Genomic DNA, 110,608 nt, shown 5'->3' with positions numbered 1-110,608 from the left:
GAGTGTGATCGTCGCAGCAGCGCGCAGGAAGGTGAAATCGCTGAATTTAGGCGTCAGCTTGAAGTCGCGAACCGGCAGATCGCTCTTGATCTTCTTCTCGGCTACCAGCCACGCCACGGCGGCTTTCTCGTCGCCAAGCTGATCAATCAGCTTGAGGTCCACGGCCTGGCGCCCCGTAAAAACACGGCCATCGGCGACTTTCTGTAGTTGCGCGTCATCCATGGCGCGGCGGCTCTGCACAAGCCCACGGAACCAACCATAGGAGTCCTTCACGAGCGATTCCAGCGCTGCCCGCGCCTCCGGGCTGGTCGGCTCGAAACCATTGGGCGCCGCCTTCAGGGGCGAGGATTTGACCTGCTCGACCTCGACACCGACGGTCTTCATCAACCCCGTGAAATTGGGAAACTGGAACAGAACACCGATGGAGCCGACCAGCGAGCTCTGCTGCGCAACGATATGGTCGGATGCTAGTGCCGCGATGTAGCCGCCCGATGCGGCCAGGCCCTCGACGACAACGACCATCGGTTTCTTGGCCTTGAGGCGCATCAGCGCGTCATAGAGCTGCTCGGAGCCAGCCGTGGTGCCGCCCGGCGAATTGATATGTACCACCACCGCCGCCGCGGATGACTTCTCCAGCCGCTCCAGCGCCTCGACGCGATCATTGTTGCTCTGGATCAGGCCTTCGATCTTGATGCGCGCAATCGCCCCCGACGACGACAGCGCCTCGGAGCCCGACCGTGTCACGACGACGCCGACGACGACCACAGCAGCGACCGCGGCCAGCACCGCTGCCACGCGCCAGAACGTCAGCTTGCGACGTATCCTGCGGCGATCGACGATCACATCGGAATCAAGCGACATCGGAAATCTCCTAAGCCCTCGGCGAGAGCTGCGTCTGGCGGATGCTGCATCTGTCGTCCGGGCAGCGTTTACTTGAGGTATCTCAAATACATCAATTGCGAGGCAATATGAAGAAAACATGGTCGAAACAACAAAAAGGGCCCCGGTGAAACCGGGGCCCCAATTGGTAGCAACAAGTGAGTCGAAACTTACTTGCGCGCTTACTTGTCGGTGCTCTGCTTGAGCGCCTTGCCGAGAATGTCGCCAAGGGTCGCGCCCGAATCCGACGATCCGTACTGCGCGATGGCTTCCTTCTCTTCCGCCACTTCGAGAGCCTTGATCGACACCTGGACCTTGCGGGCCTTCTTGTCGAACTGGATCACGCGGGCATCGACCTTCTCGCCGACGGCGAAACGCTCAGCGCGCTGATCCGAGCGCTCACGCGCCAGTTCCGAACGCTTGATGAAGGTCGTGAAGTCGGTGCCGGCGATCTGAACGTCGATGCCGGATTCCTTCACTTCGATCACTTCGCAAGTCACGACAGCGCCCTTCTTGACGTCGCCCGGCTCTGCGAAGGGGTCGCCTTCGAGCTGCTTGACGCCGAGCGAGATGCGCTCCTTCTCGACATCCACGTCGAGGACGATGGCCTTGACCATGTCGCCCTTCTTGAAGTTGTCGATGACCTGCTCGCCCGGCTGCTTCCAGTCGAGGTCGGAGAGATGGACCATGCCGTCCACGTCGCCTTCGAGACCCAGGAACAGACCGAACTCGGTCTTGTTCTTGACTTCGCCTTCGACGGTCGAGCCGACCGGGAACTTCTCGACGAACACTTCCCACGGATTGCGCATGGTCTGCTTGAGACCGAGCGAAATGCGGCGCTTGACGCTGTCGACTTCGAGAACCTGCACTTCGACTTCCTGCGAGGTCGAAACGATCTTGCCGGGGTGCATGTTCTTCTTGGTCCACGACATCTCCGACACGTGGATCAGGCCTTCGATGCCCGGCTCCAGTTCGACGAATGCGCCGTAGTCGGTGATGTTGGTGACGCGACCCGAGAAGCGTGCGTTCAGCGGGTACTTCGCCTCGATGCCCTGCCACGGATCGTCGAGCAGCTGCTTCATGCCGAGCGAGATACGGTGGGTCTCGTGGTTGATCTTGATGATCTTGACCTTGACCGTCTGACCGATGGTGAGCACTTCGGTAGGATGGTTGACGCGGCGCCACGCGATATCGGTGACGTGCAGCAGGCCGTCGATACCGCCGAGGTCAACGAACGCACCGTAATCGGTGATGTTCTTGACGACGCCATCGATGACCTGACCCTCTTCGAGGTTCTGGACCAGTTCCTGACGCTGTTCGGCGCGGGTCTCTTCGAGAACCGTACGACGCGACACGACGATGTTGCCGCGGCGGCGATCCATCTTGAGGATCTGGAACGGCTGCGAGTTGTTCATCAGCGGAGCGACGTCGCGGATCGGACGAATGTCCACCTGTGAACGCGGCAGGAAGGCCACTGCGCCGTCGAGATCGACGGTGAAGCCACCCTTGACCTGGTTGAAGATGACGCCGTGAACCTTCTCGTTGTTGTTGAAGGCCTTCTCGAGCTTGCCCCAGCTCTCTTCGCGGCGGGCCTTGTCGCGCGACAGAACGGCTTCGCCCAGTGCGTTTTCGATCCGGTCGAGGAACACTTCGACTTCGTCGCCGACCTTGAGTTCGCTGTCACGGCCGGGACCGGCGAATTCGCGCAGTGCCACACGGCCTTCAGTCTTCAGGCCGACGTCGATGACGGCCATGTCCTTTTCAATCGCAACCACGATGCCCTTGATAACAGAGCTTTCCTGAAGGTTGCCGCCCGCGAAGGACTCGTCGAGCATTGCCGCGAAATCATCGCGGGAAGGATTATACGAAGAAGCAGTCGAAGCCATTTGTTCTCCAGATGCGGGTATCGCCGGCCGTTCGGGTTAATGGGCGTCTCAAATGTGAAGTGTCAGGGGTCCGCAACCTCTAACGACCGCCTTGCAGGAGGATGCAAGAACGGGCCGGCAGCATGCCTTCACGATCGAAACGTGGGTAGGGTCTTGATGGTGTCCGGAGCCTGAAGCGCGTATCGCAGCTCGAGATCGGGAGCGGGCTTTCCTCCAATGACGGCAACGGTTTTGTCTGACGTCTTTCGGAAAGAAAGAAAAATCAGACCCGTTGCCGGCCCGCTCGGACGGCCTCGACAATGTCGATGGCGGCCCGGACGCCGCCTTCTATATCCAAATTGGAGTTATCCAGCAAGTATGCATCCGTGGCCGGCTTCAGAGGCGCAATCGGGCGGTTCTGGTCGCGTTCGTCGCGCCTGATGATATCCGCCAGCACGGCGGCCTCATCGGCCACCTCGCCCCGTCCAAGAGCCTCCAGGGTGCGGCGGCGGGCGCGGACCCTGGCATCCGCCACCACGAAAATCTTCACGTCCGCATGGGGGCAAATCACGGTTCCAATGTCGCGGCCGTCGAGCACCGCTCCCGGCGGATCCTCGGCAAAACGCCGCTGGAAGTTCAAAAGGACCTCGCGCACCCGGGGGATGGCCGAGACCACAGAGGCCGCATCGCCGACTTCCTGGGTCTTCAGCGCCGGATTGCCGAATTTCTCGGGATCGAGCTCACTGGCGACAGCCACGGCCTGCGCCTCATCGGTCAGGTCCGCGCCAAGATCGAGCATCGCCTTGGCGACCGCGCGATAGATAACGCCGGTATCGAGGTGCCGGTAACCGTAATGGTGCGCAAGCCGTTTGCCCAGCGTGCCTTTTCCGGATGCGGCGGGACCGTCGATAGCAATAATCATGCGTTGCGCGTGCTCGTCTTGTCACGATGAATGGCGGTGGATCGGGAGTCAGGCTCGCGCGACCTGCGCGGGCTTAGCACCCGTCTCCGGAAATATCCACGCCGGCAGCCTCAGGAGAAATCAGCACCCAGCCGACGCATCATCGGGATGAAATCGGGGAAGCTGGTGGCGATGAATGTCGTGTCGTCGATGGTCACCGGTTGATCGGAAGCGAGGCCCATGGCTAGCGCCGACATGGCGATGCGGTGATCCATATGGGTGGCGACGAGGCCGCCACCGGCAACACGGCCATTGCCGTGCACGATGAGGTCGTCGCCAACGATCTCGACATTGACGCCGTTGACCCGCAGCATCGCCGCAGTGGCTTCCAGACGGTCGGATTCCTTCACACGCAGCTCCTGCAGCCCGCGCATGATGGTCGTGCCCTCTGCGAAAGCCGCAGCCACCGCCAGCACCAGATATTCATCGATCATCGACGGCGCGCGCTCCGGCGGCACTTCGACGCCGTGCAGCTTCGACGCTGTGATCCGGAACTGCGCCATCGGTTCGCCGGCATCGCCGCGGATATCGCTTTCCTCGATGGATGCGCCCATCTCGCGCAACGTCGTGAACAGCCCGGTGCGCAGCGGATTGGTCATCACATCGGTGAGCACGATCTCGGAGCCCGGCACGATCAATGCCGCAACCATCGGGAATGCTGCGGAGGACGGATCTGCCGGCACCACGACATCGGCACCCTTCAATTCGGGCTGGCCGGTGAGCGTGATCTTGCGGCCGTGCGCGCCTTCTTTTTCGGAAGTAATCTCGGCGCCGAAATGCTTGAGCATCAGCTCGGTGTGGTCCCGGCTGGCCTCGGTCTCGATCACCGTGGTGGTGCCCGGGGCCGACAGGCCGGCCAGCAGCACGGCTGACTTGATCTGGGCGGAGGCGACCGGGGTGCGATAGACGATCGGCAGCGGATCATGCGCGCCTTTGAGCGTCAGCGGCAGCCGTCCGCCGTACTCGCTAGCAGTCACCCTGGCGCCCATCAGCTCCAGGGGATCGACGATCCGGCGCATCGGCCGGCTGCGCAGCGATGCATCACCGTCGAATGTCGCCTCGATCGGACAGCCTGCGACGGCGCCCATCACCAACCGGCACCCGGTACCCGAATTGCCGAAATCCAGCGGCGCCTTGGGCGCGGCGAAGCCGGCAACGCCGACGCCGTTGACCTTCCACGCAAAATCGCCTGTTCGTTCGACCCTGGCGCCCAGTGCCTGCATCGATTTGGCGGTATTCAGGACGTCCTCGCCCTCCAGCAGCCCCGTGATCCGGGTCTCGCCGATCGCCAGCGCGCCCAGAATAAGGGCCCGGTGCGAGATCGACTTGTCACCGGGCACGCGGGCAGAGCCGCGCAGGGCGCCGGATTTTCGCGCTGTCAGCGGGGTCGGCTGGGCGGCGGCTGTGTCTGATTGGGTCAAGATTGTGTTCCTTCGCGCAGGCGGCTCGTAGCATATGAGCCACGCTGCGTCACGCAGCGGTCATTCTCACGCAAACCGCTATTGACAGGGGCGCGTCAACTAGCCAAGTGAAGCACCGTTTTTCAAAAAATCCCCAGGACCCTTCACGTGGCCAAATCCGATCTCGGAACCAAACGCATTTGCCCCACGACGGGCAAGAAGTTCTACGACCTCAACAAGAGCCCGGTGATTTCGCCTTATACGGGCGAGGTTGTGCCGATTGCGCCGATTGCGCCGCCGCGGACCCGCGCGGATGCAGCCGCACGCGCAGCTGCAGCATCTGCCGCCGCGGAAACTCCGGAAGCCGCCGAGAGCGAAGAATTGGTCTCGCTGGAGGAAGCCGACGCCGAGGAGAATACCGGCAAGAAGGCTGCCGTGCTGGAATCCGAGGACGATATCGAAGTCGATGACACCATCGATGACGATGAAGACGATGATTCGACCTTCATTGCCGACGAAGAAGAAGGCGATGAGGACGTGACCGACATCATCGGCGACGTCTCGGGCGACGAAGAAAGTTAAGCTCAGAAGAGACTTGAGATCACTCCTGATATGTGATCTTGGTTTGCCGCGCGACGCCCCACCCAGTGCGTCGCAGGTATTGGGGCCATAGCTCAGCTGGGAGAGCGCTTGCATGGCATGCAAGAGGTCGGCGGTTCGATCCCGCCTGGCTCCACCATCCTTCGCTCGCTTCGCGAGCTTCGGCTTGGCGCGCCGCACCAACCCATCATCGTAGAGAATGACCGCGCTAATCCCCGAGCGCTGCGTTCAGCCGATCACGTAGCGCCACGAGTTCATTTTTCATCGCGGCCATTTCGCCGACCGTGCAGGCTGACGCTGCGAGGATTCCCTGCGGCACAGCCTTGGCTTTTTCACGCAACGCCTGACCTTGCGCCGTCAATGCGATCAGCATCTGCCGCTCGTCCTCTGCGCTGCGGGTGCGCTTGATCAGGCCGGCTGCTTCCAGCCGCTTCAACAGCGGCGTCAGCGTGCCGGAATCGAGAAAGAGCCGCTCGCCTATGTCCTTCACAGGCACGTTGTCCTGCTCCCACAGCACCAACATCGCCAGATATTGCGGATAAGTCAGCTTCAATCGGTCCAGCAACGGCTTGTAGACGCGGTTGAACGCGTGGCCGGTCGAATAGACGGCAAAGCAGAGCTGGTTATCGAGCTGCAGCAGCGGAACAGGTGCGGGTTTCTTGGCCATGATTATCTCCGGAGCTTATCTGGCCACAGGTGATCCCAGACCCAAACTCCTTCACGATCAGTTGAGCACAATTCGATTGCCCCGTCCATTTTATGTATTGCGCACAATCTAATTGTGCGCAATTATGATAGGGCAGGACACACAAAACGAGGAGACACACCATGTCTGTCAACGTGCTCTACAAGACCAGCGCCAAGGCAACCGGCGGCCGCGATGGCCATGCCGCAACCCTTGATGGCGCGCTCGACGTCAAGCTCACCACGCCGAAGGAACTCGGCGGCGCCGGCGGCGCCGGCAACAATCCCGAGCAACTGTTCGCGGCGGGCTACGCCGCCTGCTTCATCGGTGCGATGAAATTCGTGGGCTCGCAGGGTGGCCCCAAGGTGCCCGCCGATGTGGCGGTCACCTCCACCGTCGGCATCGGCCCGCGCTCGGCTGGCGGTTTCGGCCTCGATGTCGAACTCGCGGTCTCACTCCCGGGCTTGCCGCGCGCAGAAGCTGAAGCGCTGGTCGAGAAAGCGCATCAGGTCTGCCCGTATTCCAACGCCACACGCGGCAATATCGACGTCCGCACCGTGATCGTCTGAGTCACAACGACGCAAACGAACTAACTCTCGATACGAACGGGCTCGGCGATCGGCCGAGCCCGTTCGCGTTCGTCTGGCGGTTGCGCCATACCCTCGCTCTGGCCATAGCCGCTGCCCGGACAAGGCCATTGCTGACCGGCCGGAAGCCCGCTAGCTCTGACAGCCCTTACATGCTCTCTGGCATAAAAATATTCCAACGACACTTGAGAGAAGGCTGATTGAATGAGCTTGCCCATAGCTCCCGGCGCGATTGCCGGCCTGCGCGTGATCGATCTGTCGCGCGTTCTTGGCGGACCCTATTGCACCCAGATCCTGGCCGACCACGGCGCTGACGTCGTCAAGGTCGAGCCGCCCGCCGGCGACGAGACGCGCGACTGGGGCCCCCCCTTCCACGACGACGATGCGGCCTATTTCATCGGCACCAACCGCAACAAGCGCTCGATCGGTCTCGACCTCGCCTCCGAGGGCGGTCGTACTGTGCTGATGCGGATGCTCGAAAACGCCGACGTGATGATCGAAAACTTCAAGCCCGGCACGCTCGACAAATGGGGCATCGGCAACGATTTCCTGCGTGAGAAACTCCCGCAGCTGATCCATTGCCGCATCTCCGGCTTCGGCGGCGATGGCCCGCATGGCGGCCACCCCGGCTATGACGCGATCATCCAGTCGATGGTCGGCCTGATGGCATCGACCGGCTCGCAGGAGAGCGGCCCGACCCGCATCGGCGTCGCGCTCGTCGACATGGCGACCGGTCTCTATGCCTGCGTCGGCATCCTGATGGCGCTCGCCGAGCGTGCCAAATCGGGGCTCGGTCAATTCGTCGAGGCGACACTGTACGAAACCGGTCTTGCGATCATGCATCCGCATACCGCGAATTATTTCTACAACGGCGGCAAGCCGCCGGCGCTAACCGGCAACGAGCACCCGAACCTGGTGCCCTATGCCGTGTTCGCTGCCCGCGACGGCAACATCTTCATGGGCGTCGGCAATGACGGCACCTTCCGCAAGCTGTGCCGCGAACTTGGCAAGCCGGAGCTCGGCACGGACGTGCGCTTCGCACGCAACCGTGACCGCGTGCAGAATCGCGATGCGCTGCGTGCCGAACTGGAAGCGATCCTGAAAGATCACGACAGCGCGCCGCTGTGCGAGCGTCTGCTTGGCGCCGGCCTCCCCGCCGGTCCAGTGCAGTCGATCGACAAGGCGCTCGCCAATGCGCACACGAAGCATCGCGGCGATATCATCGAAAAGGACTGGTACAAGGGCGTCGCCTCGCCGGTCCGCTTCGACCGCACCAAAGCGAGCCTGCGCCACGTGCCGCCGAAGTTCAACGAGCACTTCAACGAGATCCTCACCGAGTTCGGCTACTCCGGTGATGAGATCAAGGAGCTGGTCGCCAAAGGAACCGTGAGCGGCTCCGAGCGCAAGCGATAAGAACAACACGGGGCTGCGCGATCCGCAGCCCCGTTCGTCTTCGACTTTTTGCGGCTTCCCAACGCCGCCATTTCCCGCCTAGCATCCGCGCTGTCAAAATGTCGCATGCACGTCATCCGGCGCAGCTTTGTTGCAACGAGACGATGACGGCTAACGGGAGAAACTGGATGATCCGCCCCCAATTCGCACTCGCCACTCTGTTCGCATGCACGCTGGCGCTCGCTTCGCCCGCGCAAGCGGTGACCGAGATCCAGTGGTGGCACGCGATGACCGGCGGCAACAACGACATCGTCAACAAGCTCGCGGCTGACTTCAATGCCAGCCAACCGGACTACAAGGTGGTCCCGACCTTCAAGGGCAGCTATCCCGACACCATGAATGCCGGCATCGCAGCATTCCGCGCCGGCACCGCACCGCACATCCTGCAGGTCTTCGAGGTCGGCACCGCGACCATGATGAGCGCCAAGGGCGCCGTCAAACCTGTCTACCAGCTGATGAAGGACGCGGGCGAGCCGTTCGATCCAAACAACTATCTGCCCGCGATCACCGGCTACTACTCGACATCGAAGGGCGAAATGCTGTCGTTTCCCTTCAACTCGTCGTCGATGGTGATGTGGGTCAATCTGGATGCGCTGAAGAAGGCCAATATTGCCGAAATTCCCAGGACCTGGCCCGAAGTGTTCGAGGGCGCCAAGAAGCTCAAGGCGGCCGGCTATGCGACCTGCGGCTTCTCCAATGCCTGGGCGACCTGGGCCAATATCGAGCAGTTCTCGGCATGGCACAACGTGCCGATCGGCACGAAGGCGAACGGACTCGACGGCTTCGACACCGAGCTGAAATTCAACTCGCCACTGCATGTCAAACATCTGCAGACGCTGATCGAATTGCAGAAGGACAAGACCTACGATTATTCCGGTCGCGCCAATGCCAGCGAGAGTCGCTTCGGCTCCGGCGAATGCCCGCTCTTCATGACCTCCTCCGGCTATTACGCGACGGCGAAGGGCACCGCCAAATTCGCCTTCACTTCGGTGCCGATGCCTTACTACCCCGAAGCTGCCGGCGCGCCGCAGAACTCGATCATCGGCGGCGCTTCGCTATGGGTGATGGGCGGCAAGAAGCCTGAGGAATACAAAGGTATCGCCAAGTTCTTCAGCTTCCTGTCCGACACAGATCGTCAGGCCAAGCTGCATCAGGAGTCCGGTTATCTGCCGATCACCAAGGCCGCCTATGAAAAGACCAAGGCCGACGGTTTCTATGACAAGAACCCGATCCTGCAGACCCCGCTGAAGGAGCTGACCAACAAGGAGCCGACCGAAAATTCGCGCGGCCTGCGGTTCGGCAACATGGTGCAACTGCGAGACATCTGGTCCGAAGAGATCGAGGCTGCGCTGGGTGGCCAGAAGACGGCACAACAGGCGCTCGACACCGCCGTGAGCCGTGGCAACGCCATGTTGCGGACCTTCGAAAAGACTGCGAAGTAGTATTCAAGCGGACGCTGTCGTTGCCCGGCCTCGCGCGCAATTGCGCGCTTGGACGGGCGATGACATGAGCAGAATGAGGCTGCTTTCTGGGGCACGACGAACTGCATGGAAAAGTCCGCGGTCTTCAAGGGTAAGCTGCTGCCATATTTGTTGCTCGTGCCGCAGCTGGTCATCACCCTGGTGTTTTTCTACTGGCCGGCCAGCCAGGCTGTCTGGCAATCGTTTTTGCGCGAGGACGCGTTCGGCCTGAACTCGGAATTCATCGGGCTGGAGAACTATCAGGCGCTGCTTGCCCAACCGGAATACTACAAGGCAATGGCGACGACCGTGGTGTTCTCGTCGCTGGTCGCGGCGCTCTCGCTGTCGATCGCATTGTTGTTCGCCACCCAGGCCGACAAGAATCTGAAAGCCGCACCGACTTTCAAGGTCATGATGATCTGGCCCTATGCAGTGGCGCCGGCCGTCGCCGGCGTGCTGTGGCTGTTCATCTTCCATCCCTCCCTCGGCACCATGGCACGGCCGCTGCGCCTGATGGGCTTCAACTGGAACCCAATGTTGAACGGCAACCACGCCATGGCGCTCGTCGTCATGGCCGCGGTGTGGAAGCAGATCGCCTATAATTTCCTGTTCTTCCTGGCCGGCCTGCAGGCGATCCCGCGCAGCGTGCTCGAGGCCGGGGCGATTGATGGCGCCGGGCCATATCGGCGATTCTGGACGATTACGTTCCCGCTGCTGTCGCCGACCACGTTCTTCCTGCTGGTCGTCAACGTCGTCTATGTGTTCTTCGACACTTTCGGCATCATCGACGCCGTCACGGGTGGTGGGCCGGCCGGGGCGACGACCACCATGGTCTACAAGGTCTATGCCGACGGCAGGCTCGGCGGCGACCTCGGCGGGTCAGCTGCGCAGTCGGTGATCCTGATGGTTATCGTGATCGCGCTCACGGCCATCCAGTTTCGCTACGTCGAGCGCAAGGTGCAATACTGATGGTCGAGCACCGCCGCTGGAACGACATCCTCGCTTACGCGATCCTGACTTTCGGCGTGTTCATCGTCGTATTCCCGGTCTATGTCGCGCTGATCGCCTCGACCCATGACGCAGCAACGGTGGTCAACGGCAACATGCCAATGCTGCCGGGCAGTCATACGCTGGAGAACTATTACCGGGCCATCTTCGTCGGCGGATCGCGCGCCAGCCGCGAGCCGGTCGGCCATATGCTGATGAATTCGTTCGTCATGGCAATGGGCATCGCGCTCGGCAAGATCGTGATCTCGATCCTCTCCGCCTATGCCGTGGTGTATTTCCGTTTTCCGTTCCGCCAGACGGCGTTCTGGATCATCTTCGTGACGCTGATGCTGCCGGTCGAGGTCCGTATCTATCCGACCTACAAGGTGATCGCCGATCTGAAGATGCTCGACACCTATGCCGGGCTGATCCTACCGCTGATCGCATCGGCCACCGGCACGCTGCTGTTTCGCCAGTTCTTCATGACCATCCCCGATGAATTGCTTGAAGCCTCGCGTATCGACGGCGCCGGTCCCTTTCGCTTTTTCAAGGATACGCTGCTGCCGCTGTCGGTGACGACGATGGCGGCGCTGTTCGTGATCCAGTTCATCTATGGCTGGAACCAGTATCTGTGGCCGCTGCTGATCACGACGCAGGAATCCATGCAGACCATCGTCACCGGCATCAAGAAAATGCTGACGACGACGGATGAACTCGCTGAATGGCAGCTCGCGATGGCGACGGCGATTCTTGCGATGGTGCCTCCTGTCGCCGTGGTGGTGTTCATGCAGCGGCTGTTCGTGCGCGGCCTGGTCGAGACGGAGAAGTAAGTTCAGATGGCCAATGTTTCGCTGCGCAACGTCCGCAAGACCTATCCCGGCGGCTTCGAGGCCATCAAGGGCATCGAGTTCGAAATCGGCGACGGCCAGTTCTGTGTGCTCGTCGGGCCAAGCGGCTGCGGCAAGTCGACCTTGCTGCGCATGGTTGCCGGCCTTGAGACCGTCACCTCCGGCGAGGTCGATATTGGCGGCCGTGTCGTCAACGAGATCGAGCCGGCCGATCGCGACATCGCCATGGTGTTCCAGAACTACGCGCTCTATCCGCATATGAGCGTCTATAACAACATGGCTTACGGCCTGCGCAACAGGGGCATGCCGAAGCCGGAGATCGATACGCGCGTACGCGAAGCCGCTCAGACACTCGAACTCGCCGGCATGCTCGATCGCAAGCCCAGACAATTGTCCGGCGGCCAGCGCCAGCGCGTTGCCATGGGGCGCGCCATCGTGCGGCAACCGAAAGTGTTCCTGTTCGACGAGCCACTGTCCAATCTCGATGCCAAGCTGCGCGTTGCCATGCGGGTCGAAATCCGCAAGCTGCAACGTCGCCTCAAGACGACGTCGATCTACGTCACCCACGATCAGTTGGAGGCGATGACGCTGGCGGATATTCTGGTGGTGATGAATGGTGGCCAGGTCGAGCAGATGGGCAGTCCGCTCGATGTCTACCGCAAGCCGGCGACCACTTTCGTCGCCTCCTTCATCGGCGCGCCACCGATGAACCTGATCAAGCTGGGCGGCGATGAGATCCGTGCGCAGTTCGCCGGCGACAGCCGCAGCGTCGCCGAGGCCGGTATCCTGGGCGTCCGGCCGGAAGACCTTGCGATTTCCGGTGAGGCCGCAACTGACGGCGGCATCACGCTGAACCTGACAGTCGAGGCCATCGAACGGGTCGGCGCGGAAACCTTCGTCTATGGCACCCGTGCGCGGGCAGAGAAGGCCATCAGCGCCACTCCGGGCGAGCTGCCCGAGGGCGAGGTCATCGTGCGTATTCCCGGCCAGGATGCCCCGGCCATCGGTGCTTCGATCCGCGCCACGGCTCCCCGCGACAAACTGCACCTGTTCAGCGCGAACGGCCGCAACCGGATCGATATCTGATCGGTTTCAAGGCCTTAGTAACGGTTTCCCGGCAATTTAGAGGTGCTTGAACCGGGCTTTGGCATGCCCATATTGTTGATTGACCGGTTGGCAGAGTGCCGATTGGCCAGGGGTGCCGTAAGGGCCCCTCAAAGTCGCTTCGAGAGGGCTTTGTAGGTATGTCTCGTGTTCCTTCGTTATCTAGTCCGTTCCTTTTGGGATTCGACGAGATTGAGCGTGCGCTCGATCGCGTCGTCAAAGGCGCCGACGGTTATCCTCCTTATAACATCGAGCGGTGCGACCGTAACAACGGTCAACCCGAACGCCTGCGGATCACGTTGGCGGTCGCAGGTTTCACCCGCGATCAGCTCGATGTGACCACCGAGGAAAACCAGCTCGTGATCCGGGGCCGCCAGCAGGACGACAAGACCCGGCAATACATCCATCGCGGCATCGCCGCGCGCCACTTCCAGCGCACCTTCGTGCTGGCAGAGGGGATGCTGGTGCTGGGTGCGGATCTGAAGAACGGGCTGTTGTCGATTGATCTGGCCAGGCCTGAGCCTGAAAGGGTCATTAAGACAATCGCTATCAATGAACACGAATAATGCATGATGCGACAAACTGGTTTCCGGTTTTCGATCAGGTCATGCATCCTGAGTATGGAACGAGTAGCGGACTCGACCGCTTGATCTCATAGAAGGAGTCGAGACGATGACTGAAGTTGTTACGATCAATGAAAATGCCGCCGTCACCACCGAAGCATTGGCGCATCTGGGCGAAGGTATGATCGCCTATGTGAAGCCGGTTCGCTCGGAAGATGTGCCGGGACTGTTCCCGCAGGCGCCGGAGATTGCGCCCGGATTGCAGCTGTTCGCGCTGCACGCCGCCGACGGCACGCCGATCATGCTCACCGACAGCCGTGAAGCGGCGATCGCGAATGCATGGAGCCAGGAATTGCAGACCGTCAGCGTTCACTAACGCGAACTGGCCAGCATGCAGACGTCAGGATACGCGGTGACAGCCGCGTATCCCAATATCGAGTATCCCAGCGTCCAAACGACGATCATCACGCGCAGGCGCTCGGCTTGCATGACGCGGTATCTATTTAACCCGTCGTCAATATCGTGAGCACATCATCGGACGCAATCGATCCGCACGCGACCTCATCCGCTGCGCCATCTGAAAAACTGATCCCCCTATCAATAGCAATCTGGATATCCGACGCGATGGCATCATTGCGCCTGATCTTTGCTGCCGTTTCACAGACGAAAATGGTGACCACGCATTCACCATGATTTGAGAAAATCTGGTCATGTTGAGATTCGAGGTCGCCATGAATGGATCGACACAAGCCCAGATAGTTCAAGTCGAAGACTTGCTACGGAGCTTCGGTGCAACGATCACCGCTCCGAAATCAGAGACAGTTCCCCGGACCGGCTCCTGGGGTTTTGATAGTCGGCCAGTGATCGCAGCCTGTTTCGCGATCCTCGTCTTTGCACCGGGCTGCGCAGCTGCCACCGTATTCTTGATGCGCGCCGACGGCACCGTCCCTCCCATCATCGCCCCCGATAGCAACCCTCCTTTCGTGACCAAGTCAGACCGCTTGCCGCTCGGGCAATGGAGTATCGAGGCCGTTCAGAGCCTCGGCACTCTAAATAACGCGCGCCTTGCGGCGGCTGCCGCACTCGCAGATCCCATATTTCTCTCACCGATCCTGATCCGCGGTAGCCTCGAGGACGGCACGCTCACGACCTTCGCTGAGCCCGCGGCCATGCCTGGGCCGACCATGCTGCTGTCAAAGCTGCGGGTGAAGCGTGACGTCCGGCGCCCCAAGCCACCCAAACTCGTCGCCGAAATCACTCACCCCGAGCCGCCACAACCAACCTTCTTCGAAAAGCTGTTCGGACGACGTTTCAACTAGCTCAGTCACTCTTCTCACAAGCGAGGAACACAATGCAAAACACTGCCGCGATGAACTCGGACGTCAAAGCTCTCCTCACTTTGCTGTTGCTGAAGACCGGCACCAGTTCGCCGGAGATTCACAATGCTCTGCAGCTTGCTGCCGCATCGCGGGTAATGATGGCGGAAGAATATGCCAATCCGATGCGCATGCAGGGCATAGAAGCTTCAGGCAGCAACGTCGCCAAGCTTCGTCCCGCAACCGCCGTCAACGTTCCTGAAACGTCAGCGGCCGTGCGACGCATGAAGCAGAGCGCAGACGCGATGAATTCCGACGTCAAGGCGCTGCTGACGTTGCTGCTGCTCAAGAGCGGCGCGGATTCCAACGAGATCCAGACCGCACTGCGGATGGCAGCATCGTCGCGCGCAGTCGCTGCAGCGGAAGAAGCAGAATCGATCCGTGCCGAAACGCAAGCCGAAGCTGCCTCTGCGGCCATGAACGAGCTCGCATCGATCACCGCGCGGCAGGCGGTGCGCAACGAGTCGCTCGCTCCAATCTCGGCCAAGGAATTCGCGGCGTAAGCTGGCGAGGCCAACCAGCCTTCCATCTCCGCGCAAGCAGGGATCTGGTTCGGAACAGAGAAACGCCCGGTCCAACCGGGTGCTTCCAGCGTAAGCTGCGGGGTGAGATGGTTAGGCGGCTGTCGCTGGCGGCAAAGCGAGCACCGAATAGATCGCCTGAGCGTCACGGGAGGCACGCAGCTTTTTGGCGACGTCCTGATCGCGCAGCAGACGTGCGATCCGTGCCAGCGCCTTCAGATGATCGGCGCCCGCACCCTCCGGCGCCAGCAGCAGAAACACCAGATCGACCGGCTGGCCGTCCATGGCCTCGAAATCGATCGGACGATCGAGACGCGCAAACAGGCCGAACAGCTTGTCGAGCTTCGGCAACTTGCCATGCGGAATGGCAACGCCATAGCCCACGGCCGTCGTACCGAGCTTCTCACGCTGCAACAGCACCTCGAAAATGGCGCGGTCGTTCTGACCGGTGAGCGCGGAAGCGCGCGCAGCGAGCTCCTGCAGCGCCTGCTTCTTGCTGTTGACCTTCAACGCCGGGATTATCGCCTCGGGCGCGACCAGATCGGTAATCGTCATTGACCGTTCCGAGGATGTTTGACCGTCAGCGGGTAGTTAGAACCAAAACCGGCAGCGTCAAGAAAGACTGGAAAGGGACATCGTTCCCTGTGATGGAAAACGCGCCGGGCGCGAACGCCCGGACGTACTCTAGCACCGGAACCCCCCATGCGAAATCCATTGACCGGTATAACCCTGTCAAAGGCGGCGGACCATAGGGAGGGGCCGTTTGGGCGTCAATGCCGTCAGGACGGTTTAACCACCGGTGGATCGACCCAACCCACGTTACCGTCGCCTCGGCGGTACACGATATTCACCCGACCGGTACTGCCATGCAGGAATAGCACGACGGCCGCGCCGGTGAAATCAAGTTCCATGACAGCTTCGCTCACCGAGAACCGCTTCAGCGACCTGGTCGATTCGGCAATGATGACCGGATCGTAGCCACTGTCGGCATCGCCCTCATGATCGGGCGCTTCAAGAATGTAGCTCGGCGCGTCCAAAGTCGGGGCCGTGAGTTCGGCCATCGCCTGATTTTCAGCATGCGTCTTGCGCGCGGAACGATCCTTCAGCCGGCTCTTGTAGCGACGCAAACGTTTCTCGATCTGAAGCAGCGCCTGATCGGCGCTAGCGTAAGCATCCGCTGCATTGGAGTCCGCTTCGAGCGTAATTCCGGAATCGAGATGCAACGCACAATCGGTGCGAAAGCCGAAGCCGTCTTTGCTGAGCGTGATGTGACCGGAATAGTTGCCATCGAAATATTTGCGAAGGACCTCATCGGTCCGCTCGCTCACGCGGCCTCGCAAAGCGTCTCCGACATTGATGCTTTTTCCCGAGATACGAAGGGTCATGCTAATGCCTCGATTCTTCTGCCTTGAACCGACAGTATCCCGTTTCCACGGGAGTGCAATCAAGCTGGTGCAGTGTCGCGGGATCGGTCGGGTGCCCTATCGGACGGAGTGGCGGGTGCCGTGAGTGCATTGCCGAGCATACTCTGCTTGTCGCGTCGGCGCTGAACTGAAGACGGGATACGCATGGCTTCACGGTATTTGGCAACGGTACGGCGCGCGATATCAATTCCGGCTTCGCGCAAGCGTTCCACGATCGTGTCGTCCGAAAGAATAAGAGAAGGACTTTCTCCATCAATCAATTGCTTGATGTGATGTCGTACCGCTTCAGCCGAATGCGCTTCGCCACCATCAGCCGACGCGATCGACGCCGTAAAGAAGTATTTCAATTCAAAGCTGCCGCGATTTGTCGCCATGTATTTATTGGCGGTAACGCGCGACACCGTCGATTCATGCATTTGAATTGCATCAGCAACCGCCTTGAGATTCAGCGGCCGCAGATGCGCAACACCCTGCGTGAAGAAGCCATCCTGTTGCCGGACGATCTCTGTCGCAACCTTCAGGATAGTACGCGCGCGCTGATCGAGCGCACGCACCAGCCAGGTCGCGTTCTGTAGACAATCGGTGAAGTACGATTTGTCGCCATCCTTGCGGATCGTTTTGGACAGCTCGGAATAATAAACCTGGTTCACGAGAACGCGCGGCAGCGTGTCGCTGTTCAACTCAACATGCCAGCCGCCATCAGGACCCGGCCGCACATAGACATCAGGCACTACGGTCTGTGTTCGCGCCGAGCCAAACTTCAGACCGGGCTTCGGATCGAGCCTGCGAATCTCACCGATCATGTCGGTCAGATCTTCGTCGTCGACGCCGCAGATTTTTCTGAGATTGCCGATGTCGCGCTTGGCCAGAAGATCGAGATGCTCGACCAATGCCTGCATCGCGGGGTCGTAACGGTTCTGTTCACGCAACTGGATTGCGAGACATTCGCTGAGACTGCGCGCGCAGACCCCCGGTGGATCGAATTTCTGCAACGCACCGAGAACGCTTTGGACATCGTCAACAGAGGCGCCCAGCCGCTCATGCACGTCGCCGAGATCTTGCGGGAGGTAGCCGGCCTCATCGACGAGATCGATCAGATACTGACCGATCATGCGCTGCGCGGGCGACGAGAACGCCACCGAAAGCTGTTCGGCGAGATGGCTGCCGAGCGTCACTTCCGCGGCAACGAAGGCCTCAAGATTGTAACTATCGTCGTTGGAAGCGCCGCCGCCCCATTCGGTATAGGCGGTCGGAGCAGCATCTTGTGCGTTGCGTGCGGCGGCTTCGGCCGGCTCTTCGGAGAAAACGTTGTCCAACCCGGTGTCCAGGGTCTGCTCGATCTCGGCGCGGGTGCCGAGTTCGCGGTTCATCCACTCGTCGGGCGCCGGCGCATCGAAGCTGTCGCCGCTTGAACGATCGGAAAAATCGGAATGGTCGCCGCCATCGTCGTGGCCAGAGGCATAGCCAGCCTCGTCCTGGCTCGAAAACTCGCTGCGCTCGGGGCTGGCCTCGCCGGCCACCGGCGGCTCAGGACCGTCGCTGGCGCGTTCCAGCAGCGGATTGCGCTCCAGTTCATCTTCGACAAAGGTTGCGAGATCGAGATTCGACAGCTGCAGCAGCTTGATGGCCTGCATCAGCTGCGGCGTCATCACCAGCGACTGGGATTGCCGGAACTCTAGTCTCTGCGTCAGCGCCATGGAGGCAAAAACCGATCCAAAAGTTGGTCCGTTTCTTGCTTATCTCTTTCCCGGCCTGATGTACACGGCTTGACGAATTGTAAATTTGGTCTACAGGCGGAATTCCTCGCCAAGGTAAAGGCGACGCACGTCCGGGTCAGCCACGATCTCCTCCGGAGATCCTTCCGTCAGGATTTCACCAGCATAGACGATGTAGGCGCGGTCTGTCAGCCCCAGCGTTTCGCGCACGTTGTGGTCGGTAATCAGCACGCCGATGCCGCGATTGGTCAGGTGACGGACCAGGTCCTGAATGTCACCCACCGCAATCGGGTCGATACCGGCAAAGGGCTCGTCGAGCAGCATGTAATTCGGCCGCGTCGCCAGCGCGCGCGCAATTTCAACACGGCGGCGCTCACCGCCGGACAGCGCGATCGAGGGCGACTTGCGCAGTCTCTGAATGTTGAACTCTTCGAGCAACCCATCGAGCTCGCGCTCGCGCTTCTTGCGGCTGGGCTCGACGACTTCCAGCACCGCACGGATGTTCTGCTCGACCGTGAGGCCGCGGAAAATCGAGGCTTCCTGCGGCAGATAGCCGATGCCGAGGCGCGCACGCTGATACATCGGCAGCTGGGTAACGTCGTGGCCGTCAAGCTCAATGGCGCCGCTGTCGGGCTTGATCAGGCCGGTGATCATATAGAACACCGTGGTCTTGCCGGCGCCGTTCGGTCCGAGCAGACCGACGGCCTCGCCGCGGCGAACATAGATGCTGACGCCGCGGGTGACCTGGCGTGAACCGAAGCTCTTTTTGACGTTATGGACGGCCAGATAGCCTGCTCGCGGGGTCGCTTTTGGCGCGGCAGCGCCGTTGGTCCGGGGCCGCGGCGGCGCCTTGTCCGGACGGCGGGCTGGCGCAGGCTGCGGGGCACGCGTCGCCTCCGCCCGGGCCTGCGGAACCTGGGGCGTATCGGCCGGGGCGGTACGCCCCAGCGGCGGGGCCTCGCGGCGGCCCGGATTACCCAGCATGTCGCCCATGCTATCGCCGAGCGCCGTGATGTCGACCGGCGAGCGCGCAAAACCTTGCGGACCGCGTTTCGGAGCGCGCCGACGGAACATGCCGAGGAAATCAACCATTCGCGCTTCGATCAGCCTCTAGACGTCATCCGCGCCAGATCGCGGCATATTCGGTTCACTGGGAACAGCATGGCGGACTAGATGTCCCTTGCCCAGCCGAACGCCAAGCCTTCCATGTCGATTAAAACAATGGCGATAACGGGTTAGGCGGCCGGATTCAACCGGATCCAGGTCGTTTGTATCGGCAACCCCTTCGAGTTACTTGGGTTTTCCGCCTCCAGACCCCGGTATGATGGAGGTCGGGCCGCCTCCGCCCTTCTGGCCGGACGACTCGAACATGCCCTGGACCCTGCCACTGTTGGATTCAACGCGTGAAGTACCCGTGGTCATATCCACGGTCAGACGATCGCCGCGCAGCACATTCTTGCCCTGGGTGAGCACAACATTGCCCTGCATCGTGACGAGATTGGTCCGGGTGTCGAACACCGCCGTCTCGCCGGTGACGACCTGGTCTTTTTGGGTGACGATGACGCCGCCGCGCGCTTCAAGCCGCTTGATCGCCGACGAGCCACCCGGGCCCGGCTGCGCAGCCTTGATCGGTGCCTTGGGCGCAGCCTTGGCCGCCGGCTCGCTCGCGGAGCCACCGCCGTCATAGAAGACCACGAGAGTCTTCGACTTCATCGTGGTGTCGCCCTGCACGACCTTCACATCGCCAGCGAAGGTCGCTTCCTTTTTCTTGTCGCGCATTTCCAGCGATGCGGCCTCGATCTGGATAGGCTGATCGCGATTCTGCGAGAAGCCCTGCATGGCATTCGGCACGCCCTGCACCGCGCTCTGCGCATGTGCATCGGCTGTCAAAGCCAGCAGGAGCACGGCGATCGCAGCCCCGGTCACCCCGCGGAATCGGACATTACTGACGGGAAAAATCATCACATTCATTTCGCGTTGGCGCGCTTGCCGTTGGCGGCCCGCGGTTTCACGGGCTCCGGCGCGACTTCGGGCTCTGCCGCGGTCTCAGGCTGAGCCGAAGCATCCGGCGAAGGCGGGTCCATTTTCAGGTTCATCGAAACACCGCCCTCGAACCGAACCAGCTCACCGTGTTCCGTGATGCGCATCCGTTGCCCGAGCAGAGTGCCGTTGAGAAGTTTGACATCGACCGGCTCGTCCGACGTGACCGTGCCATTGGCAATATCAATGTTCGCCTGTGTCAGCTTGGCCTCGTAGCCGGTCGTCGTCTGCAGGAAAATGTCCTGATACAGATAGAGCATCTGCGATTTCGAATTGAACTTCCCGGTGCGGGCATCCATCGTCATCGTCGACTTGTCTTCCATCATCACCTTGGCGCGCAAGGTTGTCAGTTCGACATTGTCGGGATCCGTCAGATCCTGCGTCGCGGCCTTGGCCCATAACTCATATGGCCGCCCGTCCGGCGAGAAACCGGCCAGATGCGGCGTCTCCATGGTGATCTTGGTCCCCGAAACGACCAGATTGCCCATGTCGAGCGGCAATTTGGCGAGAATCCGGAACGGATTGAAGATCGACACGCCGACAATTGCCGCCATCGACAGGATCACGACGGCAGGGACAGCAATCCGCAGCAGGCGCACCAGACGGCTATGGCGTGCCGCGGCCCTGAACCGCGCATCCATGCCCGCCTGATAGCTGGGAATCTGAACTGAACTCACCGTCGCTCCAACGGGCCATGCCAAAAAGGGCCACACCGAAAGGCCTGCCAAACCGGCGCCAGTCTACGCTGAAATGCACCGGTTTGCAGCCCCGCCCACCAGAACGAGGAGTATGACCGAAACGCGGCGGGAGGGACCCTGAACTGTTTCAGAAAGTCACTTCGCCGCAGGCCGGTCACGAATGAGCGAAAATGTCCTCGTTTTCCCAACCCGACAGGTCGAGTTTGGCCCGGGTCGGGAGGAAGTCGAAACAGGCCTGCGCCAACTCGGTGCGGCCCTCCCGCGCCAGCATGACGTTCAGCCGTTCGCGCAGCCCATGCAGATGCAGCACGTCCGATGCCGCGTAGGATAGCTGGGCCTCGCTGAGAGTCTGACTGCCCCAGTCGCTCGACTGCTGCTGCTTCGACAGATCGACGCCGAGGACTTCGCGGACCAGGTCCTTGAGACCATGCCTGTCGGTATAGGTGCGGCACAGGCGGGAGGCGATCTTGGTGCAATAGACCGGCTCGGGCATGACGCCGAGCGCATTGTAGAGAGCGGCGAGATCGAACCGCGCAAAGTGAAAGATCTTGGTCACCTTGGGATCGCCGAGCAGCTTCTTCAGGTTCGGCGCGTCCGTGTGGCCCATCGGTATCTGCACGACATCGGCACTTCCATCGCCGGGCGAGAGCTGCACCACGCATAGCCGGTCGCGATGCGGATTGAGACCCATGGTCTCGGTGTCGATCGCAACCGAATCGGTGTAGCGGTTCAGATCCGGCAAATCGCCGCGATGCAGGCGGATGGTCATGGTCTCAATTGCCTCTTTCAGCGCCCGTGATTCGCGGGATTTGGGTGACTTTACCGCGCAATGGCCGGGCTGACGAGAGATACGCTCCCTCAGGTATGTTTCGTCTGCAGCAAAAAACTGACAGACTGAGAGAGCCATTCATCCAGCGGGCAGAGGTTGCAGATGAACGTCGCACAGCAGCGTTTGCCCCGTTTCGCGGTCCTGATCGATGCCGACAACACGTCCCCGCAGATTGCTGGCGGCTTGTTCGAGGAAATCTCCAAATTCGGCGAAGCCAGCGTTCGCCGGATCTACGGCGACTTCTCAAGTCCGCAGCTCAGATCCTGGGCCGACATCCTGCAAAAACACGCCATAGATCCTTATCAGCAGTTCGCCTACACGAAGGGCAAGAACTCGTCCGACATCGCGCTGGTGATCGACGCGATGGACCTGCTGCATAGCGGGCGGTTCGACGGCTTTTGCCTGGTGTCCTCCGATAGCGACTTCACACGTCTCGCCTCACGGCTCCGCGAGCAGGGCGCTGACGTCTACGGCTTCGGCACGCGGAAAACACCCGAGAGTTTTCGGCAGGCGTGCCGACGTTTCATCTATACGGAGAACCTGAGATCCGAGCGCGCGACGGCAAGCACGGAGCAACCGTCAAAGCCGGCAGCCTTGCAAAGCCCCGCTGCCGCAGTTCCCATTCTGGAAAAGGTGGTATCCCAACTGAGCAACGAAGACGGCTGGGTCAATCTGGACCGGGTCGGAGAACAACTTCCGAACACCGTGTCCGACTTTGACGTCCGCACCTACGGCTTTAAGAAGCTGAGCGACCTGGTGCGCAAAATGGAGACATTCGAGGTCGGAGAGGGCTCAACCGGACGTTTGCGACTTCGGATCAAACCGAAGACGGCCACGCCGGCCGAGGAGAAACCTTCCGAAGAAGCAGCGGTCGCGCCACAAAGAAAGCGCGCCGCCATCAGGAGGAGACGCGAAACGGCTCAGGCCGGATCGAAATAGTGGATTTCCATCAACACGCAGCCGCCGACCGACTTGAACGGACCGTGATAGGCGCCGGGCGGACGGCAGGCATAGGTATTCGGCTCGAAGGACTCGCCGCCATTGCCCTGCTTGTCATTGCCGACGATCAGGTCGCCGGTGAACAGGAATACTTCTTCCCAATATTCGTGCACGAACGGCTCGGTGGTGTAGACTCCCGGCTCGAAGCGCAGCAGGCGGGTGCGGCTGCCACGCTTGTTCACTTCGTCGAGCGCCCCCGACAGGATCTTCTGCTGGATGCCTGCCGGATAGCCCGCGGGCGTCTCCCATCCCGAAGACATATCGACGGTACGGAATTCATCGTGAAGTTTATTGATGGCCATGGTCAGTGTTCCTGAGGGGACAGATCAAGCGACAGCGCGCGGCGAGGCAGCCGGCGCCGTTGAGGTGGAGACTTCATCGGCAAGGTCATAGCTGGACAGCATCTTGTCGAGCAACGCCGCCGATTTCATCCAATCATAAGTCCGGAATGCATGGCCCTTGGTAACGAAGGTCGCGCCGGCGAAAAACATCTCGTATTGCGAGTGACGCGAGGCGAATTCGGAGCCGACCGCATCCCAGGCCAGCTTGTAAAACTTGACCTTCTCGGTCGCGCTGGCGGCAGGGGACTGCTGGGTCTTGCCGATCAGACGCGCCAATTCCGGATTGGCAAAATCCTTCACCGAGGACGGCAGCATGATCATGCCGCCGCCGGCGAGCTCGCGCAGCGTGTTGATGACCTTGGAATAGAGCTGCTGGGTGAGGACCTGTGCCGAATACAGCATCGCCCGGTCCGGCACGTAATAGGCGCCGTGCTGCGTGCCCTTGGTCTCCATCGCGACGACGAAGGCTTCGACCATCGACACTTCGGCTGCGAGCTGACCTAGCATTTCCCTGACCTGCGGGAAGCCGGCGATGCCGTTGGTCTCGGCGGTCCGATGCGCGATCCCGATCAGGAAGCGCAGCTTCACCGAGAGCCGGATCATGGCCTGATAGTTCTGATACACATGCGCCGGGGTGGCGTGGAACTGCTTCTGGCACATCGCGATGTCATCGACGATGAACACGCGATCCCACGGCACCTTCACGTCGTCGAAGTACAGCACGGCATCATTTTCATCGAAGCGGCTCGACAGCGGATTGTCGAACACGGACGGCGACGCGGCTTCATAGGACTTGCGCGACAGGACCTTCAGACCCTTGGTATTCATCGGAATCGCGAAAGACACCGCGTATTTCTCGTCGCCGGGCTGCAGCGGCTGGATACAGGTGACGAACACCTCGTTCGCCATGATGCCGCCGGTGGCCAACATCTTGGCGCCACGGATCGTCAGGCCCTCGGCATCGCGCGACACTACGCCCGCCGACAGGAACGGATCGGCCTGCTCGGCCGCGCTCTTGGAGCGGTCGGCCTGCGGGTTGATGATCACATAAGTGAGGTAAAGATCGTTGTCGCGGGCGTAGCGATAGTAATCCGCCAGCGCCTTCGCGCGATCCTTGTCGTAGGCCTCGAATACCTCGACGCCCATATACATGCCGGCGATGCAGGAAGCGACGTGATCCGGCGCGCGGCCCATGAAGCCGGCATGCAGCTCGGTCCAGGCCTCCAGGCCACGGCGGCGATTGACCAGCGCATCATAGCTGCCGGGCAATTCCCAGATCCGGTTGGCTCGGGTGCCAGTCTCGGTCTCGAAAGTCATCAGCTCGCGATTTTCCGGCGCGCTCTGGAAATCGAACATCCGTCCAATCGAGGCCACCGCACCCCGGAACGCCGGATGGGTGGTCACGTCATCCACCAGCTCGCCATCGAGATAGATTTCACGGCCATCGCGCAGGCTCGCGATATGCTGTTCGCCGGTCTTGATCATGGGTTGCCTCGATCACTTTCAGTCATGGATAGCATTTTCAGGTGCGTTATTTCAGTAGTGCATCGGCAGCGGCCATTCCGGGCTGCGCTCGGTGCTTGCAAGGCTGCGATAGGCCCCACGGAAGAAGACCAACGGCTCGTTGGCCGGATAGGCGCTGAACTTCACCACCCGGCCGACGAAGATCACATGGTCCCCGCCGTCATATTGCGCGTATGGCGCACATTCGAAGTGTGCGAGCGCGCCGGCGATCAGGGGCGCCGCCTCATGGCCCAGCGTATGCTCGACCGCCGCCCACTTGTCGCCGAGCGCCCTGGCGAACTTGTTCGACAGATGCTCCTGATCGCGGCCGAGGATGTTCACGGCATAACCTTTGGCCTCGGTCATCGCCTTGAGGCTGAAGGCCTTGCGGTCGATCGAGAACAGGATCAGCGGCGGGTCCACCGAGACCGAGTTGAACGAACTCATGGTCAAGCCGATCGCCTGGCCATCGGCCGCTTCGGCCGTGATCACGGCGACGCCGGTGGCAAACTGTCCGAGCGCCTGTCGGAAGGCGCGAGGATCCACGTCCGCAGTGGCGCCCATGGTCATCTCCTGATCGCGAAACCTGAACGACGCGCATTAGCTTTATAACAAAGCTATATTATCGAACGAAAGTGCGCGCTGTCAAGCATGGCTGGCCTGCTATCAAAACGCACTGGTTCCAACTTGTTTGTGCGTAACGCCGCCGCTATACGACTCATAGGTGTGCGGGGACCTGATGGCGATTAAGAGCAAATCACGTAAAATGAAGGTAGAACCGACGATTTCGCGGCCACAATTGATGGTCGACGGATCGGATCGGGCTTTCCGCCAATTTGTCCATGACACATTGGCGTTTTCGGCGCGGCTTCAGGCTGTGCGCGGGCAACTCGGCGCAGTGATCGGCCTGTCCGGCACGCAATACACCGTGCTGATCGCCATTGCTCATTTGAGCGGCACGGATGAGAAGATCGGCGTCAATCAGGTCGCCGAGCATCTGCACTTCAGCGGCGCGTTCATTACAATCGAGATCAACAAGCTGGTATCAAACGGCCTTGTTGAAAAAGAGACCGATGAGGAAGATCGCCGTCGCGTCATTCTGACCATCACGCCGAAAGCGCGCGCCCTGCTCAATGAACTGGCACCCGTTCAGCGTCCGGTGAACGATATGCTGTTTCGCAGCATGTCGGCTGCGGATTTCGAGCGAACGCGCAAGCTGATGTCGGAGATGGTGGACGCCGCCGACGAGGCGATCCGGCTGCTGGACTACAACGCACCGGCATCGGTCGCCCGGCAGACCAAATAACCTGCTGTTTGACGGGTTTGTCGCTGGCTATTCTCCGGCGCGCAGCCGGTAGCCGATACCCGTTTCGGTCAGGACGAATTGCGGGCGCTCCGGATCGAGCTCGATCTTTTGACGCAGCTGGCGGACATAAACGCGCAGATATTGTGCGTCGGTGAGCTCGTCCCACAATTCCTTCAGCAGAAACCGATGGGTCAGCACCTTGCCGGCATGCTGCACCAGGACCCGCAGCAACTCATATTCCTTTGGTGACAGTTTCACCTCACGGTCACCCACCTTGACGATGCGGCGCACCAGATCGACCGACAATTCCCCGGAGCGGAATACCGGCCGCTCGCCATGAACCTGCAGCTGATGCCTGAGCGCGGCCCGCATGCGCGCCAGCAGCTCATCCATGCCAAACGGCTTGGTGAGATAGTCGTCGGCACCGAGATCGAGCGCCTGCACCTTGCCGGCCTCGTCCCCGCGGCTCGACAGCACCACGATCGGCACGCTGTCATCGCGGGCGCGAATCATCTGCAGCAGATCATGGCCCTGGATGTCCGGCAGGCCGAGATCAAGGATGATCACGGCCGGTTTCTCCGCCAGTTTCTCCAGCGCGATCTTGCCGTTGCTGGCCTCAAGGATGTCATAGCCCTGGGTGCTGAGGCCCATGCGCAGCAATTTGCGGATCGGCGGCTCATCATCGATGATCAGGACCTTGATGAGGGCGGTGTTCATGCGGCGGTGTCCAGAGCTTCGGAGGCCGGCGGGATAGGAAGGCGGATGGTCAGCACGGCGCCTGATCGGTCGGCGCGATTAGTGGCCGAAATGGTGCCATGCATTGCCTCAACAAAGCCCCGGGAGATCGCAAGGCCGAGGCCGGTACCCGCCCTGACGTGATCGCCCTTGTTGGCGCGGTAGAATTTATCAAACACCTGCTCGAGATCGGCGGGTGGAATGCCCGCCCCCTCGTCCGTCACCTGCAGCGAGACTGAGTCAGCATCGCGCACGGCCCTGATCGTGATAGTGGTGTCATCCGGGGCATATTTCGCGGCATTGTCGAGCAGATTGAACAGCACCTGCTCGAACAGTACCGCATCCAGCTCCAGCATCGGCAGGTTCGGCGCCAGATCGAGCGCGACGCGATGCCTGCTGAGGATCTTGCCGGCCCGGCGCAGCGCGCTGCCGACGATCTCGGTGAGATCCAGCAGCGTTGCATTCGGCACCACGGCACCAGACTCCAGCTTGGTCATATCCAGCAGATTAGCGATGAAGCGGTTCAGCCGCTCGGATTCGTCGATCACCGTGCCGAGCAGATCGGCCTTCTCGGCCTCGCTGAGCTTCGGCGACAGATCGCGCAGTGTGGAGGCCGCGCCAAGCACGGAGGCCAGCGGCGTCTTCAGATCATGCGAGATCGAGGTCAGCAGCGCCTGACGCAGTCGATCGGATTCGACGTTGCGCTCGGCACGGTCCATGTCTTCGACGAGCTGCACGCGCTCGATGGCGAGTGCACTCTGATCCACAAGCGCATCCAGCAACCGGCGCTGATCGGGTGTCAGCAATGGCCCCGTCCGGTCATCGTCGATGCCGATCACACCGATCGGCCCACGACCGGTGCGCATCGGCAGAAACAGCCGCTTCGCACCTGGCAATGTCTCGGAACCACGACCGGCCGGGCGATCATTGCTCCAGGCCCAATTGGCAGCGGCCAGATCCGCCTTGTCCAATTCGTCCTCAGGCGGATATCCGGCCTTGACGGTGATTACACCCTGCTCCGGCAACAGCAACACAACCCGCACCTTCAGCATCAATGCGATCTGATACGCGCTCGCCCACAGCACGTCGTCAAGCGCCGCCGTGCTCGCGAGTTTGCGGCTGAACGCATAGAGCGACTCGGTTGTGCGCACGCGGCCAAAGGCCGAGACGGCCTGGGTGCGCACCCGCGCCGCAACATTGGACACCAGAATGGCGATCAGCATGAAGAAGAAGAAGGCCGCCACATTGGTCGGATCGGTGATGGTGAGCGTATAGACCGGCGGCAGGAAGAAGAAGTTATAGCTCAGCGATGCCACGACGCTTGCCAGCAGCGATGGCCAGAGACCAAAGCGCACGGCGACGCCGACCACGGCGGTGAGAAACATCAGATCGACATTCTCGATCCCGAAGATCGGACGCAGCAGCGTTGCGGCCCCAAGAGCCACCGCCACGACCGCCAGCGCCGCAATATAGGGCTTTGCGTCGAACGGCTCGACGCGATCGGTCATCTGCGCGCGCTTCGCGGCGGGTTCGGCCGGCAGTGCATCACCCGCGATCACATGCACACTGATATTGCCGGCGCGCCGCACGAGATCATGCACCACCGAACCGCGCACCAGCTCGAACCACCACGACCGTGATGCCTTGCCAATTACGATCTGGGTAACGTTGTTGGCATGGGCATAACCGAGCAGATCGTCAGCGATCCGCCGGCCTGCGCCCGGAATCGTCAGCGCCTCGGCGCCAAGTGCCTCGGCAAGCCGCAGCGTATCGGCCAGCCGGTCGCGCTGTTCCTCGGTGAGTTGAAGGCTGCGTCGCGTCTCGATGCTGACCGCCGTCCACGGCGCGTGAAGCCGATCCGCGAGACGCTTGGTGTAGCGGACAAGCCCGGCAGAGCGCGGGTCCTCACTGATACAGACCAGAATGCGTTCACCGGCAGCCCACGGGCCGGCAATGGCATTGGCCTGCATATGAGTGAGCAATTGCTCATCAACGCGATCCGCCGTGCGACGCAACGCCAACTCGCGCAACGCCGTGAGATTGCCGGGCGAGAAATAATGTTCCAACGCGCGCTCGGCCTGTTTGGGAACGTAGACCTTGCCTTCCTTCAAACGCTGGATCAGATCGTCTGGCGTTAGATCAATCAGCTCGATGGCGTCGGCACGATCGAACACCGAATCCGGCACGGTCTCGCGCACTCGCACATGGGTAATCTGTGCGACCACATCATTCAGGCTTTCGATGTGCTGGATATTGACCGCAGTATAGACGTCGATTCCCGCGGCCAATAATTCCGCTACGTCGAGATAACGTTTCGGATGCCGGCTGCCGGGCGCATTGGTATGGGCGAGTTCGTCGACTAATGCGATCTGCGGGCGCCGCGCGATCAGCGCATCGAGATCCATTTCCTCGAGTTGCTGGCCCTTGTGATCAATGCGTTTGCGGGGAAGCACCTCAAGGCCGATCAGCAGCGCCTCAGTCTCGGCGCGCCCGTGGGTCTCGACCACGCCAACCACCACGTCGATGCCCGCCTTGCGCCTGGCATGGGCGCTCTGCAGCATCTCATAAGTCTTGCCAACGCCGGGGGCGGCGCCGACGAAGATCTTCAGCCGCCCGGCGGCATCTTCCTCGCGCCTTGCTGTTTCCAGCAAGGCTTCAGGCGAAGGTCGTTGGTCGGGATCGCGGCGCTGATTTGCCATAAGGCAATATAGTCTCCGCCAGGGCTTGGGCCTAGACGGCCTACTGCGGTGAGGCGGCGTCCAGCGCGAGATTCAAGGCGAGAACGTTAACGCGCGGTTCGCCGAGCAAGCCACCAAAGCGGCCTTCTGTCTTTTCGGTCACCAGCTGACGGACGCGATCCTCCGTCAGCTTGCGCGCCTTGGCGATGCGGGGCACCTGAAACAGCGCACCCTCCGGCGAAATGTTCGGGTCGAGACCGCTGCCCGAGGTGGTCACGAGATCGATCGGCACCGGCATCGACGGGTTCTCTGCCTTCAGTTTCTCGGCGTCCTCCTTCACGCGGTCGATCAGCGCCTTACTGGTCGGGCCAAGATTGGAGCCCATCGAGTTGATGGCGTTGTAAGGCTGCGGCACCGTCTTGGTGGAATCCTGCGGGTCGGGACCCAGGGTCGCCGACGGGCGGCCGTGGAAGTATTCCTCACCCTTGAATTCCTGACCGATCAGGGACGAGCCGACAACCTTGCCGTCCCGTTCGATGAGGCTGCCTTGCGCCTGGTTCGGCATGATCGCTTCGGCAATACCTGTCATCGCGAGCGGATAGGCGAGGCCGGTAATGGCCGTGAGACCGAGCAGCAGAACGATGGCCGGACGAATTTCTCTCAACATAATGTAACTCCTCAAACCAGGTGCAGGGCGGTGACGACGAGGTCGATCGCCTTGATACCGATGAACGGAACGATGATGCCGCCGAGGCCGTAGATCAGCAGGTTGCGGCCGAGTAGTGCGCCGGCGCCGATCGGACGATAGGCGACACCTTTCAGGGCCAGCGGAATCAGCGCGATGATAATGATCGCATTGAAGATGATGGCCGACAGGATGGCACTCTGCGGGCTCGCCAGCTTCATGATGTTAAGCGCTTCAAGCTGCGGATAGAAGGCGAGGAAGATCGCCGGGATAATGGCGAAGTATTTCGCCACGTCATTGGCGATCGAGAACGTTGTCAGCGCACCTCGCGTCATCAGGAGCTGCTTGCCGATTTCAACGACCTCGATAAGCTTGGTCGGATTGGAGTCCAGATCGACCATGTTGCCAGCTTCGCGCGCAGCCTGAGTACCGGTATTCATGGCCACGCCGACGTCTGCTTGAGCGAGGGCCGGTGCGTCGTTGGTGCCATCGCCGCACATCGCCACCAGCTTGCCCTTGGCCTGCTCGTCGCGGATAAGCTGCAGCTTGTCCTCGGGTGTCGCCTGCGCCAGGAAATCATCGACGCCGGCTTCGGCTGCGATGGCTGCAGCGGTCATCGGATTGTCGCCGGTGATCATGATGGTGCGGATGCCCATGCGGCGCAGTTCGGCGAAACGCTCACGGATGCCGCCCTTGACGATGTCCTTCAGATGGATGACACCGAGCAGCTTGCCATCGCGCGCAACCGCCAACGGGGTGCCGCCGCCCTTTGCAATCTCGTCGGAGATCGCCTGGATTTCACGTGCCGTGTCCGACATCGCGGCCGGTTGCATTGCACGCACGGTGTTGCCGGACGCGACGGCGAACGACGCGCCACCGTTGACGTAAGCGAGTATCGAATCCACCGCTCCCTTGCGGACCGACGAACCACCAGCATCGACACCGCTCATCCGGGTCTGTGCGGTGAACGGCACGAAAGTCGCTGACAGTTCGGCCATATCGCGGCCGCGGATGCCGTATTTCTCCTTGGCCAGCACGACGATGGAGCGGCCTTCCGGGGTTTCGTCCGCGAGCGATGCAAGCTGCGCCGCATCGGCCAGTTCCTGTTCGGTCACGCCGCGCACCGGACGGAAGGCTGTCGCCTGACGATTGCCGAGCGTGATGGTGCCGGTCTTGTCGAGCAGCAGCGTATCGACGTCGCCGGCAGCTTCCACCGCACGACCGGACATCGCCAGCACGTTGAAGCGCACCAGACGATCCATGCCTGCAATGCCGATCGCCGACAACAGCGCGCCGATGGTGGTCGGGATCAGGGTCACGAACAAAGCCACCAGCACCACCACCGAGATCGAACCACCGGCATAAGCCGCATAGCTCGGGATCGTCACCGTCGCGAACACGAAGATGATGGTAAGGCCGACCAGCAGGATGTTCAGTGCGATCTCGTTCGGTGTCTTCTGCCGCTCGGCGCCTTCGACCAGCTTGATCATGCGATCGATAAAGGTCGAGCCTTGCGCCGCAGTGATGCGGACGCGAATCCAGTCGGACAGCACCTGCGTGCCGCCAGTCACCGCCGAGCGATCGCCGCCGGATTCACGAATGACAGGTGCGGACTCGCCGGTGATCGCCGCCTCATTAACTGAAGCCACGCCTTCGATCACTTCACCGTCGGACGGGATGTTGTCGCCGGCTTCCACCAGCACGACATCGCCGACCTTCAGGCTGGTGCCCGAGACCATGCGGTAGCTCTTGTCGCCGCTGTCGCTGCCGGTGAGCAGCTTGGCCTGGCTTTCGGTGCGGGTCTTCTTCAGCGATTCCGCCTGCGCCTTGCCGCGGCCTTCGGCGACGGCTTCGGCAAAGTTGGCGAACAGCACCGTGAACCAGAGCCAGAGGATGATCTGGAACGCAAATCCCAGATCGCTTCCGCCGGTGATGACGTTCTTGATGAAGATCACCGTGGTGAGTGCGGCGACGACCTCGACCACGAACATCACGGGATTCTTGATCATCAGCCGCGGATCAAGCTTTTTGAAAGCCGAGCCGATGGCTGGGATGACAATTTTCGAATCGAGCATGGCCGAGACCGGCACCCGCTTCTGCAGTTTCAACGTTTCCATGGACATAACTCCAAATCCGATCAGAACAGGGTGCTGGCGGTCATCGCGAGGTGCTCGACGATCGGCCCGAGCGCGAGTGCCGGGAAGAAGGTGAGACCGCCGATGATCAGGATCACGCCGATGACGAGACCGACAAACAGTCCGCCGGTGGTCGGCAAGGTGCCGGCCGAAGCCGGGATCGACTTCTTCGCGGCCAATGATCCGGCCAGCGCCATGGCTGGCACGATCATGAAAAAGCGGCCGACGAACATCGAACTCGCCAGTGTGAGGTTGTAAAAGAAGGTGTTGCCGGTGAGCCCGCCGAAGGCCGAGCCGTTATTGCCGGTGGCCGAGGTGAAAGCGTAGAGCACCTCGGTGAAGCCATGCGGCCCGGCATTGGCCATGGAGGCCACGGCCGACGGCAGCACCACCGCCACCGCGGTCCAGCCGAGATACATCAGCGGCAACACGAGAATGGCAAGCATTGCCATCTTTACTTCGCGCGCCTCGATCTTCTTGCCGACATATTCCGGTGTGCGGCCGACCATCAGACCGGCGACGAAGATTGCCAGCACGACGAACAGCAGCATGCCGTAGAGACCGGCACCAACACCGCCGACGATAATCTCGCCGAGCTGCATATTGATCAGCGGGATCATGCCGCCAATCGCTGTAAACGAGTCATGCATCGCATTGACCGCACCGCAGGATGCCGCCGTGGTGATGACCGCGAACAGGCTGGAGGCGACAATGCCAAAGCGCAGTTCCTTGCCTTCCATATTACCGCCGGTGAGGCCGAGTGCATTCAGGCCTGTGGTGCCCGAGGCTTCGGCGCCATAGGTGATGGCAACGCCGACAATGAACAGCACGCCCATCACGGCCAGAATCGCCCAGCCTTGCCTGGGGTTGCCGACCATGCGGCCGAACACATTGGTCATCGCCGCACCCAGCGCGAAGATCGAGATCATCTGGATGAAGTTCGACAGCGCCGTCGGGTTCTCGAACGGATGCGCCGCATTGGCGTTGAAGAAGCCGCCGCCATTGGTGCCGAGCATCTTGATGGCAACCTGCGACGCAACAGGGCCAACCGCGATGGTCTGCTTCGCACCTTCAAGCGTCGTCGCATCGACATAGGCGCCGAGCGTCTGCGGAATGCCCTGCCAAACCAGGAACAGCGTGTAGATGATGCAGATCGGCAGCAGCACATAGAGCGTGCAACGGGTGATATCGACCCAGAAATTACCGATGGTGCGCATCGACGACCGTGCAAAGCCGCGGATCAGTGCCACGGCCAATGCGATGCCGGCCGCCGCCGACAGAAAGTTATGTACCGTCAGACCCAGCATCTGGGTCAGATACGACATGGTGCTTTCGCCGCCGTAGTTCTGCCAGTTAGTGTTGGTGATGAAGGAGATCGCGGTGTTGAAGGAGAGATCTTCGGCGACCGCGGACTGCCCGGCAGGATTGAACGGCAGCACAGCCTGCAGCCGCATGATCGCGTAGAGGCCGAGGAAGCCGACCACGTGGAACAGCAGCATGGCAACCGTGTAGGTCAGCCAGTGCTGTTCACGTTTCTCGTCGACGCCACCGATCCAGTACAGCCCGGCTTCGACCGGTCGCAGAACCGGAGAGAGGAAAGTACGCTCGCCGTTGAAAACGGATGTCATGTAGCCGCCGAGCGGCTTCACCAGCGCGAGAACCACAGCGCAGTACAGAGCAATTTGAATCCAGCCAATCATTGTCATGTCAGTTGACCTTTTGAGGTGCGCGCGCTCAGAACCGCTCGGGCCGCAGCAGCGCGTAAGTGAGATAGATCAGCAATGCCGCGGACACGAAGCCGGCGAGCGTGTAATCGAAAATCATGTTGCGCTCCTCACAGCCGCTCGCAAGCATAGGCGTAGCCCAGGGTGAGAATGAAAAAGCCGAGCCCGAGGGCCAGCATGACGATGTCCAGCATGGAATGCTCCTGATGCAATGACTGCGGCGGCACGGAGCAAACGGCTCGCGCGCCCGATGCACGATCAGGTGCCATTCAGGACGTAGGTTTTCGAGATGAGGCCAGCAGCGAACTTATAGGAATCTCATAAAGACGTGGCGGAGCGCGTGCGCGTGCGCCGCTAATCCTCGGGCGCTTATGCAGCCTTTATATCTTCGTGCCCGAAGCTGCCTCGTATTCAAATGACGGATTACGGATATTGCATGATGCGGTCTTCCGAAGATCGCGCTGTTCATGGAGACCCGTCATGTCGTTCATCTCGATTCAGCGAACGCCCCTTTCCGAAGCGCCATCCGAAACAGCTCCGCTTGACGCTACGAGTTTCACCGCGATCTGCCTCACCACCTGCAAGCGCCTGCCGGCAATGCGTCGCACAGCGGAGGCCCAGCGCCTCGATCGCCTGGTCGCTGCCGGCGCCTGGACCGATGCTGCGCTTGCCTTGATCGCGATCGAACTGCCGCGGTGGCAACTGCGTCGGCTCGCTTATGACGAAGGTGAATGGCATTGCGCTCTCTCGCACCAGCGTGACCTTCCTGACTGGTTGGACAGCGCCGTCGAGACGCATCACCCAGACATGGCGATGGCGATCCTGGATGCATTTCGCGCTGTTGTTAGCCGCGGAGGCACGCCGCATCTGACGCAAGCGCCCGTGCGCGTAATCCAACCCACCGATTCCGAGCCGATGCTGTGTGAGAATTACTGTTGAGCGAAGAGGGTCGGTACGAAATGCTGTAACTTAACCGCCGCGAACAGTCTTCCAAGAGTGAGGCTTTCGGCTATGCTCGGCACAAATTCGTGCCATGACAAGCCAGAGCAAAACGTGACAGCAGACAAACCGGCCTTCGTCGCGGTCGATTGGGGCACCAGCAGCTTTCGAGGCTGGTTGATGACCGCCGATGGCAGCGTGCTTGCGGAGACGCGCGGGCCTGAAGGCATGCTGCATTGCGCGGCTGCAGGCTTCGCTCCGGTGCTCGCTGATCACCTTGCCAAACTTGGCGGAATGCAGAACCTGCCTGTGTTGATCTGTGGTATGGCCGGCGCACGACAGGGCTGGATCGAGGCGCCCTATCTGCACACACCGACACGGCTCGACGCCTTGCACGACGGTGCGAAGCGTGTCGACACGCAAGGCGACGTGCGTATCCTACCCGGCATCGCGAAAGCCGACGCCGCGGCGCCCGACGTCATGCGCGGCGAAGAGACGCAACTGCTCGGCGTGACCGAGCCAGGCTTCACCGGTCTGGTCTGCATTCCCGGCACTCACAGCAAATGGGTCTGGATCGAGTCCGGCAGCGTGGTGTCATTCACGACCTATATGACCGGCGAGCTCTTTTCGGTCATCACTCAACACAGCATCCTGAAACACGCGGTGGATCACGACGCACCGTCGCCCGCCGCGAATGACGCGTTCCGCGATGGCCTGCAGCGCGCGCTCGATGCGCCGGTCGGCTTGACCGCCTCGCTATTCAGCTTGCGCGCGGCGCAACTGCTCGGCTTCCAGCAACAGGCCGACGGCGCGGCGCGGCTGTCGGGCCTCCTGATCGGCACGGAAATCGCCGATGCCGGATCGCGCTATGGTGCGCGGCAGCCAGTACGCCTGATCGGCGCCGGCGCGCTCAAGGATCTCTATGCGTCGGCGCTTGCGGCTGCCGGCTTCGAGGTCGCCATCGTCGATGCCGAACGCGCGTCGCAACACGGCCTGACCAAGGCCGCAATCCATCTGTGGGGAGCTCAGTTCACATGAACCAGCCAATCCGTTGGCCCACCGTGAAGCGTCCGCTCGTCGCCATCCTGCGCGGCGTGCAGCCCGACGAGGTGGAGGGCATCGTCGAGACGTTGATCGACACCGGCTTCGAGATGATTGAAGTACCGCTGAACTCGCCCGATCCGTTCGAATCCATCGCACGGATCTGCAAACAATTTGGCAACGACACCCTGATCGGCGCCGGCACCGTCCTCACCGCGAATGACTGCGCCCGCGTCGCCGATGTCGGCGGGCGTCTGATGGTGAGCCCGAATGTCGATGTCGATGTGCTGGCGATGGCGGTGAGCCGCGGCATGGTCACGATGCCCGGCGTGTTCTCGCCGACCGAAGCTTTCCTCGCGCTCCGCGCCGGCGCGTCCGCCCTGAAATTCTTTCCGGCATCGATCCTCGGCCCGTCCGGCATCGCCGCCATTCACGCGGTTCTGCCCAGGGATGTCGTGATCGGGGCTGTTGGTGGTGTTTCCGATCGGAATTTCGCGGACTATGTCGCCGCCGGCATACAGGTCTTCGGCCTTGGCAGCAGCCTGTATCGGCCTGGAATGAGCGCTATCGAAGTGAAGGCGACCGCACGGGCTTCTGTCGCCGCCTATGATCAGGCGATGGCCCGCTAGAAACAGAGTGCAGTGTCTGTTTGCGGTTGTCGCGTGCTCCGCGGGGGACGGCAGGGCAAGAACGTCTCCGCGCCCGCACGCATCGACCGCGCGGCCCCAAACTGTCAAATTTACTGAATTTCTCTGAATATCAGAGACTTAGGAGCACCGTGGTGCCCAGGAAAGGACTCGAACCTTCACGGCCGTTAAGCCACTGGCACCTGAAGCCAGCGCGTCTACCAATTCCGCCACCTGGGCACGTGCGAGGCACGTGGCGCGGTTAGTAGGGGGCCGTTACGCGCTTGTCAAATTGCTTCGTTCAATTCCAAATCCGCTGTACAGGCCTCGCGCGTTGGCGTATCGCGAATTGGTCTAAATTCCCCCGTTTTGCCCTTGCATGACTGACTCAAGGAACTGATCCATGGCTGCCCCCATCGACACCCTCGTTACGGTTTTCGGCGGATCCGGCTTCGTGGGACGCCATGTGGTCCGCGCGCTGGCCAAGCGAGAGTATCGGATCAGGGTCGCCGTGCGTCGGCCGGAACTGGCCGGCCATCTGCAACCGCTTGGCCGTGTCGGACAGATCAATATCGTTCAGGCCAATCTGCGCCACCCCGCCTCGATCAAGGCCGCGATGCGCGACGCCAGCATCGTCGTCAATCTGGTGGGTATCCTGACCGAAAGCGGCGCGCAGACCTTTGATGCCGTGCAGGCGCGAGGCGCCGGCGCGGTCGCGCAGGCCGCCGCCGAGATCGGCGCGCGGATGGTGCAGTTTTCAGCCATCGGCGCCGATGCCGATTCTGAATCGGCCTATGCCCGTGCCAAGGCGGCCGGCGAGCAGGCCGTGCTGGCGGCTGTGCCTTCCGCGACCATCCTGCGCCCGTCGATCGTGTTCGGCCCCGAGGATCAGTTCACCAATCGATTTGCCAATCTCGCCCGGATGGCCCCGGTGATGCCGGTGTTCGGCGCCACGACCAAAATGCAGCCGGTCTATGTGGGCGATGTCGCCCAGGCTGCGGCCGATGCCGTCGATGGCCAGACCAAGCCGGGCGCCACCTATGAACTCGGCGGTCCGGAAGTGCTGACGATGAGTGAAATCATCGACATCATCCTCGCGACCATCGAGCGCAAGCGCATGACGCTGCCGGTGCCGACGGCCATCGCCAAGCTTCAGTCCTATTTCCTGCAATTCGCCCCGGGGGACTTCAAGCTGACGCCGGATCAGGTCGCCATGCTTGGTGTCGACAATGTGGTGTCGGAAGCCGCCAAGGCGGCCGGTCTAACGCTGGATGGCTTGGGTATTGCCGCTGATTCGCTGGAAGCGATTGCGCCACAATATCTCTGGCGCTTCCGCGCCACCGGTCAGTTCGCACATAACGGCATAAACTGACGATATTGTCGTCCCCGCCAGGCACGCCGAAGGCGTGCGCGGAGCGGGGATGACAGCAGAGGGTTTGGCAAAATTCAGTGGCCCAGTGCCAGCGCGATCAGGCCAAGCGTACCGACGATCACGCGCCACCATGCGAACAACGCGAAGCCGTGGCGGGTCACGTAGCCGAGAAAGCTTTTCACCACGATGATCGCGGTGATGAACGACACCACAAAACCGATGGCGATGATCACGCCGTGATCGACCGAGAGATCGGCGCGGCTCTTGTAGAGATCGTAGACGAAAGCGCCGACCATGGTCGGGATCGCCAGGAAGAACGAGAACTCCGCCGCTGCGCGCTTTTCAGCACCGAGCAGCATGGCGCCGACGATGGTCGCGCCGGAGCGCGACACGCCGGGAATCATCGCCACGCATTGCGCCAGACCGATCTTCAGATACATCGGCAATGGAAACGTCGTGGCATCGTGATGTACCGGCTCAAGATCGAGCTGATCGACCCAAAGCAGGATCGCGCCGCCGACGATCAGCGAAAAGCACACGACCCACGGATTGAACAGATAGCTTTTGACATAGCCGCCCGCAGCCGCGCCGATGATCGCGGCAGGCAGGAACGCGATCAGCACGCCGATCACGAAACGGCGCGCAGCAGCGTCACCTTTGAACAGGTTCAGCGCGATATGCCACAACTTGCCGAAGTAAAGTGCAAGGATCGCCAGAATGGCGCCGAGCTGGATCAGCACGGCGAAGCTTTTCCAGAAATTGTCCTCGCCCAGATCGAAGAAGCGTTCCGCGAGCAGCAGATGCCCCGTTGAGGAAACCGGCAGGAACTCGGTGACACCCTCGACAATGCCGAGAATCACCGCCCTTATCGCATCAGACATCATCCGCTTATCTGTCCTTCGTCAGTGTGGGCCTGAAAAAGCCGGGTTCTTCTCGCCTATTCCCTTCATTGCTGCAATCGCAAATACCATCACATTCGCGGGTTGCCTCAGAGCCAAGCTTCGCTAGTTTGGCGCGCGCCGCGTGACACTTTTACCACCGACGCAACCGAGACGCTTTCTTAACGACCGCATAACTATCAAGGCCCGCATGTACACGCTTTACCATCACTCGTTCTGTCCGCATTCCCGCTTCATTCGTCTCGTACTCGGCGAATACGGACTCGACCTCACACTGGTAGACGAGCGGCCGTGGGATCGGCGCGAGGCATTTCTGGCGCTCAATCCTGCGGGAACTACGCCTGTGCTGCTCACCGATGGTTTCCCGCCCATTCCTGGCGCCGGGATCATTGCCGAATATATCGACGAGACCCATGGACCGGAGATGGGCGATCGCCGCCTGCTACCTGTCGCGATGGCGGAACGCATCGAAGTGCGCCGGCTGATGGCGTGGTTCAACGAGAAATTCTTCGAGGAAGCGTCCGGCCCACTGGTCACCGAGCGCATCTACAAGCGCTTCATGAGCGAAGAGGTCGGCGGCGGCGCCCCGGCGATGGATGTGATTCGCGCAGCCACCGCAAATGTGCGCTATCATCTGGCCTATATCGGTTGGCTGGCGCGGACGCGCAATTTTCTGGCCGGTGACCGACTGACTTATGCGGATCTGGTCGCGGCAGCTCATCTGTCGGCGATCGACTATCTGGGCGATGTGCCATGGAGCGAGGACGACGCGGCGAAGGCGTGGTACGCGCGGGTGAAATCCCGTCCGTCGTTCCGACCGCTGCTGAGCGAATGGCTGGCGGGCGTGCCGGCATCGCGGACCTATGTGGATCTCGATTTCTGAGCCCACCCGCTGACGACGACCGCGCCACGCTTCCCGCTGATCTCAAGGACACGCTGACGCGCGAGGCGAAGGCGCTGGGCTTCGATTCAATCGGGATCACCGATCCAGACGCCATCGCCGGCGTGCGCGAACGGCTGCAGGAATTTCTCAACGCCGGCGCCCATGGCGACATGGAGTGGCTTGCCGACAATCCCGACCGCCGCGCCGACCCCAAGGTGATGTGGCAGGATGTTCGGTCCGTCATCATGCTCGGCGTCAATTACGGACCCGACGAGAACCCGCTTGAGATTCTAAAGCAGCGCTCGCATGCCGCGATCTCGGTCTATGCCCGCGGCGACGACTATCATGACCTCATCAAGAAGCGCCTGAAGCTGCTGGCGCGTTGGCTGATCGCGCAGGCGGGGGGCGATGTGAAGGTGTTCGTCGATACGGCCGCCGTGATGGAGAAGCCACTTGCCGGCGCTGCGGGTCTGGGCTGGCAGGGCAAGCATACCAATCTCGTCTCGCGCGAATTCGGCTCGTGGCTGTTTCTCGGCGCGATCTTCACCACGCTCGAATTGCCGCGTGATGCGCGAGCGAATGATAGCTGCGGTTCGTGCCAGGCCTGTCTCGACAGCTGCCCGACATCGGCCTTTCCGGCGCCTTACAAACTCGATGCTCGGCGCTGCATTTCCTATCTCACCATCGAGAACAAGGGCCCGATCCCCCACGAGTTTCGTAAGCCCATGGGCAACCGCATCTATGGCTGCGACGATTGCCTCGCCGCCTGCCCGTGGAACAAGTTCGCTCAGGAAGGCCGCGAGATCAAACTCGCCGCACGCGATGAGTTGCGCGCGCCGTCGCTGGCCGAACTTGCAAGGCTCGATGATCCGTCTTTCCGCACATTCTTCACGAAGTCACCCGTGAAGCGCATTGGCCGTAACCGCTTCATTCGCAATGTGCTGATCGCCATCGGCAATTCAAACGACCTGTCGCTGATGGACGACGCGCAGCGACTGCTCAGCGATGAAAGCCCTGTGGTCCGCGGGGCAGCAGTGTGGGCGTTGTCGCAACTGATGCCTGCGGATGCGTTTGCTGCATTGGCTGTGCAGTTCACCGAAGCCGAACAGGACGAGAGCGTCGGCAGCGAGTGGCGACTGGCCCTCAGTTCGTCAGATGTCGCGCCATCTCCGGCCGCGCTTTGAGCGCAGCGCTCTGCTTGCCGACGATCTTGGCGATGCGCTCCGGCGCGAAATGCAAATCGACGAAAGCCGGTGCCGTATTGGCCACTTCGTGATAGCTCACGATCTTGCCGTCACGCAGCGTCATGATCGCAACGCCTTCGAACATCGCGCGGCCGCCATTGGCTTCCGGGAGTTTCGAGCGATAACTGAATGTATAGCGCGCATAGAGCGTGGTGCCGTCGCTAACGGGCGTGTGCATGTCCCACCGAAAATCTTCCGCGGTCCGGTAGAACCAGTCATCGACCATGTCGGCGATTTTGGCACGGCCTTCGAATGCGCCGTAGAAGACGTCGTGATAGACGCCGTCTTCAGTGAACAGCGCAGCGAAGCTCTGGCCGTCACGCTGTTCGACAGCATCGCAAAATGCGTGCAGCATCGCCGTAGCATCCATCCGAATTCCTCCCGCTGATTGATCGCTCTTTTCAGGCGAGCCTATTCAACGGTGCGGGTGATGCAATCAAAACTCCGCCACAGCCGACAATAGTCGCGCAATGTCCTGCGGGCGCGACAGCCGATGGTCGCCGTCCTGGATCATGGTCAGCACGACGTCGTCGCTCGGCAGCCGTTCGGCAAGGCGGAAAGCGTGCTGCCAGGGCACGTCGGGGTCCTGCCTGCCTTGAAGAATCCGCACGGGGCAACCGACATCGATCGTGCTGCCAAGCAGCAGGTGATTGCGCCCCTCTTCGATCAACCGCCGCGTAATCGGATAGGGCTCGCCATATTCCGACGGGCGCAGCCATTGACCGGTGGTCTCGATCTCCGCGCGGATTTCCGACGAGAAGCCTTTCCACATCAGCTCTTCGGTGAAGTCCGGCGCCGGCGCGATCAGCACCAGACCCTTCAGCGTCGCGCGCCCCACTTTGCCGCGTCGGGCCAGCGCGCGCGCCAGCAGGAGTGCCATCCAGCCGCCCATCGACGAGCCAATCACCACCTGCGGACCCTGGCAGGCCGCGTCGAACGCCGCGAGGCCATCCTCCAGCCATTGGCCGATGGTGCCATCGACGAAATCGCCGCCGGATTCGCCATGGCCGGAATAATCGAAACGTACACAGGCCCGGCCATGGTCGGCGGCCCAGGCATCGAGCGCCACCGCCTTGCCACCCTGCATGTCGGATTTGAAGCCGCTCATCCAGAACAGGCCCGGAGCAGCGCCATCGCGGACCCGGATGGCGATCTGGCGGCGGCTACTGCCTGTACCTGCCGTGATGAAAGTGGGGTCGGTCGATACCGTTGTGCTCATCAAACCATCCTTGTTCGACCCTGAAATGCCGATTGCTGTTTGATTGAGCAGGTCGGGATCGTCAACGTCGATCCCTCAACGTCCATATCATTCCAGGGAACGTCCGCCTCGATGCCGCGTTGCGCTCCTGTCAACCACGGCTTGCAGAACGGGCCGGGAAACTCTATTTGAGCAAGGTCAGCGGTGTACGACGCCTATGGCCTTTCGCGTGACGAAATTGCCTCGTATTTGAGTGATTGACGCTGCGTTGCGTGAGTTTGCTTGCTCCAAACGCCTTATTCCTTCACACTGCGGCCTTCCTAAACAACATTGGAGAGTTACCCATTCGCCGTCCCAACAGAGCCCCGCCCGCCGCAACCAAAGACGGGCCGCGCACCAACGATGAAATTCGCAATCTGCAGATCCAGCTGATTGATCAGACCGGCCTCAACCACGGCACCGTGGAAACCATTGCTGCGATCAAGATGGCGATGGAAGCCGGTATGGATCTGGTCGAGATTTCGCCGAATGTGAGCCCCCCCGTCTGCAAGATCATGGACTACGGAAAGTTCAAGTATTCCGCGCAGAAGAAGGCCGCCGAGGCCCGCAAGAAGCAGAAGATCGTCGAAATCAAGGAGATCAAGCTCCGCCCGATGATCGATGATCATGACTACGACGTGAAAATGCGCGCAATGCAGCGCTTCTTCGAAGAAGGCGACAAGGTCAAAATCACCTTGCGCTATCGTGGCCGCGAAATGGCGCACCAGGAAATCGGCACCAAGCTGCTCGACAAGGTCAAAGCAGACGTCGCCGAATACGCCAAGGTGGAGCAGGACGCGCGCTTCGAAGGTCGTCAGGTGGTAATGGTGCTCGCACCGCGCTGATCGCAGTGCCGACTGACCTTAACGAGGTTGGTAATCAGGAATTTCGGCCCGTCAGATTTCTGGCGGGCCTTTTTTCTTTGGGCGTATTCTGAGATCGTCCGGAGCTGGGCGGCTCAGCCCGAAATGAGGGCGAGTGCACCGGCCAGCGCGAGAGCCGCGGCGAGGCCAGCGGCTGCGAACATCCAGCGGGTGGCGGTCTGAGCAGCAGCATCTTGCTGGATGGCAACCGCCCTTGCGGCGGCACGTGCATTCCGGGCCATTGTCGTCGTCCCTCTGTTTCTCTGGTCCGGATCACATAGGCATCCGGGGCGCGTCGGACCAGTCTGAAGCCATGCGCTAAACAGAGTGTTGAGCCGCGTTAATCGTTGCCATCGGAGCATTCCTCTGCCATAAGCGCAACCTTCGTCGCCCGGCTGATTAAGGGCTGCCGTGTCGACGACTGTGCTGACTTCCCGCAAACGGCGGTTAGTTGAGCATTTTCAACGCTCTAACGAGCATTTTAGCCGACGCAACGCCTTTCGGGGCGCTTTCTGCGTGGCCATAGGAGAGCCAAATGCCCAAGCTGAAGACCAAGTCGGGCGCTAAAAAGCGCTTTAAAGTCACCGGAACGGGTAAGGTCATGGCCGCCCATGCCGGTAAGCGCCACGGTATGATCAAGCGGACGAAGAAGCAGATTCGTCAGCTCCGCGGCACCCGCGTGCTGTTCAAGACCGACGGCGACAACATCAAGCAGTACTTTCTGCCAAACGCCTGATCGCCCTTACGCCGCTTCATTGCGGCGGATATCACCCCTTTTGTTATTTCAGATGAAGGAGATCAGTCATGGCTCGCGTAAAACGCGGTGTGACGGCTCACGCCAAGCATAAGAAAGTCTACAAGGCCGCCAAGGGTTTCCGCGGTCGCCGCAAGAACACCATTCGCGCCGCAAAGGCTGCCGTCGACAAGGCCGGCCAATATGCGTTCCGCGATCGCAAGCGCAAGAAGCGTACGTTCCGCGCGCTCTGGATCCAGCGTCTCAACGCTGCCGTCCGTCCGCTCGGCATGACCTACAGCGTGTTTATCAACGGTCTCGCCAAGTCCGGCGTGACGGTCGACCGCAAGGTGCTCTCGGATCTCGCGATCAACGAGCCGGCGGCGTTCAACGCGATTGCTGAGAAGGCCAAAGCTGCACTCGCAGCCTAAGCCAGCAAAGGCCGCACTGGCGGCCTGAGCTCTCCACTCCGCGTATTCATCGACATTGTCATGGCCGGGCAGAAGCGTTCACGCGCTCCTGTCCCGGCCATTGACGTCTTAATCCCTGTGATACCCGTGCTGTAGAAGCTGGTGCCCGGCCTTCCGTCGGACGCGCAGACAGCAAGAGGCGCCCGCCTCTCTCATCGAGGTTGCTGATGTCCGATCTGACGACGCTCCAACAGACTATCCTGGCCGATATTGCCAATGCTTCCGACGAAGCCGCCATCGAAGCCGTACGCGTCAGCGCACTCGGCAAGAAGGGTTCGATCTCCGCACTGTTGTCGACTCTCGGCAAGATGACGCCGGAAGAGCGCAAGACCGAGGGCGCCGCGATCAACCTGGCCAAGGATGCGGTGACGCAGGCGCTGACCGCGCGCCGCGACGTGCTGAAGTCCGCCGCACTCGATGCACGCCTCGCGTCCGAGACCATCGACGTGACGCTGCCGCTGCGCGATGGCCCCGCTGAGCTCGGCCGCATTCATCCACTCAGCCAGACATGGGACGAGTTGACGACGATCTTCGCCGATATGGGCTTCGCCGTCGCCGAAGGTCCGGACATCGAGACCGACGACTACAACTTCACCAAACTGAACTTCCCCGAGGGCCACCCTGCCCGCGAGATGCACGACACCTTCTACTTCAATCCGAAGGAAGACGGCTCGCGCCTGCTGCTGCGCACGCATACGTCACCGGTGCAGGTGCGCACCATGCTGAGCCAGCAACCGCCGATCCGCGTGATCTGTCCAGGCCGCACCTATCGCAGCGACAGCGACCAGACACATACGCCGATGTTCCATCAGGTCGAAGGTCTCGTGATCGACAAGGGTTCGCATCTCGGCCACCTCAAATGGATCCTGCACGAATTCTGCAAGGCTTTCTTCGAAGTCGATAACGTCAATATGCGCTTCCGTCCGTCGTTCTTCCCGTTCACGGAGCCGTCGCTGGAAGTCGATATCCAGTGCCGCCGCGACAAGAACGAGATCCGCTTCGGCGAAGGCGAAGACTGGCTCGAGATTCTCGGCTGCGGCATGGTGCATCCGAATGTGCTACGCGCCTGCGGCATCGATTCCGATGTGTATCAGGGCTTCGCCTGGGGCATGGGCATCGATCGTATCGCGATGCTGAAATACGGCATGGCCGACCTGCGTCAGCTGTTCGAAGGCGACGTGCGTTGGCTCAATCACTACGGCTTCAAGCCGCTTGAAGTACCGACGCTGGCCGGAGGACTGAGCACGTGAAATTCTCCCTCTCCTGGCTGAAGGATCATCTCGAGACCGACGAGTCGCTCGAGACGCTGACCGACAAGCTCACCATGATCGGGCTCGAGGTCGAACATATCGACGATAAGGCGAAGCTGCTGAAGCCGTTCACGATCGCCGAGATCGTCACAGCCGTGCAACATCCCAATGCAGATCGGTTGCGCGTCTGCACCGTGAATGCCGGCGATGACAAGCCGCTGCAGATCGTCTGCGGGGCGCCGAATGCGCGCGCGGGACTGAAGACCGTCCTCGCCAGGCCTGGTACTTTTATCCCGGGTAAGGATTTCACCATCGGCCTCGGCAATATCCGCGGCGTCGAAAGCCAGGGCATGTTGTGCTCGGCCGGCGAACTCGGACTCCCCGACGCGATCGACGGCATCATCGAACTGCCAGCCGATGCGCCCGTCGGCGCGATCTATCCCGACTGGGCCAAACTCGGCGATCCCGTCATAGAAATCAACCTGACGCCCAATCGTCAGGACTGCACCGGCGTGTCGGGCATTGCGCGCGATCTCGCCGCGGCCGACATGGGCGTGTTCAAGAATCCCGGCATCAAGCCGATCAAGGGCGAATTCCCCTGCCCGGTGAAAGTCACCGTCGAAGACGCCAAGCTGTGCCCCGGCTTCGCACTGCGTCTCGTGCGCGGCGTCAAGAACGGCCCGTCGCCGGAGTGGCTGCAGAAGAAGCTGACCTCCATCGGCCTGCGCCCGATCAATGCGCTGGTCGACATCACCAACTTCCTGACCTTCGACCGCGCCCGTCCGCTGCATGTGTTCGACGCCGCCAAGGTGAAGGGCGATATCGTTGTCCGCCGCGCACGTGACGGCGAGACGCTGCTCGCGCTCGACGGCAAGACCTACACGCTCGACAGCAAGGCCTGCGTCATCGCGGACGACAATGGTGTCGAGTCGCTCGCCGGCATTATGGGCGGCGAAGCGTCGGGCTGTTCGGAAGACACCACCGATGTACTGATCGAATCCGCGCTGTGGAACGAGATCAATATCGCGCAGACCGGCCGCAGGCTCGGGATCAATTCCGACGCGCGTTATCGGTTCGAGCGCGGCGTCGATCCGGTCTTCATGGTGCCCGGTCTCGAACTGGCAACCAAGCTGGTGATGGAACTGTGCGGCGGCGCACCGTCGGAGAGCATCGTCGTTGGCAAGCCCTACGGCGACGACCGTATCATCGACTTCCCGATTGCCGAGGTGAAGCGCCTCGCCGCCATCGACGTGCCATTCCCGGAGATGCGACGCATCCTGACGCATCTCGGCTTCATGGTGGCCGGCAGCGGCCCCGTGGTGAAGGTCGCAGTGCCGTCATGGCGTAGCGACGTGACCGGCAAGGCTGACATCGTCGAAGAAGTCATGCGCATCTTCGGCGTCGACAAGGTGCCGATGACGCCGTTCCCGCGCGGCGATGCCCCGCGCAAGCCGGTACTGACGCAGATCCAGCAGCGCACCCGCCGCGCCAAGCGTGGACTGGCCGCGCGCGGCCTCGTCGAAGCCGTGACATGGTCGTTCATCTCGAAGCCGCATGCCGAGGTGTTCGGCGGCGGCGCACCTGAACTGGCGTTGGCCAACCCGATCGCCACCGATCTCTCCGACATGCGGCCGAGCCTGTTGCCCGGACTGATCGCAGCCGCTCAGGCCAATGCGCATCGCGGTTCGTCCGACCTCGCGCTGTTCGAAGTCGGCCAGATCTTCCGCGGCGATCGCCCGCAGGATCAGTTCATGGCTGCATCCGGCGTGCGGCGTGGCCTCGCCTCGTCGGCTGGCAACGGCCGTCATTGGTCAGGCGCCAGCGCTGCGAACGCACTCGACGCCAAGGCCGATGCCTTTGCAGTTCTCGCAGCTGCCGGCGCGCCGATGCAGGCGCTGCAGATCGTGGCCGGTGGCGCGGACTGGCTGCACCCAGGTCGCTCCGGCACGATCCAGATCGGACCGCAGAACGTCCTCGGTCATTTCGGTGAACTGCATCCGCGCACGCTTGAGGCACTCGGTGCCGATGGCCCGTTGATGGCATTCGAGGTGATCCTCGATCGCATTCCCGACGCCAAGCAGAAGGCGACCCGCGCCAAACCGACTTTGGAGCTCTCGGCGTTCCAGCCTGTGTCACGCGACTTCGCTTTCATCGTCGATCGCACGGTCAGGTCCGGTGACATCCTCCGTGCGGCAGCCGGCGTGGACAAGAAGCTGGTCACCGATGTGACGGTGTTCGACGTCTATGAAGGCAAGGGCATCGACGACGACAAGAAGTCCGTCGCCATCGCCGTGACCATGCAGCCGCGCGAGAAGACCCTGACCGATCAGGAAATTGATGCGGTGGCAGCGAAGATCGTGGCGGAAGTAACGAAGAAGACGGGCGGCACGTTACGTGCATGATAGAATCACTCGGCCTGGTCCAGTATTCGACCACGTCGCTCGTTTTTATCACCGTCACCGCCTTCATCGCCGGACTGGCCCGCGGGTTTTCGGGCTTCGGTTCGGCGCTAATCTTCATGCCGCTCGCCTCAAGCGTGGCGGGCGCGCAGGTCGCGTCGCCCTTGCTGCTGCTGATCGACTTCTCGACCACACTGACGCTGATCCCGAACGCCGCAAGACGAGCCGACAGGCGCGACGTCAGCATCATTTCGCTGGGCGCACTTATTGGCGTGCCACTTGGCACGATGGCCTTGGCCTGGGCCGATCCGCTGACCGTTCGCTGGGGCATCGTCGCACTGATCGTCACGATGCTGACGCTACTGATCTCCGGCTGGCGCTATCCCGGTAAGCCGACCGTTCCAGTGACGGTCAGTGTCGGCGGCGTCGCCGGCTTTTTTGGTGGCTTGGCGCAACTCGGCGGCCCGCCGATAGTGATGTATTGGCTGCGAGACGCGGCAGTCGTTGCCGTCACCCGCGCAAATATCATCCTGTATTTCGCGGTCGCAGACGTCTTGATCATCATCAGCTATACGATCGGCGGATTGTGGAGCACGGCCATCCTTGGGCTCGCGGTAGTGACCGGCCCCCTGTTCGGCCTCGGCCTGTGGATTGGCTCGAAACTGTTCGGCAGGGCCAGCGACGAGCTGTTCCGCAAGATTTGCTACGCCCTAATAGCCGTCTCGGCGCTGATCAGCCTGCCGCTGTTCGACGGGATATTTCACTGACGCTTGCGTGACTTGCGGCGCCAGCCGCCGCGGCGCTAGGGTCTCTCCAATTCAAGAACAACGGGAGAAGACCATGATCGATCGCCGCGACATGCTGAAGTTTGCCGCTGCCGGCGCCATGGTCCTCGCGGCGCGCCCCGCGCTGGCGCAGACGCCAGCAAAACCGCGCACCAGGATCATATTTCTCGGCACCAAGGGCGGCCCACGCGTCGGCGTCGGTGCATCCAATCCCGCCAATCTCGTTGTGGTCAACGACACGCCATTCGTGATCGATTGCGGCATGGGCGTCAGCCGGCAACTGGTCAATGCCGGCGTGCCGCTTCCCTCGGTGAAGTATATCTTCATCAGCCACCACCATTCCGATCACAATCTGGAATACGGCAACCTGTTCTACAATGCTTGGGCCGCAGGCCTCTCGACGCCGATCCGCTCGTTTGGTCCCAAGGGCATCGAGGCAATGACCCGGGCTTACTGGGAGTTGAACAAATTCGACGTTGATACCCGCATCGAAGATGAAGGTCGCCCCGATCCGCGGCCGTTGCTCGTTGCCAAGGATATCGCGGAGGATGGCGTGGTGCTGCAGACCGCCGACGTCAAGGTGACAGCGTTTCGCACTCCGCATCCGCCGATCGTCGACAGCTTCGCCTACAAATTCGAGACGCCTGACGGCGTCATCGTGTTCTCCAGCGACACCGCTTACAACCCGAGGCTCGCAGAGTTCGCCAAGGGGGCGGACGTGCTGGTGCATGAGGCACTTTACGTGCCCGCTGTTGACCGGCTGGTTATTAAGACGAAGAACGGCGCGACGCTGAAAAAACATTTGATGGAAAGCCACACCACCACCGAGGATGTCGGCCGCATCGCCGCCGCGGCTGGCGTGAAGGTGCTGGTGCTCAGCCACTTCGTGCCGGGCGACGATCCCGAAGTCACCGACGAGGACTGGATCTCGGGCGTGCGAAAGAATTTTTCCGGCAAGATCATCGTGGCCAAAGATCTGATGCAGCTGGCGCTACCGTTGTAGCGCCAATAGCAGCCTCACGTCGCGGCTACTCCAACCCCGCTCCGCTCGACCGCTGCCGCCGCTGCTTCGTCCGCACCGGCTTGTCTGGTTCCGGCTCTTTCATTGCGCCGATCTTCTTGAGCGCCGCCTCTGCTGCGCGCTCGCCGCTTTCCCATGCGCCATCGACGGTGCCCCACAATGTTTCATGCGTGGCTTCGCCGGCAAGGAACAGATTGCCCATAGGCTCAGCCAGCACGCGGCGCGAGGCTTGACCACCCGGTGTGGCCCCCGACATGGCTCCGAGCACGAATGGCATCGTATCCCAGCGCGTCGTTGCGGAGCGTTTGATCGCGGCCTTGATATCGGAGCCGAACAGCTTCGTCAGCCATTCAACGGCGAAAGCCACCATCGCGGCCTCGCCCTGAGTTGCAAGGTCGCGGCCGAATGCGCCCGCAACATCGACGGTACACAGCGATGACCCGCCAATATTTGCAAACAGTGCACCGGTACGTGTGCTCGTGCTTTGCTCGACCATCAGCTCATCGCGACCCAGCCCGAGCGGATTGCCAGTAAACTGTAGCGCGATACGGTCATAGCTGCCGAGGCTGAGTTTTGCCGCCGCGTCGAGCTGCCGCTTTGGCAGTTCCGGCGTGAACTTGATTGTCCCCGACGACAACACATTGCTTGATGCGGTGATGATCACCGCCCGCGCCGCAACGCGCCCTGACGCCGTCTCAACGCCGATGTCGCGTCCGCTCCAGGTCACGCGCGTCGCAGGCGTCGACAGCGCCACCGGGACGGCCTCGCCGAGCTTACCCATCAACGCGCCGAGCCCCTGGCGCGTGGCAACGTCGATGGCGCGATCCTGCGCGCGCGAGAGATCCAGCGTCGAGAGATCCTTGAGGTCCTTGCCGGTCGCATAGGCCCCGAGCACGAAATCGATCGTGCCCGCCCAGTCCCCGAGATCCTTCGGCAGCGCCGCGGCGCAGGAGATGTCGGCGCGGCGCGCTGCCTCGTCGATGGCGCGATTGGCCCGCACGACCGCGGCGAGCAATTCCTCGGTCTCGCCGGCGCGGGCATTGCGACGGCCGATGCGCAGCTTCTGACTCGGCGGCGATGGCGCGACATCGATTCCCACCGGCCGGGCAAGCTTCACCACTGCGTTGGTTTCCGGCGTGTGCAGCCAGCGCGCGCCGCGATCGAACGGGGCGTCGAAACTTGTCGCGTCCGTCATGCACCGTCCGCCAATCCGGCTGGAGGCCTCGACCACGATCACCTTGCGATTGGCCGCCTGGATGCGACGCGCCGCAGCGATGCCCGCAGCGCCCGCGCCAATCACGACAATGTCAGCATCCCGCGGCAGCGACGCGGCCAATGTCCTTGCGCCGAACAGCGGCACAAGTGTCAATGCTGCGGACGCCGACAGGAAATCTCGGCGTGAAATCGTCATGACATGGTTTCCGAAATTTTATGATGCATGAGAACGTCTCGCGAACCTTGCCGTATTCGAGGATGTGCGGCAACCGTCGTGGTGAATCAATTGTCACCAGCGCCGCGCGGGCATGAACCAAATTGCAATGGCTCTCGACCATGATGGAGCCAGGGAAAGCGGTCGACATGAACCGCGCTGGGGGAGTCACGATCATGGGCCTCATGCTCGATACGGTCGGGAAACTGATCGCGAAATATCTGCAGAAGGAGCTGCCCGGCTACGAGCCATTCACGCCGAGCGACCCCGAACGCCTGCGCGGTATCATCCAGGAAGGTGACGTGCTGCTGGTCGAAGGCAACAACCGCGTCTCCGGCATCATCAAATATCTCACGCAATCGACCTGGTCGCATGCCGCGCTCTATGTCGGCCCAATCGATGGTGCTGCAGAGCCGAACGGCGAGCCGCATGTGCTGATCGAGGCCAATATCGGCGAAGGTGTCACCTCGGCACCGCTGTCGAAATATTATCCGTTCCACACCCGCCTGTGCCGCCCGGTCGGTCTGTCCTACGAGGACCGCACCACTGTGTGTCGCTACGCCATCAACCGGATTGGCTTTGGTTACGACACCAAGAACATTCTCGACCTGATGCGCTTCCTGATCCCGCTGCCAATACCGCAGCGCTGGCGGCGGCGCATGATCGCTTTCGGCTCCGGCGATCCCACCAAGATCATCTGCTCTGCGCTGATCGCCCAGGCCTTCGATGCCGTGCGCTATCCGATTCTGCCGAAAATCACGCGCGCCGGCAGCCGCCAGGCTCGCCGCGAGATCCTACATATCCGTGATTCATCGCTGTATATGCCCAGGGATTTCGATATCTCGCCCTATTTCGAAGTGGTGAAGCCGACCATCGAACTCGGCTTCGACTACACGGCATTGCATTGGGCCGACAAACAAAAGCCGCTCCGGGAGGTGGCGGGCACTTTCGATCCATTTCCGGACGTCTTCGGCACGCCGACGCTCATTCCTGAGACGACTGACACGGAAGCGGAAGTGGCTGACGAAGACGTGAGCAGGCCTCGGATCAGGCTAATCGCCTGATCCGCCACTTCAAGACTTGACCGCGCCCGCTGTGAGTCCGCCGACCATGTAGCGCCGGAAGGCGTAATACACTGCGGCTGGTGGTAGCGCGTAAATAAAGCCCGTGGTCATCAGCAATTCCCAGGGCGAGTCATCAGCGGCCAGGAAGTTGCCGAGCGCGACGGGTAGCGTGATCTCGGTATCCTTGGACAGCAGCAGAAAGGCGTAGAGATATTCGTTCCAGGCGAGCAGCAGCGCATAGGTGCCGATCGCGACCAGCGACGGCAACATCAGCGGCACATAGACCATGCGAAACAGTTGCAGCGGCGTCGCGCCGTCCATGATGGCGGCTTCGTCGAGCTCGAGCGGCAGCTTGTCGGACGCCTGCTTGAGCACCCAGATCGCATAGGGCGAAGCAATGGTCACCATCGCCAGGATCAGCGACCAGTGATTGTTGAGCAGGCCGTAATTGCCCATGGTGCGATACATTGGCACAGCGAGGAATGCGGCGGGAATGAAATAAGTGAACAGCGCCATGTTCATCACCGTTCGGCCGCCGCGGACGCGCAGGCGACTGATCGCAAAGGCCGCCGATGTCGCAATCACCAGCGTCAGCGCACCGACCGCCACCGCGATGACGACCGAGTTCAGGAACTGCGCCCAAAAATCGCGCAGGAAATAGTGCTGCTGATTGAACACGATTCTGAAATTGTTCAGCGTCGGATGGTCGGGCCACAGCTTGCCCGCGAACGCATCCTGCTTCGGCGAGATCGCGAACAGGAACATGTGGTAAATCGGAATCAACGTCCAGATCAGCACGGGAATGCCGATCAGCAGCAACCGCGCTTCCGTGCCGACTTCTCGTAGCGTTGGCACTCTCATCGGGTGAACCTCTTCATCGAGAGAGCCGTTTCATCATGAAATAGACCAGCGGCAGCACAAGCGGCATCGCGCAAACGATGGATGCCATCGACATGTCGAGCTGATCGAGGCGGAGATAGCGAATCCCCAATGTAGACAGAACATGAGTGAGATCCGCTGGCCCGCCTCCCGTCAACAGATAGACGCTGTTGAAGTCGCCGAGCGTCCAGATCATCGAAAGCAGCGTGCAGGTCAGATACAGCGTCTGCATCGATGGCCAGGTGATGAAGCGGAATTTCTGCCACCAGCTGGCGCCGTCGACATCGGCGGCCTCGAACATGTCCGTCGAGATCGCTAGACGCCCTGTCATCAGGATCAACGTCCAGAACGGCAGCGACTTCCAGATGTGGACCAGAATCGCCAGCGTCAGACCCATGGCGGGGTCATTCAGCCAGTTGGGCCCATCCTCGCCAGTGAATTTGAAGATCAGGTTATTGATCACGCCCCATTCGGGATTGAACATGAAGCGCACGGACAGGATGGTCGGGATCGACGGCACCGCCCAGGGCAGAATGAACAGCACCGATAGCCAACGTATCCAGGTGCGCGACTGCACGAAGAAGCCGGACAGGAACAGCGCCACCAGCATTTTGAGATTGATGCCGATAATCAGGAAGATCAGCGTGTTGACGACGGCGCGCGCGAATACCGGATCGTTATAGAGCGCGACGTAACTCGCCGGGTGCCGCGCCAACCACAAGCCATAACCGATCGGATAGACCACGAAGGCGGCGAACACGAGCAGATAGGGCGCGATCATCACGACGCCCCAGACCTGCGGCGTCGTGAGGCGGGCCGACCATGGCCGGCGTGGCAGCGTATCGGCGGGAGCGGGATAGGTGATCGTGGCCATGCTGTACACCATTGCAAAAGCCGGCCGCGAGGGGCGGCCGGCTTTGTCTCGGACTAACCCGCGATTTCCTTGATGCGGGCGATCAACTCATCGACGGCCTTCTCGACCGGCACCTTCTCGCTGACCACGCGGTTCATCGCCTTGGCCCAGACATTCTCGTTATTGAGGATCGTGAACTTGTAGTTCTTCACGAAATCGAACGACGAGGTGCCTCCCGTGAACTGGGTGTAGACCGCCTTGCGATGCTTGTCGGCCTGCCAGAACGGGCTTGCCTGTCCGGCCTTGGTCACCGGGAACCAGCGACCCAGCGCACCTTCGACATAGGGGCCAAGGTTTTCTTCTTCCATCAGGAACTTCACGAACTCCTTGGCGCCCGCCTTGTTCTTCGACTGCGAGAAGATCATCCCCGTCTTGACGTCGGAGCGATACTTGATCGGCGAGCCATCCGGCTTCAGCGGGAACGATGCCGTAACGATCGTTTCCTCATAGGCCTTCTTGCCGGCCGCGCGCTGCTCCGGCGTCAGCGACTGGTTCTGCGAATCCTCGTACCACTTCGCCGCGATCGAAATCGTGAAGTTGTGTGTCATCACGATCGTCTTGTTGTGGAAGGCAACATTGTTGTCAGGATCCTTCCATGTGGTGGATGATGGCGGCGTGCAACCTTTAATGTAGGTGTCGGTGTAGTCCCTCAGTGCACTGATCAGACCTTCCCGAACCTTGGGATCGTCCACCAGCAGCTTGCCGTCATCATCGACCAGCTTGACGTTATAGGCGTCCATGAAGGTGTAGAACGACTGGAAGGAGTCGGTAGATTCCACACCCATCGGCTGGCCGACGCCATAGGCGCGGCTGCCTGACGCCTTGCGATAGGCCGGCTGGACCTTGTCGCACCAGAACGACCAATAGCCCTTCCAGTCCTTGGGGATATCGCTGACTTTGTAGCCGGCCTGTTCGAGCAGATCGCTCCAGATCTCCACATGCATCGACTGCTGCTTCAGCGGAAACCCGTAATAGGCTTTCTTCTTGGTCTGACCATTCATCAGATAGGCCGTTTCGACCGTATTCGGAGCAAACTTGTCCTTCATCGGCGCAAGAATGTCGGTCAGATCCTCCAGCTTGCCCTCGAAAGCCCATTTGCCCGACGCCTGCACGTCATAAGTATCGGCATAGGCGACATCCGGCGGCGTGCCGGAATCCAGCGCGGCCACGGTTTTCGGGATCATATCTTGAATGGCATATTGCGAGAGTTCGACCTTGATCTTGGTCTTGTCCTCGAATTTTTTGATCGCGGCCAGCAGTGATTCATCTTCGGATTTGTAGAAACCCTTGCTGAACCAGACGGTGATGCTTTGCTGCGCGAAGGCGGGCGCTGCGGTCAGAAACAAGCCGGAAGCGGCAGTGGCAAAAACAAGCGCACGGGTACCCTTGGTGATCAAAACGTCGTCCTCCCTGATGATTGTTTTTCTTGAGACTACCTTTTTCTATTTATCCGTCCAGTGAAGAAGTCGATGCTGCGCTGCACTTGTCTGACAACTTCGCAACGGTTAGGTCTTCGTGATTACGAGGAGAAAATCGGATGCTTGTCGCTGCCGCCAAGGCGTTATCGCAAATTCTTTCGCCACCGATGCGCAGCATTCTGTGGAGGTCGATCGGACTTGCCCTGATTTTAATCACCGTATTGGCGATCGGCATGCAGCGGCTATTGAACTGGGCTGCCACTGCGGGCGGCATCTGGGCCGAAAGCACGATTGGGTCGGATTATCACACGATGATCAATGTGCTGTCCTGGATCTTGTCGATTGCCGCCGGTCTCGGCGTCGTCGTCGGCGCAATCTTTCTGATGCCGGCGATCACGTCACTGGTCGCCAGCGTGTTCGTTGATGATGTTGCCGATATCGTCGAGCGCGAGCACTATCCCGCGGAGCGTGTCGGCGTCGCCTTGCCGTTCGGGCTCGCCATTACCGAGGGCGGCAAGACCGCGCTGCTGACCATTGCGGTCTATCTGATCGCGCTACCCTTCGTATTCTTCGCCGGCATTGGTTTCGTTGTCTTCTTCATCGCCACAGCCTGGCTGCTCGGCCGCGAATATTTCGAGCTGGCCGCCATGCGGTTCCGCTCGCCGGCGGACGCCAAGGCGATGCGCAAGCAGCATGCGGCGACGGTGTTCACCGCCGGGCTGTTCATCGCAGCCTTCGTCTCGATCCCGATCGTCAACCTGGCCACGCCGCTGTTCGGCATGGCCTTCATGGTCCATATGCACAAGCGATTGAGCGGACCACGACCGGAGTTGATCGAGCCGGGTCGCGTGACGAAGATGCCGGTCGCCTAGACCACCGTCTTCTCCGGCCACTGGCACAGATCGTTGATCAGACACACCTCGCAGCGCGGCTTGCGTGCGAGACACGTATAGCGGCCGTGCAGGATCAGCCAATGATGAGCATGCAGCATGAACTCGTGCGGGATCACGCGCTCCAATTCGAGTTCGACGTCCAGCACGTTCTTGCCCGGCGCCATGTTGGTGCGATTGCCGACGCGAAAGACATGGGTGTCCACAGCCATCGTGTGCTCGCCAAACGCCATGTTGAGCACGACATTGGCGGTCTTGCGCCCCGCCCCCGGTAACGACTCGATTTCGGTGCGGGTGCGCGGCACGACGCCGCCGAATTCGCGCATCAGCTTTTCCGAGAGCGCGATAACGTTCTTCGCCTTGGTGCGATAGAGGCCGATGGTCTTGATATACTCCCGCACCGTCTCTTCGCCGAGATCGATCATCTTTTGCGGCGTATCGGCGATGGGAAACAGCGCGCGCGTCGCCTTGTTGACTCCGGCGTCAGTCGCCTGCGCGGACAACACCACTGCAACCAGCAATGTGTAGGGATTGAGATGTTCGAGCTCGCCCTTGGGCTCGGGATTGGCCTTGCGGAAGCGCGAGAAGGCTTCATGGACCTGGGCTTTGGTCCAAGGCCTCAACTTGATGGGTTTCAGCTTGGCTATCTTCTTCGCTGGTGCCTTGACCGCTCTCGCTACGACCTTCTTTGCAGGACTGGATTTCGTGCTGGCGGGGAGCTTGCGGGTGATTTTCGGCATCAAAGGGATATACTGAGGGACCATGACATCAGGCAACGACTTTGACGTCCCGCCGGAACCGATGCTGTTCAGCGCGCTACTGCGTCCGCATCACGCGCTGGGTCGCAAGGGCTTCCTCATGCTCATGGGTTTCATCAGCATGGTCTCGTTCGGCGCGGGTATGACCTTCCTGCTGATGGGCGCCTGGCCGGTGCTCGGCTTTTTCGGCCTCGACCTGCTGGCGATCTATATCGCCTTCAAAGTCTACGACAGACGCGCCAGGGCCACCGAAGAGATCACGGTCACGCCGTCGGAAATCCGTGTGCGCCGGGTCAGCCCCCGCGGCGACGTCGTGGAATGGGCATTCAATCCACTCTGGGTGCAGATCGATCAGGTGTGCCACGCCGAATTCGGCATCGAGCAGCTTTTTCTGGTGTCGCGCGGCCGTCGGGTGTCGATCGCACGGTTCCTCGGCGCGGAGGAAAAGGCAAGCTTCATCAAAGCCTTGATGGAAGCGCTCCAGGCCGCCAAACGCGGCCAGACCTATAATCCGGTGAGCTGATGACCAATCGGGAATCGGGTGGTTTGCGCGCCGGGGCAGGCCTACATCAATATCATGATGAATCTTGCCAGAGACCTAGCGATGACTGAGCATCGCCCGATCAAGCCGGGCCAGCGCGACGCGGCCCTGCGCGATTACGATTCCGTGCGCCGTGCCATAGGTTTCATGCACTCACAGTGGCGGGGCCAGCCGAACATCGAGGCCGTGGCGGACGCCGCGAGCGTGACGCCGGACGAGTTGCACCACCTGTTCCGCCGCTGGGCCGGACTGACACCGAAAGCGTTCATGCAGGCGCTGACGCTCGACCACGCTAAGGGCCTACTGCGCGATTCTGCCAGCGTGCTCGACGCAGCCCTCGATTCCGGTCTGTCAGGCCCAAGCCGTCTGCATGACCTGTTCGTGACGCATGAGGCGATGTCGCCGGGTGAATGGAAGACCGGCGGCGCCGGCATGGAGCTGCGTTATGGCTTCCATTCCTCGCCGTTCGGCACTGCCATCGTGATCGCCAGCGACCGCGGCCTTGCGGGTCTCGCTTTCTCCGATCCCGGCGACGAACAGCGCGCTTTCGCCGACATGAGTCGGCGCTGGCCGGCGGCCACATTGATTGAGGACACTCCTGGCACGGCTGGACTGGCGCAGCGAATTTTCGACAGCAAGCTGTGGCGCCCGGACCAGCCGTTGCGGGTGGTGCTGATCGGCACCGACTTCGAAGTCCGTGTCTGGGAAACGCTGCTGAAAATCCCGATGGGCCGCGCCGTCAGCTATTCGGATATCGCCTGTAAGATCGAAAACCCGAAGGCCGCACGCGCCGTCGGCGCCGCCGTCGGCAGGAACCCGATTTCCTTCGTGGTGCCGTGCCATCGCGCGCTCGGTAAATCCGGCGCGCTGACGGGTTATCATTGGGGCATTACACGGAAGCAGGCCATGATCGGCTGGGAAGCCGGACAGGTGGGAGCGAATTAGCAGCAATGGGCCGCAGTTTCCTGCGGCCCATTGGACTGAACGACTAAGACGCTTCCTTCAGCACGGGCGCTGAGGATTCGTCGGTCTTCATTTCTTCAAGGCTGCGGTTCCGTGGCTCAATGCCGAACGCCCACACCGTGATGATCTGCAGCACCAGCAATCCGATCATCAGCGCCATTACGCCCGCAACGCCGCGCGCCTCGAACAGGGTCACCACCAAGAACGGCGTCACGATGGTTGCGCCGCGCCCCAGCGTGTTGACGATCCCCGACGCCCGCAAGCGCACTTCGGTGGGGAACAGTTCGGGGATATAGATGCCGAACAGCAACGCAACCAGCACATAGATCGGGATCGTGAGCGCGAAACCGACCGCTGGCAGCAGAAGCGGATCGGAAATCATCGGATAGATGATGCCCAACACCACCGCGATCAGCGACGAACCGATGATGGTCGGCTTGCGGCCCCAACGGTCGGCCGTCAGCGCGCCGATGGCCGAGCCGACCGGAGCACCCAGCGCCATCAGTAGCGAGTAACTGAACGACGTGGCAACACTCAATCCCTGTTTGATGAAGAACACCGGCAGCCAGGTCACGAAGCCATACAGCAATGTGTTGATGGTGATCAGGCAGATCGAACCGACGATCATACGCGACAGCAGTGGGGGCGCGAATAGCGACGACAGCTGGCCGGACGCCTGCACGGTCGGGACCGTGGTCACCGGTGGCAGCGGCTTGCCTTGGGCGGCCTCACTCTCGATCTTCTGCATGAGCGCCTCTGCCTCCTCGCGGCGGCCGACGGCCTCGAGCCAGCGCGGCGACTCCGGCAGGTTCTTGCGCATGTACCAGACCACCAGCGCACCGATGCCGCCGAGTACGAACATGGCGCGCCATCCGAACATCGGCACCACGAACGAGGCCACCAGTAGCGCCACCGGCAGGCCACTGACGACGCAGACGGCCATCAGCCCCAGATACTTGCCCCGCGAACGCGCGGGAACGAACTCGGTCATCGTCGAGTAGCCGACCACGTTTTCGGCACCGAGTCCGAGGCCCATCACGAAGCGGCACAGGATCAGGATGGTCATGTTTGGTGCGAATGCCGCCGCAAGCGATGCCACGCCGAACAGCAGCAGATTGAACTGGTAGGAGAACCGACGGCCGTAGCGATCACCGAGAAAGCCGGTGCCGAACGAGCCGAGCATCATTCCGAAGAACGTCGCCGAAATGAACAGCGCATTCTCCGCGAGTGTCGAGAAGCCGCTCTTGAGCGTCACGCCCAGCACTGTTCCTGCGATATAGATGTCAAAGCCGTCGAAGAACATTCCAATCCCGATCAACGTCATGATGCGGTAGTGGAACGGTCCGATCGGCAGCCGGTCCAACCGGCCGCCCGCATTTACTGATGTCGGCATCGTCGTCTCTCCCTGTTTGTTTCCATATCGATTAGCGCCGTCCCTCTGTGGGGGATCTGTTGGCGATCGCTTTGCTCTAGTTCAGTCGCTTCTGCCCCGCCGTGTCGCGATACCAGTCGAACGGGCCATCGCCCGTCGCCACCATCACGCTCTTGGTGTTGAAGTGATCATCGAAGCTTTCGGTGCCGCATTCACGGCCGATGCCACTGTCGTCCACGCCGCCCCAGGGCGATGCAGGATCGAGGCGATGATGATCATTGATCCAGACGATACCCGCCTTGACGCGGCCGGCCACGCGATGTGCGCGCGCGACGTCACGGGTGCGGATCGCCGCTGCAAGTCCGAACGGGGAATCATTGGCCAGACGCAACGCATCGGCCTCGTCCTTGAACGGCGTGACAGATGTGAACGGACCGAACACCTCTTCCTGGAAGATGCGCATGTCCGACCGAACATCGGCGAACACCGTGGGCTCCACGAAGAACCCGTTTTCGTGACCGGCAACCTTTGCCGCAACGCCACCAGCAACCAGCCGGGCACCGTCTTCGTGGCCGAAACGCGCATAGGAAAGCACGCGGTCACGCTGGCGTGCCGAGATCACCGGGCCGAGCTGCGTGTTGGGATCGAACGGATCGCCGATGCGGATAGACTTCGTCTTGGCCTGCAGCTTCGCGACGAACTCGTCGTAGATCGAGGCCTGCACGATATGCCTGGAAGCGCAGACGCAAGTCTGGCCAGCACCGATGAAGGCGCCGAAAGCGGCGTAATTGACCGCCTGATCGACATCGAAATCATCGAACACCATGACGGGCGTCTTGCCGCCGAGCTCCATGGTCTGATGCGCGAACACTTTCGCCGCGGATGATCCGGCGATGCGCCCCGCTTCAGTGCCACCGGTCAGCACCAGCTTGTTGATGTCAGGGTGTTCGGACAGCATCTTGCCGGCGCTCGGGCCGTAGCCGAGCACGATATTAAATACGCCCGGCGGCAGGCCGGCTTCGGTGAAGATCTGCGCGAGCTTCAACGTGGTCAGGGGCGTATATTCCGACGGCTTGACGACGGTGACGCAACCGGTGGCCAGAACGGCAGCCAGCGACTTGCACAGGATCATCAGCGGATGATTGAACGGCGTACAGTTCGCCACGATCCCGATCGGCGTGCGCAGCGTATAGTTGAGATACGCGCCTTCAACCGGAATGACGGAATCGCGCCGCGCCAGGGCGACGCCCGCGAAGTAGCGGAAGAAGTCCGGGAGGCGCGAGAGCTGCGCACGTGTCTCGTTGACTGGACGGCCGTTGTTCAACGTTTCCAGCCGATACAGCGTGTCTAAGTTGGCCTCGAACGCATCGGCGAGCTTATTGATCAGGCGCGCACGGGCACGTGTATCCATGCCACCCCAGGCGCGCCCTTCGAACGCCGCACGCGCGCTCTTCATGGCATGATCGATATCGGCTGCGGTCGAATTGGGGATTCGCGCGATTACGTCGCCCGTGGCCGGGTTGCGCACATCGATCATCTCGCCGTTGCCGGCCTCGACTTCGCGGCCGTCTACGAAGTTGCCGTGAATCTCGACATCGATGGAGCCGGTTTTTGCTGGAATGTTCATAGATCTCTCCCTTCGACGATGATCGCGTTACGCGCCAAGGCAGGCAGCACGCGCTTTTCTGTTTTCTCGATGTGGGCCTTGATGATGCGCGCCGCGCCGCGCTGGTCGCGGCGCTGCATGGCGTCGATCAGGCTGACGTGCTCACCCACGAGCTGCATGTGATCGCGGCCCTTGACGTTGGCGATGCTGACGCGCACTAGCCGGTCGGCCTGTTCGATCAGATCGCGCGCGGCCGACGCCATGCGCCGGTTGCCGGACGCCTGTGCCAGCGCGATGTGGAAGGCGCGGTTATAATCGATGAAATCTTCCGCCGAGCCGTCGAACGACCTGTACTGGTCCAATCCGCGCAGGATGTTGTCCGAGGCGTGCTCGATCGCTTCCGACACACAGGCCGGCTCGACCGCATAGCGAAACCGCAATAGGTCCCGGGCGTCCGAGATCGAGATCGGATTGACCCGATAACCCTGGCGCGGCTGCACCGTCACGAGATGCTCGCGCTCCAGCCGCAGCAAAGCCTCACGTACGGGCTGGCGGCTGACCGCATAGCGCTCCGCCAGCTCCTGCTCCCGCATATCATCGCCTGGCAGAAAGCGACACATCAGGATATCAGACCTGAGGCTATTGTAGACATTATCTCGAAGAAGCACGGATATTTCCTCTGATTCTCCGACAAAGATGCATATCGTGAAATATCACGTCAAGTCAGATTTGCGCGATCGGGGACTTGCTTTTAGGCTCCGGTCCGGGACACAACAGGACAGGCGGATGCGACAGCCGATCAGGCTGCGGGCTGCAAGCTTTTGACTGGAGAGGCAAAAATGGCAGATCGGCGCTTGGCAAACGGCACCGTCAATGCAGCGCAATTCGGCGAAGGACCGGCCATGGTGCTGCTTCACTCGCTGCTGTCTGACCGGGCAAGCTTCGACAGCATCGTGCCCTCGCTGGCCAAGACCCACCGTGTCATCGTTCCCGAATTGCCGGGTTTTGGGGGATCAGACACCGTAAGCGGCGGACTGGCCGCGGTGGCGGACCGCGTGGCGGAGGCCGTCAGGGACTGCGGCGACGGCGCGGACACGATCGTGCTCGGTAACGGCTATGGCGGTTTCGTTGCCTTGCAGATGGCGATCCGCCATCCGGGCATTGCAGGCCGTCTGGTTCTCGCCGATTGCGGCGCAGCGTTTTCCGAACCCGGCCGCGAGGCGTTCCGCAACATGGCGACGGCAGCATCGACCAAGGGATTGCCGGCGGTTACCGATGTCGCGATGCGACGCTTGTTCGCCGCTGAATTTCAGGAGCAGAACCCGGAGCTGATGCGCGATCGCCGCGATGCCTTTTTGCGCACGGATCCCGGCGTGTTTCAGAGTGCCTGCGAGTCCCTGGCGACGCTGGACCTGCGCCCCGAGATCGGGACCGTCAAAGCGCCGGTGCTGGTGCTGGTCGGCGAGCACGATGAAGCGACGCCACCACCGATGTCCAGAGAGCTTGCTGCCGGACTACCTGATGCACGACTGATCGTGCTTCCGGGCTGCGCGCATGTCCCGCAATTGCAGAAGCCGGACGTCTTTCTGGATGCGATCTCGGATTTCGTGTCGGTTGCGATGGCGCGCTAACCGCGCCACGCAATCGAGCGCGTCGATCAACCCGCCAGATCCACCTTCGATGCCACCGTCGCGTCGGCATTGAGTCGGTAGATCACCGGCACGCCGGTTGCGAGTTCGCGGGCGAGAATGCCTTCCGGCGTCAGCTTCTCCAGCACCATGATCAGGGCACGCAGCGAATTGCCGTGGGCCGCTACCAGCGTGCGTTCGCCGCGCAGCACGCAGGGCAGGATTTCCTGCACGAAATACGGCAGCGTGCGCGCCAGCGTATCCTTCAGGCTCTCGCCACCGGGCGGCGGCACGTCATAGGAACGACGCCAGACATGGACCTGCTCCTCGCCCCATTTGGCGCGGGCGTCGTCCTTATTGAGGCCGGAGAGATCACCGTAATCGCGCTCGTTCAGCGCCAGATGTTTCGTGATCGGCAGGCCGGTCTGGCCCATCTCTTCCAGTGTGAGATTGAGCGTGTGCTGCGCGCGGGTCAGCGCCGAGGTGAACGCGACATCGAAGGTCAGACCCTGCGCCTTCAGCTTGCGGCCGGCTTCCTTGGCCTCTGCGACGCCCTTCTCGGTGAGATCAGGATCTTTCCAGCCGGTGAAAAGGTTCTTCAGATTCCATTCGCTCTGTCCATGACGGACGAGGACGAGAAGACGTTCGTTCATCGAGAATTCCGTTTCGTTCTTCTTACATTTCACCAAGGCCGAGCACGTCAGCCATCGAGTACAAACCTGGCTTTTTTCCATGCGCCCACATCGCCGCCTTCAGCGCACCATGGGCGAAGATCATGCGATCCTCGGCCTTGTGCGACAGCTCGATGCGTTCATGGGGACCGGCGAAGATCACCGTATGATCGCCAGCGACAGTACCGCCGCGCAACGAGGCAAAGCCGATATCGCCGGTTTTGCGCGCGCCGGTGAGCCCGTCGCGGCCACGCGCCGAATGTTGCTCGAGCGGAATCTTGCGGCCCTCGGCAGCAGCCTGACCCAGCATGAAAGCCGTGCCCGAGGGCGCGTCGATCTTGGCCTTGTGATGCATCTCCAGCACTTCGATGTCGAAGCCGTCATCGAGCGACTGCGCAACGCGCTTCACCAGCGCGGCGAGCAGATTGACGCCGAGGCTCATATTGCCCGACTGCACGACGATGGCCTGACCGGTCACGCTCTTGATCACCGCGTTGTCCGACGACGACAGGCCGGTGGTGCCGATCACGTGAACGAGGCCGCGCTGGGCTGCGATCGCAACATTGGCGATGGTCGCCGCAGGCACCGTGAAATCAAGGATACCATCGGCATCCTTCGACAGCGTCCAGAGGTCGGCCGAGAGTTTGACGCCGTTCTCGGGCAGGCCGGCGAGCACGCCGGCATCCTGTCCGAGCAGCTCCGAGCCGGGCGCCTCGAGCGCACCGGAAACAACAGCGCCGGGGGTTTCGGAGATGGTGCGGATCAGCGCGCGGCCCATTCGGCCGCCGGCGCCAGCAACGATCAGTCTCATATCGGACATTGAACGATCCTCAGTATCTCAAGGCGGTATAGCGGCGCGTTGCCACGGCGGCAACACGCCCACGGTACCTAAAGTCCTTAGATACCAATCAGATCAAACACATGCTTAAGGCCCTGCCGCTCAAGGCTGCGGACCGTCATACCCCTCGATGATCACGAGATCGCTCTCGCCGTGCGGGCTGCGCATCGCGACCAACCGCTGGTATTCCGGCGAATTGTAACAGGCTAGCGCGGTCGCGTAGTCCTTGAATTCGAGCACAACATTGCGCGAGCGCGACGTGCCTTCCTTGGCCTCGAACTGACCACCGCGCACCAGGAATTTGGCCCCGAATTTATTGAAGACCGGGCCGTTCTCGGCCACGTATTGCTTGTAGCCGTCCATATTGTGCACGTCGACGCGTGCAATCCAGTAAGCCTTGGCCATCTGTCTCTCTCCCTGTCCCGTTCTTACTTGTTCGCCAGTGCCTGCGTAATTTCGGCGACGATCGCCTCGGCCGCAGCCTTCGGATCAGCAGCTTCCATTACCGGACGGCCGACCACCAGATAGTCCGAACCTTCGGCAATCGCGCGTGCCGGGGTCATGATCCGCTTCTGATCGCCCACGTCACTGCCCGCGGGGCGCACACCGGGCGTGACCAGACACATCTCAGGCTTGATATGCTTGCGCAGGTTCGCCGCCTCTTCCGGCGAGCAGACGAGGCCATCGATACCGAGCGCCTGCGCCTGCTGCGCGCGCGCGGCGACGAGATCGCTGACACCGAGTTGATAGCCCGCGGCCTTCAGATCCTCGTTGTCGTACGAGGTCAGTACTGTCACCGCGAGGATCTTCAGGCCGGAGCCCTTGCTGGCATTGGCCGCCGCCTGCATGGTCTGCGGATAGCCATGCACGGTGAGAAAGGTCGCGCCGAGCTTCGCCACGCTTTCCACACCGCGCGCGACGGTGTTGCCGATGTCGTGCATCTTCAGATCGGCGAACACCTTCTTTCCGGTATCGGCGAGCTTGCGCACCAGCGGCAGACCGCCAGCATAGCCGAGCTGATAGCCGATCTTGTAGAAAGTCACGCTGTCGCCGAGCCGCGCGATCATCGCTTCGGCAGCGTCAACATCCGGCAAATCGAGCGCGACGATCAGGCGGTCGCGGGGATCAATGGTCTGCAACGTCATCTCGTCTCACTTCATCTGCTGCGCGACATCGATAAGCTGGCGCACCATCGCCGTCATCGCATCCTTGTCGGCGGCGTGTTTCAGCCGGTCCATATCGTCATAGGCCTCACCGGCGAACGCCAGCGTGAGCTGGTTCGGGATCACCATCGCGCGACACGCCGACAGCACCAGCCGCAAGGCCTGCAAACAGCGCGCACCGCCAAGCCGCCCATTCGAAGCCGCCGCAATCGCAAACGGCCGCTCGCGAAACACCTGGCCCTTGCTCTCATGCGTGTCTTCCACGCGCGAGATCCAGTCGATCGTATTCTTCACCAGCGGCGGCAGCGACGCGTTGTATTCAGGCGTCACGATCAGCACACCATGATGCGCCGATATCATACGCTTCAGATCGAGCGCATGTTTCGGTACGCCGGAATTGCTCTCGAGGTCGCCGTCATAGATCGGCAGCGGAAAGTCGCCGAGCGAAATCCTGGTGGCATCGACATCGGCGCGAACCAGCGCGTCAATGGCGACAGCCGCGAGTTTCGCATTCAGCGACCCTGTGCGCAGCGAGCCTGGAATAACGAGGATCTTGATCGCAGCCATGATTCCGATCGTCGGGGCGAAGCCACCGCGCGATCGCGGCCGGCACTAGCGTTTGCGATACACCCAGACGCGCGCCGGCGGAAGGTTCATCCAGATCCGCTCGGAGGCCTCTGTGGACACGCCGGGCAGCGATTTGGGGATCGGCGGCGCCACCGAATAGGTGAACTGCACGAAGGGCGCGTTCGGCGACATCGCCGCGAAGGCATCGCGGATCAGCTTGAGGCGCGTCAGCATTGGCTTGGTGACCAGCGGCAGGCCGGAGACGACGGCGGAGGCGGGCTCTTTCAGCACATCCCACAGGGTATCGCGCAGTGTGTAGGCGTCGCCCTGAACGATCGTCGCCTGTGGGTAGCGCTCACGCAGCAGTGCGCAAAAGGTGGGATTGAATTCGACGAGCACCAGACGCTTCTGGTCCACCCCATGCGCGACGAGCGCAGAGGTGATCGCGCCGGTGCCGGGTCCAAGTTCGATGACCGGACCGGTCGCGTCATTGTCGACATATTGCGCCATCGTGCGGGCAAGAGCTTTGCCCGACGGCATCACGGCACCCATATGCAGCGGCTTATCGATCCATGAACGGAGGAAGCGAACCTCGTCGTCGAGACGGAGCGGCTTCTTCAACGTACGCGCGGACGAGTGCAGAGGCATGTCGCTTCCAGGCAGACCGCGGAACGTGCGGAACGTCAGAATTTCGTCATAAAGAGGTATAGGCAACAATGGAAACGGTCAAGCTTCCAACGTCAGGAGCCGGTCCGCGTTCCGAAGAAGTCCTTGACCTTAGTGAAGAAACCCGCGGCTTCAGGTTGCGTTGCACCCGAAGATAGTTTCTCGAATTCGGCCAGCAGCTCCTGCTGCTTTTTCGTCAGGTTCTGCGGCGTTTCCACGACGACCTGGACATACATGTCGCCGGTCTGGCGCGAGCGCAGCACCGGCATGCCCTTCGACGAAACGCGGAAGCGGCGCCCGGACTGCGTGCCCGAGGGAACCTTGACCTTGTTGCGCCCGCCTTCGATGGTCGGCACTTCGAATTCGCCGCCGAGCGCCGCGGTCACCATCGAGATCGGCACGCGGCAATGCAGGTCCGCGCCATCGCGCTGGAAGAAGTCGTGCGAGGCCAGCGACAGGAAGATATAGAGATCGCCTGACGGGCCACCGCGCGCGCCGGCTTCGCCTTCGTTGGCGAGACGAATGCGGGTGCCGTCCTCGACGCCCGCCGGAATGTTGACCGAGAGCGTGCGCTCGCGCTCGACGCGGCCGGCGCCGGAACAGCTCGGGCACGGATCTTCGATCATCTGACCGCGGCCCTGACAGCTCGGGCAGGTCCTTTCCAGCGTGAAGAAGCCCTGGGCCTGGCGGACGCGGCCGGCGCCGCCGCAGGTCGAACAGGCCTTCGGTTTGGTGCCGGCCTTGGCGCCGGTGCCGGAGCAGGCTTCGCAGGTCACCGCGACCGGAATCTCGATCTGTGCAGTCTTGCCGGAGTAAGCCTCCTCCAGCGTGATTTCCATGTTGTAGCGCAGATCTGCCCCGCGCTCGCGGCCGCCGCTGCGGCCACCGCCACGTTGTCCGGCCATGCCGAACAGGTCTTCGAAAATGTCGGAGAAGGAGGAGGCGAAGCCGGATCCAAAGCCCGGACCACCGCCGCCACCATTGCCCTGTTCAAAGGCCGCATGGCCATAACGGTCATAGGCCGCGCGCTTGTCGCCGTCCTTGAGGACGTCGTAGGCCTCGGCAATTTCCTTGAACTTCACTTCAGCGGCGGCATCGCCTGGATTCTTGTCCGGATGCCATTTCATCGCAAGCTTGCGAAACGACGTCTTCAGGGTCGCATCATTCGCGCCGCGCTCGACTTCCAACGTCTCGTAATAACATTGCTTGGTGGACATCAGTCAGATCCGCCCGAAATTGGTCCTCATCCCGAGGAGCATCCCAGAAGAACGCATCGATGAAGATGCTACTCCCGCACTAACAAAACTTGCCTAACAAGGCCGGCCTAACAAAAAACAACCCTCATCCTTCGAGACGCGCACCGCGCTACTCAGGATGAGGGTCATCGTTCCGCTCGCCTATCAGGCCGACTTCTTCGGCTTGTCGTCGTCGACTTCCGTGAATTCGGCGTCGACCACGTCATCCTTCTCGGCATCGCGCTTGGCGTCAGCCTCGGCCTGCTGGGTGTACATCGCTTCGCCGAGCTTCATCGAAGCTTGCGCCAGCGTGTTGGTCTTGGCCTTGATCGCCTCGGCATCATCACCCTTCAGAGCTTCCTTCAGGTCGCTCATGGCATCCTCGATGGCGCGGCGCTCGGTCTCACCAACCTTGTCGCCATGCTCGCCGAGAGCCTTCTCGGTCGAATGCACGAGGGCATCACCGTGGTTCTTGGCATCGACAGCCTCACGACGCTTCTTGTCCTCGGCAGCGTTCGCTTCGGCGTCCTTGACCATCTTCTGGATGTCGGACTCGGACAGACCGCCGGATGCCTGGATCCGGATCTGCTGTTCCTTGTTGGTCGCCTTGTCCTTCGCCGACACGTTGACGATGCCATTGGCGTCGATGTCGAAGGTCACCTCGACCTGCGGCATGCCGCGCGGAGCCGGCGGAATGCCCATCAGGTCGAACTGGCCGAGCGGCTTGTTGTCGGCCGCCATTTCGCGCTCACCCTGGAAGACCCGGATGGTAACGGCGTTCTGGTTGTCTTCGGCCGTCGAGAACACCTGGCTCTTCTTGGTCGGGATCGTTGTGTTGCGCTCGATGATCCGGGTGAACACGCCACCCAGCGTCTCGATGCCCAGCGACAGCGGGGTCACGTCGAGCAGCAGCACGTCCTTGACGTCGCCCTGCAGCACGCCGGCCTGAATGGCGGCGCCGATGGCCACGACTTCGTCCGGGTTGACGCCCTTGTGGGGCTCCTTGCCGAAGAACTGCTTCACGACTTCCTGGATCTTCGGCATGCGGATCATGCCGCCGACCAGAACCACTTCGCCGATTTCACCGGCGGTGAGGCCGGCATCCTTGAGCGCCTTGCGGCAAGGCTCGATGGTCTTCTGCACGAGATCGTCGACCAGCGCTTCGAACTTGGCGCGGGTCAGCTTCAGCGTCAGATGCTTCGGACCTGAGGCATCCGCCGTGATGAACGGCAGGTTGATTTCGGTCTGGGTCGTCGACGACAGCTCGATCTTCGCTTTTTCAGCAGCTTCCTTCAGACGCTGCAGGGCCAGCTTGTCGTTGCGCAGGTCGATGCCCTGCTCTTTCTTGAACTCGTCGGCGAGGTAGCCGACCAGACGCATGTCGAAGTCTTCACCGCCGAGAAACGTATCGCCGTTGGTGGACTTCACTTCGAACACGCCGTCGCCGATCTCAAGGATCGAGACGTCGAAGGTACCACCGCCGAGGTCGTACACCGCGATGGTGCCGGACTTCGACTTGTCGAGGCCGTAAGCGAGCGCAGCAGCAGTCGGCTCGTTGATGATGCGCAGCACTTCGAGACCAGCGATCTTGCCGGCATCCTTGGTGGCCTGACGCTGGGCGTCGTTGAAGTAAGCGGGCACGGTGATGACGGCCTGCTCGACCTTCTGGCCGAGATGAGCCTCCGCGGTCTCCTTCATCTTCTGCAGCGTGAAGGCGGAGATCTGCGAGGGCGAATAGGTTTTACCGTCGACTTCGACCCAGGCGTCGCCATTGCCACCCTTGGCAATCTTGTAGGGGACGAGCTTCTTGTCCTTCTCGACGGTCGGATCGTCATAGCGGCGGCCGATCAGGCGCTTCACCGCGAAAATGGTGCGCTCGGGATTGGTAACTGCCTGGCGCTTGGCCGGCTGGCCGACGAGGCGCTCGCCATCATCGGTAAAAGCCACGATGGACGGCGTGGTCCGCATGCCTTCTGCGTTCTCGATGACCTTCGGCGTTTTGCCATCCATGACGGCGACGCAGGAATTCGTCGTACCGAGGTCGATACCGATGACCTTTCCCATGCTCTCATATCCTTTTTCTGCGGCAGGTTGGCTGGGCCCTGACGGCACCCCGCTCCCAACCCCCAAACATCAACTATTCGCGATATTGCGACGGTAGGCCTCATATAGGAGGGGGGGTGGTGGCCGCAAGGCATCTGGCACACTCCAGACCCATGAAAACACGACCGGTGCGCGAAATTAATATTTGGTGAAACAGACCCTTGGCGGTTGTTTCGCCAATACGCGACGGATGGGCGCGGACGGCGCCGGGAACGGATTTATGGCTTGATCTGTTGGCGGAACAGGGCAACCGTGAAAGCCCTTTCCGACCGGGCGCGCGGCGACCAAGGCCGGAGCCCCGCACCATCGAACAGCCTCAATGCAAACCCAGTAGATTTTTCATGAAACATGCTGCGCCCCTGTTCGCCTTGACCATGCTGACGGCCATTTCGGTCGCCCACCGCCCCGCTTTGGCGGCCGATCCGATTTTCCCGCCGGGGGTCCGCGTGGGTCTGGCCCCGCTGGTCGGCCTCGCCCCGGCAAAGACCTTTGTCGGCTTCGAGACATCCGATCAGGGCGTCAAAGTGCTCATGACCGAGCTACCAGCCGCCGCCTTCAACGAGGTTGAGATCGCGTTCAAGGCCAATCCGGCTGGTATGGCCGCGAAGCCCGAGAGCATCGAGACCACGGCCGGAAAGGCCTTCTACACGATCGAGAACGCCAAGGACGCGACCGGCAATGTCAGGCGCTATTCGATGATCGTCAGCGGCGGGACCTTCTCCGGCTATGTCGCCGTGCAGGTCCCGGAAAACGCCCAGAAAATCTACACCGACGACGCGGTGCGCCAGATGCTCTCATCCGCCGTTGTCCGCAAGGAAGTCCCGCTGGCAGAACAACTCGGTCTGATGCCGTTCAAGGTCTCGGAAATGAGCGACTTCAAGACCGTCCGCACGCTGGCGCCGGGTGCCGCGCTATTGCTGGCCGACTCGAGCGACGAGAACAGCATCGAAACGAGTCCTTTTGTGGTGATCGGCAGCCTGGCCTCCGCGCCGGAAAAGGCTGAAGATCGCGGCCGCTTTGCCCAGCAGGCCGCAGGCACGATTCCCGGCCTGCGCGAAGGCCGCATCACCATGTCGGAGCCGCAACGGATCGACGGCATGGCAGGCTGGGAGACCCGTATCGACGCCGTCAGCGGCAAGAACAACACGCCGGTCAGCGTTGTGCAGTGGCTGCGCTTCGGCGGCGGCAAGGTCACCATGCGCATTATCGCAAGCGCCCCACGTGACGATTGGGCCAAGGCGTTTCCGCGCTTCCGCGCCGTGCGCGACGGTATCGAGCCGCGCTAAAGAACGCACGGCCGTCCTCACGGCCCGCTTTACGATCTCCCCGTGACCTGATTTGCTGGGCCAATTCGGTACGGGGAATTTCGCGATGCTCAACAGACGTCAAATTCTCGGAGGGCTTGGAACCATGGCCATGACCAGCCTTGCTCCCAAAACACTATCCGCCGCTGGCAAGGTCAGCCTCGATCGTACATCCGTGTTGCTGGTGATCGACGTGCAGAACTGCTTCCTGCCCGGTGGCAGCCTTGCGGTGAAGGACGGCGACAAGGTCGTGCCGGTCATCAACGCCATCGCAAAGAAATTCGCCGACGTGGTGATGACGCAGGACTGGCACACGCCGGGTCACATCTCGTTTGCGTCCAGCCATAGCGGCAAGAAACCGTTCGAAACCACCGAGGTGAAGTACGGCAAGCAGGTGCTGTGGCCGGATCACTGCGTGCAGGGCACTGAAGGGGCTGCGCTGTCGAAGGATCTCGCGATCCCGCATACCGAGCTGATCCTGCGCAAGGGCTTCAGCAAGGACGTCGACAGCTATTCGGCGTTTACCGAGGCTGACGGAAAGACCACCACCGGTCTTGCCGCCTATCTGAAAGCCCGCAAATTGCAGCGCGTATTTATCGCCGGCCTCGCCACCGACTTCTGTGTCGCGTGGTCCGCGCTCGATGCGCGAAAAGCAGGTTTCGATGTCTATGTAGTCGAAGATGCCTGCCGCGGCATCGACACGCAGGGCTCACTGGCCAAAGCCTGGGCCGACATGAACAAGGCCGGCGTGAAGCGTATTCAGTCGGGCGATCTGGCGGCTTAACTCTCGCTGTCATCGCCCGGCTTGACCGGGCGATTCAGCTCTTACTACGCAGCTTTACTCCGACGCTACAGGTGCAGCCTTGGCGCCACCCTTCGAGACACCGACCAGCGCCGGGCGCAGCACGCGCTCGCCAATGGTGTAGCCGGCCTGCACGACCTGAACGACGGTGCCCGCAGGCACGGAAGCATCGGGCACTTCGTACATCGCCTGCTGGAAATTCGGATCGAATTTCTCGCCCGACGGGTCGAACTTCTTCACGCCGTTCTTTTCCAGCGTGTTGAGTAGCGAGCGCTCAGTGAGCTCCACGCCTTCGAGCAGCGCCTTCAGGCCCGGATCGGCGGCGGCCTTGGTATCGGCAGGCACGGCATCGAGGGCGCGCTGCAGGCTGTCGGCGATATCGAGCACTTCGCGCGCGAAATTGGCGATCGCATAGGTGCGGCCGTCGGCGACTTCCTTCTGGGTCCGCTTGCGCAGATTTTCCATCTCCGCCAGCGTGCGCAGCATCTTGTCGCGCGATTCCGCCGCTTCCTTGGTCAGGGCCTCGACTGAATTCGGTTCCGGATCGTCCGGCATGATGTAGGGCTTGGAGACCACCGGATCGGCGGCCTGCGCCGTCTTGTCCTGATTGTCGTTCTGCCCATTGGAATCAGTCATCACGCTGCCTTCTCAAAAACACGCCAAAATGGTGGGATTGCTGAGCGGGATATCGGGGTTTGAGCGCCGAAAATCAAGCGCAACCAGCCGGATTCGGCCGATCTGTCAGCCGCCGAGCATGCGGCTGACGATGCGCGCCGCGTAATCTACCATCGGGATCACCCGCGCATAGTTCAGCCGGGTCGGGCCGATGACACCGAGAACGCCGACGATATGGCCGGCGCCATCGCTGTAGGGCGCAATGATCGTGGACGAGCCGGACAGCGAGAACAGCTTATTTTCCGAGCCGATGAAGATGCGGACACCTTCGGCCGTCTCCGCCCGGCCGAGAAGATCGATCACCTCGCGCTTGGCTTCGAGATCGTCGAACAGGAGGCGAACGCGTTCAAGATCCTCCAGCGCATGGAGATCCTCGAGCAGATTGGCCTGGCCGCGCACGATCAGCTGCCGATCGTCCTTCTCGCCACCCGACCAGCTGGCAATGCCGGCGGCAATGACCTTCTGGGTCAGTTGATCGAGCTCAATCTGGTTCTGGGTCAGTGCCGTTTCCAGTTCCAACCGGGCCTCAGCCAGCGTGCGGCCGCGAATCCGGGCATTGAGGAAGTTCGACGCCTCGTTCAGCGCCGACGACGGCACCCCCGGCGGCAGGGTCAACACGCGGTTTTCGACCTGGCCATCCTCGGCGACCAGCACGACCAGCGCCTTTTCGGGCTCCAGACGGACGAATTCGATGTGTTTCAGCCGCACATTGGACTTGGCGGTCAGAACCACCGCCGCCGCGCGGGTCAGCCCGGACAGCTGCGTCAGCGCCTCGCCAAGCGCCGCCTCCACGGTCTGCGAGCGCCCTACCGAGGACAGCTGCTGCTGGATCGATTGCCGCTCTGGTTCGGTGAGGTCACCGACCTGCATCAGGGCATCAACGAAGAACCGCAGTCCGAGTTCAGTAGGCAGCCGTCCAGCAGACGTATGCGGTGCATAAATCAGGCCGAGCTGCTCCAGGTCCGACATGACGTTGCGGACCGAGGCCGGCGACAGCGGAACCGTGATCAGGCGCGAAATATTGCGCGAACCGACAGGTTCGCCAGTGGCGAGATAGCTCTCGACGATCTGCCGGAAGATCTCACGCGATCGCTCATTGAGCTGGGCGAGCCCGGCATGCGGCGAAATCAGGCCGATCGGATCGTGGTGGGCCACAGGGTACTCCTTGAGGACCTAATCTGTCGCCCCGAGCCCCCGGATACAAGCACCATTGCATGCGTGGAACCTGCCCTGCCCTTGCCGCTGCGCTCCGTGCCCCCTAAAAGCACCGCGAACAGGCTCTCTCTGGACATTTGGAAGGATTTTCTCATGCGGCCAAGCCGTCGTGCGCCCGATGAACTGCGCGCCGTGTCGCTGGAACGCGGCGTGGTCAAATATGCCGAAGGCTCCTGCATGGTGAAATTCGGTGACACCCACGTGCTGGTGACCGCCACGCTGGAAGAGCGCCTGCCGCCATGGCTCAAGGGCCAGGGCCGCGGTTGGGTCACCGCCGAATACGGCATGCTGCCCCGCGCCACGCTGGAACGCACCCGCCGCGAAGCCGCATCCGGCAAGCAGGGCGGCCGCACCGTCGAGATCCAGCGCCTGATCGGCCGCTCGCTGCGCGCGGCCGTCGACCTCGAAGCGCTCGGCGAACGCCAGATCACCATCGACTGCGACGTGATCCAGGCCGATGGCGGCACCCGCACGGCGTCGATCACCGGCGCATGGGTTGCGCTGGCCGACTGCATCTCGTGGATGAAGAACCGCAACATGTTCAAGAACGGCGGCGGCAACGTGCTGCGCGACAATATCGCGGCGATTTCCTGCGGCATCTATCAGGGCACGCCGGTGCTCGATCTCGATTATGCCGAAGATTCCGAAGCCGACACCGACGCCAATTTCGTGATGACCGGCGACGGCCGCATCATCGAGGTGCAGGGCACTGCCGAGAAGACGCCGTTCACGCAGGACGAGTTCCTGAAGTTGATGGCACTGGCGCAAAAGGGCGTCGGACGTCTGGTTGAACTGCAGAAAATGGCCATCGCGTGATTCCGCAAGTCATCAAGCAGGCGTAGACTCGCATCATGCATCGTCGAATCACTGGGAAGCTCGTCATCGCCACCCACAATCCCGGCAAGCTTGCCGAGATGCGCGATCTCTTGGCCCCCTACGGCATCGAAGCAGTGTCGGCCGGCGAGCTCGGTCTCGCCGAACCCGACGAGACCGGCAACACCTTCAAGGCCAATGCCGCGATCAAGGCGATTGCCGCGGCCAATGTCGCGCAACTGCCCGCCTTCGCAGATGATTCCGGCCTCGTCGTCGATGCCCTCGACGGCGCGCCCGGCATCCTCTCGGCGCGCTGGGCCGGCGAGTCCAAGGACTTCACCGGCGCCATGACGCGGATCGAACGCCTGTTGCAGGAGCGCGGTGCGACCACACCCGACAAACGCACCGCGCATTTCGTCTCGGCACTCTGCGTGGCCTGGCCCGACGGTCATCTTGAGGAAGTCGAAGCGCATGCGCATGGCACGCTGGTCTGGCCGCCGCGCGGCGCTGCCGGCTTCGGGTACGATCCGACATTCCTGCCCGATGGTCACACCCGCACCTACGGCGAAATGACCGCGGTCGAGAAGCACGGGTTGCCGCCACTCGGCGAGGGCTTGTCGCATCGCGCCAAGGCATTCGTGAAACTCGCGGAGATCTGCCTTGAACCCCGCTGACGCACAGCAAGACGCTTTCGGCGTCTATGTGCACTGGCCGTTCTGCCTGTCGAAGTGCCCGTATTGCGACTTCAACAGCCATGTCCGTCATCACGCTGTCGATGAAGTACGTTTCGCGCGCGCTTTCGCACGCGAGATCGAAACCACCGCAGCGCGCACGCCCAGCCGTACGGTGACGTCGATCTTTCTCGGCGGCGGTACGCCGTCGCTGATGCAGCCACAAACCGTCGGCGCTATTCTCGACTCGATCGGTAAATACTGGAACGTCGCCTCCGACGTCGAAGTATCACTTGAAGCCAACCCGACCTCCGTCGAAGCGACGCGCTTTCGCGGCTATCGCGAGGCCGGCGTCAACCGCGTGTCACTTGGCGTACAGGCACTCGACGATGCGTCGCTGAAGTCGCTCGGACGTTTGCATACGGCGCGCGAGGCACTCGATGCCGTGGCCATCGCGCGCAGCGCGTTCGATCGGTATTCGTTCGATCTGATCTATGCGCGCCCCGACCAGACCCCGCAGATGTGGACCGACGAACTCAAGCTCGCCATCTCGGAAGCCGCCGAACATCTATCGCTGTATCAGCTGACCATCGAGGAAGGCACGCCGTTCTTCGGATTGCACGCCGCCGGCAAACTCAAGACACCCGACGAAGGTCTCGCGCGCACGCTTTATGACGTGACGCAGGAGGTCTGCGCACAGCAAGGCCTGCCGTTCTACGAGATTTCCAATCATGCCCGCCCCGGCGCGGAGTGCAAACACAACCTCGTCTATTGGCGCGGTCAGGAATATGCCGGCATCGGGCCTGGCGCCCATGGCCGCCTCGACATCGACGGTGTCAGACATGCCATCGCCACCGAGAAACGCCCGGAAGCCTGGGTGATGCGTGTGGAAGACAACGGCCACGGCGTAACATCGGATGAATTGCTCAACAGCGAAGAACGCGCCGACGAATATCTGCTGATGGGCCTGCGCCTCGCCGAAGGTATCGATCCCGCGCGCTATCAGATGCTGTCCGGCCGCGCGCTGGATGAGAAGCGCATCGCCATCCTGCGCGAGGAAGGCGCCATCGTCGTCGAGCAGAACGGCCGCCTGCGCGTGACGCAGGAGGGATTCCCCGTGCTTGATGCTGTCGTGGCAGATCTGGCGGCGTAGGCGCTACGCCCCGAAACTCTTCGGCGAGCCCGCCACGGCCTGACCACCACCCGACGCAACCTTCATCACGGCGAGGCCGCGATCGTTGCCGCCATCGCTGCGGAAACGAAACAGACCATCGATGCCGGCAAAGCCGGACGGATTGGTGAGCGTTTCAGGTGCGAACCGCTGTCCGCCTTGGGTGCGCGCCAAGGCGGCGACCAGCGCCACTGCATCGTAAGCGAGCGTCGCGGTACGCACAGGATCGCCGCCATATTTCGCGCGATAGCGGCCCGCAAAGGCACGAAACCCTGCGGGATCCGGCGCGGCATAGAGCCCGCCCTGCAGCGCGGCGCTGTTGAAGACGCGCGGATTGTCCCACAGGCCCGTGCCGAGCAATTGCACATTGCGCAGATTGGCACCCGCCGCAGTCAAGGCATCAGCCGTTGCGACAACCGCGTCGCCATCGTCGGCAATGAACAACGCGTCGGCGCCGGTGAGCGATGCCGCGATGTTGCGTGCTGCGCTGGAGCGGTCCGCGCCATAGCGCTCAAAAGCGACGACGCGGCCACCCTTGCGCGCGACGGCCTGCTTGAAAGCGACCTCAACGACATTGCCATAGGCATTCTCGGGCAGCATCGCCGCAAAGGAGCGTTTGCCCGTGCCCGCGGCGTAATCGACGATGCGATTGACGTCCGACTCGGGCAGGAAGCTGAGCAGATACACACCGCGGCCCGCGACACTCGAATCGGTCGAGAACGCGATCACCGGCACGTTGCGCGCGCGCGTGAGCTGCGCGGTGGCCGGCACTGACAGCGCAAACAACGGTCCGAGAATGATTTCGGATCCTTCGTCGAGCGCCTGCTGGGCGGCCTGCTGCGCGCCCTGCGCGCTCCCATTGTCGTCCTTAATCAGCAGTTGAATGCTGGGGTTCTGGAATTCGGCGAGTGCCATCTCAGCGGCATTCTTCATCGACTGCGCGGCGACGCCGGCATTGCCCGAAGCCGACAGCGGCAGGATCAGTCCGACTTTCGTGCCGCCGGTGCCGATGGCTTGCGACTGCTGCGCCGGTCCGGCGGGGGGTCCCGATGGCGCACTGGGTCCGGTGCCAAAGGCATTGGTCAGCGTCGATTGCACACCCGCGCAAGCTCCGAGCAACGGCGCACCCAGCAGCAGGCCGACAGCCGTCCGCCGCGTTGCGCCCTTGGTCCCGGATTTGGGGTCGAACGGATCCGCCATCACTTCTCTTCTTTCGGCCGTATCAGATCGGCCCGGCTCGTCACCCACTATATAGTGTGAGGCGCGGATTCAGACATATTGTCGGCGATAAGTTAACCAAAACAAAAGCTTTATGTCCGGCATACCCCGTCACCGCGGCTGGATTAGCACGACGGGAATGAACCACGGCCAAACGCCCAAAAAACGGCTGTCCCCCTTTTGCGCAATTCGCTCTACATTGTCGCCATGCGCGCAACACCCCTCTCCCCATCGCCTGCGGACGCCGCGGCGCCATCGGCCCGGACCTTCACGGTCTCCGGCCATCTGCTCATGGCACCGAAAGCTGTTCCGGGGCTGCATCTCGTAGCCACGCCGATCGGCAATCTTGGCGACATCACCCTGCGCGCGCTGGAGACCCTGGCGGGGGTCGATATTATCGCCTGCGAAGACACCCGCATCACCCGCCGCCTAACCGAGCGCTACGGGATCACCGGCACACTCAAGCAATATCATGAGCACAATGCCGAACAGGCACGGCCAAAAATTCTTGAAAAGCTGTCGCAGGGCGCGTCCATCGCGCTGGTGTCGGATGCCGGCACGCCATTGATTTCCGACCCGGGCTTCAAACTCGTGCGGGAAGTGACTGCAGCAGGCTTCAATGTGATTTCGCTGCCGGGGCCGTCCTCGGTGCTAGCCGCGCTGGCCGTCTCTGCCCTGCCGACGGATCGCTTTTTCTTCGAGGGTTTTCTGCCATCGCGGCAGATGGCGCGGCGATCCCGCCTGACCGAGCTAGCTGCTATCGATGCCACGCTGGTGATGTTCGACTCCGGCAACCGCGTGCAGGACACGCTGGCCGATCTCGCAGACATCATGGGCAACCGCGATGCGGCGATCTGCCGCGAACTCACCAAGATGCATGAAGAGGTCAATCGCGGAGCGATTGCCGACCTGGCCAAGGAAGCCGATGGGCTGGAGACCCGCGGTGAATTCGTACTCGTCATCGGGCCACCGGCTGCGGATGCGCAGGCCATGACCGAAGACGATCTCGACGCCCTGCTGCGCAGCTCGTTGCAGCGTGACAGCGTCAAGGATGCCGTGGCGCATGCGGTCGAACTGTCCGGCCGGCCGCGCCGCGCCGTCTATGCCCGCGCGCTGGAGCTCGCCAAGGAGATTCACAGGGACTCCGGCGATGGTGAAGACTGACAAAGTTTCCGCGCCAAAGCCCGCGCCCAAGCCGGCTGCGCCCGAGCGCGTTGCCGCGTTCAATACCGGCCTCTCCGCCGAAAGCTGCGCTGCCGCTTTGCTGCTGGCCAAGGGCTACCGCATCCTGGCCCGCCGCTTTCGTACCCCCCATGGCGAGATCGACATCGTTGCCAGGAAGCGCAGCCTGATCGCCTTTATCGAAGTGAAGGCCCGCGCCAGCCTGGACGAGGCCGCCTATGCGGTGACGCCCCGCCAGCAGGCCCGGATCATGGATGCCGCCCAAGGCTGGCTGATGACGCATCCCGAACATGCGGAATTCGACCTGCGTTTCGACGTCGTGCTGATTGCGCCAAGACATTTGCCACGCCATCTGTTAGCGGCATTCGACGCCAGTACCTGAGTTTTCGCTTTCCCGACCACAATTCCGGACCCCAGCATGACCTTGAACGTCGCCGTCCAGATGGACCCCATTGCGCGCATCAATCACAAGGGCGATTCGACCTTCGCGATGCTGCTGGAAGCCCAGAAGCGTGGCCACAAACTGTCCTATTATACGCCGGACAAGCTCTCGCTGCGCGGCAATGACGTGGTGGCGCCGGTGCAATCGCTGTCGGTGCGCGACGTGGAAGGCGATTACTTCACCCTCGGTGAGCCCACCCGCACCACCATGGAATCCTTCGACGTGGTGCTGCTGCGCCAGGACCCGCCATTTGATCTCGCTTACATCACCTCGACGCATCTTCTGGAGCGCATCCATCCGAAGACGCTGGTTGTCAATGATCCAGCCTCGGTGCGCAACGCGCCGGAGAAGATCTTTGTGATGGGCTTCTCGGATCTGATGCCGCCGACGCTGATCTCGCGCGACAAAGACGAGATCAATGCATTTCGTGCCGAACATGGCGCGGTGGTGATGAAGCCGTTGCATGGCCATGGCGGCGCAGCGGTGTTTCGCGTGCTGCCGCAGGACATGAATTTCGGTTCGCTTTACGATCTGTTCTCCGTGACCTTCAAGGAGCAGTGGGTCATCCAGCGTTTCCTTCCCGAAGTGAAGCATGGTGACAAGCGCATCATCCTGATCGACGGTGAATTCGCGGGTGCCGTGAACCGCGTGCCGGCTGAAGACGATTTGCGCTCCAACATGGTGCGTGGCGGCGCCGCCAAGGCCACCGAACTCTCGCCGCGTGAGCGCGAAATCTGCGAACGTGTCGGACCGGCACTGCGTGATCTCGGTCTGCTGTTCGTCGGCATCGACGTGATCGATGGCAATCTCACAGAGATCAACGTGACGTCGCCCACGGGCATTCGCGCCATCGCCAAGCTTGGCGGACCGGATGTCGCGGCGCGAGTCTGGGACGTGATCGAAGCGAGGCGGAAGTAAACTCCGCTCGCGTCAATACTTGACGCAGCAGTTTGAATTCCATTTGTCGCAATTCTCCGCTTGCTGCTTTTGCTTGCCAGTCATGGACGACAAGCGCAGCATGCCGATGCACGCTCGACCAATCGAGCGGCCCGCTACATGTGGCGGCAAGCAAAAGCATATCAGTGGAGAAACGCATGACTTCAGAAGTTTCGCGAAGGTCCCTGCTCTCGCTCGGCGCAGGATTGGGCGCTAATCTCCTCGCTCCCGGCCTCATCGGCAGTGCATCGGCCAAGGCACCAAAGCTCGGCACACAGGCGCCCTACTTCCACCGTTTCATGTTAGGCAACGCGGAAGTCACCGTTGTCTCCGACGGACCTTTGCCGCTCGGCGATCCCTCCGGCACATTCGTCGGCGTGCCCAAGGAAGACGTGCAGAAGATGCTGACGGATAATTTCCTCAGCAGCAGCAATGTCGTGCTCGAACAGAACGCGCCGATCGTCAACATGGGCGACAAGCTCATCCTGTTCGACACCGGCATGGGCACGTCGCAACTATTCGGCAACACCACGGGCCGCCTGCAGAAGAGCATGGCCGAAGCCGGCATCAAGCCGGGCGATATCGATGCCGTGGTGTGCTCGCACGCACATATCGATCATATCGGCGGCATCGTCGATGCCAATGACAAGCCGCTGTTTCCCAACGCGCAGGTCTATCTCAGCGAGGAAGACTTCAAGTTCTGGACCGACGAAGGCAAGCTCGGTTCGCCGCTCAAGGACTTCATCGTCCATGCACGCAAGAACCTGCTGCCGGTGAAGGATCGCCTGGTGTTCTTCAAGGACGGCCAGGAGTTCCTGCCGGGCGTCACCGCCATGCATGCACCTGGCCATACGTTCGGCCACCACATGTTCATGATACAGTCGGGCGGGAAATCTTTCGCCTTCCTCGGCGACCTCACCCATCATCAGGTGCTGCTGCTGGAGAAGCCGCGGATGGAGTTCGCCTATGACTCCGATCCGAAGATGGCAGCGGCGACGCGGGTGAAGATGCTCGACATGCTCGCAGCCAACAAGACCGCCGTGATGTCCTATCACTTCGCGTGGCCGGGCTATGGTCATGTGGTGAAATCAGGCGACGGCTTCCGCTATATCGCCGAGCCGATGGTGATGAATCTCTAGCGGAAATCCTGCGACTTTCCTGCGGCGATCTTGAGACAGTGACCGCCGCAGGAATTCCGCAGCAATTTATCCTCACGCCGCGGATGAGGCATCCCTCGGACGTCTCTCCGCTCCGCGTTTGTAGATTCGGAACGTGCCACGTCCGGCATCCTTCGCCGCATAGAGCGCCGAATCAGCCATGGCTGCCAATTGCGATGACGTGCAGTTATCGGCCAGCGCGATGCCGACCGATGCGCCAACCCGCAACTGTTGTCCGCGATGATCAATCGGCAGTCCCAACTGCGTGACAATCGCACGCGCCGTCTCCGAGGCTTCCTCGAATTGCGCGTGAGGCCCCAGCAGAACCGCGAATTCGTCACCGCCGAGTCGTGCGACCAGTTCCGCACCGGCACAGATGTTGCGAATTCGATTTGCAACGATGGTCAGGCAGGCATCGCCCGCTGCGTGGCCGAAACAGTCATTGACCGGCTTGAATTCATCGAGATCGATCAACAGCAGCGCGCCGAACGGCTTCACCTTGATGGCCGACGCCGCATCGAACAGCGACAGCTTGGTTTGAAACTGGCTGCGATTGGCGAGGCCGGTCAGCGTATCGAATTCGGCGAGATAGCGATTGCGATCCGCCAGAATTTTCTCTTCGGTGATGTCTTACTTCATGCCGAAGATGCGGACGGCAACGCCATCGACCGACTCGACAGTGGCCGTGATCCTGATCCAGCGCCGGTTGCCCTTGAAGGTGATGATCTCCGCATCGAGACTGAAGCCCGTGCAATCCTCGATGGCCTTGCTGCGCCGCTTCGTCAGTTCCCTGACGGATTCTTCGGGATAACAGGCGAGCGCCTCCTCGCGAATCGGCGTCGAGCCACGCGGTAGATCGAAGATGTCATAGACGACATCGGTCCAGACCAGCGATTCATCGGAGAGGTCGCATTCCCAGACGCCGATTCGCGCTGCCGCCGAGGAGCGATCGAATATCTTCCGGCTATGCGCCAGCGAAGCAGCCTGTTGATCGATGATGGCCTGCTGAGCTTCGATCTGCGCCTTCAGCGCAGCGATCAGGTCGGCGTCATCCGGAGCGTCTGGCGGCATCGACAAGCGATCTGACATCTGCGGGCACCCAGTCTTCGTCTCGAAGCTCATAGGATGCTTTGCATGACGTGTTTAAGATTTTCCACGCCAATGGCCTACTTCAACCAAAACCAGCATACTTTACCGCTACATTTTGTTCACTGATTGTTCTTGAAATAGAAGCAACCTTAGGTTACGCTCTCATCTCGAATGAGGGCGGCATGGTTCAACGGGTTTCCACCGTAGCCTTTGAGGGGATCGAGGCCCGCGCGGTCGACGTGCAGGTTCAGGTCGTGCCCGGTCTGCCGAATTTTTTGATTGTCGGCCTGCCCGACAAGGCAGTATCCGAAGCGCGCGAACGGGTCCGTGCCGCGCTGGTCGCCTCGGGTCTGGCGCTGCCGGCACGGCGGATCATCGTCAATCTCGCGCCCGCTGACTTACCCAAGGAAGGCAGCCATTACGATCTGCCGATCGCGCTGGGATTGATGGCCGCGATCGGCGCGATTCCGCCGGATGCATTGACGGGCTTCACCGTGCTCGGCGAACTCGGTCTCGATGGCTCGCTCGCTCCGGTCGCCGGCGTGCTGCCGGCTGCCATCGGCGCCAATGCGCGCGACGAGGGATTGATCTGTCCGGCGGCTTGCGGGGCAGAGGCGGCCTGGGCCAGTCCCGATATTCAGATCATTGCCGCGACGTCGCTGATCCAGATCGCCAATCACTTCAAGGGCACGCAGGTTCTGTCGCGGCCGCAGCCGAAGATACATGCGCGTGAGGAAACGCTGCTGGATCTGCGCGACATCAAGGGACAGGAAAGCGCCAAACGCGCGCTGGAAATCGCCGCAGCCGGCGGCCATCACCTGTTGATGGCCGGCAGTCCGGGATCAGGAAAATCCATGCTGGCGGCGCGGCTGCCATCGATCCTGCCGCCGCTATCGCCGGCGGAGCTGCTCGAAGTCTCGATGATCGCGTCGGTGGCCGGCGAGATCAAGGACGGTGCGCTCACCTCACGCCGGCCGTTCCGCGCGCCGCATCATTCCGCCAGCATGGCCGCACTCACCGGGGGCGGCCTTCGCGCGCGGCCGGGCGAGATTTCGCTGGCGCATCAAGGCGTGCTGTTTCTCGATGAATTGCCGGAATTCGATCCGCGCGTGCTGGATTCGCTGCGCGCGCCGCTCGAGAATGGCGAGGTGGCGGTCTCGCGTGCCAATCATCGCGTCACCTATCCCGCTCGTTTCATGCTTGTCGCTGCGATGAATCCATGCCGCTGCGGTCACGCTTTCGAGCCTGGCTTCTCCTGCAAGCGCGGCCGGATCGACCGCTGCACCTCCGACTATCAGGCGCGCATCTCGGGCCCCTTGATGGACCGCATTGATCTGCGCATCGAAGTGCCCGCGGTGACCGCGGCGGATCTCATTCTGCCACCACCGTCGGAAGGTTCCGCCGAAGTCGCGGCGCGTGTCGCCGCCGCGCGCGATCTGCAGACCATGCGTTATGCCGCGGCGGGATTGCCGGGCACACATACCAATGCCTCCGCGCCCGCGTCTGTGCTGGAAACGGTTGCGCAGCCGGATGCCCAGGGACTGACATTGCTGCGCGATGCCGCCGAAACGATGCGACTGACCGCGCGCGGCTATCACCGCGTGCTACGCGTGGCGCGGACGCTGGCGGATCTCGACGGCGCCGAGAAAATCGGGCGGCTGCATCTGGCCGAAGCGTTGTCTTATCGCGCGCTGGCGGAGGACGTTCGCCGAGCTGCTTGACGTCACCTCATCGCCCCTGGTGTGGACGTCAACGCGATAGTAACGAGTTTTGTTTACGCTCTGCTCACCATAACCCTGCATTGCGGGGCCAGGGCGAGTACCGTGTCATGCTGCGTTTCAAGATTTTAGCCTCAACGATTCCTCTGGTACTCGCGGCATTTCTCGCCCGTGGCGATCTCGTAGCCGGCACGCATCCCTGCATCTCCACCGGTGAGACCAGCGTCCAGATCGCCACCATGCCCTGGCAGGCGCAATCGCATGTCAGCTTCACCAGCGATCCCTTGCAGGCAACCGTCCGTGTGCAAATCGTCGATAGTGCTGACACCGCCGACTTCGTCGTACTTGATGATGTCGATGCCGCGGAACCGGATGCTTGTCCCGTCACTGCTGCGACGCGCTTCATCCGCATTGCCGACACATCCGCGAGTTCGGAACCCGTCATCTATCTGTCGGAGGAAGGTGACGCCGACTACCGGATCTTCGTGAAGTCTCGCAGCTTCACGGCGCGTGATGCCGCTGCGCTGATCGTCAGTGCCCACAGCCGCAGCCCGGCGCGGATGGCAGCGGCCAGCCTCTAGGCCGCGCATTAACGCTTCATCAACCATGTCTGCGCGGGTAAATTCAAAACTGCCACCGCGCAAGCACTTGGCAACAACATACCCGCATTGTTTCTGATATCTGCGATCGCCTGATCGCGGCCTGTATTCGCGTGCAATCGCGAGCCATGATGTGACCAAGCCGGAGTGCTGATCTGTGGCGAAAGGTGTCTTCCGGATCAAGATCTACTTCCGCCGCTTCGCGCGCCGTTTTCCGTGGCTTGCTGTTGTCATCCGCTCCTTCGTGATGTTCTCGGCTGCCTTCGGTGGCGCCTATGGTTTCATCTCAGGTTCGACCTCGAAAGACTCAGGTTACGACCCGCACGCTTTTGCGATCGGCGCCAGCTTCCTGTTCGCGCTGGCCTGCGTCGCCCTGGCCACCATGAGTATCCGCATGCGCTTCATGGGCAAACGGATGCGCAAACTGGCTGCGCATAACGAAGCCCTGGTCGACCGGAACTGGGAATTGAAGGAAGCCGAAGAGCGCGCGCGCAGCCTGTTCGAAGCGCAGGGCGACCTGATCGTGATCCGCAACAGCGAAGGCTGCATCACCTTCGTCAACGATGCCTATTGTGCGCTGGCGGAACAATCGCGCGAAGCATTGATCGGCAGCCGTTTCGAACTCACGCTGCTGGAGCAGGGCGATATCGCCAACGAGTCGAACGGCACCAGCATGCACGATCAGAAGATCGCCACGGCGACCGGTCCGCGCTGGATCGCCTGGCGCGAAGGTCTGGTGCGGATCGATGCGGGCCAGCCCGCCGAGTTGCAATGCGTGGGTCGCGATGTCACCGACCGCACCCAGACTGAGCGTGCCCTCGGTGAAGCGCGCGACCATGCCAATGCCGCCAACCGCGCCAAGTCGCGGTTCCTCGCGATGGCGTCCCATGAAATCCGCACGCCGCTGAACGGCATTCTCGGCATGAGCGGCTTGCTGCTCGATACGCCGCTGACACCCGAACAGATCACGTACGCCAAGGCCGTGAAGACCTCCGGCGATGCGCTGCTGTCGCTGATCGAGGAGCTGCTGGATTACTCCAAGATCGAGGCCGGCAAGATCGATCTGGAACATCGACCCTTTGCACTAGCCGGATTGATCGAGGACATCACCGAATTGCTGGCGCCGCGCGCGCAGGCCCGCAATCTCGAAATCGCGGCCTATGTCGACGAGCGACTGCCGCTGACAGTGATGGGCGATGCGGCGCGCCTGCGCCAGGTGCTGCTCAATCTCGCCGGCAATGCTATCAAGTTCACGGCGACCGGCGGCGTAGCGCTGATCGTCGAACCCGGCATCTGGCCGAACGAAGTCTCTTTCCTGGTGCGCGACACCGGCATCGGCATCGCGCCGGATGCGCAGCAGCGCATCTTCCGCGAATTCGAACAGGCAGACGAGGGCACCGCGCGCCATTATGGCGGAACGGGTCTTGGCCTCAGCATCAGCGAGCGTATCGTCAAGCGCATGAACGGCCGCATCACGCTGCAGAGCACGCTCGGTGCCGGCTCGACATTCGAAGTGTCTATCCCGCTCGCCGCTTCCGACAGCGGCACCGCGACCTTCGTGCCGCCGGAACTCACCGGCCTTTCGGTGATGCTGGTGGCGCCACAAACCATCGAAGCTTCGCTCACAGCGCTGCGACTCGGGCGATGGGGCGCGCAGACCTGCACTGTCTCCGATCTCGCCGTCGCGCAAGCGCTGCTGCCCGAACGTTCATGGCACGCCGTCATGATCGATCGCGCTCTTGGTGCTGACGCTGCCGAGCAGCTTGCGAACGCTGCAATTCCGCACGCGCTGCGACGGATCGTACTGTTCACGCCGGCGATGCGTCATGAGCTGCAGCCTACAACGCCGAGTGCGTTCACCGGCTATCTGGTGAAGCCACTGCGTGCGACCTCGCTCGCCGCGCGCCTGACATTGCAGACGGACTCACCGACAATCGCCGCCGATGATCCGTTGGATCGTGATCCGGCCACACCAGAACCAACGGCGGCGATGGCACCCAGCCTCTCGATCCTGGTCGCCGAAGACAACGAGATCAACGCGCTACTGATGCGCTCGTTGCTGACGCGGCTTGGCCACAAGCCCGTCGTGACCACCAATGGCCAAGAGGCACTGGAATCCTGGCTCGCCTCCGACTCCGCAGGCACGCCCTATGACCTCGTCCTGATGGATATCCAGATGCCGAAGCTCGACGGCATCGAGGCCACCAAACGCATTCGCGCGCGCGAGGCCGGTCAACGCGTCAGGCGTACCCCGATCCTGGCCCTCACAGCGAATGCACTGGTCGAAGATCGCTATGCCTGTTTCGAGGCCGGCATGGACGGCTTCCTGATGAAGCCGCTGGACCGCGACAAGCTCGCCGAAGCCCTCAAGGGACTCGCCAAGATGCGGCACGTCGCCGCCTAGCAGCTCCACCTTCGCTGTCACACCCCCGCAACACGCCCGTCACACGGCTGTTGAGCGCCCGTGATGTCTGGTGCGGATAAGCCGCATCGATGATTCGCGTGATGCCTGCGGCACAAGGCGATTGAGTTGGGGATGGCCATGCACGGCAACGAACTGGTGCGACCAAAGCAGGGTTTCATGCAGATGTTGCGGCCCCAGAACATGAGCGCCGCCGCGCAGACTGCAATCACCTGGTTCAAACCGCCGCTGCATCTCGATCCGGCCAACGGTATTCCCATCGCCACGAATTCGCTGGGCCGGATGGGTCCGCTCGAAGTTCGCCTCGCGCAGGACAAGCGCGATGTGAAGCGCGCGCAGCGTCTGCGCTACAAGGTATTCTACAAGAACGGCACAGCGATCGCCGACGCCGCCACTATGCTGGCACGCCGCGACAAGGATGCATTCGACAAGATCTGCGATCACCTTCTCGTCGTCGATCACGATGCCAAGCCCACACTGTCCGGCAAGCAGCCCGTGGTCGGCACCTATCGCCTGCTACGCCATGAGGCGGCCATGCAGAATGGCGGCTTCTATACCGACAGCGAATTCGATCTGTCGGGGATGATCGAGCGCCATGCGGGTCTGCGCTTCCTCGAACTCGGTCGCTCCTGTGTGCTGCCGCGCTACCGCAACAAGCGCACCGTCGAATTACTGTGGCAGGGCATCTGGAGCTATGTGCGGCAGAACAAGTTCGACGTCATGATCGGTTGCGCCAGCTTTGAAGGCACCGATCCGGATCGCCTCGCGCTGCCGCTGTCGTTCCTGCACCACAATGCGCGTGCCCCCGAGGCCTGGCGCGCCCGCGCGCATCCGTCGCGCTATGTCGAAATGAACCGGATGGCCGCGGATGCCATCGACACCAAGGCGGCGCTTCGTGCGCTACCGCCGCTGATCAAAGGCTATCTACGGATCGGCGCCATGATCGGCGACGGCGCCGTGATCGATCATCAGTTCGGCACCACCGACGTCCTGATCGTGATGCCGGTGACGTCGATCGGCGCACGCTATATCGAGCATTTCAGCACGGACACCTCACGCCACGCGGCGTAATCGCTTAGAGGCGACGCAGCGCGACGTTTTCCACCACGTGATCCGCGCCCTTTTTGAGGATAAGCGTCGCACGCGGTCGCGTTGGCAGGATGTTGTCTTCGAGATTGGCGAGGTTGGTGCGCTCCCAGATCGCCAGCGCCGTCGCCGTCGCTTCTTCATCCGACAGCAATGCGTAGCGATTGAAGTAGGATCGCGGATCGTGGAATGCGGTGTCGCGCAGCGCCAGAAACCGTCTCACATACCAGTCGCGCAGCACCGGCTCATCGGCGTCGATATAAACGGAGAAGTCAAAGAAGTCGGAGACCACAGGCACCGCCTTGCCGTCGCGCGGGAGGCGGCCGGTCTGTAGCACATTGACGCCTTCGACGATCAGGATGTCGGGCTGATCGACCTCGACCCACTTGTTTGGGACCACGTCGTAAGTGAGATGCGAATACACAGGCGCGCGGACGGCATTGCGGCCGGCTTTGATGTCACTGAGAAACTGTAGCAGCGTCGGCAGATCGTAGCTTTCGGGAAAGCCCTTCTTCTGCATGATGCCTTCGCGCTCGAGCACCGCATTCGGATAGAGAAAGCCGTCGGTCGTGACGAGGTCGACCTTGGGCCGCGGCGACCATCTTGCGAGTAGCGCCTGCAGCACGCGGGCGGTGGTCGACTTGCCGACAGCCACCGACCCGGCGACGCCGATGATATAGGGCATCTTGCGGTCTTCGATGCCGAGGAATTTGCGCTGCGCGTAATACAGACGTTGTGTCGCCGTGACATAGATCGAGAGCAGGCGGGACAGCGGCAAGTAAATCTCTTCGACCTCGCGCAGGTCGAGGCGATCATACATCGAACGCAGGGCGGCGATCTCGCCGGCCTCCAGCGTCATCGGCGTATCGTCGCGCAGCTTGGCCCACTGCTCCCGCGAAAAATTCCGATAGGGATTGTATTGTTGGTCTGCCCGCATATCCATGAAGCGGTCCCCGTTGTGATCGACGCTGTTACTCGCTCTTGCGCGACGCTTTCTCTTGCAGTCCGGATTGGGACGTGCGCTGACCGAGCGCCGCCTCGACCTCCTGAATCGTTACGCCGCGCGCTTTCAGCAGCACCAGCAGATGAAACAGCAGGTCGGCACTTTCATTGATCAGATTGGTGCGATCGTTCTCGACCGCCGCGATCACGGTTTCGACCGCTTCCTCGCCGAATTTCTTGGCGCAATGCTCCGCGCCCTTGTCGAGCAGCTTGCGGGTATAAGACGTGTCGCCACCCGCCGCCGCGCGGGCGTCGATGGTGTCGGCGAGATCGTGAAGCGTAAAAGCCATTTCGGCGCCTTGTTGGCTGGGCAGCGCAAACTCCTGCCAGAGATTGACCTAGGGGTCGAGCCGCATCGGCAGTCCGGCCCGGACCATATGCTCCTTGGCCTCGCGAATGGTAAATTCCCCGAAGTGAAAAATCGAGGCCGCCAGCACCGCGGTGGCGTGGCCGTTCCTGATACCTTCGACCAGATGGTCGAGATTGCCGACGCCGCCCGAGGCAATGACCGGTACGCCGACACTGTCGGCGATGGCCCGGGTCAGTTCGATATCGAAGCCGGAGCGGGTGCCGTCGCGATCCATCGAGGTGAGCAGGATTTCACCCGCGCCCAATGACACGACTTCCTGGGCGAATTCGATGGCATCGATGCCGGTCGACTTGCGGCCGCCATGGGTAAAGATCTCCCAGCGCGAGCCGGACCGTTTGGCGTCGATCGCCACTACGATGCACTGGTCCCCGAACTTCTCGGCGGCTTCCTTGACGAACTGGCGATTGGCCACCGCGGCCGAATTGATCGAGACCTTGTCGGCACCGGCGCGCAGCAGCGTCTTGATGTCGTCCACCGTACGCACGCCGCCGCCGACCGTCAGCGGCATGAAACAGGCTTCTGCCGTGCGACGGACCACGTCCATCATGGTACCGCGGTTTTCGTGGGTGGCGTTAATGTCGAGGAAAGTGAGTTCATCGGCGCCAGCCGCATCATAAGCGATCGCAGCCTCGACAGGATCGCCGGCATCGCGCAGGTCGACGAAGTTGACGCCCTTCACCACGCGTCCATCCTTGACGTCGAGGCAGGGGATGACGCGGACTTTGAACATGGCTCGGTCCTTATACCGCCTGCTTGATGAGTTTCAGCGCCTCGGCCGGATCAATCCGCCCGTCATACAGCGCACGGCCGGAGATCGCGCCTTCGAGCTTCGCAGCACGTGGCTCAAGCATGGCCTTGATATCATCGATGGAGGCGAGACCGCCCGAGGCGATAACCGGAATTGAAATCGAATCTGCCAGCGCAATCGTCGCATCCCAATTGATACCCTTGAGCAGACCGTCGCGCGCGATATCGGTGAAGATGATGGCGGCGACGCCAGCATCTTCAAAACGCTGCGCGATTTCTAGCGCAGTGACGGTCGAGGTCTCAGCCCAGCCTTCGACGGCAACCTTGCCGTCGCGGGCATCCAGACCGACGGCGACCTTGCCCGGAAATTTCTTCGCGGCTTCCTTCACCAGAGCTGGATCGCGCACCGCGGCCGTTCCGATGATGACGCGGGTAATGCCCTTGGAGAGCCAGGCTTCCACCGTCTTGAGATCGCGAATGCCGCCGCCGAGCTGCACCGGCATCTTGATGACCTTCAGCATCGATTCCACGGCCTGCGCATTCACCGGCTTGCCTGCAAAGGCACCATCGAGATCGACGACATGGAGATATTCGAAGCCCTGGGTTTCGAAGTCGCGCGCCTGTGCTGCGGGATCGAGGTTGAACACAGTGGCGCGCGCCATGTCGCCCTGTTCAAGGCGAACGCACTGGCCGTTTTTCAGATCGATGGCGGGAAAGAGAATCACGGCTTCCACTTCAGAAAATTCGAAATCAGGGCTAGCCCGAAGCGCTGGCTCTTTTCGGGATGAAATTGCGTACCGATCGCGGTGTCCTTGCCGACGATGGCAGTGATAGGACCGCCGTAATCGGCGCGCGCCAGTACATCGGCCTCGTTGACCGCATTCAGGTGATAGGAGTGCACGAAATAGGCGTGGCGACCCTTCGGCCCAAGCGGCAGGCGCTCCAACACCGCGTGCTCACGCACCATGTCGAGCGTGTTCCAGCCCATATGGGGGATCTTCAGATTCTCTTCGCGCGGCTGGATCTTCTCGACATCGCCGGCGATCCAGTTGAGCCCGTCGGTCGTGACGTGCTCCTTGCCCTTGGTCGCCATCAGCTGCATGCCGACGCAGATGCCGAAAAAAGGTCGAGCCTTGTCGCGCACCGCTTCGGTCATCGCCTCGACCATGCCGTCCAGCGAATCCAGTCCCTTGCGGCAATCCGCAAAGGCGCCGACGCCGGGCAGCACGATGCGATCGGCGCGGAACACCGCTTCGGGATCGCGCGTGACGATGATTTTCTCCGGCACATCCATGCTGCGCGCGGCGCGCTCGAACGCTTTCGCTGCGGAGTGCAGGTTGCCGGAGCCGTAATCGATAATGGCAACGCTCACCGTGTCACTCCCGGTTGCGGGAATAACCCGATGATGTCGTTTTGCGCCGGAGACGGCGGACGTGAGAAAGACTGGCTGGGAACGTGACGGGTCGGCGGCGGACCGCCGCGATCGCTCGCCCACTGATCGTTGACTGCGTTGTGCTGCGCGGTCCAGCGATCGAAGAAGCGACGCTCGGCAGCATCCTTGTTATCTGCAACGACCACATCGAGCTGACGCCACTTGCCGCGCGACAGAGTCCAGCGTCGCAGGCTGGCCGCCTCGAAGCCCATCAGCAGCGCGAACAGCAGCATCACGACGAAACGGGCGCCGAGATCGACCTTCAACATCGACAGCGCGACTTCGCCGGCGATCGACAGCATGACATAGCCGAGCAGTGCCCACCACAGCCGATGATAGATCAGCCAGATGAGGCCGGCGACGAACGCCCAGAAATGGAATCCATCGCGCACGAACTCGAACTTGTCCGTTGCCGCAAACGGCTCAGGGCCGGCACCGCGAGGCGCATGAACTGTGTAGACCGGCATGGCAAACTCCGCCCGAAACCATAGAGGCCGATCAGCCGCCGAGCTGACCCTTGGTGGATGGCACTTCGCCGGCATTGCGCGGATCGATCGCAACACCCGTCCGCAGTGCCCGCGCCAGACCCTTGAAGCAGGATTCGGCAATGTGATGGCTGTTCTCGCCATATAGGGTTTCGACGTGCAAAGTCACGCCCGCATTGCCCGCAAAGGCGTTGAACCACTCGCGCACCAGTTCGGTGTCGAATTCGCCGATCTTGTGGGTCGGGAAAGTCGATTTGAACACCAGCACCGGCCGGCCGGAAATATCCAGCGCCACCCGGGTCAGGGTCTCGTCCATCGGCATATAGACCGAGGCATAGCGCGTGATCCCGGCCATGTCGCCAAGTGCCTGCTTGACCGCCTGGCCAAGCGCGATGCCGACATCCTCCACCGTATGATGGAAATCGACATGGAGGTCGCCGACCGCCTTCACAGTGACGTCGATGCGGGAATGGCGGGCGAGCAGATCGAGCATATGGTCGAAGAAGCCGATTCCGGTGGTCGATTTGGATACGCCGGTACCGTCGAGGTTCACGGAGACCTCGATATCGGTTTCCTTGGTCTTGCGCTTGATCGTCGCCGTGCGCATGAAAACGCCTCTCCGCCTGCTGAAAACGCGCCCTTTTAACAGGGAGATGACACCTTCGCTACCGCGGGAGAGCCGATTCCGGACCGATCTTTGCCCCTATGGTGACCGGAATCCGCGCGCATCGGCCGCTGGCCTATGCTTCGTCGCCGGATTTGCAACGGCCGGTATCCGTGCCTAGATCAGGCGCTCAAGAGGGTTTCCATGAACGCATCCTATTCGGCTTCCCATGACGGATCATCTCCGGTCTGGCACGGCACCACCATCCTGACCGTCCGCAAGGGCGGTAAAGTCGTGATCGGCGGCGACGGTCAGGTCTCGATCGGCCAGACGGTCATCAAATCCAATGCCAAAAAGGTCCGTAAACTGGGCAAGGGCGACGTGATCGGCGGCTTTGCCGGCGCCACGGCGGACGCCTTCACCCTGTTCGAGCGGCTGGAGGCCAAATTGGAGCAGTATCCCGGCCAATTGACCCGGGCGGCCGTCGAACTCGCCAAGGATTGGCGCACCGACCGGTATCTGCGCCGGCTGGAAGCCATGATGATCGTCGCCGACAAGGACGTCTCGCTGGTGCTGACCGGCACCGGCGACGTGCTGGAGCCGGAAGCCGGCGTGATGGCCATCGGCTCGGGCGGCAATTACGCGCTGGCAGCAGCGAGGGCCTTGGTTGATACCGACCAGGATGCCGAGACCATCGTGCGCAAGTCGCTCGATATCGCCGCCGATATCTGCGTCTACACCAACCGCAACGTGACGCTGGAAATGCTGGAGGCATGACCGTTGCGGGTCACAATACCCGCGCGTCGTCCGTCAGCGACCTCTCGGTCAAGCAAGGCGTCGTCATCGCGCTCGGTCTGCTCGCCCTGCAAGCGGCATTTCTGTATGCGATGGGACGATTGCCGATCTGCGCCTGTGGCTACGTGAAGCTGTGGCATGGCGTGGTGCTGAGTTCGGAGAATTCACAGCACCTCACCGATTGGTACACATTCTCTCACATCATCCACGGCTTCTTGTTTTACGCCGCCAGCTGGCTGCTGTTTCCACGACTGTCCTGGATCGCACGCCTGATCGTCGCCATGCTCATTGAAGGCGGCTGGGAGCTGCTGGAAAATTCGAGCTGGATCATCGAGCGCTATCGCGCCGGAACGATGTCGCTGGATTATTTCGGCGACAGCATCGTCAATTCGCTGGCTGACACACTGTCGATGATCACGGGCTTCATCCTGGCGCGGAAGCTGCCGGTCGCCGCTACCGTCGCGATCGCGCTTCTGTTCGAGATTCTGGTCGGCCTGCACATTCGCGACAATCTCACTTTGAACGTGATCATGCTGATTCATCCATTCGAAGCGATCCGAACCTGGCAGGCCGGGCCACCTATTATCTGATCCGCTTGTCCCCACGCCCTTTTCAACTTACGTAGAGTGACATGACCGACTTTTCTCCCCGCGAAATCGTAAGCGAACTCGACCGGTTCATCGTCGGCCAGCACGACGCCAAGCGCGCGGTATCGATCGCGCTGCGCAATCGTTGGCGGCGCCTGCAACTGACCGGATCGCTCCGCGAGGAAGTGCTGCCAAAGAACATCCTGATGATCGGCCCCACCGGCGTCGGCAAGACCGAGATCGCGCGCCGGCTGGCAAAGCTCGCCGGCGCGCCTTTCATCAAGGTCGAAGCCACCAAGTTCACCGAGGTCGGCTATGTCGGCCGTGATGTCGAGCAGATCATCAGGGACCTCGTCGAGGTCGCGATCTCGCTAACCCGCGAGCGCAAGCGCAAGGACGTCCAGGCGCGAGCTCAGCTCGCCGCCGAGGATCGCGTGGTCGATGCGCTGGTCGGCGCCACCGCGAGCGCAGCAACGAAAGAGTCGTTCCGCAAGAGGCTCCGCACCGGCGAGCTCAACGATAAGGAAATCGAGATCGAGGTGCAGTCCTCCGGCGGTCCATCGATGTTCGAAATCCCGGGAATGCCCGGCGCGCAGATGGGCGCGATCTCGATTGGCGATATCTTCGGCAAGATGGGCAAGGGCACCAAGACGCGCCGTCTGCGCGTGGAAGACGCACATGAGCCGCTGGTAAATGAGGAAGCCGACAAGCTGCTCGACAGCGACGCACTCGTGCAGGAAGCGATTTCAGTGGTAGAGAACAACGGCATCGTGTTTCTCGACGAGATCGACAAGATCTGCGTGCGCGACGGCCGCAGCGGTGGCGAAGTCTCGCGCGAAGGTGTGCAGCGCGACCTGCTGCCGCTGATCGAAGGCACCACCGTCTCCACCAAGCACGGCGCGGTGAAGACCGACCACATCCTGTTCATCGCATCCGGCGCGTTCCATATTGCCAAGCCGAGCGATCTCTTGCCGGAGTTGCAGGGCCGTCTGCCGATCCGCGTCGAGCTCAATGCGCTGACCCGCGATGACATGCGCCGCATTCTCACCGAGCCAGAGGCTTCGCTGATCAAGCAGTATGTGGCGCTATTGCAGACCGAAGGTGTGACGCTCGAATTCGCCGACGATGCCATCGACGCACTGGCCGATGTCGCCGTTGCCGTGAATTCAACCGTCGAGAATATCGGCGCACGACGTTTGCAGACGGTGATGGAGAGGGTGCTCGACGAGATTTCCTTTGCGGCACCGGACCGCAACGGTGAGACCGTCCGAATCGATGCCGCCTATGTGCAGAAGCATGTGGGGGATCTAGCGAAGAATTCGGATCTGAGCCGGTTTATTTTGTGAGACGAAGCACCGACCTCTCGCTCCCTCGCCCCGCTCTTGCGGGAGAGGTTAAGAACGCGCCCGCCTGATCCGCACATACAGCGCACCGGCGCCGCCGTGCCCGATATGCGCTTCCTCGAATCCAACCACCAGCGAACGAAACTCCGGCAGTCCCAGCCAGAGCGGCACCTGGCGGCGCAGGATACCACGTTCGGATTCGGGGCCGGTTGTCCGGCCCTTGCCGGTGATAACCAGCACGAAAGTCATGCCGTCATGGCTGGCGCGATGCAGGAAGGCCGACAGCGCGTGATGCGCGCGCGTCTGTGTCATTCCGTGCAGATCGATCCGCGCATCGATGTCCTTGCGACCGCGCGAGAGCTGCGAACGCTCGCGACGGCCGAGCGGCGCCAGAGGCGGCACCGGCGGCGGCGTAGGCTTTGCGGTTTTGAGGACTGCCGGCGGTGCCGAGGTCATCTTCTTGGGCGCCGCGACTTTCACAAGCGTTGGCCCGTCTTCCTCAGGCTCCGGCTTCACCACACGCTTCTTGCGCAGCGGCTTGACCTGTTTGGCGACCAGTTCCCACAGCGCGCGCTCCTCTTCGCTCAGCACGCGGCGACGGCGCGGCGCCACGGGATCGATGAGTTGCGGTGGACGTGAACGCTTCATTGCCAGGGGAAACGGAAGAGGGACTGCGGCTGCTTCGCTACGCGACGATACACGCGGTGCCTGGCTTTGGCACGTTTCGGTTTAACTTCCCGCTTCACTTCAGGTTTTACTTCGGGTATTTTCTGCGACTTCGCCTCGGCTGCGACTTGAGGCGCGACCGCAGGCCGTGCCTCCGGCAATGGCACTGTCGTAGCCGCGGCTGGCGGGGATGCCGGAGCGGGCGCGACTGCAGCCGCAGCTGGTTTTGCAACTGGCAATGGCGTCGTCATTGTCATGGCTGGCGCCGCGGGCTTCGACGCGACCGATGTATCAGACCTGGACGTATCGGGCCTTGCTGCAGCCTTGTTATCGATCGCGAAATTTTCGACCTTCGATGCTTCGACCGGCTTCGGCTCGGTCTGCGGAAACAGCTTTGCGATTGTCTCAGACGGCCGCGCATCGGGCAGCGGCATGTGCTGGCCGCGCACAGAGGGATCGAGACTCTTCGGCACCAGCATAACAAAGCGCGCAGGATGGCGCATCCGGCCGGCGACTCGGCCAGCTTCTGCGCCGGCCCCAAAGTACAGATCGGCACGGGCCGGGCCGACAATGGCCGAGCCGGTGTCCTGCGCTACCATCAGGCGACGGAACGGCGTCTTTGCCGTATCCGAGTCGACCGGCAGATCACCTTCGATGAAGAACGGTGTGCCATAGACATGCAGCGACTTGTCGACAGCGATGGATCGGCCCGGCGTCAACGGTACACCCTGCGCGCCGACGGCTTCATCCTTGTCGGATAGCTGCACCTCGCGGAAGAACACGTAAGACCGGTTCTGCCGACGCAGTTCGCTCGCAGCGTCCGGGTTCTCTTCCATATATTGCCGGATACGCTGCATCGACATCTGTTCGCGCGGGATGATGCCACGATCGATCAGCACGCGACCGACCGGCGTGTACCGATAGCCATTATGCGCATCGTAATTGATCCGCACCGTGCCGCCGTCTTCGAGGCGGACGCGCGCCGAGCCCTGGATCTGCGTGAACAGCAAATCGGTCTGGCTCTTCAGCCAGACGATTTCGAGCCCGCGCCCGGCGATGGCGCCGTCTTCGATCTCACCACGATCATAATAAGGCACGAGTTTGCGACGGCCAATCTTGCGGAACACATCGCCGCCATTCGGCATGCTTGCGGATGACTGGCGATAGCCGCGCACAAACAGATTCGACGGGCGGCGATAGACCGGCACGGTGTAAACGTCAGTCTTCGTGCGCGAACCGTCGATCACCGGCTCATAGTAGCCGGTGACGAAACCTTCAGGCTCGCCGAGCCGTGAGATACGCAGCGGCAGAAAATGGTCTTCGAAGAAGGCGCGCGCCTTGGCGCCATCGGAAATCTCGGCAGTTCTCGCAGCCCGGCAGGGATCGCGGAGCGTGGTGCCGAGCGCCTTCGAATCCGTTGGTGAGTTGCGTTGAGCAACAATCGGCTTGCAGCTGGTGCGAAAAGCCTGGAAGGCGAGGAGGTGATCGTCCTCGCTCCAGCCGCCAATATCGGCCCAATTCACCGGCGCATATTGGCTGCCTGTGAATTCGAACGGCCATTCCCGCGGCGGATTGTGTCGCGGCACATACACAAATTGTGCAGGATCATTCTTGACGTGCTTGGCGTGACGCCGGACCCGTGCGTCTGCAGAGACAGGGACCAACGCAGCAGCAATCACGCACAGCGCGGCAAGCCGGCCGAGCCCGGCAGCGTTATTGCACGCTGCCGGTGCCAACCAGCTTCCAATTCGGATCGCGCGAAGTGATGTCGCGGGCAAAAGTCCAGACGTCGGTGATGTCGCTGACCTTGTCGGCATTGCCGTCGACCACAGCGCCGGTCTTGTCGCGCGTCACCGAAATCATCTGCGACACGAAACGTACGGTGAGCTGTGCCGCGCGATCGCGCACTTCGGCGCCGACGAGTTCGGCCTTGTCGATGGAGACGAAACGGGTCTCGGTCTTCTGCTCGTTCTTCTCGCGGTCCTTGATGACGGCGTCGAACGAGTCGAACACTTCCGATGACAGCAGATCCTTCAGCGACCGACGATCGCCATTGGCAAAGGCCAACACGATCATCTCATAGGCGCCCTTGGCGCCGGTGATGAAATGGCGCGGATCGAACGACGAATCCTGGTCGACGATGGCATCGAGACCGGCGGCGAGCGGCGTGCCCGGTTCGGTGATGCCCTTCCAGCGCTCGGCGGGAGAGACGTCGGCGGCCGGTGCCGGCGCAGCCTGATCGATCGGACCGCCGGGCATCGGCACGACATTGCCTTCGGGCGGCAGAGCATCACGCGCGGCGCGGTCGAAGGGCGGACGCTCCTCGCCGGTGCGCTGTCCGAGCACGTTGCGCAGGCGGATGAAAATGAAGACCGCCAGTGCCAGGAAGATGATGGTGTAAATGTCCACGTCTTATTGCTTTCTGATCGGTGCCGGGCATGCCCGGCGGAAGACTATGCCGCCCATCGCGGTGCTGAAATCGGCTCCCACAGGGTCGGGAGATCGCGTCATGGGCGAACCTCCTCCATGTAGACATGAAACTAAGCCCAGCCAATGGCGCGCCATCGTGTCCGGCTGCGGCAAAGCGGCCTTCGCACCGGCAGCCTCGACCGCAACCGTTTCGATAAATTCTAGCGCGTTTGTCTGTCAGAGGAAATCGGATCGAACGAGGAAAACCCGCACTTTCAGTCATTTAACGTGAATTCGGGGCGAATATGACCGGTTTTGCACCTGGATGCCCAAGCGGTGGGTCAAACCAGCGATTTTCTAGCGTCCAGGTTGTGGCGTGGCATCCTTGTCGAGTGCCGCAGGCCTATGATAGCCACTCGCCGCGATCACCTCATTCGACCGTTCGTGCGGACGCCCGCGACGAACCGGTTCCACCCGCCCGGCAGCGCTTCAGGAGAATTTTCGATGGCAAACGGCAACGGCACCCCTCCGGAGCAGTCCCCCCCTCAGCTCAATGTACTGGCGCAGTACACCAAGGACCTGTCGTTCGAAAACCCGAACGCCCCAGCCTCGCTGGCACCGCAGGCCCAGCAGCCAAACATCAATATCCAGATCAATGTCGGCGCCAACAATCTCTCCGAGAGCGAATATGAAGTGACGCTGTCGGTCGAGGGCAAGGCCGAGAACGCCGGCTCGGTGCTGTTCTCGTTCGAACTGGCCTATGCCGGCGTGTTCCGCATCGTCAACGTGCCACAGGAAAACCTGCACCCGCTGGTTATGATCGAATGCCCGCGCCTACTCTTCCCGTTCGCGCGCGAAATCATCGCCACCGCGGTGCGCGATGGTGGCTTCCCGCCGCTGATGCTCGATCCCGTGGATTTCGTCGGTCTGTACCGGCAGAACCTGGAACGTCAGGCTCAGGCCGACGCTGGTCCGGCAAACTAAGTTCGAGTGCTCCAAACAATAAGCTTACGTCATGGCCGGGCTTGTCCCGGCCGTTGTCGTTTTACGACGCCGTTCCCAGAAATTCGTTCCAGATTGCCTTCTCGCCCATCGTTGCGACAAAGGCGCGGTGCTCGGCGCGATCGGCTTCGGTCACGCGCGGCGCAAGTGCGATCTCGCGCTGGCGGCGCGGTGCGTCATTGATGCTGCCGGTGCGCTGCGCAGGCGCTTCGTCCGCCAGGATCAGTTGCGACTGCCGGGCGCCAATGAGGTCGATATAGACTTCCGCCAGCAATTCGGAGTCGAGCAGCGCGCCATGCTTGGTGCGGCGGGAATTGTCGATCGCATAGCGGGCGCAGAGATCGTCGAGCTTGTTCGACACACCGGGATGCTTGCGGCGCGCCAGCAGCAGCGTGTCAACGAGACGCTCGCGCGGCACCGGCGGGCGCTTGATGCGATCGAGTTCGGCATTGATGAAGCCGAGGTCGAACATGCCGTTATGAATCACCAGCGGCGAATCGCCGATGAAGGCCATGAAGTCGTCGACCACTTCGTGAAACAGCGGCTTGGTCGACAGGAACTCGGCCGACAGCCCGTGCACGTTGAATGCTTCCTGAGGCATGTCACGCTCGGGATTGACGTAGACATGGAAGGTCTGGCCGGTCGGCATCCGGTTGAAGATTTCGAGGCAACCGATTTCCACCAGCCGATCGCCCCGGAGGGGATCGAGGCCGGTGGTTTCGGTATCCATAACGATTTCGCGCATCGCAGTAAGCCGGTTGTCGAATCAGGGGGCGGTTACGGTCGCCGTTGCGGCATCTTAACAGCCTCGGCGAGAATTTCACGGATCTGCTCCCGCACGGGGTCCAATCCGTTCGATGTATCCACCACGAAGTCGGCGCGCTTGCGCTTTTCGGCGTCAGGCAGCTGCCGCGCCAGAATGGCGTCGAGTTTCTCGGCCGTCATACCCTCGCGCGCCAGGATGCGCTCGCGCTGCTGCTCGGGATTGGTGGACACGACGACTACCGCATCGACGCGCTTTTCACCGCCGGTCTCATAGAGCAGGGGTACATCGACCACCGCCACCGGCACGCCAGATTTCTCGGCATCGTCCAGGAATTTCCTGTGATAGGCGCCGAGCAGGGGATGCACGATCTGCTCAAGCTTCTTCATCGCGGCGGCATCGTGCACCACCAGCGGCGATAGCTTCGCGCGATCGACCTTGCCATTCACGGTGGTTCCGGGAAACGCCGCCTCGATCAGCGGTGCAGCTTCGCCCTCGTAGATCATGTGCACGGTGGCGTCGGCGTCATAGACCGGCACGCCGGCTTCCATGAACAACTTCGCCGTGGTGGATTTCCCCATTCCGATCGAACCGGTCAGCCCCAATACGCGCATCAAGTCCTCATCAAAATCAGATCGCGATCATCTCTTCGCCGCGCAGGAAACTCAACAGCGGCAGCAGCGGTAGGCCGAGAATGGTAAAGTGATCGCCTTCAATCAGCTCGAACAGATGCACACCCAGACCTTCGAGCTGATAGGCGCCGACACTCGTCGTCACCTTGTCGCCCGCAGCGTCCAGATAGGCATTGATCGCCGCATCATCCAGCTTGCGCATGGTCATATGCGCCACGGAGACATTGGAGAACAACGTCGCACCATCGCAAACGACGGCAAGCGCTGAATGCAATTCGTGGGTCCGACCGGCGAGGATCGCAAGTTGTTCGGCCGCCTGTTCGCGTCCGGCGGGTTTGCTGAACATCCGATCGCCGAGCGCCAGGATTTGATCCGCGCCAAGAACATAGCGGCCGGGATGACGCAGCGAGATAAAGGCTGCCTTCCGCTCGGCGAGCAAGGCTGCGATCTCGCCCGGCGCCTTCAACCCGGATTTCTGCTGGATGCCGCGCTCGTCGATATCCGCCGGCATCGCATCAAACGTAATGCCAGCATTCGCCAGCAACTCACGACGCGCCAAACTCTGCGACGCCAGGATCAGCGGTTGCACGCCACGCCAAATGGTCATTCGGACATCCTCTGACGCTGGCGATCGGCCAGCAGTTTCATGATGGCTGCCGCGGTTTCCTCGATGGAGCGACGTGTCACTTCCAACAAAGCCCAGCCGTATTTGGCGCTAAGCTTGCGCGCATAGGTGACTTCGTCCGTGACCGACTGGCGATCGATATAATCGTCATTGGCCGTATCGCTGCCAATGCTGAGAAGCCGGTTCTGGCGAATCTGAATCAAGCGCTCCGGCGTCGCGTGCAGGCTGACCACCAGCGGATTTTTCAACGTCTCAAGCTGATGGGGAATGGGGATGCCGGGGACGAGCGGCACATTGGCCGTGCGCACACCACGATTGGCAAGATAGATCGATGTTGGTGTCTTCGATGTGCGCGAAACGCCGACCAGAACCACGTCCGCTTCTTCGAGGCCTTCCACATGCTGGCCGTCGTCATGCATCATCGAATAATTTAGCGCGTCGATACGCTTGAAATATTCGGCATTGAGCGTGTGCTGCGCGCCGACGCGGCCGGTGGTCGACGCACCGAGATAGGCCTGAAAAAGCTGCATCACCGGCCCGATGATCGACAGGCTCGGGCTGTTGATCTCCTGGCACTTGGCTTCCAGTCGGCCGACGAGATCTTTTTCCAGCAGCGTGAAGAGAACAATGCCCGGCGCTTCCTCGATTTCGGAAAGCACCCGATCAAGCTGCTTCTGACTCCGCACGAGCGGGTAGACATGCTCGACCGGCGTGACATTCGCATATTGCGCAGCGACGGCGCGGGCCACGGTGATCAATGTCTCACCAGTCGAATCAGAGACCAGATGAAGATGAAAATAGCTGCCGGTGGTGGGCACCATGATCGTGTATGTCCTGTGAATCTCTGTGGAGCTTTTCCGGGATATCGACCACCGCCTCGGCGGACCCGGGATAACTCGGTTTTTTCTTCACAGGCCTCATGAAGAGGAAAAACTCTGAGGCTGGCTGGAATGATAATGGGGTTATCCAGGTTTGTCTTGGGATAATCCAGCGCACGCCGACGGTAAGCCTTTGCGCTGCATATCGAACTTGCATGCAGGCCGCTCTGGAGAAATCACGTGGCCATGTGCATAAGCGTGGGACAGTTCCGGGATTGTTTTGGGCGGCTGAAATCCACTGTCACTTAGACTCAAACCTAAGATTCTATAAATATTATTTAAGAGAAGGATGGCTTGCGGATAGTGCGGTGATCCGCTCTGTATCGGCGAGTCCTGCAAGGCGGCTTTCCGGTGAAATGTTCCGGTGTCTGCACGTGCGGTGTGACGCAGTGATGCTGGAAAGAACTTTCGAATGTATGAATGGGCCAAGGCGTTGCATGTGATCGCCGTCATCTCCTGGATGGCGGGCATGCTCTATCTGCCGCGACTGTTCGTCTATCACTGCGATGCGGAGATCGGCTCGAAGCAATCCGAAACCTTCAAGGTGATGGAGCGGCGCTTGCTCAAGGCGATCATCAATCCGGCGATGATCGCCACCTGGATCCTCGGCCTATATCTCGCCTGGGCCGGTCACTGGTTCAGCTCGGGCTGGTTTCACGCCAAACTGACGCTGGTGCTGCTGATGTCTGGCGTTCATGGCTTCCTGAGTGCCCGGGTGCGTGATTTTGCTCAGGACAAAAATACGCGGACTTCGAAATTCTATCGAATTATCAATGAGGTACCAACCGTTTTGATGATCCTGATCGTGATTTTGGTGATCGTGAAGCCGTTCTAGGCCAAATTTCTCATCACAACCGCCGTTTCGGCTCCTTGCGCGACACCCTGTGATTTTCTATATTCGCGTCATCCCACCCCACGCAGGCGGATGTGGTTTGCACCGGTTTTGCTTTTTGAGCCGGCCACCGCATCAGGTTTGAAGCCCCTTCAGCACCTTCCTCGCTCAAGACTTCCTGACCAGAGACCTGCGGACTTTCCTGATCTTTTGCAGCGTCCGCATCCGTCTCGGCCACCTCGCGCTCCCTCCCCGACTTTCCACAGGACACCTCCCAATGCGGGAAATGAAACTCCAGGACCTCAAGGCCAAGACGCCAGCCGAGCTTGTCTCGTTTGCGGAAGAGCTCGGGGTCGAAAATGCCAGCACCATGCGCAAGCAGGAGCTGATGTTCGCGAGCTTGAAGCAGCTGGCGATCAAGGAAACCGACATCATCGGTGAAGGCGTCGTCGAGGTTCTCTCCGACGGCTTCGGCTTCTTGCGGTCGCCCGATGCGAACTACCTGCCAGGTCCGGACGATATCTATGTCTCGCCGTCGCAGATCCGCCGCTTCGGCTTGCGCACTGGCGATACGGTCGAAGGCCATATCCGCAGCCCGAAGGAAGGCGAACGTTATTTCGCTTTGCTCAAGGTCAATACGCTCAACTTCGAAGATCCCGAGAAGTCGAAGCACAAGGTCAATTTCGACAACCTCACCCCGCTGTTTCCGGACCAGCGCTTCCGCCTCGAGCTGGAAGATTCGACCCGCCGCGATCTCTCGGCACGTGTCATCGACATCGTCGCGCCGATCGGCAAGGGTCAACGCGCACTGATCGTCGCGCCGCCGCGTACGGGTAAGACCGTGCTGATGCAGAACATCGCGCATTCGATCACCGCCAACCACCCGGAATGCTATCTGATCGTTCTTCTGATCGACGAACGGCCAGAAGAAGTCACCGACATGCAGCGTTCGGTGAAGGGCGAGGTCGTCTCCTCGACCTTCGACGAACCGGCAGTGCGTCACGTTCAGGTCGCCGAAATGGTGATCGAGAAGGCCAAGCGCCTGGTCGAGCATGGCCGCGACGTCGTCATCCTCCTGGATTCGATTACACGTCTCGGCCGCGCCTATAACACCGTTGTGCCGTCGTCCGGCAAGGTGCTGACCGGCGGTGTCGACGCCAACGCGCTGCAGCGGCCGAAGCGCTTCTTCGGTGCGGCCCGTAATGTGGAAGAAGGTGGTTCGCTGACCATCATCGCCACCGCGCTGGTCGATACCGGCAGCCGCATGGACGAAGTCATCTTCGAAGAATTCAAGGGCACCGGTAACTCGGAGCTCATCCTGGACCGCAAGGTCTCCGACAAGCGGACCTTCCCGGCGATCGATATTTCGCGCTCGGGCACCCGCAAGGAAGAGCTCATCACCGATCCACAGCTGCTCAAGAAGATGTATGTGCTCCGCCGGATCCTCAATCCGATGGGTACGATGGACGCTATCGACTTCCTGCTCGACAAGCTCCGCAACACGAAGAACAACTCGGAATTCTTCGATTCGATGAATACGTAAGTTTCGGCGCTGTTCGAGCGAACAGCTGCAGGACTGCAAAACGCGCCGTTGCGAAAGCAGCGGCGCTTTTTTGTGTCGGTTCTTTGTACTGGCCGTTGACCGTCATTCCGGGATGTACGGAGGTCGGCGAAGACGCCTGACGCACAGACCCGGAATCACGGATTGTTTTAAACATCTCGGGATTCTGGGTTCAGAATCCCCATTGCATCGCATCGCCCCCATCGGCAAATAGGCGATGCATCCACGCGACCAGACGATCTACGCTTTGTCCTCCGGCCGCCCGCCGACGGCGATTGCGATTGTCCGCGTGTCAGGTCCTCAGGCAGGTGAGGCGCTGACGCGTCTGGCAAGGAAGCTGCCGGCGCCGCGGATGGCCGCCCATGTTCTCCTCTCGGATGACCGGCTCGGCCCGATCGACGATGCGGTGGTGCTGTGGTTTCCGGGGCCAGCGAGCGCGACCGGCGAGGACGTTGCCGAATTTCATATTCATGGCGGGCGCGCGGTATTGGCTTCTTTGTTTGAGGCCCTGGGCGCCATCGACGACTTACGGCCGGCGGAGCCCGGCGAATTCACGCGCCGCGCGTTCGAGAACGGCAAGCTCGACCTGACCGAGGCGGAAGGCCTCGACGATCTGATTCACGCGGACACTGACCGGCAGCGGCGTCAGGCGCTGCGGCAGCTCAAGGGACTGCTCGGCGACAAGGCTCGCAACTGGCGACAGCAGATCATCGAGGCGCTGGCCCTGGTCGAAGTCGGCATCGATTTTTCTGACGAAGGCGACGTATCCGCCGAATTGCTGGCGCCGGCTTTGGCGAAAGCATCGGCGCTGCATCGGGAGATCGAGGAGGTGCTGGCGGCGCAGGGTCGAAGCGAGCGGTTGCGCGACGGTCTGGTGGTGGCCATCGCGGGTCAGCCTAATGTCGGCAAATCGACGCTGATGAATCAGCTCGCCCGGCGCGACGTGGCAATTGTTTCACCGCATGCCGGCACCACCCGGGACGTTATCGAGGTGCAGCTGGACCTCGACGGTTATCCGGTGACGATCATCGACACCGCCGGCATCCGCGAGACAGCGGATCCGGTGGAAGAGGAGGGCGTGCGCCGGGCGCGGGCTCGGGCGGCCGAAGCGGATCTGGTGCTGTGGCTGGTCGACTCCGGCGCGGAGGCGTCCAATCCGGGGCAATGGTTGGCGGAATCTGAAACGCCGGTCTGGGTGGTCCGGAACAAGGTCGATCTGATCCAGGGTGCGTCGGCCGGGCCAGACTTGTTGATCGCGATCTCTGCAGAGCGCGGCGATGGCCTCGCACAATTGTTAGCCCTGCTGGTCGATTTCGCCGGTCGGTACTTCGGGAGCGGTGAGGCCGGGCTGATTACCCGGGAGCGGCAGCGTCTTTTGCTGCGCAACACATCGGATTTGCTGCAGCATGCTGCAGCATCGGCTAAGCAAGGCGAAGAATTCGTTGCCGAGGATATGCGTGCTGCGGCGCAGCAATTGGGGCGGTTGCTTGGCCGTGTCGATGTGGAAGATATCCTCGATAGCATCTTCCGGGATTTTTGTATAGGTAAGTAATATTTCTTTGTTCATTATTTAATGAAATGAATATTGAATCAAATCGGGCGTGGAACTCTCGGTAAAAGTATAGAGATTTCAGCCATCATTGCGAGCGGAGCGAAGCAATCCAGAAGGCCGGGTAGCTGACTTGCAAAAGACAAGACTGCTTCGTTGCGATATGCCCCTCGCGATGATGGCCGAAGAAGAATGTGTTTCACGTGAAACGGTCCGGCCTCCATTCTTCCAAAGACACTGTTGTTTCACGTGAAACAGTGCCTGTGGATTTCTCTTCAATCCCGGCGGCACCCGCGCTAGAAGCTGCGGCCATGCAGGACAAGTTTGACGTCATCGTAATCGGGGGAGGCCATGCCGGCTGCGAGGCCGCGGCTGGTGCTGCGCGCATGGGCGCGCAGACGGCACTGGTCACGCACCAGTTCGCGACTATTGGCGCGATGTCCTGCAACCCCGCCATCGGTGGTCTGGGCAAGGGTCATCTGGTTCGCGAAGTCGATGCGCTGGACGGATTGATGGGACGCGTGGCCGATGCCGGCGGCATCCAGTTCCGCATGCTCAACCGCAAGAAGGGTCCGGCCGTTCGTGGCCCGCGCACCCAGGCGGACCGCAAGCTTTACGCTGCAGCGATGCAGGCGGCGATCGTGGGGACCGAGAATCTGAGCGTAATCGAGGGCGAAGCCGACGATCTGCTTACGGCCAATGGTCGAGTCACCGGCATCCGTCTGGCCGACGGCCGCGAACTCTCCGCCGGATCGGTGGTCATCACCACTGGGACCTTTCTGCGCGGGTTGATCCATCTCGGCGAGAAGAACTGGCCCGCTGGCCGGATCGATGAAGCTCCCGCACTCGGCCTGTCCAAGGCGTTCGAGCGCGTCGGTTTTACCCTCGGACGGCTCAAGACCGGCACGCCACCGCGGCTCGATGGGACCACCATCGACTGGGCCGGGGTAGAGATGCAGTCCGCCGACGATCCGCCGGAGCCGTTCTCCGTCATGACCGAGCGGATCACCAATCCGCAGATCCAGTGCGGCATTACCCGCACCACACCGGCCACCCATGAGGTGATCCGCGCCAATGTGCATCGTTCGCCGATGTATTCCGGCCAGATCAAGAGTTCGGGGCCTCGTTACTGCCCGTCCATCGAGGACAAGATCGTCCGTTTTGGCGATCGTGATGGCCACCAGATCTTCCTGGAGCCGGAAGGTCTTGATGAATCCACGGTCTATCCCAACGGCATCTCTACCTCACTGCCCGAGGAGGTTCAGGCTGCGATCCTGGCCTCGATCCCGGGTCTCGAGCGGGTTCGAATGGTCCGCCCGGGTTATGCGATCGAATATGACCACGTAGATCCCCGCGAACTCGATCCGACGCTGCAGACCAAGCGCGTCCCCGGCCTGTTTTTGGCCGGGCAGATCAATGGCACCACTGGATACGAAGAAGCGGCCGCCCAGGGTCTCGTCGCCGGTTTGAATGCGGCCCTGGCCGCGAGTGGGAGCCAGTTGACCGTGTTCGACCGGGCTGACGGTTATCTCGGCGTGATGATCGACGATCTGGTCACCCGCGGGATTACCGAGCCCTATCGGATGTTCACTTCGCGGGCCGAATATCGTCTCACGCTGCGTGCCGACAATGCCGATCAGCGCCTGACCGACAAGGGTATCAGCCTGGGATGTGTCGGCAGCGCTCGTTCGGTCCGGCATGGCGCCAAGATGGAAGCCCTCACCGTCGGTAAGACGCTCACACAGGCGCTTTCGATCACTCCTAACGGGGCGGCGAAGCATGGTCTGGTGCTCAATCACGATGGTCAGCGTCGCTCTGCCTTCGATCTCCTGTCCTATCCGGAGACCGAATGGGCCACCGTGACCCGGATCTGGCCTGAATTATCGGCCATTGACCCGGCGATCGGCATTCATATCGAGATCGACGCCAAATATGATGTCTATCTGAAACGTCAGACCGCGGATGTGGAAGCTTTTCGCCGTGACGAGGGTCTCTCGCTGGTGGATGTCGACTATGATGCGGTCCCCGGACTGTCCAATGAGGCCCGGGCCAAGCTCAAGGCCGCGCTTCCGCACACGGTGGGGCAGGCGGGACGTCTGGATGGTATGACTCCGGCCGCATTGACCATTCTCGCGGCCTATCTCCGCCGCGAAGCACGGAAGCCGAAGGCTGCTTTGGCCTAGTTGGTTGTTTCACGTGAAACAGGAAGCCGAAATCAGCGCGGCTCCGTTGAAGATGGCTTCACTGGCCGGCGGGGCCAGAAGGCAACGGCTGCTACGGCCACTGTAAAGAGAATCACGGCGACGATTGTCTGGACCACGTCGAAATTGAGTGCGTCACGCGAGACGAATAGCGCAGTTATGGGTGCTGCCAGCATCAGGAAAAGCCGTACGATCACACTCATGGTCATCTGCCTCCAATGATGATCCATTGGAGCTCGGACTCGTCCCGCCCACATTGATCCTGGTCAACTCAACTGTCCTGAATCCTCTAGACTGCAAACCCTTGCGCCCCCAGGACTGCATTCAGCTGGTCATCAGAGGTGCTGAGCTTGGCGACGACAGGTCGGCCTCTGGCCGACCATTGATAGAGCGCGAAGTCATCGGCATCGCGAAAATGCCCCCAGAGCAGGGTGGCTACGGAAGATCTATCCGTGGCGCAACAGACGATATCGATGTCGTCGTTGCCGGGTCTGGCCACGCCAAGCGGAAGTGTGCCGACCACATGCGGATCGAACGGCGCCAGGATCCTGAGCAGATTAGTTCGCCGCAGAGCCTCCTGATAGGTCGGTCGCTCGGTCATCGCGTGCTTTTCGTCCCGATTTGCCGCTGCCGCTCCGCAATTCGATAGCCGGAAAAATAGACTCAGAGTATGGATGGGTCCCAACAGCTTTACAGACAATCCAATGGCTCAACGATCCCAACAAGCGGCGCCCGCACCCCGGCTCGATGCCGATAAAGCTGCGGCCTTGCGACTGACACCTGTTTCACGTGAAACGGAAGACAGGCTCGATCGCTATGTCGATCTGTTGCTGCAGTGGCAGGCCAAGACAAATCTGATTTCGCCGGCCACGCTTCCAAATCTCTGGACGCGCCATATCTCGGATTCGCTGCAGCTCCTGAACCTCGCGCCTTCAGCCATGACCTGGCTCGACTTCGGCAGCGGCGGAGGTTTCCCCGGTGTGGTTCTGGCCTGTGCCATGGGTGATGTCGCTGGCGGACATGTTCATCTCGTCGAGCGAAACGCCAAGAAGGCGGCGT

General features: G+C 61.5%; 117 protein-coding genes and 2 tRNA genes (2 of these 119 running past the window's edge). 54 read left to right on the top strand and 65 right to left on the bottom strand.

The window, feature by feature from the left end; translation table 11 throughout:
* From sppA to aroA, 4 genes are all read right to left on the bottom strand, one after another.
* A protein-coding gene (gene sppA / locus SFY93_RS04340) for a signal peptide peptidase SppA (RefSeq protein WP_120287731.1) crosses the window boundary here: on the bottom strand, positions 1 to 861 show its 5' portion. 120 nt of this gene lie to the left of the window's left edge; the window shows 861 of its 981 coding nt (coding positions 1-861); its start codon is at positions 859 to 861; its stop codon lies off the left edge, out of view.
* A gap of 200 nt (positions 862 to 1,061) precedes the next feature.
* Positions 1,062 to 2,765, bottom strand: a complete 1,704-nt coding sequence (gene rpsA / locus SFY93_RS04335) for a 30S ribosomal protein S1 (RefSeq protein ID WP_068730324.1) — start codon at positions 2,763 to 2,765, stop codon at positions 1,062 to 1,064.
* A gap of 262 nt (positions 2,766 to 3,027) precedes the next feature.
* Positions 3,028 to 3,666, bottom strand: coding sequence for a (d)CMP kinase (cmk, locus tag SFY93_RS04330; RefSeq protein WP_093757876.1), 639 nt, complete (start codon positions 3,664 to 3,666; stop codon positions 3,028 to 3,030).
* A 110-nt stretch (positions 3,667 to 3,776) separates the two neighbouring features.
* Positions 3,777 to 5,126: a 3-phosphoshikimate 1-carboxyvinyltransferase gene (gene aroA, locus SFY93_RS04325; RefSeq protein WP_320446170.1), complete on the bottom strand. Its 1,350-nt coding sequence runs from the start codon at positions 5,124 to 5,126 to the stop codon at positions 3,777 to 3,779.
* 147 nt (positions 5,127 to 5,273) lie between these two features.
* On the opposite strand from aroA, the gene SFY93_RS04320 reads away from it, so the two are divergent.
* Positions 5,274 to 5,687 (top strand): TIGR02300 family protein, encoded by a 414-nt coding sequence (locus tag SFY93_RS04320; RefSeq protein WP_068730321.1) that lies wholly within the window; start codon positions 5,274 to 5,276, stop codon positions 5,685 to 5,687.
* Positions 5,688 to 5,768: 81 nt separating this feature from the next.
* A tRNA-Ala gene (locus tag SFY93_RS04315) sits at positions 5,769 to 5,844 on the top strand.
* 69 nt (positions 5,845 to 5,913) lie between these two features.
* Here the strand turns inward: SFY93_RS04315 and SFY93_RS04310 are convergent.
* Complete coding sequence (locus SFY93_RS04310) at positions 5,914 to 6,372, bottom strand: MarR family winged helix-turn-helix transcriptional regulator (protein ID WP_320446169.1); 459 nt, start codon at positions 6,370 to 6,372, stop codon at positions 5,914 to 5,916.
* A 161-nt stretch (positions 6,373 to 6,533) separates the two neighbouring features.
* On the opposite strand from SFY93_RS04310, the gene SFY93_RS04305 reads away from it, so the two are divergent.
* The 8 genes from SFY93_RS04305 (at position 6,534) to SFY93_RS04270 (ending at position 13,767) form a co-directional block, all read left to right on the top strand.
* Positions 6,534 to 6,959 (top strand): organic hydroperoxide resistance protein, encoded by a 426-nt coding sequence (locus SFY93_RS04305; RefSeq protein WP_320446168.1) that lies wholly within the window; start codon positions 6,534 to 6,536, stop codon positions 6,957 to 6,959.
* Between the two features lie 222 nt (positions 6,960 to 7,181).
* Positions 7,182 to 8,390, top strand: coding sequence for a CaiB/BaiF CoA transferase family protein (locus SFY93_RS04300; RefSeq protein WP_320446167.1), 1,209 nt, complete (start codon positions 7,182 to 7,184; stop codon positions 8,388 to 8,390).
* 167 nt (positions 8,391 to 8,557) lie between these two features.
* Positions 8,558 to 9,871: a sn-glycerol-3-phosphate ABC transporter substrate-binding protein UgpB gene (gene ugpB / locus SFY93_RS04295; RefSeq protein ID WP_320446166.1), complete on the top strand. Its 1,314-nt coding sequence runs from the start codon at positions 8,558 to 8,560 to the stop codon at positions 9,869 to 9,871.
* A 105-nt stretch (positions 9,872 to 9,976) separates the two neighbouring features.
* On the top strand, positions 9,977 to 10,858 hold the full coding sequence (gene ugpA / locus SFY93_RS04290) for a sn-glycerol-3-phosphate ABC transporter permease UgpA (RefSeq protein ID WP_149529533.1): 882 nt from the start codon (positions 9,977 to 9,979) through the stop codon (positions 10,856 to 10,858).
* Positions 10,858 to 11,706, top strand: coding sequence for a sn-glycerol-3-phosphate ABC transporter permease UgpE (gene ugpE / locus SFY93_RS04285; RefSeq protein ID WP_089266386.1), 849 nt, complete (start codon positions 10,858 to 10,860; stop codon positions 11,704 to 11,706). Before ugpA ends, ugpE begins: the two co-directional genes overlap by 1 nt.
* A 6-nt stretch (positions 11,707 to 11,712) precedes the next feature.
* Positions 11,713 to 12,810, top strand: coding sequence for a sn-glycerol-3-phosphate import ATP-binding protein UgpC (locus SFY93_RS04280; RefSeq protein ID WP_320446165.1), 1,098 nt, complete (start codon positions 11,713 to 11,715; stop codon positions 12,808 to 12,810).
* Positions 12,811 to 12,968: 158 nt separating this feature from the next.
* Positions 12,969 to 13,394, top strand: a complete 426-nt coding sequence (locus SFY93_RS04275; RefSeq protein ID WP_068730313.1) for an Hsp20 family protein — start codon at positions 12,969 to 12,971, stop codon at positions 13,392 to 13,394.
* A 106-nt stretch (positions 13,395 to 13,500) separates the two neighbouring features.
* Positions 13,501 to 13,767 (top strand): BQ00720 family protein, encoded by a 267-nt coding sequence (locus tag SFY93_RS04270; protein ID WP_089266380.1) that lies wholly within the window; start codon positions 13,501 to 13,503, stop codon positions 13,765 to 13,767.
* A gap of 127 nt (positions 13,768 to 13,894) precedes the next feature.
* Here the strand turns inward: SFY93_RS04270 and SFY93_RS04265 are convergent, their stop codons facing one another.
* Positions 13,895 to 14,071 (bottom strand): hypothetical protein, encoded by a 177-nt coding sequence (locus SFY93_RS04265; protein WP_320446164.1) that lies wholly within the window; start codon positions 14,069 to 14,071, stop codon positions 13,895 to 13,897.
* Between the two features lie 30 nt (positions 14,072 to 14,101).
* On the opposite strand from SFY93_RS04265, the gene SFY93_RS04260 reads away from it, so the two are divergent.
* Together SFY93_RS04260 and SFY93_RS04255 are read left to right on the top strand one after the other, a co-directional pair.
* On the top strand, positions 14,102 to 14,710 hold the full coding sequence (locus SFY93_RS04260) for a hypothetical protein (protein WP_320446163.1): 609 nt from the start codon (positions 14,102 to 14,104) through the stop codon (positions 14,708 to 14,710).
* Positions 14,711 to 14,742: 32 nt separating this feature from the next.
* The gene (locus SFY93_RS04255; RefSeq protein ID WP_139285801.1) at positions 14,743 to 15,270 is read left to right on the top strand and encodes a hypothetical protein; all 528 of its coding nucleotides are present in this window, start codon (positions 14,743 to 14,745) and stop codon (positions 15,268 to 15,270) included.
* 111 nt (positions 15,271 to 15,381) lie between these two features.
* Here the strand turns inward: SFY93_RS04255 and ptsN are convergent, their stop codons facing one another.
* The 7 genes from ptsN to SFY93_RS04220 form a co-directional block, all read right to left on the bottom strand.
* Complete coding sequence (ptsN, locus tag SFY93_RS04250) at positions 15,382 to 15,843, bottom strand: PTS IIA-like nitrogen regulatory protein PtsN (RefSeq protein ID WP_089266376.1); 462 nt, start codon at positions 15,841 to 15,843, stop codon at positions 15,382 to 15,384.
* 224 nt (positions 15,844 to 16,067) lie between these two features.
* Positions 16,068 to 16,673, bottom strand: coding sequence for a ribosome hibernation-promoting factor, HPF/YfiA family (gene hpf / locus SFY93_RS04245; protein WP_089266375.1), 606 nt, complete (start codon positions 16,671 to 16,673; stop codon positions 16,068 to 16,070).
* Between the two features lie 59 nt (positions 16,674 to 16,732).
* Positions 16,733 to 18,409 (bottom strand): RNA polymerase factor sigma-54, encoded by a 1,677-nt coding sequence (rpoN, locus tag SFY93_RS04240; protein WP_320446162.1) that lies wholly within the window; start codon positions 18,407 to 18,409, stop codon positions 16,733 to 16,735.
* 90 nt (positions 18,410 to 18,499) lie between these two features.
* Entirely contained in the window at positions 18,500 to 19,519 is a 1,020-nt protein-coding gene (gene lptB, locus SFY93_RS04235) for an LPS export ABC transporter ATP-binding protein (protein WP_320446161.1), read from the bottom strand.
* Between the two features lie 198 nt (positions 19,520 to 19,717).
* On the bottom strand, positions 19,718 to 20,398 hold the full coding sequence (locus tag SFY93_RS04230; RefSeq protein WP_320446160.1) for an LptA/OstA family protein: 681 nt from the start codon (positions 20,396 to 20,398) through the stop codon (positions 19,718 to 19,720).
* Positions 20,395 to 21,144: an LPS export ABC transporter periplasmic protein LptC gene (gene lptC, locus SFY93_RS04225; protein WP_320446159.1), complete on the bottom strand. Its 750-nt coding sequence runs from the start codon at positions 21,142 to 21,144 to the stop codon at positions 20,395 to 20,397. The genes SFY93_RS04230 and lptC overlap by 4 nt, the downstream gene beginning before the upstream one ends.
* Positions 21,145 to 21,319: 175 nt before the next feature.
* Positions 21,320 to 21,934, bottom strand: coding sequence for a ribonuclease D (locus SFY93_RS04220; RefSeq protein WP_320446158.1), 615 nt, complete (start codon positions 21,932 to 21,934; stop codon positions 21,320 to 21,322).
* A gap of 162 nt (positions 21,935 to 22,096) precedes the next feature.
* Between SFY93_RS04220 and SFY93_RS04215 the strand changes: the two genes are divergently transcribed.
* Positions 22,097 to 22,933, top strand: coding sequence for an NYN domain-containing protein (locus SFY93_RS04215; RefSeq protein WP_320446157.1), 837 nt, complete (start codon positions 22,097 to 22,099; stop codon positions 22,931 to 22,933).
* Here SFY93_RS04215 and SFY93_RS04210 read toward each other — a convergent pair.
* From SFY93_RS04210 to SFY93_RS04200, 3 genes are read right to left on the bottom strand one after another with little or no spacing between them, the layout of a single operon-like run.
* Positions 22,915 to 23,295, bottom strand: coding sequence for a cupin (locus SFY93_RS04210; protein WP_320446156.1), 381 nt, complete (start codon positions 23,293 to 23,295; stop codon positions 22,915 to 22,917). The genes SFY93_RS04215 and SFY93_RS04210 overlap by 19 nt on opposite strands.
* Before the next feature lie 24 nt (positions 23,296 to 23,319).
* Complete coding sequence (locus SFY93_RS04205) at positions 23,320 to 24,819, bottom strand: 4-hydroxyphenylacetate 3-hydroxylase family protein (protein WP_320446155.1); 1,500 nt, start codon at positions 24,817 to 24,819, stop codon at positions 23,320 to 23,322.
* A 51-nt stretch (positions 24,820 to 24,870) separates the two neighbouring features.
* The gene (locus SFY93_RS04200; protein ID WP_210269356.1) at positions 24,871 to 25,401 is read right to left on the bottom strand and encodes a flavin reductase family protein; all 531 of its coding nucleotides are present in this window, start codon (positions 25,399 to 25,401) and stop codon (positions 24,871 to 24,873) included.
* Positions 25,402 to 25,603: 202 nt separating this feature from the next.
* On the opposite strand from SFY93_RS04200, the gene SFY93_RS04195 reads away from it, so the two are divergent.
* Positions 25,604 to 26,143 (top strand): MarR family winged helix-turn-helix transcriptional regulator, encoded by a 540-nt coding sequence (locus SFY93_RS04195; RefSeq protein ID WP_158596735.1) that lies wholly within the window; start codon positions 25,604 to 25,606, stop codon positions 26,141 to 26,143.
* A 27-nt stretch (positions 26,144 to 26,170) separates the two neighbouring features.
* On the opposite strand, the gene SFY93_RS04190 is transcribed toward SFY93_RS04195, so the two are convergent.
* Genes SFY93_RS04190 through SFY93_RS04165 form a run of 6 tightly spaced genes read right to left on the bottom strand, consistent with a single transcriptional unit; the run spans position 26,171 to position 34,200 of the window.
* On the bottom strand, positions 26,171 to 26,860 hold the full coding sequence (locus tag SFY93_RS04190; protein ID WP_320446154.1) for a response regulator: 690 nt from the start codon (positions 26,858 to 26,860) through the stop codon (positions 26,171 to 26,173).
* Complete coding sequence (locus tag SFY93_RS04185; RefSeq protein ID WP_320446153.1) at positions 26,857 to 29,577, bottom strand: DUF4118 domain-containing protein; 2,721 nt, start codon at positions 29,575 to 29,577, stop codon at positions 26,857 to 26,859. The genes SFY93_RS04190 and SFY93_RS04185 overlap by 4 nt, the downstream gene beginning before the upstream one ends.
* Positions 29,578 to 29,617: 40 nt before the next feature.
* A complete protein-coding gene (locus SFY93_RS04180; RefSeq protein WP_320446152.1) occupies positions 29,618 to 30,223 on the bottom strand; it encodes a K(+)-transporting ATPase subunit C in 606 nt (201 codons plus the stop codon).
* 11 nt (positions 30,224 to 30,234) lie between these two features.
* The gene (gene kdpB, locus SFY93_RS04175; RefSeq protein WP_320446151.1) at positions 30,235 to 32,358 is read right to left on the bottom strand and encodes a potassium-transporting ATPase subunit KdpB; all 2,124 of its coding nucleotides are present in this window, start codon (positions 32,356 to 32,358) and stop codon (positions 30,235 to 30,237) included.
* Between the two features lie 20 nt (positions 32,359 to 32,378).
* Entirely contained in the window at positions 32,379 to 34,082 is a 1,704-nt protein-coding gene (gene kdpA, locus SFY93_RS04170; RefSeq protein WP_320446150.1) for a potassium-transporting ATPase subunit KdpA, read from the bottom strand.
* Positions 34,083 to 34,110: 28 nt separating this feature from the next.
* The gene (locus SFY93_RS04165) at positions 34,111 to 34,200 is read right to left on the bottom strand and encodes a K(+)-transporting ATPase subunit F (RefSeq protein ID WP_081421711.1); all 90 of its coding nucleotides are present in this window, start codon (positions 34,198 to 34,200) and stop codon (positions 34,111 to 34,113) included.
* 380 nt (positions 34,201 to 34,580) lie between these two features.
* Between SFY93_RS04165 and SFY93_RS04160 the strand changes: the two genes are divergently transcribed.
* The 3 genes from SFY93_RS04160 to SFY93_RS04150 all read left to right on the top strand — a co-directional run bounded on the left by SFY93_RS04160 (position 34,581) and on the right by SFY93_RS04150 (position 36,709).
* The gene (locus SFY93_RS04160) at positions 34,581 to 35,039 is read left to right on the top strand and encodes a hypothetical protein (protein ID WP_414717059.1); all 459 of its coding nucleotides are present in this window, start codon (positions 34,581 to 34,583) and stop codon (positions 35,037 to 35,039) included.
* Between the two features lie 114 nt (positions 35,040 to 35,153).
* Positions 35,154 to 36,077 (top strand): 2-dehydro-3-deoxygalactonokinase, encoded by a 924-nt coding sequence (locus SFY93_RS04155; RefSeq protein WP_414717058.1) that lies wholly within the window; start codon positions 35,154 to 35,156, stop codon positions 36,075 to 36,077.
* Positions 36,074 to 36,709 carry a 2-dehydro-3-deoxy-6-phosphogalactonate aldolase gene (locus tag SFY93_RS04150; protein WP_320446148.1) on the top strand — a complete coding sequence of 212 codons (636 nt, stop codon included), beginning with the start codon at positions 36,074 to 36,076 and terminating at the stop codon, positions 36,707 to 36,709. Before SFY93_RS04155 ends, SFY93_RS04150 begins: the two co-directional genes overlap by 4 nt.
* A 150-nt stretch (positions 36,710 to 36,859) precedes the next feature.
* Here the strand turns inward: SFY93_RS04150 and SFY93_RS04145 are convergent.
* Positions 36,860 to 36,946 (bottom strand) — tRNA-Leu (locus SFY93_RS04145).
* 163 nt (positions 36,947 to 37,109) lie between these two features.
* Here SFY93_RS04145 and SFY93_RS04140 point away from each other — a divergent pair.
* The gene (locus tag SFY93_RS04140; protein WP_320446147.1) at positions 37,110 to 38,078 is read left to right on the top strand and encodes a complex I NDUFA9 subunit family protein; all 969 of its coding nucleotides are present in this window, start codon (positions 37,110 to 37,112) and stop codon (positions 38,076 to 38,078) included.
* Positions 38,079 to 38,152: 74 nt separating this feature from the next.
* On the opposite strand, the gene SFY93_RS04135 is transcribed toward SFY93_RS04140, so the two are convergent.
* Positions 38,153 to 38,962 carry an undecaprenyl-diphosphate phosphatase gene (locus tag SFY93_RS04135; protein WP_320446146.1) on the bottom strand — a complete coding sequence of 270 codons (810 nt, stop codon included), beginning with the start codon at positions 38,960 to 38,962 and terminating at the stop codon, positions 38,153 to 38,155.
* A 205-nt stretch (positions 38,963 to 39,167) separates the two neighbouring features.
* On the opposite strand from SFY93_RS04135, the gene SFY93_RS04130 reads away from it, so the two are divergent.
* Entirely contained in the window at positions 39,168 to 39,860 is a 693-nt protein-coding gene (locus SFY93_RS04130) for a glutathione S-transferase family protein (protein WP_068730287.1), read from the top strand.
* Entirely contained in the window at positions 39,809 to 41,044 is a 1,236-nt protein-coding gene (gene queG, locus SFY93_RS04125) for a tRNA epoxyqueuosine(34) reductase QueG (protein WP_320446145.1), read from the top strand. The genes SFY93_RS04130 and queG overlap by 52 nt, the downstream gene beginning before the upstream one ends.
* Here the strand turns inward: queG and SFY93_RS04120 are convergent.
* Entirely contained in the window at positions 41,004 to 41,474 is a 471-nt protein-coding gene (locus SFY93_RS04120; protein ID WP_320446144.1) for a nuclear transport factor 2 family protein, read from the bottom strand. The genes queG and SFY93_RS04120 overlap by 41 nt on opposite strands.
* Before the next feature lie 66 nt (positions 41,475 to 41,540).
* Entirely contained in the window at positions 41,541 to 42,323 is a 783-nt protein-coding gene (locus SFY93_RS04115) for an alpha/beta hydrolase (protein ID WP_320446143.1), read from the bottom strand.
* Between the two features lie 323 nt (positions 42,324 to 42,646).
* On the opposite strand from SFY93_RS04115, the gene infC reads away from it, so the two are divergent.
* Entirely contained in the window at positions 42,647 to 43,186 is a 540-nt protein-coding gene (infC, locus tag SFY93_RS04110) for a translation initiation factor IF-3 (RefSeq protein WP_086936983.1), read from the top strand.
* A gap of 113 nt (positions 43,187 to 43,299) precedes the next feature.
* Here infC and SFY93_RS04105 read toward each other — a convergent pair whose 3' ends face one another.
* Positions 43,300 to 43,446, bottom strand: coding sequence for a hypothetical protein (locus SFY93_RS04105; protein WP_176454502.1), 147 nt, complete (start codon positions 43,444 to 43,446; stop codon positions 43,300 to 43,302).
* A 293-nt stretch (positions 43,447 to 43,739) separates the two neighbouring features.
* Here SFY93_RS04105 and rpmI point away from each other — a divergent pair, with 293 nt between their 5' ends.
* From rpmI to SFY93_RS04075, 6 genes are all read left to right on the top strand, one after another.
* Complete coding sequence (gene rpmI, locus SFY93_RS04100; protein ID WP_068730283.1) at positions 43,740 to 43,940, top strand: 50S ribosomal protein L35; 201 nt, start codon at positions 43,740 to 43,742, stop codon at positions 43,938 to 43,940.
* A 68-nt stretch (positions 43,941 to 44,008) separates the two neighbouring features.
* Positions 44,009 to 44,368, top strand: a complete 360-nt coding sequence (gene rplT / locus SFY93_RS04095) for a 50S ribosomal protein L20 (RefSeq protein WP_068730282.1) — start codon at positions 44,009 to 44,011, stop codon at positions 44,366 to 44,368.
* A gap of 206 nt (positions 44,369 to 44,574) precedes the next feature.
* Positions 44,575 to 45,657, top strand: coding sequence for a phenylalanine--tRNA ligase subunit alpha (gene pheS / locus SFY93_RS04090; protein ID WP_320446142.1), 1,083 nt, complete (start codon positions 44,575 to 44,577; stop codon positions 45,655 to 45,657).
* Positions 45,654 to 48,059 (top strand): phenylalanine--tRNA ligase subunit beta, encoded by a 2,406-nt coding sequence (gene pheT / locus SFY93_RS04085; RefSeq protein ID WP_320446141.1) that lies wholly within the window; start codon positions 45,654 to 45,656, stop codon positions 48,057 to 48,059. Before pheS ends, pheT begins: the two co-directional genes overlap by 4 nt.
* Positions 48,056 to 48,823, top strand: coding sequence for a TSUP family transporter (locus SFY93_RS04080; RefSeq protein WP_320446140.1), 768 nt, complete (start codon positions 48,056 to 48,058; stop codon positions 48,821 to 48,823). Before pheT ends, SFY93_RS04080 begins: the two co-directional genes overlap by 4 nt.
* A 73-nt stretch (positions 48,824 to 48,896) precedes the next feature.
* Positions 48,897 to 49,844 carry an MBL fold metallo-hydrolase gene (locus tag SFY93_RS04075; protein WP_320446139.1) on the top strand — a complete coding sequence of 316 codons (948 nt, stop codon included), beginning with the start codon at positions 48,897 to 48,899 and terminating at the stop codon, positions 49,842 to 49,844.
* Positions 49,845 to 49,869: 25 nt separating this feature from the next.
* Here the strand turns inward: SFY93_RS04075 and SFY93_RS04070 are convergent, their stop codons facing one another.
* The gene (locus SFY93_RS04070) at positions 49,870 to 51,273 is read right to left on the bottom strand and encodes a flavin monoamine oxidase family protein (RefSeq protein WP_320446138.1); all 1,404 of its coding nucleotides are present in this window, start codon (positions 51,271 to 51,273) and stop codon (positions 49,870 to 49,872) included.
* 194 nt (positions 51,274 to 51,467) lie between these two features.
* Here SFY93_RS04070 and SFY93_RS04065 point away from each other — a divergent pair, with 194 nt between their 5' ends.
* Positions 51,468 to 52,355, top strand: coding sequence for a YiiX/YebB-like N1pC/P60 family cysteine hydrolase (locus SFY93_RS04065; protein ID WP_320447689.1), 888 nt, complete (start codon positions 51,468 to 51,470; stop codon positions 52,353 to 52,355).
* 9 nt (positions 52,356 to 52,364) lie between these two features.
* On the opposite strand, the gene SFY93_RS04060 is transcribed toward SFY93_RS04065, so the two are convergent.
* The 3 genes from SFY93_RS04060 to SFY93_RS04050 are packed head-to-tail and all read right to left on the bottom strand — an operon-like array spanning position 52,365 to position 55,544.
* Positions 52,365 to 53,216 carry a carbohydrate ABC transporter permease gene (locus SFY93_RS04060; RefSeq protein WP_068730277.1) on the bottom strand — a complete coding sequence of 284 codons (852 nt, stop codon included), beginning with the start codon at positions 53,214 to 53,216 and terminating at the stop codon, positions 52,365 to 52,367.
* A 13-nt stretch (positions 53,217 to 53,229) separates the two neighbouring features.
* Positions 53,230 to 54,108, bottom strand: coding sequence for a carbohydrate ABC transporter permease (locus tag SFY93_RS04055; protein ID WP_231078616.1), 879 nt, complete (start codon positions 54,106 to 54,108; stop codon positions 53,230 to 53,232).
* Positions 54,109 to 54,161: 53 nt separating this feature from the next.
* Entirely contained in the window at positions 54,162 to 55,544 is a 1,383-nt protein-coding gene (locus SFY93_RS04050; RefSeq protein WP_320446137.1) for an ABC transporter substrate-binding protein, read from the bottom strand.
* Positions 55,545 to 55,684: 140 nt separating this feature from the next.
* On the opposite strand from SFY93_RS04050, the gene SFY93_RS04045 reads away from it, so the two are divergent.
* Positions 55,685 to 56,437 carry a sulfate transporter family protein gene (locus tag SFY93_RS04045; RefSeq protein WP_320446136.1) on the top strand — a complete coding sequence of 251 codons (753 nt, stop codon included), beginning with the start codon at positions 55,685 to 55,687 and terminating at the stop codon, positions 56,435 to 56,437.
* Here the strand turns inward: SFY93_RS04045 and nth are convergent.
* Positions 56,434 to 57,195, bottom strand: a complete 762-nt coding sequence (nth, locus tag SFY93_RS04040) for an endonuclease III (RefSeq protein WP_320446135.1) — start codon at positions 57,193 to 57,195, stop codon at positions 56,434 to 56,436. The genes SFY93_RS04045 and nth overlap by 4 nt on opposite strands.
* Before the next feature lie 22 nt (positions 57,196 to 57,217).
* On the opposite strand from nth, the gene SFY93_RS04035 reads away from it, so the two are divergent.
* Together SFY93_RS04035 and SFY93_RS04030 are read left to right on the top strand one after the other, a co-directional pair.
* Positions 57,218 to 57,736 carry a DUF2244 domain-containing protein gene (locus tag SFY93_RS04035; protein WP_320446134.1) on the top strand — a complete coding sequence of 173 codons (519 nt, stop codon included), beginning with the start codon at positions 57,218 to 57,220 and terminating at the stop codon, positions 57,734 to 57,736.
* Between the two features lie 81 nt (positions 57,737 to 57,817).
* Positions 57,818 to 58,699: a methylated-DNA--[protein]-cysteine S-methyltransferase gene (locus tag SFY93_RS04030; protein WP_320446133.1), complete on the top strand. Its 882-nt coding sequence runs from the start codon at positions 57,818 to 57,820 to the stop codon at positions 58,697 to 58,699.
* A 43-nt stretch (positions 58,700 to 58,742) separates the two neighbouring features.
* Here SFY93_RS04030 and SFY93_RS04025 read toward each other — a convergent pair whose 3' ends face one another.
* The 3 genes from SFY93_RS04025 to SFY93_RS04015 form a co-directional block, all read right to left on the bottom strand.
* Complete coding sequence (locus SFY93_RS04025; protein ID WP_089263047.1) at positions 58,743 to 60,110, bottom strand: MFS transporter; 1,368 nt, start codon at positions 60,108 to 60,110, stop codon at positions 58,743 to 58,745.
* Positions 60,111 to 60,186: 76 nt separating this feature from the next.
* A complete protein-coding gene (locus SFY93_RS04020; RefSeq protein ID WP_320446132.1) occupies positions 60,187 to 61,716 on the bottom strand; it encodes an aldehyde dehydrogenase in 1,530 nt (509 codons plus the stop codon).
* A complete protein-coding gene (locus SFY93_RS04015) occupies positions 61,713 to 62,363 on the bottom strand; it encodes a GntR family transcriptional regulator (RefSeq protein WP_320446131.1) in 651 nt (216 codons plus the stop codon). Before SFY93_RS04015 ends, SFY93_RS04020 begins: the two co-directional genes overlap by 4 nt.
* 171 nt (positions 62,364 to 62,534) lie before the next feature.
* Here SFY93_RS04015 and SFY93_RS04010 point away from each other — a divergent pair, with 171 nt between their 5' ends.
* Positions 62,535 to 63,326, top strand: a complete 792-nt coding sequence (locus SFY93_RS04010; protein ID WP_320446130.1) for an alpha/beta fold hydrolase — start codon at positions 62,535 to 62,537, stop codon at positions 63,324 to 63,326.
* A gap of 26 nt (positions 63,327 to 63,352) precedes the next feature.
* Here the strand turns inward: SFY93_RS04010 and SFY93_RS04005 are convergent, their stop codons facing one another.
* The 8 genes from SFY93_RS04005 to dnaK form a co-directional block, all read right to left on the bottom strand.
* On the bottom strand, positions 63,353 to 63,976 hold the full coding sequence (locus tag SFY93_RS04005; protein WP_320446129.1) for a 2,3-bisphosphoglycerate-dependent phosphoglycerate mutase: 624 nt from the start codon (positions 63,974 to 63,976) through the stop codon (positions 63,353 to 63,355).
* 22 nt (positions 63,977 to 63,998) lie between these two features.
* Positions 63,999 to 64,814 (bottom strand): 4-hydroxy-tetrahydrodipicolinate reductase, encoded by an 816-nt coding sequence (dapB, locus tag SFY93_RS04000; protein WP_089263057.1) that lies wholly within the window; start codon positions 64,812 to 64,814, stop codon positions 63,999 to 64,001.
* A gap of 120 nt (positions 64,815 to 64,934) precedes the next feature.
* A complete protein-coding gene (locus SFY93_RS03995; protein ID WP_068730266.1) occupies positions 64,935 to 65,237 on the bottom strand; it encodes a DUF1330 domain-containing protein in 303 nt (100 codons plus the stop codon).
* A 23-nt stretch (positions 65,238 to 65,260) separates the two neighbouring features.
* Positions 65,261 to 65,977 (bottom strand): orotidine-5'-phosphate decarboxylase, encoded by a 717-nt coding sequence (gene pyrF, locus SFY93_RS03990; RefSeq protein ID WP_089263059.1) that lies wholly within the window; start codon positions 65,975 to 65,977, stop codon positions 65,261 to 65,263.
* Positions 65,978 to 65,983: 6 nt separating this feature from the next.
* Positions 65,984 to 66,562, bottom strand: coding sequence for an NADPH-dependent FMN reductase (locus SFY93_RS03985; protein WP_093757831.1), 579 nt, complete (start codon positions 66,560 to 66,562; stop codon positions 65,984 to 65,986).
* Positions 66,563 to 66,607: 45 nt separating this feature from the next.
* The gene (locus tag SFY93_RS03980; RefSeq protein ID WP_093757830.1) at positions 66,608 to 67,210 is read right to left on the bottom strand and encodes a class I SAM-dependent methyltransferase; all 603 of its coding nucleotides are present in this window, start codon (positions 67,208 to 67,210) and stop codon (positions 66,608 to 66,610) included.
* A 92-nt stretch (positions 67,211 to 67,302) separates the two neighbouring features.
* The gene (gene dnaJ, locus SFY93_RS03975) at positions 67,303 to 68,445 is read right to left on the bottom strand and encodes a molecular chaperone DnaJ (protein ID WP_092140889.1); all 1,143 of its coding nucleotides are present in this window, start codon (positions 68,443 to 68,445) and stop codon (positions 67,303 to 67,305) included.
* 183 nt (positions 68,446 to 68,628) lie between these two features.
* The gene (gene dnaK / locus SFY93_RS03970) at positions 68,629 to 70,527 is read right to left on the bottom strand and encodes a molecular chaperone DnaK (protein ID WP_068730261.1); all 1,899 of its coding nucleotides are present in this window, start codon (positions 70,525 to 70,527) and stop codon (positions 68,629 to 68,631) included.
* 380 nt (positions 70,528 to 70,907) lie between these two features.
* Between dnaK and SFY93_RS03965 the strand changes: the two genes are divergently transcribed.
* The gene (locus SFY93_RS03965; RefSeq protein WP_320446128.1) at positions 70,908 to 71,852 is read left to right on the top strand and encodes a hypothetical protein; all 945 of its coding nucleotides are present in this window, start codon (positions 70,908 to 70,910) and stop codon (positions 71,850 to 71,852) included.
* An 85-nt stretch (positions 71,853 to 71,937) separates the two neighbouring features.
* Positions 71,938 to 72,654: a bifunctional nicotinamidase/pyrazinamidase gene (gene pncA, locus SFY93_RS03960; protein ID WP_320446127.1), complete on the top strand. Its 717-nt coding sequence runs from the start codon at positions 71,938 to 71,940 to the stop codon at positions 72,652 to 72,654.
* Positions 72,655 to 72,708: 54 nt separating this feature from the next.
* On the opposite strand, the gene grpE is transcribed toward pncA, so the two are convergent.
* Positions 72,709 to 73,308, bottom strand: coding sequence for a nucleotide exchange factor GrpE (gene grpE / locus SFY93_RS03955; protein ID WP_120287695.1), 600 nt, complete (start codon positions 73,306 to 73,308; stop codon positions 72,709 to 72,711).
* 105 nt (positions 73,309 to 73,413) lie between these two features.
* Complete coding sequence (hrcA, locus tag SFY93_RS03950; protein ID WP_068730256.1) at positions 73,414 to 74,502, bottom strand: heat-inducible transcriptional repressor HrcA; 1,089 nt, start codon at positions 74,500 to 74,502, stop codon at positions 73,414 to 73,416.
* A gap of 153 nt (positions 74,503 to 74,655) precedes the next feature.
* On the opposite strand from hrcA, the gene rph reads away from it, so the two are divergent.
* Genes rph through hemW form a run of 3 tightly spaced genes read left to right on the top strand, consistent with a single transcriptional unit; the run spans position 74,656 to position 77,199 of the window.
* A complete protein-coding gene (gene rph, locus SFY93_RS03945) occupies positions 74,656 to 75,378 on the top strand; it encodes a ribonuclease PH (protein WP_093757824.1) in 723 nt (240 codons plus the stop codon).
* A 35-nt stretch (positions 75,379 to 75,413) separates the two neighbouring features.
* A complete protein-coding gene (gene rdgB / locus SFY93_RS03940) occupies positions 75,414 to 76,049 on the top strand; it encodes an RdgB/HAM1 family non-canonical purine NTP pyrophosphatase (RefSeq protein WP_320446126.1) in 636 nt (211 codons plus the stop codon).
* Positions 76,036 to 77,199, top strand: a complete 1,164-nt coding sequence (gene hemW / locus SFY93_RS03935) for a radical SAM family heme chaperone HemW (protein WP_320446125.1) — start codon at positions 76,036 to 76,038, stop codon at positions 77,197 to 77,199. The genes rdgB and hemW overlap by 14 nt, the downstream gene beginning before the upstream one ends.
* Before the next feature lie 3 nt (positions 77,200 to 77,202).
* Here the strand turns inward: hemW and SFY93_RS03930 are convergent, their stop codons facing one another.
* Complete coding sequence (locus SFY93_RS03930; RefSeq protein WP_320446124.1) at positions 77,203 to 78,417, bottom strand: penicillin-binding protein activator; 1,215 nt, start codon at positions 78,415 to 78,417, stop codon at positions 77,203 to 77,205.
* Positions 78,418 to 78,642: 225 nt separating this feature from the next.
* Between SFY93_RS03930 and rsmI the strand changes: the two genes are divergently transcribed.
* The 4 genes from rsmI (at position 78,643) to SFY93_RS03910 (ending at position 82,134) form a co-directional block, all read left to right on the top strand.
* A complete protein-coding gene (rsmI, locus tag SFY93_RS03925) occupies positions 78,643 to 79,599 on the top strand; it encodes a 16S rRNA (cytidine(1402)-2'-O)-methyltransferase (protein ID WP_320446123.1) in 957 nt (318 codons plus the stop codon).
* A complete protein-coding gene (locus tag SFY93_RS03920) occupies positions 79,586 to 79,999 on the top strand; it encodes a YraN family protein (RefSeq protein ID WP_320446122.1) in 414 nt (137 codons plus the stop codon). The genes rsmI and SFY93_RS03920 overlap by 14 nt, the downstream gene beginning before the upstream one ends.
* A 36-nt stretch (positions 80,000 to 80,035) precedes the next feature.
* Positions 80,036 to 80,977, top strand: coding sequence for a glutathione synthase (gene gshB, locus SFY93_RS03915; RefSeq protein WP_175369360.1), 942 nt, complete (start codon positions 80,036 to 80,038; stop codon positions 80,975 to 80,977).
* 176 nt (positions 80,978 to 81,153) lie between these two features.
* On the top strand, positions 81,154 to 82,134 hold the full coding sequence (locus SFY93_RS03910) for an MBL fold metallo-hydrolase (protein WP_320446121.1): 981 nt from the start codon (positions 81,154 to 81,156) through the stop codon (positions 82,132 to 82,134).
* A 72-nt stretch (positions 82,135 to 82,206) separates the two neighbouring features.
* Here the strand turns inward: SFY93_RS03910 and SFY93_RS03905 are convergent, their stop codons facing one another.
* Together SFY93_RS03905 and SFY93_RS03900 are read right to left on the bottom strand one after the other, a co-directional pair.
* Positions 82,207 to 82,761, bottom strand: a complete 555-nt coding sequence (locus SFY93_RS03905; RefSeq protein ID WP_320447688.1) for a diguanylate cyclase domain-containing protein — start codon at positions 82,759 to 82,761, stop codon at positions 82,207 to 82,209.
* A gap of 21 nt (positions 82,762 to 82,782) precedes the next feature.
* Positions 82,783 to 83,241: a hypothetical protein gene (locus SFY93_RS03900; protein ID WP_320446120.1), complete on the bottom strand. Its 459-nt coding sequence runs from the start codon at positions 83,239 to 83,241 to the stop codon at positions 82,783 to 82,785.
* A 182-nt stretch (positions 83,242 to 83,423) separates the two neighbouring features.
* Between SFY93_RS03900 and SFY93_RS03895 the strand changes: the two genes are divergently transcribed.
* The 4 genes from SFY93_RS03895 to SFY93_RS03880 all read left to right on the top strand — a co-directional run bounded on the left by SFY93_RS03895 (position 83,424) and on the right by SFY93_RS03880 (position 89,051).
* A complete protein-coding gene (locus SFY93_RS03895; protein WP_320446119.1) occupies positions 83,424 to 84,962 on the top strand; it encodes a YifB family Mg chelatase-like AAA ATPase in 1,539 nt (512 codons plus the stop codon).
* A 107-nt stretch (positions 84,963 to 85,069) separates the two neighbouring features.
* Positions 85,070 to 85,540 carry a hypothetical protein gene (locus tag SFY93_RS03890; RefSeq protein WP_320446118.1) on the top strand — a complete coding sequence of 157 codons (471 nt, stop codon included), beginning with the start codon at positions 85,070 to 85,072 and terminating at the stop codon, positions 85,538 to 85,540.
* Positions 85,541 to 85,715: 175 nt separating this feature from the next.
* On the top strand, positions 85,716 to 87,962 hold the full coding sequence (locus SFY93_RS03885; protein WP_320446117.1) for a PAS domain-containing hybrid sensor histidine kinase/response regulator: 2,247 nt from the start codon (positions 85,716 to 85,718) through the stop codon (positions 87,960 to 87,962).
* A 138-nt stretch (positions 87,963 to 88,100) separates the two neighbouring features.
* Complete coding sequence (locus SFY93_RS03880) at positions 88,101 to 89,051, top strand: l-ornithine N(alpha)-acyltransferase (RefSeq protein WP_320447687.1); 951 nt, start codon at positions 88,101 to 88,103, stop codon at positions 89,049 to 89,051.
* A 4-nt stretch (positions 89,052 to 89,055) separates the two neighbouring features.
* Here the strand turns inward: SFY93_RS03880 and coaA are convergent, their stop codons facing one another.
* From coaA to hisB, 7 genes are read right to left on the bottom strand one after another with little or no spacing between them, the layout of a single operon-like run.
* A complete protein-coding gene (coaA, locus tag SFY93_RS03875) occupies positions 89,056 to 90,009 on the bottom strand; it encodes a type I pantothenate kinase (protein WP_089263094.1) in 954 nt (317 codons plus the stop codon).
* A gap of 28 nt (positions 90,010 to 90,037) precedes the next feature.
* Positions 90,038 to 90,358 carry a phosphoribosyl-ATP diphosphatase gene (locus tag SFY93_RS03870; RefSeq protein ID WP_320446116.1) on the bottom strand — a complete coding sequence of 107 codons (321 nt, stop codon included), beginning with the start codon at positions 90,356 to 90,358 and terminating at the stop codon, positions 90,038 to 90,040.
* A gap of 48 nt (positions 90,359 to 90,406) precedes the next feature.
* Positions 90,407 to 91,168: an imidazole glycerol phosphate synthase subunit HisF gene (gene hisF / locus SFY93_RS03865; protein WP_320446115.1), complete on the bottom strand. Its 762-nt coding sequence runs from the start codon at positions 91,166 to 91,168 to the stop codon at positions 90,407 to 90,409.
* Between the two features lie 10 nt (positions 91,169 to 91,178).
* Positions 91,179 to 91,910 carry a 1-(5-phosphoribosyl)-5-[(5-phosphoribosylamino)methylideneamino]imidazole-4-carboxamide isomerase gene (gene hisA / locus SFY93_RS03860; RefSeq protein WP_320446114.1) on the bottom strand — a complete coding sequence of 244 codons (732 nt, stop codon included), beginning with the start codon at positions 91,908 to 91,910 and terminating at the stop codon, positions 91,179 to 91,181.
* Positions 91,907 to 92,557: an imidazole glycerol phosphate synthase subunit HisH gene (gene hisH, locus SFY93_RS03855; protein WP_231078636.1), complete on the bottom strand. Its 651-nt coding sequence runs from the start codon at positions 92,555 to 92,557 to the stop codon at positions 91,907 to 91,909. The genes hisA and hisH overlap by 4 nt, the downstream gene beginning before the upstream one ends.
* A complete protein-coding gene (locus tag SFY93_RS03850) occupies positions 92,554 to 93,084 on the bottom strand; it encodes a DUF2628 domain-containing protein (RefSeq protein WP_320446113.1) in 531 nt (176 codons plus the stop codon). The genes hisH and SFY93_RS03850 overlap by 4 nt, the downstream gene beginning before the upstream one ends.
* A 31-nt stretch (positions 93,085 to 93,115) precedes the next feature.
* On the bottom strand, positions 93,116 to 93,709 hold the full coding sequence (gene hisB, locus SFY93_RS03845; RefSeq protein ID WP_068730239.1) for an imidazoleglycerol-phosphate dehydratase HisB: 594 nt from the start codon (positions 93,707 to 93,709) through the stop codon (positions 93,116 to 93,118).
* 201 nt (positions 93,710 to 93,910) lie between these two features.
* Between hisB and hslV the strand changes: the two genes are divergently transcribed.
* Genes hslV through hslU form a run of 3 tightly spaced genes read left to right on the top strand, consistent with a single transcriptional unit; the run spans position 93,911 to position 96,434 of the window.
* Positions 93,911 to 94,483 (top strand): ATP-dependent protease subunit HslV, encoded by a 573-nt coding sequence (hslV, locus tag SFY93_RS03840; RefSeq protein WP_068730238.1) that lies wholly within the window; start codon positions 93,911 to 93,913, stop codon positions 94,481 to 94,483.
* Positions 94,480 to 95,091, top strand: a complete 612-nt coding sequence (locus SFY93_RS03835; RefSeq protein WP_320446112.1) for a DUF2585 domain-containing protein — start codon at positions 94,480 to 94,482, stop codon at positions 95,089 to 95,091. The genes hslV and SFY93_RS03835 overlap by 4 nt, the downstream gene beginning before the upstream one ends.
* Before the next feature lie 41 nt (positions 95,092 to 95,132).
* Positions 95,133 to 96,434: an ATP-dependent protease ATPase subunit HslU gene (hslU, locus tag SFY93_RS03830; RefSeq protein ID WP_320446111.1), complete on the top strand. Its 1,302-nt coding sequence runs from the start codon at positions 95,133 to 95,135 to the stop codon at positions 96,432 to 96,434.
* Between the two features lie 48 nt (positions 96,435 to 96,482).
* Here hslU and SFY93_RS03825 read toward each other — a convergent pair whose 3' ends face one another.
* Genes SFY93_RS03825 through SFY93_RS03815 form a run of 3 tightly spaced genes read right to left on the bottom strand, consistent with a single transcriptional unit; the run spans position 96,483 to position 99,506 of the window.
* Entirely contained in the window at positions 96,483 to 97,079 is a 597-nt protein-coding gene (locus tag SFY93_RS03825) for a Smr/MutS family protein (protein ID WP_320446110.1), read from the bottom strand.
* Positions 97,076 to 98,914, bottom strand: a complete 1,839-nt coding sequence (locus SFY93_RS03820) for a murein transglycosylase A (protein ID WP_320446109.1) — start codon at positions 98,912 to 98,914, stop codon at positions 97,076 to 97,078. Before SFY93_RS03820 ends, SFY93_RS03825 begins: the two co-directional genes overlap by 4 nt.
* The gene (locus tag SFY93_RS03815; protein WP_068730234.1) at positions 98,811 to 99,506 is read right to left on the bottom strand and encodes a Tim44/TimA family putative adaptor protein; all 696 of its coding nucleotides are present in this window, start codon (positions 99,504 to 99,506) and stop codon (positions 98,811 to 98,813) included. Before SFY93_RS03815 ends, SFY93_RS03820 begins: the two co-directional genes overlap by 104 nt.
* 504 nt (positions 99,507 to 100,010) lie before the next feature.
* On the opposite strand from SFY93_RS03815, the gene secB reads away from it, so the two are divergent.
* Positions 100,011 to 100,490 (top strand): protein-export chaperone SecB, encoded by a 480-nt coding sequence (secB, locus tag SFY93_RS03810; RefSeq protein ID WP_068730233.1) that lies wholly within the window; start codon positions 100,011 to 100,013, stop codon positions 100,488 to 100,490.
* 61 nt (positions 100,491 to 100,551) lie between these two features.
* On the opposite strand, the gene dnaQ is transcribed toward secB, so the two are convergent.
* Genes dnaQ through SFY93_RS03790 form a run of 4 tightly spaced genes read right to left on the bottom strand, consistent with a single transcriptional unit; the run spans position 100,552 to position 103,346 of the window.
* Positions 100,552 to 101,253, bottom strand: coding sequence for a DNA polymerase III subunit epsilon (dnaQ, locus tag SFY93_RS03805; protein ID WP_320446108.1), 702 nt, complete (start codon positions 101,251 to 101,253; stop codon positions 100,552 to 100,554).
* A 32-nt stretch (positions 101,254 to 101,285) separates the two neighbouring features.
* Positions 101,286 to 101,885, bottom strand: coding sequence for a dephospho-CoA kinase (gene coaE / locus SFY93_RS03800; RefSeq protein ID WP_320446107.1), 600 nt, complete (start codon positions 101,883 to 101,885; stop codon positions 101,286 to 101,288).
* A 16-nt stretch (positions 101,886 to 101,901) separates the two neighbouring features.
* Positions 101,902 to 102,510, bottom strand: coding sequence for a Maf family protein (locus tag SFY93_RS03795; protein ID WP_309941539.1), 609 nt, complete (start codon positions 102,508 to 102,510; stop codon positions 101,902 to 101,904).
* Positions 102,507 to 103,346, bottom strand: coding sequence for a pyruvate, water dikinase regulatory protein (locus SFY93_RS03790; protein WP_089263669.1), 840 nt, complete (start codon positions 103,344 to 103,346; stop codon positions 102,507 to 102,509). The genes SFY93_RS03795 and SFY93_RS03790 overlap by 4 nt, the downstream gene beginning before the upstream one ends.
* Positions 103,347 to 103,818: 472 nt before the next feature.
* Here SFY93_RS03790 and hemJ point away from each other — a divergent pair, with 472 nt between their 5' ends.
* Positions 103,819 to 104,241, top strand: coding sequence for a protoporphyrinogen oxidase HemJ (hemJ, locus tag SFY93_RS03785; protein ID WP_309941542.1), 423 nt, complete (start codon positions 103,819 to 103,821; stop codon positions 104,239 to 104,241).
* Positions 104,242 to 104,254: 13 nt separating this feature from the next.
* Here hemJ and SFY93_RS03780 read toward each other — a convergent pair whose 3' ends face one another.
* Positions 104,255 to 104,476: a hypothetical protein gene (locus SFY93_RS03780; protein ID WP_320446106.1), complete on the bottom strand. Its 222-nt coding sequence runs from the start codon at positions 104,474 to 104,476 to the stop codon at positions 104,255 to 104,257.
* 39 nt (positions 104,477 to 104,515) lie between these two features.
* On the opposite strand from SFY93_RS03780, the gene rho reads away from it, so the two are divergent.
* From rho to mnmG, 3 genes are all read left to right on the top strand, one after another.
* On the top strand, positions 104,516 to 105,781 hold the full coding sequence (rho, locus tag SFY93_RS03775; protein WP_068730228.1) for a transcription termination factor Rho: 1,266 nt from the start codon (positions 104,516 to 104,518) through the stop codon (positions 105,779 to 105,781).
* 235 nt (positions 105,782 to 106,016) lie between these two features.
* Positions 106,017 to 107,351: a tRNA uridine-5-carboxymethylaminomethyl(34) synthesis GTPase MnmE gene (gene mnmE / locus SFY93_RS03770; RefSeq protein WP_320446105.1), complete on the top strand. Its 1,335-nt coding sequence runs from the start codon at positions 106,017 to 106,019 to the stop codon at positions 107,349 to 107,351.
* Positions 107,352 to 107,659: 308 nt separating this feature from the next.
* Complete coding sequence (mnmG, locus tag SFY93_RS03765; protein ID WP_320446104.1) at positions 107,660 to 109,531, top strand: tRNA uridine-5-carboxymethylaminomethyl(34) synthesis enzyme MnmG; 1,872 nt, start codon at positions 107,660 to 107,662, stop codon at positions 109,529 to 109,531.
* Positions 109,532 to 109,563: 32 nt separating this feature from the next.
* Here mnmG and SFY93_RS03760 read toward each other — a convergent pair whose 3' ends face one another.
* Both SFY93_RS03760 and SFY93_RS03755 read right to left on the bottom strand, forming a co-directional pair.
* Complete coding sequence (locus tag SFY93_RS03760) at positions 109,564 to 109,752, bottom strand: hypothetical protein (protein ID WP_089263671.1); 189 nt, start codon at positions 109,750 to 109,752, stop codon at positions 109,564 to 109,566.
* Between the two features lie 86 nt (positions 109,753 to 109,838).
* The gene (locus tag SFY93_RS03755; protein ID WP_320446103.1) at positions 109,839 to 110,150 is read right to left on the bottom strand and encodes a DUF4269 domain-containing protein; all 312 of its coding nucleotides are present in this window, start codon (positions 110,148 to 110,150) and stop codon (positions 109,839 to 109,841) included.
* A gap of 103 nt (positions 110,151 to 110,253) precedes the next feature.
* On the opposite strand from SFY93_RS03755, the gene rsmG reads away from it, so the two are divergent.
* Positions 110,254 to 110,608, top strand: partial view of a 16S rRNA (guanine(527)-N(7))-methyltransferase RsmG gene (gene rsmG, locus SFY93_RS03750; protein ID WP_231081251.1) — the 5' portion only. 356 nt of this gene lie beyond the right edge of the window; 355 of the gene's 711 nt are visible here — the first part of the coding sequence; its start codon is at positions 110,254 to 110,256; its stop codon lies off the right edge, out of view.

Source organism: Tardiphaga sp. 42S5 (assembly GCF_034044155.1).
GTDB lineage: Bacteria > Pseudomonadota > Alphaproteobacteria > Rhizobiales > Xanthobacteraceae > Tardiphaga > Tardiphaga robiniae.
Note: the sequence above shows the minus strand (reverse complement) of the source record. Positions and strands in the feature narration are given on the sequence as shown.

Bases quoted from the DNA above. Each gene is read 5' to 3' on its own strand.
- rpsA (WP_068730324.1), bottom strand. From the start codon at position 2,765: ATGGCTTCGACTGCTTCTTCGTATAATCCTTCCCGCGATGATTTCGCG.
- cmk (WP_093757876.1), bottom strand. From the start codon at position 3,666: ATGATTATTGCTATCGACGGTCCCGCCGCATCCGGAAAAGGCACGCTG.
- SFY93_RS04310 (WP_320446169.1), bottom strand. From the start codon at position 6,372: ATGGCCAAGAAACCCGCACCTGTTCCGCTGCTGCAGCTCGATAACCAG.
- SFY93_RS04305 (WP_320446168.1), top strand. From the start codon at position 6,534: ATGTCTGTCAACGTGCTCTACAAGACCAGCGCCAAGGCAACCGGCGGC.
- SFY93_RS04300 (WP_320446167.1), top strand. From the start codon at position 7,182: ATGAGCTTGCCCATAGCTCCCGGCGCGATTGCCGGCCTGCGCGTGATC.
- ugpB (WP_320446166.1), top strand. From the start codon at position 8,558: ATGATCCGCCCCCAATTCGCACTCGCCACTCTGTTCGCATGCACGCTG.
- ugpA (WP_149529533.1), top strand. From the start codon at position 9,977: ATGGAAAAGTCCGCGGTCTTCAAGGGTAAGCTGCTGCCATATTTGTTG.
- ugpE (WP_089266386.1), top strand. From the start codon at position 10,858: ATGGTCGAGCACCGCCGCTGGAACGACATCCTCGCTTACGCGATCCTG.
- SFY93_RS04280 (WP_320446165.1), top strand. From the start codon at position 11,713: ATGGCCAATGTTTCGCTGCGCAACGTCCGCAAGACCTATCCCGGCGGC.
- SFY93_RS04275 (WP_068730313.1), top strand. From the start codon at position 12,969: ATGTCTCGTGTTCCTTCGTTATCTAGTCCGTTCCTTTTGGGATTCGAC.
- SFY93_RS04270 (WP_089266380.1), top strand. From the start codon at position 13,501: ATGACTGAAGTTGTTACGATCAATGAAAATGCCGCCGTCACCACCGAA.
- SFY93_RS04260 (WP_320446163.1), top strand. From the start codon at position 14,102: ATGTTGAGATTCGAGGTCGCCATGAATGGATCGACACAAGCCCAGATA.
- SFY93_RS04255 (WP_139285801.1), top strand. From the start codon at position 14,743: ATGCAAAACACTGCCGCGATGAACTCGGACGTCAAAGCTCTCCTCACT.
- ptsN (WP_089266376.1), bottom strand. From the start codon at position 15,843: ATGACGATTACCGATCTGGTCGCGCCCGAGGCGATAATCCCGGCGTTG.
- hpf (WP_089266375.1), bottom strand. From the start codon at position 16,673: ATGACCCTTCGTATCTCGGGAAAAAGCATCAATGTCGGAGACGCTTTG.
- rpoN (WP_320446162.1), bottom strand. From the start codon at position 18,409: ATGGCGCTGACGCAGAGACTAGAGTTCCGGCAATCCCAGTCGCTGGTG.
- lptB (WP_320446161.1), bottom strand. From the start codon at position 19,519: ATGGTTGATTTCCTCGGCATGTTCCGTCGGCGCGCTCCGAAACGCGGT.
- SFY93_RS04230 (WP_320446160.1), bottom strand. From the start codon at position 20,398: ATGAATGTGATGATTTTTCCCGTCAGTAATGTCCGATTCCGCGGGGTG.
- SFY93_RS04220 (WP_320446158.1), bottom strand. From the start codon at position 21,934: ATGACCATCCGCCTGCATCGCGGCGATTTGCCGGATCTGAACCGCTAC.
- SFY93_RS04215 (WP_320446157.1), top strand. From the start codon at position 22,097: ATGAACGTCGCACAGCAGCGTTTGCCCCGTTTCGCGGTCCTGATCGAT.
- SFY93_RS04210 (WP_320446156.1), bottom strand. From the start codon at position 23,295: ATGGCCATCAATAAACTTCACGATGAATTCCGTACCGTCGATATGTCT.
- SFY93_RS04205 (WP_320446155.1), bottom strand. From the start codon at position 24,819: ATGATCAAGACCGGCGAACAGCATATCGCGAGCCTGCGCGATGGCCGT.
- SFY93_RS04200 (WP_210269356.1), bottom strand. From the start codon at position 25,401: ATGGGCGCCACTGCGGACGTGGATCCTCGCGCCTTCCGACAGGCGCTC.
- SFY93_RS04195 (WP_158596735.1), top strand. From the start codon at position 25,604: ATGAAGGTAGAACCGACGATTTCGCGGCCACAATTGATGGTCGACGGA.
- SFY93_RS04190 (WP_320446154.1), bottom strand. From the start codon at position 26,860: ATGAACACCGCCCTCATCAAGGTCCTGATCATCGATGATGAGCCGCCG.
- SFY93_RS04185 (WP_320446153.1), bottom strand. From the start codon at position 29,577: ATGGCAAATCAGCGCCGCGATCCCGACCAACGACCTTCGCCTGAAGCC.
- SFY93_RS04180 (WP_320446152.1), bottom strand. From the start codon at position 30,223: ATGTTGAGAGAAATTCGTCCGGCCATCGTTCTGCTGCTCGGTCTCACG.
- kdpB (WP_320446151.1), bottom strand. From the start codon at position 32,358: ATGGAAACGTTGAAACTGCAGAAGCGGGTGCCGGTCTCGGCCATGCTC.
- kdpA (WP_320446150.1), bottom strand. From the start codon at position 34,082: ATGACAATGATTGGCTGGATTCAAATTGCTCTGTACTGCGCTGTGGTT.
- SFY93_RS04165 (WP_081421711.1), bottom strand. From the start codon at position 34,200: ATGATTTTCGATTACACGCTCGCCGGCTTCGTGTCCGCGGCATTGCTG.
- SFY93_RS04160 (WP_414717059.1), top strand. From the start codon at position 34,581: ATGTCGTTCATCTCGATTCAGCGAACGCCCCTTTCCGAAGCGCCATCC.
- SFY93_RS04150 (WP_320446148.1), top strand. From the start codon at position 36,074: ATGAACCAGCCAATCCGTTGGCCCACCGTGAAGCGTCCGCTCGTCGCC.
- SFY93_RS04140 (WP_320446147.1), top strand. From the start codon at position 37,110: ATGGCTGCCCCCATCGACACCCTCGTTACGGTTTTCGGCGGATCCGGC.
- SFY93_RS04135 (WP_320446146.1), bottom strand. From the start codon at position 38,962: ATGATGTCTGATGCGATAAGGGCGGTGATTCTCGGCATTGTCGAGGGT.
- SFY93_RS04130 (WP_068730287.1), top strand. From the start codon at position 39,168: ATGTACACGCTTTACCATCACTCGTTCTGTCCGCATTCCCGCTTCATT.
- queG (WP_320446145.1), top strand. From the start codon at position 39,809: ATGGCTGGCGGGCGTGCCGGCATCGCGGACCTATGTGGATCTCGATTT.
- SFY93_RS04120 (WP_320446144.1), bottom strand. From the start codon at position 41,474: ATGGATGCTACGGCGATGCTGCACGCATTTTGCGATGCTGTCGAACAG.
- SFY93_RS04115 (WP_320446143.1), bottom strand. From the start codon at position 42,323: ATGAGCACAACGGTATCGACCGACCCCACTTTCATCACGGCAGGTACA.
- SFY93_RS04105 (WP_176454502.1), bottom strand. From the start codon at position 43,446: ATGGCCCGGAATGCACGTGCCGCCGCAAGGGCGGTTGCCATCCAGCAA.
- rpmI (WP_068730283.1), top strand. From the start codon at position 43,740: ATGCCCAAGCTGAAGACCAAGTCGGGCGCTAAAAAGCGCTTTAAAGTC.
- rplT (WP_068730282.1), top strand. From the start codon at position 44,009: ATGGCTCGCGTAAAACGCGGTGTGACGGCTCACGCCAAGCATAAGAAA.
- pheS (WP_320446142.1), top strand. From the start codon at position 44,575: ATGTCCGATCTGACGACGCTCCAACAGACTATCCTGGCCGATATTGCC.
- SFY93_RS04080 (WP_320446140.1), top strand. From the start codon at position 48,056: ATGATAGAATCACTCGGCCTGGTCCAGTATTCGACCACGTCGCTCGTT.
- SFY93_RS04075 (WP_320446139.1), top strand. From the start codon at position 48,897: ATGATCGATCGCCGCGACATGCTGAAGTTTGCCGCTGCCGGCGCCATG.
- SFY93_RS04070 (WP_320446138.1), bottom strand. From the start codon at position 51,273: ATGACGATTTCACGCCGAGATTTCCTGTCGGCGTCCGCAGCATTGACA.
- SFY93_RS04065 (WP_320447689.1), top strand. From the start codon at position 51,468: ATGGGCCTCATGCTCGATACGGTCGGGAAACTGATCGCGAAATATCTG.
- SFY93_RS04060 (WP_068730277.1), bottom strand. From the start codon at position 53,216: ATGAGAGTGCCAACGCTACGAGAAGTCGGCACGGAAGCGCGGTTGCTG.
- SFY93_RS04055 (WP_231078616.1), bottom strand. From the start codon at position 54,108: ATGGCCACGATCACCTATCCCGCTCCCGCCGATACGCTGCCACGCCGG.
- SFY93_RS04045 (WP_320446136.1), top strand. From the start codon at position 55,685: ATGCTTGTCGCTGCCGCCAAGGCGTTATCGCAAATTCTTTCGCCACCG.
- nth (WP_320446135.1), bottom strand. From the start codon at position 57,195: ATGCCGAAAATCACCCGCAAGCTCCCCGCCAGCACGAAATCCAGTCCT.
- SFY93_RS04035 (WP_320446134.1), top strand. From the start codon at position 57,218: ATGACATCAGGCAACGACTTTGACGTCCCGCCGGAACCGATGCTGTTC.
- SFY93_RS04030 (WP_320446133.1), top strand. From the start codon at position 57,818: ATGACTGAGCATCGCCCGATCAAGCCGGGCCAGCGCGACGCGGCCCTG.
- SFY93_RS04025 (WP_089263047.1), bottom strand. From the start codon at position 60,110: ATGCCGACATCAGTAAATGCGGGCGGCCGGTTGGACCGGCTGCCGATC.
- SFY93_RS04020 (WP_320446132.1), bottom strand. From the start codon at position 61,716: ATGAACATTCCAGCAAAAACCGGCTCCATCGATGTCGAGATTCACGGC.
- SFY93_RS04010 (WP_320446130.1), top strand. From the start codon at position 62,535: ATGGCAGATCGGCGCTTGGCAAACGGCACCGTCAATGCAGCGCAATTC.
- SFY93_RS04005 (WP_320446129.1), bottom strand. From the start codon at position 63,976: ATGAACGAACGTCTTCTCGTCCTCGTCCGTCATGGACAGAGCGAATGG.
- dapB (WP_089263057.1), bottom strand. From the start codon at position 64,814: ATGTCCGATATGAGACTGATCGTTGCTGGCGCCGGCGGCCGAATGGGC.
- SFY93_RS03995 (WP_068730266.1), bottom strand. From the start codon at position 65,237: ATGGCCAAGGCTTACTGGATTGCACGCGTCGACGTGCACAATATGGAC.
- pyrF (WP_089263059.1), bottom strand. From the start codon at position 65,977: ATGACGTTGCAGACCATTGATCCCCGCGACCGCCTGATCGTCGCGCTC.
- SFY93_RS03985 (WP_093757831.1), bottom strand. From the start codon at position 66,562: ATGGCTGCGATCAAGATCCTCGTTATTCCAGGCTCGCTGCGCACAGGG.
- SFY93_RS03980 (WP_093757830.1), bottom strand. From the start codon at position 67,210: ATGCCTCTGCACTCGTCCGCGCGTACGTTGAAGAAGCCGCTCCGTCTC.
- dnaJ (WP_092140889.1), bottom strand. From the start codon at position 68,445: ATGTCCACCAAGCAATGTTATTACGAGACGTTGGAAGTCGAGCGCGGC.
- dnaK (WP_068730261.1), bottom strand. From the start codon at position 70,527: ATGGGAAAGGTCATCGGTATCGACCTCGGTACGACGAATTCCTGCGTC.
- SFY93_RS03965 (WP_320446128.1), top strand. From the start codon at position 70,908: ATGAAACATGCTGCGCCCCTGTTCGCCTTGACCATGCTGACGGCCATT.
- pncA (WP_320446127.1), top strand. From the start codon at position 71,938: ATGCTCAACAGACGTCAAATTCTCGGAGGGCTTGGAACCATGGCCATG.
- grpE (WP_120287695.1), bottom strand. From the start codon at position 73,308: ATGACTGATTCCAATGGGCAGAACGACAATCAGGACAAGACGGCGCAG.
- rph (WP_093757824.1), top strand. From the start codon at position 74,656: ATGCGGCCAAGCCGTCGTGCGCCCGATGAACTGCGCGCCGTGTCGCTG.
- rdgB (WP_320446126.1), top strand. From the start codon at position 75,414: ATGCATCGTCGAATCACTGGGAAGCTCGTCATCGCCACCCACAATCCC.
- SFY93_RS03930 (WP_320446124.1), bottom strand. From the start codon at position 78,417: ATGGCGGATCCGTTCGACCCCAAATCCGGGACCAAGGGCGCAACGCGG.
- rsmI (WP_320446123.1), top strand. From the start codon at position 78,643: ATGCGCGCAACACCCCTCTCCCCATCGCCTGCGGACGCCGCGGCGCCA.
- SFY93_RS03920 (WP_320446122.1), top strand. From the start codon at position 79,586: ATGGTGAAGACTGACAAAGTTTCCGCGCCAAAGCCCGCGCCCAAGCCG.
- gshB (WP_175369360.1), top strand. From the start codon at position 80,036: ATGACCTTGAACGTCGCCGTCCAGATGGACCCCATTGCGCGCATCAAT.
- SFY93_RS03910 (WP_320446121.1), top strand. From the start codon at position 81,154: ATGACTTCAGAAGTTTCGCGAAGGTCCCTGCTCTCGCTCGGCGCAGGA.
- SFY93_RS03900 (WP_320446120.1), bottom strand. From the start codon at position 83,241: ATGTCAGATCGCTTGTCGATGCCGCCAGACGCTCCGGATGACGCCGAC.
- SFY93_RS03895 (WP_320446119.1), top strand. From the start codon at position 83,424: ATGGTTCAACGGGTTTCCACCGTAGCCTTTGAGGGGATCGAGGCCCGC.
- SFY93_RS03890 (WP_320446118.1), top strand. From the start codon at position 85,070: ATGCTGCGTTTCAAGATTTTAGCCTCAACGATTCCTCTGGTACTCGCG.
- SFY93_RS03880 (WP_320447687.1), top strand. From the start codon at position 88,101: ATGCACGGCAACGAACTGGTGCGACCAAAGCAGGGTTTCATGCAGATG.
- coaA (WP_089263094.1), bottom strand. From the start codon at position 90,009: ATGGATATGCGGGCAGACCAACAATACAATCCCTATCGGAATTTTTCG.
- SFY93_RS03870 (WP_320446116.1), bottom strand. From the start codon at position 90,358: ATGGCTTTTACGCTTCACGATCTCGCCGACACCATCGACGCCCGCGCG.
- hisF (WP_320446115.1), bottom strand. From the start codon at position 91,168: ATGTTCAAAGTCCGCGTCATCCCCTGCCTCGACGTCAAGGATGGACGC.
- SFY93_RS03850 (WP_320446113.1), bottom strand. From the start codon at position 93,084: ATGCCGGTCTACACAGTTCATGCGCCTCGCGGTGCCGGCCCTGAGCCG.
- hisB (WP_068730239.1), bottom strand. From the start codon at position 93,709: ATGCGCACGGCGACGATCAAGCGCAAGACCAAGGAAACCGATATCGAG.
- hslV (WP_068730238.1), top strand. From the start codon at position 93,911: ATGAACGCATCCTATTCGGCTTCCCATGACGGATCATCTCCGGTCTGG.
- SFY93_RS03835 (WP_320446112.1), top strand. From the start codon at position 94,480: ATGACCGTTGCGGGTCACAATACCCGCGCGTCGTCCGTCAGCGACCTC.
- hslU (WP_320446111.1), top strand. From the start codon at position 95,133: ATGACCGACTTTTCTCCCCGCGAAATCGTAAGCGAACTCGACCGGTTC.
- SFY93_RS03825 (WP_320446110.1), bottom strand. From the start codon at position 97,079: ATGAAGCGTTCACGTCCACCGCAACTCATCGATCCCGTGGCGCCGCGC.
- SFY93_RS03820 (WP_320446109.1), bottom strand. From the start codon at position 98,914: ATGCCGACAAGGTCAGCGACATCACCGACGTCTGGACTTTTGCCCGCG.
- secB (WP_068730233.1), top strand. From the start codon at position 100,011: ATGGCAAACGGCAACGGCACCCCTCCGGAGCAGTCCCCCCCTCAGCTC.
- dnaQ (WP_320446108.1), bottom strand. From the start codon at position 101,253: ATGCGCGAAATCGTTATGGATACCGAAACCACCGGCCTCGATCCCCTC.
- coaE (WP_320446107.1), bottom strand. From the start codon at position 101,885: ATGCGCGTATTGGGGCTGACCGGTTCGATCGGAATGGGGAAATCCACC.
- SFY93_RS03795 (WP_309941539.1), bottom strand. From the start codon at position 102,510: ATGACCATTTGGCGTGGCGTGCAACCGCTGATCCTGGCGTCGCAGAGT.
- hemJ (WP_309941542.1), top strand. From the start codon at position 103,819: ATGTATGAATGGGCCAAGGCGTTGCATGTGATCGCCGTCATCTCCTGG.
- rho (WP_068730228.1), top strand. From the start codon at position 104,516: ATGCGGGAAATGAAACTCCAGGACCTCAAGGCCAAGACGCCAGCCGAG.
- mnmE (WP_320446105.1), top strand. From the start codon at position 106,017: ATGCATCCACGCGACCAGACGATCTACGCTTTGTCCTCCGGCCGCCCG.
- mnmG (WP_320446104.1), top strand. From the start codon at position 107,660: ATGCAGGACAAGTTTGACGTCATCGTAATCGGGGGAGGCCATGCCGGC.
- SFY93_RS03760 (WP_089263671.1), bottom strand. From the start codon at position 109,752: ATGAGTGTGATCGTACGGCTTTTCCTGATGCTGGCAGCACCCATAACT.
- SFY93_RS03755 (WP_320446103.1), bottom strand. From the start codon at position 110,150: ATGACCGAGCGACCGACCTATCAGGAGGCTCTGCGGCGAACTAATCTG.